Source organism: Rubripirellula reticaptiva, from assembly GCF_007860175.1.
Lineage (GTDB): Bacteria > Planctomycetota > Planctomycetia > Pirellulales > Pirellulaceae > Rubripirellula > Rubripirellula reticaptiva.
Window position 1 is genome coordinate 253,566 of the sequence record NZ_SJPX01000003.1, and the last position, 115,343, is coordinate 368,908.

Annotated in this window: 85 protein-coding genes (2 of these 85 cut by a window edge); 45 read left to right on the forward strand and 40 right to left on the reverse strand. The window is 54.7% G+C overall.

Annotated features, from left to right (window positions below; all coding sequences use genetic code 11):
- The 5 genes from Poly59_RS13740 to rpsR all read right to left on the reverse strand — a co-directional run.
- On the reverse strand, nt 1–15 hold the beginning of the coding sequence (locus Poly59_RS13740) for a family 16 glycoside hydrolase (protein WP_186776242.1). The gene continues 618 nt to the left of window position 1, outside the view; the window shows 15 of its 633 coding nt (coding positions 1–15); it begins with the start codon at nt 13–15; the stop codon falls past the left edge of the window.
- A 41-nt stretch (nt 16–56) separates the two neighbouring features.
- Nucleotides 57–1,877, reverse strand: a complete 1,821-nt coding sequence (locus Poly59_RS13745) for an ATP-binding cassette domain-containing protein (protein WP_146534687.1) — start codon at nt 1,875–1,877, stop codon at nt 57–59.
- Between the two features lie 75 nt (nt 1,878–1,952).
- Nucleotides 1,953–3,722, reverse strand: coding sequence for an ABC transporter permease (locus tag Poly59_RS13750; protein WP_146534688.1), 1,770 nt, complete (start codon nt 3,720–3,722; stop codon nt 1,953–1,955).
- Nucleotides 3,723–3,805: 83 nt separating this feature from the next.
- Complete coding sequence (locus Poly59_RS13755) at nt 3,806–4,216, reverse strand: acyl-CoA thioesterase (protein ID WP_246151638.1); 411 nt, start codon at nt 4,214–4,216, stop codon at nt 3,806–3,808.
- Nucleotides 4,217–4,329: 113 nt separating this feature from the next.
- A complete protein-coding gene (gene rpsR, locus Poly59_RS13760; RefSeq protein ID WP_246151639.1) occupies nt 4,330–4,608 on the reverse strand; it encodes a 30S ribosomal protein S18 in 279 nt (92 codons plus the stop codon).
- A 496-nt stretch (nt 4,609–5,104) separates the two neighbouring features.
- On the opposite strand from rpsR, the gene fusA reads away from it, so the two are divergent.
- Nucleotides 5,105–7,192 (forward strand): elongation factor G, encoded by a 2,088-nt coding sequence (fusA, locus tag Poly59_RS13765; RefSeq protein ID WP_146534689.1) that lies wholly within the window; start codon nt 5,105–5,107, stop codon nt 7,190–7,192.
- 112 nt (nt 7,193–7,304) lie between these two features.
- Here the strand turns inward: fusA and Poly59_RS13770 are convergent, their stop codons facing one another.
- The 3 genes from Poly59_RS13770 to Poly59_RS13780 form a co-directional block, all read right to left on the reverse strand.
- Nucleotides 7,305–10,058 (reverse strand): BatD family protein, encoded by a 2,754-nt coding sequence (locus tag Poly59_RS13770; RefSeq protein ID WP_146534690.1) that lies wholly within the window; start codon nt 10,056–10,058, stop codon nt 7,305–7,307.
- 60 nt (nt 10,059–10,118) lie between these two features.
- Nucleotides 10,119–11,297 carry a hypothetical protein gene (locus Poly59_RS13775; RefSeq protein ID WP_146534691.1) on the reverse strand — a complete coding sequence of 393 codons (1,179 nt, stop codon included), beginning with the start codon at nt 11,295–11,297 and terminating at the stop codon, nt 10,119–10,121.
- Between the two features lie 118 nt (nt 11,298–11,415).
- Nucleotides 11,416–12,666: an HD-GYP domain-containing protein gene (locus Poly59_RS13780; RefSeq protein ID WP_146534692.1), complete on the reverse strand. Its 1,251-nt coding sequence runs from the start codon at nt 12,664–12,666 to the stop codon at nt 11,416–11,418.
- A 413-nt stretch (nt 12,667–13,079) separates the two neighbouring features.
- Between Poly59_RS13780 and Poly59_RS13785 the strand changes: the two genes are divergently transcribed.
- Complete coding sequence (locus Poly59_RS13785) at nt 13,080–14,534, forward strand: rhomboid family intramembrane serine protease (protein WP_146534693.1); 1,455 nt, start codon at nt 13,080–13,082, stop codon at nt 14,532–14,534.
- A 47-nt stretch (nt 14,535–14,581) separates the two neighbouring features.
- Here Poly59_RS13785 and Poly59_RS13790 read toward each other — a convergent pair whose 3' ends face one another.
- Entirely contained in the window at nt 14,582–14,785 is a 204-nt protein-coding gene (locus tag Poly59_RS13790) for a hypothetical protein (protein WP_146534694.1), read from the reverse strand.
- Nucleotides 14,786–14,978: 193 nt separating this feature from the next.
- On the opposite strand from Poly59_RS13790, the gene Poly59_RS13795 reads away from it, so the two are divergent.
- Together Poly59_RS13795 and coaD are read left to right on the forward strand one after the other, a co-directional pair.
- Nucleotides 14,979–16,250: an aminotransferase class V-fold PLP-dependent enzyme gene (locus Poly59_RS13795; protein ID WP_246151640.1), complete on the forward strand. Its 1,272-nt coding sequence runs from the start codon at nt 14,979–14,981 to the stop codon at nt 16,248–16,250.
- A 35-nt stretch (nt 16,251–16,285) separates the two neighbouring features.
- The gene (coaD, locus tag Poly59_RS13800) at nt 16,286–16,780 is read left to right on the forward strand and encodes a pantetheine-phosphate adenylyltransferase (protein WP_146534695.1); all 495 of its coding nucleotides are present in this window, start codon (nt 16,286–16,288) and stop codon (nt 16,778–16,780) included.
- Nucleotides 16,781–16,870: 90 nt separating this feature from the next.
- On the opposite strand, the gene hisS is transcribed toward coaD, so the two are convergent.
- Nucleotides 16,871–18,202, reverse strand: coding sequence for a histidine--tRNA ligase (hisS, locus tag Poly59_RS13805; RefSeq protein ID WP_146535297.1), 1,332 nt, complete (start codon nt 18,200–18,202; stop codon nt 16,871–16,873).
- Nucleotides 18,203–18,292: 90 nt separating this feature from the next.
- Nucleotides 18,293–18,757: a YkgJ family cysteine cluster protein gene (locus Poly59_RS13810; protein WP_146534696.1), complete on the reverse strand. Its 465-nt coding sequence runs from the start codon at nt 18,755–18,757 to the stop codon at nt 18,293–18,295.
- 319 nt (nt 18,758–19,076) lie between these two features.
- On the opposite strand from Poly59_RS13810, the gene Poly59_RS13815 reads away from it, so the two are divergent.
- Complete coding sequence (locus tag Poly59_RS13815) at nt 19,077–19,940, forward strand: formyltransferase family protein (RefSeq protein ID WP_146534697.1); 864 nt, start codon at nt 19,077–19,079, stop codon at nt 19,938–19,940.
- Between the two features lie 52 nt (nt 19,941–19,992).
- Here Poly59_RS13815 and tsaB read toward each other — a convergent pair whose 3' ends face one another.
- The gene (gene tsaB / locus Poly59_RS13820; RefSeq protein ID WP_146534698.1) at nt 19,993–20,787 is read right to left on the reverse strand and encodes a tRNA (adenosine(37)-N6)-threonylcarbamoyltransferase complex dimerization subunit type 1 TsaB; all 795 of its coding nucleotides are present in this window, start codon (nt 20,785–20,787) and stop codon (nt 19,993–19,995) included.
- A 75-nt stretch (nt 20,788–20,862) separates the two neighbouring features.
- Here tsaB and Poly59_RS13825 point away from each other — a divergent pair, with 75 nt between their 5' ends.
- Both Poly59_RS13825 and Poly59_RS13830 read left to right on the forward strand, forming a co-directional pair.
- Nucleotides 20,863–21,621, forward strand: coding sequence for a metallophosphoesterase family protein (locus Poly59_RS13825; protein WP_146534699.1), 759 nt, complete (start codon nt 20,863–20,865; stop codon nt 21,619–21,621).
- Nucleotide 21,622: 1 nt separating this feature from the next.
- Complete coding sequence (locus Poly59_RS13830; RefSeq protein WP_146534700.1) at nt 21,623–22,381, forward strand: metallophosphoesterase family protein; 759 nt, start codon at nt 21,623–21,625, stop codon at nt 22,379–22,381.
- Between the two features lie 92 nt (nt 22,382–22,473).
- On the opposite strand, the gene Poly59_RS13835 is transcribed toward Poly59_RS13830, so the two are convergent.
- Together Poly59_RS13835 and Poly59_RS13840 are read right to left on the reverse strand one after the other, a co-directional pair.
- Nucleotides 22,474–23,376, reverse strand: a complete 903-nt coding sequence (locus Poly59_RS13835) for a leucine-rich repeat domain-containing protein (RefSeq protein WP_246151641.1) — start codon at nt 23,374–23,376, stop codon at nt 22,474–22,476.
- A 97-nt stretch (nt 23,377–23,473) separates the two neighbouring features.
- Nucleotides 23,474–24,382: a sigma-70 family RNA polymerase sigma factor gene (locus Poly59_RS13840; RefSeq protein WP_146534702.1), complete on the reverse strand. Its 909-nt coding sequence runs from the start codon at nt 24,380–24,382 to the stop codon at nt 23,474–23,476.
- A 502-nt stretch (nt 24,383–24,884) separates the two neighbouring features.
- On the opposite strand from Poly59_RS13840, the gene Poly59_RS13845 reads away from it, so the two are divergent.
- Both Poly59_RS13845 and Poly59_RS13850 read left to right on the forward strand, forming a co-directional pair.
- Nucleotides 24,885–28,397: a WD40 repeat domain-containing serine/threonine protein kinase gene (locus tag Poly59_RS13845; RefSeq protein ID WP_146534703.1), complete on the forward strand. Its 3,513-nt coding sequence runs from the start codon at nt 24,885–24,887 to the stop codon at nt 28,395–28,397.
- A gap of 393 nt (nt 28,398–28,790) precedes the next feature.
- On the forward strand, nt 28,791–30,398 hold the full coding sequence (locus tag Poly59_RS13850; RefSeq protein WP_146534704.1) for an aspartate:alanine exchanger family transporter: 1,608 nt from the start codon (nt 28,791–28,793) through the stop codon (nt 30,396–30,398).
- A 9-nt stretch (nt 30,399–30,407) separates the two neighbouring features.
- On the opposite strand, the gene Poly59_RS13855 is transcribed toward Poly59_RS13850, so the two are convergent.
- The 3 genes from Poly59_RS13855 to Poly59_RS13865 form a co-directional block, all read right to left on the reverse strand.
- Nucleotides 30,408–31,820, reverse strand: coding sequence for an enolase C-terminal domain-like protein (locus Poly59_RS13855; RefSeq protein WP_222436104.1), 1,413 nt, complete (start codon nt 31,818–31,820; stop codon nt 30,408–30,410).
- 114 nt (nt 31,821–31,934) lie between these two features.
- Complete coding sequence (locus Poly59_RS13860) at nt 31,935–32,315, reverse strand: DUF1499 domain-containing protein (protein WP_146534706.1); 381 nt, start codon at nt 32,313–32,315, stop codon at nt 31,935–31,937.
- 52 nt (nt 32,316–32,367) lie between these two features.
- A complete protein-coding gene (locus Poly59_RS13865) occupies nt 32,368–32,661 on the reverse strand; it encodes a transcriptional regulator (RefSeq protein WP_146534707.1) in 294 nt (97 codons plus the stop codon).
- 457 nt (nt 32,662–33,118) lie between these two features.
- Between Poly59_RS13865 and Poly59_RS13870 the strand changes: the two genes are divergently transcribed.
- The 4 genes from Poly59_RS13870 (at nt 33,119) to Poly59_RS13885 (ending at nt 38,133) form a co-directional block, all read left to right on the forward strand.
- Nucleotides 33,119–35,914, forward strand: a complete 2,796-nt coding sequence (locus Poly59_RS13870) for a hypothetical protein (RefSeq protein ID WP_146534708.1) — start codon at nt 33,119–33,121, stop codon at nt 35,912–35,914.
- Between the two features lie 107 nt (nt 35,915–36,021).
- Nucleotides 36,022–36,237 (forward strand): hypothetical protein, encoded by a 216-nt coding sequence (locus tag Poly59_RS13875; RefSeq protein WP_146534709.1) that lies wholly within the window; start codon nt 36,022–36,024, stop codon nt 36,235–36,237.
- A gap of 552 nt (nt 36,238–36,789) precedes the next feature.
- The gene (locus tag Poly59_RS13880) at nt 36,790–37,473 is read left to right on the forward strand and encodes a methionine-R-sulfoxide reductase (protein WP_146534710.1); all 684 of its coding nucleotides are present in this window, start codon (nt 36,790–36,792) and stop codon (nt 37,471–37,473) included.
- 84 nt (nt 37,474–37,557) lie between these two features.
- Nucleotides 37,558–38,133: a pyroglutamyl-peptidase I family protein gene (locus Poly59_RS13885; protein ID WP_146534711.1), complete on the forward strand. Its 576-nt coding sequence runs from the start codon at nt 37,558–37,560 to the stop codon at nt 38,131–38,133.
- A 54-nt stretch (nt 38,134–38,187) separates the two neighbouring features.
- On the opposite strand, the gene Poly59_RS13890 is transcribed toward Poly59_RS13885, so the two are convergent.
- Complete coding sequence (locus Poly59_RS13890) at nt 38,188–39,393, reverse strand: agmatine deiminase family protein (RefSeq protein WP_246151642.1); 1,206 nt, start codon at nt 39,391–39,393, stop codon at nt 38,188–38,190.
- A 656-nt stretch (nt 39,394–40,049) separates the two neighbouring features.
- Here Poly59_RS13890 and Poly59_RS13895 point away from each other — a divergent pair.
- The 4 genes from Poly59_RS13895 (at nt 40,050) to cmk (ending at nt 45,549) form a co-directional block, all read left to right on the forward strand.
- Nucleotides 40,050–40,946, forward strand: coding sequence for an AAA family ATPase (locus Poly59_RS13895; protein WP_146535299.1), 897 nt, complete (start codon nt 40,050–40,052; stop codon nt 40,944–40,946).
- 99 nt (nt 40,947–41,045) lie between these two features.
- On the forward strand, nt 41,046–42,305 hold the full coding sequence (locus tag Poly59_RS13900; protein WP_146534712.1) for a DUF58 domain-containing protein: 1,260 nt from the start codon (nt 41,046–41,048) through the stop codon (nt 42,303–42,305).
- A complete protein-coding gene (locus Poly59_RS13905) occupies nt 42,305–44,878 on the forward strand; it encodes a transglutaminase TgpA family protein (protein ID WP_146534713.1) in 2,574 nt (857 codons plus the stop codon). The genes Poly59_RS13900 and Poly59_RS13905 overlap by 1 nt, the downstream gene beginning before the upstream one ends.
- Nucleotides 44,875–45,549, forward strand: a complete 675-nt coding sequence (cmk, locus tag Poly59_RS13910; RefSeq protein WP_146534714.1) for a (d)CMP kinase — start codon at nt 44,875–44,877, stop codon at nt 45,547–45,549. The genes Poly59_RS13905 and cmk overlap by 4 nt, the downstream gene beginning before the upstream one ends.
- 18 nt (nt 45,550–45,567) lie before the next feature.
- On the opposite strand, the gene Poly59_RS13915 is transcribed toward cmk, so the two are convergent.
- Complete coding sequence (locus tag Poly59_RS13915) at nt 45,568–46,092, reverse strand: hypothetical protein (protein WP_146534715.1); 525 nt, start codon at nt 46,090–46,092, stop codon at nt 45,568–45,570.
- Nucleotides 46,093–46,571: 479 nt separating this feature from the next.
- On the opposite strand from Poly59_RS13915, the gene Poly59_RS13920 reads away from it, so the two are divergent.
- The 3 genes from Poly59_RS13920 to Poly59_RS13930 all read left to right on the forward strand — a co-directional run bounded on the left by Poly59_RS13920 (nt 46,572) and on the right by Poly59_RS13930 (nt 52,727).
- Nucleotides 46,572–50,114 (forward strand): tetratricopeptide repeat protein, encoded by a 3,543-nt coding sequence (locus Poly59_RS13920; protein ID WP_146534716.1) that lies wholly within the window; start codon nt 46,572–46,574, stop codon nt 50,112–50,114.
- A 330-nt stretch (nt 50,115–50,444) separates the two neighbouring features.
- Nucleotides 50,445–51,119, forward strand: a complete 675-nt coding sequence (locus Poly59_RS13925) for an Hpt domain-containing protein (RefSeq protein ID WP_146534717.1) — start codon at nt 50,445–50,447, stop codon at nt 51,117–51,119.
- 369 nt (nt 51,120–51,488) lie between these two features.
- On the forward strand, nt 51,489–52,727 hold the full coding sequence (locus tag Poly59_RS13930) for an HD-GYP domain-containing protein (protein ID WP_186776243.1): 1,239 nt from the start codon (nt 51,489–51,491) through the stop codon (nt 52,725–52,727).
- Between the two features lie 83 nt (nt 52,728–52,810).
- On the opposite strand, the gene Poly59_RS13935 is transcribed toward Poly59_RS13930, so the two are convergent.
- Both Poly59_RS13935 and Poly59_RS13940 read right to left on the reverse strand, forming a co-directional pair.
- Nucleotides 52,811–53,845, reverse strand: a complete 1,035-nt coding sequence (locus tag Poly59_RS13935; protein WP_146534719.1) for a DUF4261 domain-containing protein — start codon at nt 53,843–53,845, stop codon at nt 52,811–52,813.
- A gap of 100 nt (nt 53,846–53,945) precedes the next feature.
- Nucleotides 53,946–55,433 carry an acyltransferase family protein gene (locus tag Poly59_RS13940; RefSeq protein WP_186776244.1) on the reverse strand — a complete coding sequence of 496 codons (1,488 nt, stop codon included), beginning with the start codon at nt 55,431–55,433 and terminating at the stop codon, nt 53,946–53,948.
- Between the two features lie 243 nt (nt 55,434–55,676).
- Between Poly59_RS13940 and Poly59_RS13945 the strand changes: the two genes are divergently transcribed.
- Nucleotides 55,677–57,452, forward strand: a complete 1,776-nt coding sequence (locus tag Poly59_RS13945) for a hypothetical protein (protein ID WP_146534721.1) — start codon at nt 55,677–55,679, stop codon at nt 57,450–57,452.
- A gap of 170 nt (nt 57,453–57,622) precedes the next feature.
- On the opposite strand, the gene Poly59_RS13950 is transcribed toward Poly59_RS13945, so the two are convergent.
- On the reverse strand, nt 57,623–60,478 hold the full coding sequence (locus Poly59_RS13950; RefSeq protein ID WP_146534722.1) for a M16 family metallopeptidase: 2,856 nt from the start codon (nt 60,476–60,478) through the stop codon (nt 57,623–57,625).
- A 297-nt stretch (nt 60,479–60,775) separates the two neighbouring features.
- On the opposite strand from Poly59_RS13950, the gene Poly59_RS13955 reads away from it, so the two are divergent.
- Nucleotides 60,776–61,090 (forward strand): Rieske (2Fe-2S) protein, encoded by a 315-nt coding sequence (locus Poly59_RS13955; protein WP_146534723.1) that lies wholly within the window; start codon nt 60,776–60,778, stop codon nt 61,088–61,090.
- 74 nt (nt 61,091–61,164) lie between these two features.
- Here Poly59_RS13955 and Poly59_RS13960 read toward each other — a convergent pair whose 3' ends face one another.
- Nucleotides 61,165–61,659 carry a hypothetical protein gene (locus Poly59_RS13960; RefSeq protein WP_146534724.1) on the reverse strand — a complete coding sequence of 165 codons (495 nt, stop codon included), beginning with the start codon at nt 61,657–61,659 and terminating at the stop codon, nt 61,165–61,167.
- A gap of 216 nt (nt 61,660–61,875) precedes the next feature.
- Between Poly59_RS13960 and Poly59_RS13965 the strand changes: the two genes are divergently transcribed.
- Complete coding sequence (locus Poly59_RS13965; RefSeq protein ID WP_146534725.1) at nt 61,876–62,880, forward strand: alpha/beta hydrolase; 1,005 nt, start codon at nt 61,876–61,878, stop codon at nt 62,878–62,880.
- A 68-nt stretch (nt 62,881–62,948) separates the two neighbouring features.
- Here the strand turns inward: Poly59_RS13965 and Poly59_RS13970 are convergent, their stop codons facing one another.
- Nucleotides 62,949–63,779, reverse strand: coding sequence for a phosphatase PAP2 family protein (locus Poly59_RS13970; RefSeq protein WP_146534726.1), 831 nt, complete (start codon nt 63,777–63,779; stop codon nt 62,949–62,951).
- Nucleotides 63,780–64,150: 371 nt separating this feature from the next.
- On the opposite strand from Poly59_RS13970, the gene Poly59_RS13975 reads away from it, so the two are divergent.
- The 4 genes from Poly59_RS13975 (at nt 64,151) to Poly59_RS13990 (ending at nt 67,628) form a co-directional block, all read left to right on the forward strand.
- Nucleotides 64,151–64,966, forward strand: coding sequence for a DUF6655 family protein (locus Poly59_RS13975; protein ID WP_146534727.1), 816 nt, complete (start codon nt 64,151–64,153; stop codon nt 64,964–64,966).
- 428 nt (nt 64,967–65,394) lie between these two features.
- A complete protein-coding gene (locus Poly59_RS13980) occupies nt 65,395–66,132 on the forward strand; it encodes an SDR family oxidoreductase (RefSeq protein WP_146534728.1) in 738 nt (245 codons plus the stop codon).
- Nucleotides 66,133–66,198: 66 nt separating this feature from the next.
- Nucleotides 66,199–66,951: an SMC-Scp complex subunit ScpB gene (locus Poly59_RS13985; RefSeq protein ID WP_146534729.1), complete on the forward strand. Its 753-nt coding sequence runs from the start codon at nt 66,199–66,201 to the stop codon at nt 66,949–66,951.
- Nucleotides 66,951–67,628 carry an HAD family hydrolase gene (locus tag Poly59_RS13990; RefSeq protein ID WP_146534730.1) on the forward strand — a complete coding sequence of 226 codons (678 nt, stop codon included), beginning with the start codon at nt 66,951–66,953 and terminating at the stop codon, nt 67,626–67,628. The genes Poly59_RS13985 and Poly59_RS13990 overlap by 1 nt, the downstream gene beginning before the upstream one ends.
- Before the next feature lie 62 nt (nt 67,629–67,690).
- Here the strand turns inward: Poly59_RS13990 and Poly59_RS13995 are convergent, their stop codons facing one another.
- Both Poly59_RS13995 and Poly59_RS14000 read right to left on the reverse strand, forming a co-directional pair.
- Nucleotides 67,691–69,049 carry a DUF1552 domain-containing protein gene (locus Poly59_RS13995; RefSeq protein ID WP_146534731.1) on the reverse strand — a complete coding sequence of 453 codons (1,359 nt, stop codon included), beginning with the start codon at nt 69,047–69,049 and terminating at the stop codon, nt 67,691–67,693.
- 72 nt (nt 69,050–69,121) lie between these two features.
- Nucleotides 69,122–71,509: a DUF1592 domain-containing protein gene (locus Poly59_RS14000; protein WP_146534732.1), complete on the reverse strand. Its 2,388-nt coding sequence runs from the start codon at nt 71,507–71,509 to the stop codon at nt 69,122–69,124.
- A gap of 378 nt (nt 71,510–71,887) precedes the next feature.
- On the opposite strand from Poly59_RS14000, the gene Poly59_RS30160 reads away from it, so the two are divergent.
- Nucleotides 71,888–72,310 (forward strand): small basic protein, encoded by a 423-nt coding sequence (locus Poly59_RS30160; protein ID WP_246151645.1) that lies wholly within the window; start codon nt 71,888–71,890, stop codon nt 72,308–72,310.
- A 171-nt stretch (nt 72,311–72,481) separates the two neighbouring features.
- Entirely contained in the window at nt 72,482–73,474 is a 993-nt protein-coding gene (locus Poly59_RS14010; protein ID WP_246151646.1) for an acyl-CoA desaturase, read from the forward strand.
- A gap of 100 nt (nt 73,475–73,574) precedes the next feature.
- Here the strand turns inward: Poly59_RS14010 and Poly59_RS14015 are convergent, their stop codons facing one another.
- From Poly59_RS14015 to Poly59_RS14045, 7 genes are read right to left on the reverse strand one after another with little or no spacing between them, the layout of a single operon-like run.
- Nucleotides 73,575–74,519, reverse strand: a complete 945-nt coding sequence (locus Poly59_RS14015; protein ID WP_146534734.1) for a DUF1559 family PulG-like putative transporter — start codon at nt 74,517–74,519, stop codon at nt 73,575–73,577.
- The gene (locus Poly59_RS14020; protein WP_146534735.1) at nt 74,520–74,912 is read right to left on the reverse strand and encodes a hypothetical protein; all 393 of its coding nucleotides are present in this window, start codon (nt 74,910–74,912) and stop codon (nt 74,520–74,522) included.
- On the reverse strand, nt 74,909–75,391 hold the full coding sequence (locus Poly59_RS14025; RefSeq protein ID WP_146534736.1) for a type II secretion system protein: 483 nt from the start codon (nt 75,389–75,391) through the stop codon (nt 74,909–74,911). The genes Poly59_RS14020 and Poly59_RS14025 overlap by 4 nt, the downstream gene beginning before the upstream one ends.
- Entirely contained in the window at nt 75,388–75,927 is a 540-nt protein-coding gene (locus Poly59_RS14030) for a hypothetical protein (RefSeq protein ID WP_146534737.1), read from the reverse strand. The genes Poly59_RS14025 and Poly59_RS14030 overlap by 4 nt, the downstream gene beginning before the upstream one ends.
- On the reverse strand, nt 75,924–77,120 hold the full coding sequence (locus tag Poly59_RS14035; protein WP_146534738.1) for a hypothetical protein: 1,197 nt from the start codon (nt 77,118–77,120) through the stop codon (nt 75,924–75,926). Before Poly59_RS14035 ends, Poly59_RS14030 begins: the two co-directional genes overlap by 4 nt.
- Before the next feature lie 23 nt (nt 77,121–77,143).
- Nucleotides 77,144–78,013 (reverse strand): hypothetical protein, encoded by an 870-nt coding sequence (locus Poly59_RS14040; RefSeq protein ID WP_146534739.1) that lies wholly within the window; start codon nt 78,011–78,013, stop codon nt 77,144–77,146.
- On the reverse strand, nt 78,007–78,999 hold the full coding sequence (locus tag Poly59_RS14045) for a type II secretion system F family protein (protein WP_146534740.1): 993 nt from the start codon (nt 78,997–78,999) through the stop codon (nt 78,007–78,009). The genes Poly59_RS14040 and Poly59_RS14045 overlap by 7 nt, the downstream gene beginning before the upstream one ends.
- 556 nt (nt 79,000–79,555) lie before the next feature.
- Between Poly59_RS14045 and Poly59_RS14050 the strand changes: the two genes are divergently transcribed.
- The 4 genes from Poly59_RS14050 to Poly59_RS14065 all read left to right on the forward strand — a co-directional run bounded on the left by Poly59_RS14050 (nt 79,556) and on the right by Poly59_RS14065 (nt 82,906).
- On the forward strand, nt 79,556–80,164 hold the full coding sequence (locus tag Poly59_RS14050; protein ID WP_146534741.1) for an RNA polymerase sigma factor: 609 nt from the start codon (nt 79,556–79,558) through the stop codon (nt 80,162–80,164).
- A 352-nt stretch (nt 80,165–80,516) separates the two neighbouring features.
- Nucleotides 80,517–81,407, forward strand: a complete 891-nt coding sequence (locus Poly59_RS14055; RefSeq protein ID WP_246151647.1) for a DUF1559 domain-containing protein — start codon at nt 80,517–80,519, stop codon at nt 81,405–81,407.
- 48 nt (nt 81,408–81,455) lie between these two features.
- Entirely contained in the window at nt 81,456–81,833 is a 378-nt protein-coding gene (locus Poly59_RS14060) for a BlaI/MecI/CopY family transcriptional regulator (RefSeq protein ID WP_146534742.1), read from the forward strand.
- Nucleotides 81,830–82,906 (forward strand): M56 family metallopeptidase, encoded by a 1,077-nt coding sequence (locus tag Poly59_RS14065; RefSeq protein WP_146534743.1) that lies wholly within the window; start codon nt 81,830–81,832, stop codon nt 82,904–82,906. Before Poly59_RS14060 ends, Poly59_RS14065 begins: the two co-directional genes overlap by 4 nt.
- Nucleotides 82,907–82,918: 12 nt before the next feature.
- Here the strand turns inward: Poly59_RS14065 and Poly59_RS14070 are convergent, their stop codons facing one another.
- Both Poly59_RS14070 and Poly59_RS14075 read right to left on the reverse strand, forming a co-directional pair.
- The gene (locus Poly59_RS14070; protein ID WP_146534744.1) at nt 82,919–83,764 is read right to left on the reverse strand and encodes a hypothetical protein; all 846 of its coding nucleotides are present in this window, start codon (nt 83,762–83,764) and stop codon (nt 82,919–82,921) included.
- A 111-nt stretch (nt 83,765–83,875) separates the two neighbouring features.
- Nucleotides 83,876–85,165: a glycosyltransferase family 4 protein gene (locus Poly59_RS14075; RefSeq protein ID WP_146534745.1), complete on the reverse strand. Its 1,290-nt coding sequence runs from the start codon at nt 85,163–85,165 to the stop codon at nt 83,876–83,878.
- Between the two features lie 217 nt (nt 85,166–85,382).
- Here Poly59_RS14075 and Poly59_RS14080 point away from each other — a divergent pair, with 217 nt between their 5' ends.
- The 3 genes from Poly59_RS14080 to Poly59_RS14090 all read left to right on the forward strand — a co-directional run bounded on the left by Poly59_RS14080 (nt 85,383) and on the right by Poly59_RS14090 (nt 90,173).
- Nucleotides 85,383–86,417 (forward strand): ROK family protein, encoded by a 1,035-nt coding sequence (locus tag Poly59_RS14080; RefSeq protein ID WP_146534746.1) that lies wholly within the window; start codon nt 85,383–85,385, stop codon nt 86,415–86,417.
- Nucleotides 86,418–86,495: 78 nt separating this feature from the next.
- Nucleotides 86,496–88,289 (forward strand): translation elongation factor 4, encoded by a 1,794-nt coding sequence (lepA, locus tag Poly59_RS14085; protein ID WP_146534747.1) that lies wholly within the window; start codon nt 86,496–86,498, stop codon nt 88,287–88,289.
- A 414-nt stretch (nt 88,290–88,703) separates the two neighbouring features.
- A complete protein-coding gene (locus tag Poly59_RS14090; RefSeq protein ID WP_146534748.1) occupies nt 88,704–90,173 on the forward strand; it encodes an ammonium transporter in 1,470 nt (489 codons plus the stop codon).
- On the opposite strand, the gene Poly59_RS14095 is transcribed toward Poly59_RS14090, so the two are convergent.
- Nucleotides 90,166–91,506, reverse strand: coding sequence for an MFS transporter (locus tag Poly59_RS14095; protein WP_246151648.1), 1,341 nt, complete (start codon nt 91,504–91,506; stop codon nt 90,166–90,168). The two genes, Poly59_RS14090 and Poly59_RS14095, sit on opposite strands and share 8 nt — an antisense overlap.
- Nucleotides 91,507–91,651: 145 nt before the next feature.
- On the opposite strand from Poly59_RS14095, the gene Poly59_RS14100 reads away from it, so the two are divergent.
- Together Poly59_RS14100 and Poly59_RS14105 are read left to right on the forward strand one after the other, a co-directional pair.
- The gene (locus Poly59_RS14100; protein WP_146534749.1) at nt 91,652–92,473 is read left to right on the forward strand and encodes an ABC transporter ATP-binding protein; all 822 of its coding nucleotides are present in this window, start codon (nt 91,652–91,654) and stop codon (nt 92,471–92,473) included.
- On the forward strand, nt 92,470–94,188 hold the full coding sequence (locus Poly59_RS14105) for a hypothetical protein (RefSeq protein ID WP_146534750.1): 1,719 nt from the start codon (nt 92,470–92,472) through the stop codon (nt 94,186–94,188). The genes Poly59_RS14100 and Poly59_RS14105 overlap by 4 nt, the downstream gene beginning before the upstream one ends.
- Nucleotides 94,189–94,232: 44 nt before the next feature.
- Here the strand turns inward: Poly59_RS14105 and Poly59_RS14110 are convergent, their stop codons facing one another.
- The 4 genes from Poly59_RS14110 to Poly59_RS14125 all read right to left on the reverse strand — a co-directional run bounded on the left by Poly59_RS14110 (nt 94,233) and on the right by Poly59_RS14125 (nt 103,724).
- A complete protein-coding gene (locus tag Poly59_RS14110) occupies nt 94,233–95,507 on the reverse strand; it encodes a VWA domain-containing protein (protein WP_146534751.1) in 1,275 nt (424 codons plus the stop codon).
- A 109-nt stretch (nt 95,508–95,616) separates the two neighbouring features.
- Nucleotides 95,617–96,858, reverse strand: coding sequence for an NAD(P)/FAD-dependent oxidoreductase (locus tag Poly59_RS14115; RefSeq protein WP_146534752.1), 1,242 nt, complete (start codon nt 96,856–96,858; stop codon nt 95,617–95,619).
- A 227-nt stretch (nt 96,859–97,085) separates the two neighbouring features.
- Nucleotides 97,086–99,140, reverse strand: a complete 2,055-nt coding sequence (locus Poly59_RS14120) for a M3 family metallopeptidase (RefSeq protein ID WP_246151726.1) — start codon at nt 99,138–99,140, stop codon at nt 97,086–97,088.
- Nucleotides 99,141–99,398: 258 nt separating this feature from the next.
- On the reverse strand, nt 99,399–103,724 hold the full coding sequence (locus tag Poly59_RS14125; protein ID WP_146534754.1) for a spondin domain-containing protein: 4,326 nt from the start codon (nt 103,722–103,724) through the stop codon (nt 99,399–99,401).
- A 200-nt stretch (nt 103,725–103,924) separates the two neighbouring features.
- Between Poly59_RS14125 and Poly59_RS14130 the strand changes: the two genes are divergently transcribed.
- From Poly59_RS14130 to Poly59_RS14160, 7 genes are all read left to right on the forward strand, one after another.
- On the forward strand, nt 103,925–104,557 hold the full coding sequence (locus Poly59_RS14130) for a sigma-70 family RNA polymerase sigma factor (RefSeq protein ID WP_146534755.1): 633 nt from the start codon (nt 103,925–103,927) through the stop codon (nt 104,555–104,557).
- A gap of 13 nt (nt 104,558–104,570) precedes the next feature.
- Nucleotides 104,571–104,828 carry an anti-sigma factor family protein gene (locus tag Poly59_RS14135; protein ID WP_186776246.1) on the forward strand — a complete coding sequence of 86 codons (258 nt, stop codon included), beginning with the start codon at nt 104,571–104,573 and terminating at the stop codon, nt 104,826–104,828.
- A 250-nt stretch (nt 104,829–105,078) separates the two neighbouring features.
- Nucleotides 105,079–108,288 (forward strand): PSD1 and planctomycete cytochrome C domain-containing protein, encoded by a 3,210-nt coding sequence (locus Poly59_RS14140; RefSeq protein WP_246151649.1) that lies wholly within the window; start codon nt 105,079–105,081, stop codon nt 108,286–108,288.
- Nucleotides 108,285–109,730: a DUF1501 domain-containing protein gene (locus tag Poly59_RS14145; RefSeq protein WP_146534757.1), complete on the forward strand. Its 1,446-nt coding sequence runs from the start codon at nt 108,285–108,287 to the stop codon at nt 109,728–109,730. Before Poly59_RS14140 ends, Poly59_RS14145 begins: the two co-directional genes overlap by 4 nt.
- Before the next feature lie 4 nt (nt 109,731–109,734).
- Nucleotides 109,735–112,026 carry a serine/threonine protein kinase gene (locus Poly59_RS14150; protein WP_146534758.1) on the forward strand — a complete coding sequence of 764 codons (2,292 nt, stop codon included), beginning with the start codon at nt 109,735–109,737 and terminating at the stop codon, nt 112,024–112,026.
- 4 nt (nt 112,027–112,030) lie between these two features.
- Nucleotides 112,031–114,157, forward strand: coding sequence for a hypothetical protein (locus Poly59_RS14155; protein WP_146534759.1), 2,127 nt, complete (start codon nt 112,031–112,033; stop codon nt 114,155–114,157).
- On the forward strand, nt 114,154–115,343 hold the 5' portion of the coding sequence (locus Poly59_RS14160) for a hypothetical protein (protein WP_246151650.1). 685 nt of this gene lie beyond the right edge of the window; 1,190 of the gene's 1,875 nt are visible here — the first part of the coding sequence; the start codon lies at nt 114,154–114,156; the stop codon falls past the right edge of the window. Before Poly59_RS14155 ends, Poly59_RS14160 begins: the two co-directional genes overlap by 4 nt.

A 115,343-nucleotide genomic window follows, 5' to 3' on the forward strand; every position in this document is an offset into this window, starting at 1 on the left:
GAACATTCGTGTCATGCGATTGAACCTGGAACGGGGGGGGAGCAGGAAGGAAAGACTTACGACTTTTGATGCCGGTAAGGATTGAATAGCAAGTAGTTAATGTGGCGATACAAGTCGCTGTCGGCCAACAATTCGGCATGCTTGCCTTCGCCAACTAAACGCGGCCCGTTTAGCAACACAACACGGTCGGCCGAGCGCAGGGTTTGAAGTCGCTTGGGTAAGACGACCACCAATGAACCTTTTTCGCTTAGCTCTTTCAGCGCCGCCAAGCACGGATCACTACTGAGGTGTTCTGCGGGCGGGGCAGGCTCCGAAGTCAGCACGATCGGCGGATTGTGAAGCATTGCGCGGGCAACACCGATCGCGTAGGTCGTTTCGACTCCGAGCATCGAATCGCCAGGTGTGATGATTGTGTTCAGGCCGTCAGGCAATCGCTGAAGACGTTCGTAAACGTCAACTTTTTCAAGCACCGCGACCAAGTCACTGTTGTTAATTGATTCATCGTCACCGCGCAAATTTTCGATGATCGTACCTTCCCAAATTGGCCCATCCGGTTCGATCCACATCACGTTACGCGCCAGCGCTTGCGGATGGATGTCACGCAGTTGAATGCCATCGATCGCAACGCGTCCTTCACTTGGCATTCCGAATCCCATCAACAGCTCAGTCAGCGCCCGAGTCGAGACACCGTCGGTACCCAGAATTGACACGAACGAACCCGGCGCCAACGTCAAGCTAAGATGGCTGAGAATTGGATTCCCGCTGGAATCGCCAAGCGTGACGTCCTGAATTTCAACGCTGTCTCGCAGCCCGGCTAGCCCGACGCGTTGCTCGCTCGGCGCGATCTCATTACTCCGGTGCAAGTAATGGTAAACCGCATCACTAGCGTCACCATATTCGCCCAACTGGCCGGCCAACCCGATCAAGCGGCCTGCCGCAGCAACTGCTCCGCAAAGCGAAAGCCCGATCACCAACGCCGCCGGCAAACTTAAACCGTTATCCACTCCGAATAGGTTGACCCCCAGTCCCAAGATCAGCACAGCAATCGACGCTGACACCGCAAAGAACAACAGCGGCCAAATCCGTCCTAACCGGGCATCTTCGTTGTGAAGGCGACGATACAGAGTTTCCAATTCAGCATGGAACGCGTGATCAGCTAACCCCTGTGATTGCAACCGCGCTAGCAACGGCGCTTGCCCAACCAGTTCGGCCATCCGCCGGCGGGTGCGTGGGACTTCCCAGTGATTCAGATCGGCTTCATCATTGCGGCGCAATCGACGCGAAAACTGCCAAAGCAGAACACCGCTGACAACTGCTAACAGTGCAAGCCAAACGTTTACGCATACCGCCAACGTCACACAACCAATTAACATCAAGATGCTGCGTGGGATCGCGCGATACCACAGCGACAACCCTTTTTGAACCAGCGGAAGCTGATGGCCTATCAGTTGTTGCGCGCGGATATGCTGTGCCGCCGCACCTTCGAGTTCAGCCCGACGCAGACTTTGCTTTAGGACGCGGTCGTGAAGCGATTTGACGACTCGACAGGCCCGCCGGTCAGCCGCCCGGCGGTGCAGCCAAACGGCAACCGAAAAGATCGTTGCGACTAGGAACGTCAGACCGACCAGCTCCGTCAATTGGATCAACGGTGCCTGCTGAGATAGCGCCGGACTGATCGGAACGTGGAGATGTGAGCCCAACCGAACGCCGGAGCCACTCAGCCCGTCGCTGGAATTTAACAGCACGGCTATGACGCCGACCATGACGACCAGTGCCGGCACCAGCAGGCCAGCAAGAGCGGCCCATAAATAGGACAGCAGAGCTCCGCCGGCTTGCGGTTCACTTCGGGGCTGCGATAGCGTGCTTAATCGACTCAACCTCGTCGAACTCCCAAAAGAGGGTTCAGGGAATATAAAAACGAGGTCCCAAGTCGGATCCAACCAAACCGGCGATTAAGCCAAGTCACGGTCCTCGAACAATAACATCGCAAGCATCCAAATGGCAATTGCGAAGCATACAAGATAATTAAAAGCCCCCGCCAAGTAGATCAGCGGTATCGCATTTCCAGCGTCGACGGCCGCTTGAACGTTGAAAATATTCAAATTCGGCACGACCACCGCGATCAATTTACCGACAAACCCAACCAATTCGTTATTTCCCTTAGTCGAGGCAACCAGCGGCGAGGTCAAGTTTCCGATCACGTAGACCACAAAGCAGGTAATGAAGTTAGCAAGCAGCGGCAACCGAGTCGCAAGTGCGACCGCGATCGCACCAATCGCCATGGTTTCCATGAAATACAAACCAAGAATTGGGATCGTGGTGATGATTTCTTCGAAACCATTTTGCCAAACCGTGGCGGCTCGAGACGTTTCGCGAGCGTCATAAATCGGCTTGTAACTGATCACGATCAGCAGTACCGCACCGATAATCGCGAACAACACCAACACCGACAACATGATACCAGCGTATTTACCCAGGATGAACGAGCGACGACTGACAGGCTTGCTAAGAACGGTCAATGCGGTACGACCTTCGATCTCGTCACTGACCGTCGTTCCCGCACTCCAAACCGCTTGCAACATTCCTAGCACCATGATCAAGGTCACGCCGCTATCCTTGAGCAATCGGATGTCGTCGCCCAACGTATTGAATGGGTAGAACCCAAAAAAGACAACGCCAACGATGCCCAGCGTCATCAGCAACAAGTACAGCGGCTGGGCCATTTCGTTCTTAGCCGTCGACAACGCCAACGCCCAGACTCGAGGTGCCGCTTGACGAAATGTCATGATTGCAGTGATCGACAGCAAGAATGAAAACGCGATTGCAACAATCGACTTGGCTTCAGGAATCGGCGGAGTACTCGTGATCGAGAAGACCACGGTGGCCGGGTTGATCTCGCGGTTTTGAATGTGCAGTCGCGAAGGATCACCGGGAATCGGCGGAACATCACGATTCTCGGACCGAAAGAACTGCTCTTCGTCGGCGTTGACGCGGTGCGGAACTTTTGAAAACGCACTCGTATCGGCCGAGTCGGCAATCAGAACCGTCTTGTCGCTGCGAATTTGCAAAACAGACATGTTTCGTAGGCTGTATTCAATGCTGGCTTGGTGGAACGGTGACGTATCAGGATCTGCGTCACCGACACCGGGCACGACGACTGTCAACTCTTCGACTCCATCGCCTACCAAGTTCACCGCCGGAATGGAATCAAAAAACGCCATCGGTTCAGTCACCAGCGGCGCCGACGCCAAACCAATCACCACAAATAGCCCTGCGACACCCAGCAGATATGGGACAACACCCTCGCCAAGGATTTCGAACCACTCGGATCGAGTCCGGTGCCACATCCCGTAAATGATCCCGAATCCAAACAACATTCCGATTGTCGTCAGCGGCAAAATTAATGCATAAGCGAAGTCATCCTCGCCCGAATTCGGCACATATTGCGAACAAAGCACACCCGAAAACAGCCCGCCAATCACCAAGGAAGCGATGATCGCCCGCTTTGGCGAATCAGCCAGACGGCCCAAAACCGGGATGAACGACAGCAGCGAGAGCAGTCCGTACAGCAAAATTGCAGCAGCCGCACCAATCAAGATCGCGATGGCGATCACATAGAGAGGGGTCAGCCAAGCGGGCAACCAATTCGCACCTTGGGCCAATATCATCGAATCGGCAAATTGCATCGAGTCGGTCAAACACAACGAGGGGACAAGGTGCATCGTGGAAACCATTCTTTGGCGCACAGGGAGATCTAAAAAGTTCAATGTGCCTGTTACGCAGCCTGACCAGAAAGGGTTTGCTTTCAAAGGTGCTTTTGGAACAGTTCTCGCAGTTCAGCCGGAATCGGCGTTTTGGAGAGGCCTTTGGGCGTCAAAAGACAGCAAACCACGGTCAGACTGCCTTCGGCGACAACAACTTCGTCCCGGGTGAACTTGAATCGATAGGTAACGCTGCTATTGCCAATTTGGGCAACATGTACATCGATCCTCAACAGATCCTCAAACTGAGCAGCAGACAAATAGTCGCAGCTTGCTGAGACACGAGGCCAGCTCAACGGATGCTCGTTGGGTGCTGATTTTGGAAATACGGAGATCCCCATCGATCTGAGCATTTCATGCTCGGCCGACTCCATCATCGGGAAAAACGCCGAAAAATGGACAATTCCGGCCGCGTCGGTATCTCGAAACTCGACGCGGCGTTGGACAGTAAACACAAATACGCTTCAGATTTTAGGCAACAGGTTTCAGATTCTTAAGACAACCGATCACTTAGATCCCTGACGAATGTGACCCGTTCCCTGCGACCTGCCTCACTTCGCGACCTGCTCTACTCGCCGACGAACGGCAACAGAGCCATGAAGCGGGCCCGCTTAACTGCGGCGCTAACGGCGTGCTGGCTAGCTGCGGTGCAGCCGCTCTTGCGACGACCGACAAGGCGGCCTTGCCGGTTGATCATCTTCTTTAGCAGTTCAACGTCCTTGTAATCGACATACATAGGACGCGGGCGCTGACCATCGACAAAGATCGGATCTTTCTTTTTGGTTCGCGAGCGGACTCGGCTGCGTTTGCGAGCACGACTACGCGTGCTCATTGGGCGTGGTGCCATCGGGTACTTCTAGATCTAATGGGGCGAACGGACTGATCGGCCGACGACTCTTATGCTTTGAAAAGATGATCGCCGGCTCGCCTATTCCGCATCAAAACGACACGGAACCCGCGATGAAAGTTGCGGGTTCAAGAGTATGCCGACGAAGAAAGTTTGCCGCAAGGGGATTTGGACCAAGATTTGCCCTTCCTCTTTCGCAAAACCTTTGCCATATTCCCCAATCGTTTCGACAGGGCCGGAAATCCGCGGTTGACGTTCAACTGAACGTTGGCAACGAGACCGGTGTCTGAAACAAGTTATCCACGCGGCCGTCCCCTTTGCGTGCCCGGTTTTGGATCGATCGATTGCGATCTAGAATCCGACCGGACAAGCGTTCAAATAAAAAAGACTGAGCGTGCGAAGACCGATTTCTTGGGCATTTCAAATCCTGATACGGGAATGTTGCCCGTGTCCCCAAGTGAATTGGCAAATCGCACGTACGTTTAGGTAAAAAGTTATGAGTCTGGCGAAAACAAGAAACATCGGGATCAGTGCTCACATCGACTCGGGTAAAACGACCCTCAGCGAGCGGATCCTTTTTTACACCGGGCGAATTCACAAGATCGAAGAGGTCAAAGGCGGCGGCGATGGTGCCACGATGGACCATATGGAACTGGAAAAAGAGCGTGGGATCACGATCACCAGTGCCGCGACTTCGGTCCAGTGGAAAGGCCACAACATCAACCTGATCGACACCCCTGGCCACGTGGACTTTACCGTCGAAGTAGAACGTTCGCTTCGCGTCCTCGATGCGGCGGTTTTGGTTTTGTGCAGCGTCGGTGGTGTTCAAAGCCAATCGATCACCGTCGATCGTCAAATGAAGCGTTACGGCATTCCTCGCCTCGCGTTCATCAACAAGATGGACCGCACCGGTGCGAACCCGTACCGCGTCGTCCAAATGCTTCGCGACAAACTGGGCGCCGATGCGTTCATGATGCAGATTCCAATCGGCGCGGAAGAGAACTTCAAGGGAGTTGTCGACCTGATCGAAATGGTCGCCTATTTGCACGAAGGTGAAGAAGGCGAAGTCGTCAAGACAGTGCCGATCCCAGAAGACCTGGTTGACGAAGCCAATGAAAAACGCGGTGAGATGCTTGAATCGCTTTCGATGTATAGCGACGTGATGATGGAGAAACTTCTGAGCGAAGAAGAAATCTCGAAAGAAATGATCTACGCCACCGTTCGCGACGCTGCCACTGCGGGCGCAACGCCTGTCTTCATGGGCACCGCGTTCAAGAACAAGGGTGTTCAACCGTTGCTCGACGCCGTGACTCGCTATCTGCCTAGCCCGCTCGATCGCGAAATCAAAGGCCGTGACCCGAAAGACGAAGAACGCCGAATCGAATTGCTGCCCGATGCAACTCGCCCATTCGTTGGAATGGCGTTCAAGATCGTCGAAGATCCGTTCGGTCAACTGACCTTTATGCGTATCTATCAAGGCACGATCAAGAAGGGCGACACTTACGTCAACCAACGGACCGGCAAGAGTGAACGGTTCAGCCGCATCGTCCGAATGCACAGCGACAAGCGTGACGAAATTGACTCGGCTTCGGCTGGCGATATCGTCGCGGTCATGGGTATCGACTCGGCCAGTGGTGACACCTACGCCCAGGAACGCGATTTCTGTACTCTGGAATCGATGTTCATTCCGGACGCGGTCATCAAGGTTTCGGTCAGCCCGAAGAACCGCGGCGATGCCGACAAGATGAGCAAGGCGCTACTTCGCTTCCGCAAGGAAGACCCTACTTTCCGCGTTTTCAGCGACGAAGAAACGAAGGAAATCCTGATCAGCGGAATGGGCGAGCTGCACTTGGACGTCTATGTCGAACGAATTCGTCGAGAGTATGGCGTTGACATCGAAGTAGGTGCCCCCAAGGTTAGCTACCGCGAAAGCCCCACCAAGGAAGTTGCGTTCGATTACAAGCACAAGAAGCAATCCGGCGGTTCGGGCCAATTCGCTCACATCAAGGGCAAGCTTTGCCCGATCGCGTCGGACAGCGAAGACAGCTTCGAATTCGAAGATCACGTCACCGGTGGCCGTATTCCAAAGCAATACATCGCACCTGTTGAAAAGGGATTCCGCGATAGCTTGGGCAAAGGCCCCGTGGCTGGTTACCCAGTCGTGGGAACTCGAATCGACTTGGAAGACGGTAGCTACCACGACGTTGACTCGTCCGAAAAGGCCTTCTATACAGCCGCTCAAGGTTGCTTCCGCGAGTACTTCAAGCAAGCCGCACCGAAGTTGCTCGAGCCGATTATGAACATCGAAATCGAATGCCCGGAAACATTCCAAGGACCAGTCGTTGGTGACGTGATCAAGCGACGTGGTTTGATGACCAGCACCGACGTTCTTGACGGCAACTGCATCATCAAGGCAGAAGTACCGTTGGCCGAAACGTTCGGCTACGCGACTGACCTACGAAGCATGACGCAAGGTCAAGGAACGTTCACGATGGAACTGGCGACTTACAATCAGGTCCCAGCGAACATCCAAGAAGAAATCATCGAAGCGAAACGCAAATCCGACCTAGAAGCGGCTAAGTAGTCTCGGTTCGAACAACCGCTAACTTCAAACGGAAACGGCGATGTGATTTTCACATCGCCGTTTTTTTGTTTTGCTGAAACCGATTTTCCAAACGTCTTTCCAGCAACGACAACTAAATCAGTTCAATCGTTCGGTTTGCTACCCATCCTTCAACACCGTTTGACCGACGAATCTGTGTCCAGCCACCACGACGCGAAACAACTTCTGCCACTTCGCCTTCGGCGCCTTCGAGCTGTTCGACCACCGCAAATTCCTGCCCATCACCCTCGTGAATGGCAACCTCACTAGCGACAATTACAGCGGTGCTGTCGCTTACTAGCGGCAACACTCGAAACGCGTACGATGCACCGGCAACGACTGACGCTAGTACCAAAACAGCCGCGATGCCACGCCCCCAACGCTTCCATCCCGTCGATCCGCGAAACAACAACGTCGCCGCGGCAACGGCCCATCCCATCGACCAAATCCCCAGCGCCGCCACTTTCATCCCGGCCGGCGGAACCAACCGAAGCACAGCATCGTTGAACCACTTCGCCCGTTCGCCATCTGGCTTGATGTTTGCCTCCGACTCGGCGAAACGAAGCTGATCGTGATACATCGCGCTCTCGGGATCGATGCGCAGCGCCTTTCGATACGCTGCAATCGCCCTCCCAGGCTGGTCTGACTGAAACGCCGCATTGCCCAGATTAAAAAACAGCCGATCATTCACGACGCCCGAATCTGCAATCGCCTGAAACATCTGTGCCGCTTCGGCAAACGATTGCTTTGACAAATCTGCTGCGGAATCCGCCGAGGACTCTTGGGTGGCCGTACGATAGATTTCCATGGCATTGGAAAGCATCGCTTCCCGCTGTGCCGCGGTCATCGTCGATTGCTCAGCGACTGCGTGCACACCACACGCCATCGAGACCATCAAAGCAATGACGATCGATGCCGTCGCCTTGGTTGACTTCAAATTCCGAGCTCGCACATGCGTTTGCGCCTTTAGCTGCGATGCGATCGACCGCGACTCATTCTTGAACGATTCCAGATCCTTTTCCGATTCGCTGCCAGTCACCGATTCAGACGACGCGAACAATCGCTCGGCGCGAATCGCCAACTCGTACTGGCCGCTGCGCCGTAGCAGCCCGATGATGAAATCGTCGTTGCCCTGCTCGTTGACGGCTCCCAAACGCGAAGCAATCAGCCGTGACAATGCTGCCTTAACTTCAACACGTGAACCGGCTGCCGCGACCGCTCGCTCAAACCGGCGATTGGGTGGCAACAACGCCCAAAAGCGATTTCGCGAAACCAACAAACACACGCCCAGAAACAACACAGGCGGCAGCACACATGCGACCATCACGCCGCGGCTAAAAACACTGGCCCGATCCCGATTGACCAGCACGTCGGATCCGTCAAAGACCGTTTGGTAAGACCTTGCCGACGCGAGCCACGCCATTCCGAGTCCGCCGCTGGAAGTCTTCGTTTCGTCCGAACGAACCGTCGCCGCACGGTTTGCGACGACTGAGTCGAGTGCCAGCATGTCACCTGGTTGCACGTCGATGGAAATCGGATCGGAGGCAACCGTCACAAACTTGCCGGTTTCAGGGTCAAAAAATGTAAATGCTATCGGCGGTATCTTCGACACGTCCTCCGACTTGGGACGAATCGTGGTTTGAAACAGTTTACGTTGCCCTTGGACAAATCCGGCAAGATCATCCTCGGCAACCTTGAATTTTTCAGTCAGCGTAGACTGACTCGCAAGCGGCGGCGCTCTCACCAGGTCCATCGGGCCGGTCCCGTTGATAGTCAGCGTCAAAGTGATTGGATCACCAACCTTGACATTCGTATCCGACGCTTCGGCATCGATCGAGTATTGCCCCACCGCGCCGACGTAATCGTCAGGCCGTCCTTCGCTAGGAATGGCAACGACTTCGATCGATTGTGCCGTTGCTTCCGCCACGACCGGACGCACCGAGGTGACCGCCAATCCAGACGTGAAGCCACGAAAAAAATCGTCTTGAAACGCTGATCGCCCAAACTGCGAATCCATCGCTTCGAACATCGACGCGAACGGATCGCGACGGCGACCAATCGAAACCGGATAGTTCAGAACGATCCGGACGTCGTCCGCGCTGATTTTTCCAGCGTGCGTGGGATAGATCGTGGCGTCAATTTCGTAAAGAAAGTAATTGCGAGATTTGCCTTTTGAATCCGTACGAATGACTTCTCGCCCACCCGGTCTCTGACGATTACCGGCAAGTTTTTCAAGCGACTTTTCAAACGGCCCCCAATTGGTTTGCTTAGAAATCGAACGCCACATTTCAGATTCACCAAGCGTTAGATTTTTCTCTTCATCGTGATAAGGGAGAACCCAAATCTTCAGCGTCACGTTGAGTGACTGACCGACAAAGACCTTGTCTTTTTCACCGACAATTTCGACGAACATCGTATCGCCCGTTTCGCTTTTCTCGGCCGTAAAACGCACCGCTTCGGTGATCGTTGCGGCTCCGCCACCGGTGATTTTGATCGGCGGGATCACGAATTCACCAGCTCGCTCGGCCGTCACTTCATACTGGTAAATCATCGATGTTCGATTGGTTTGCTGGCGGCCGTTGAAGGTCACGATCTGCGAACTGATTTGCGGCCGACCGACCGAAACAATCGACAAACCGTCAACATCAGGAATCTCGGGCTGAACGGTCCCAGACGCGTCGTCAACGCGGATCTGCAAAGTAACAGGCATTCCAACGTAAGCCTGTTTCGACGAAATCGCGATCGCAACATCGGCGGCGCTAGCGGCGGGCCATCCCGTCAGAAACAACGCGATCGACGAAATGGCTAGCAGCGAGAGAGTTAAATGGGATTGTCGGCACAGATTCACTTGAGGGGGTCCTCCACGAAGGTGAGTCAGACGATTGCGGGTCAAAGGCTCAATTCAACTTCACCAATCTCGGTCGACAATTACTCGCTGATCGCGAGCCGCGGCTTTTTGCCGAAGTCGCCGAATCATGTCTCGATCGCGAATCGCCTGCAGCATTTTCCGAGCTTCCTGTGGTGTCATCTCACCCGACTGCTCGGCCGGAACTGCAGCCACGTCGCCGCTTTCCGATTCATCGTCGGACGATTCACTGGGGTCGGACTCGGTCAGTTCGCCTGCACTTGCTTCGCTTTTATCATCGGTTTTCCCCTGTTCTGTCTCGCCCTGATCTGGCTCACCCTGATCCTTGCCGTCCTGTTGCCCTTCGTTGCCCGCCTGATCTTGCTCGGGCATCTCCTCTTGCTTGGATGGCGAACCGCCGTCCGTTTCATTCGGATCACCAGGATCCTGGCCAGGCCCTTCGTTTTGGCCGGGTGATGGTTCCCCCGATGATGGTTCATCTTGCTCAGCCCCGCCTGGACTCCCCTCAGACTGGTCAGCAGATTCGCCTTCCTGTTTCTCAGATTCCTCAGGCGGCTGGCTGTCCTGAGATTCCTCGCCGTTCTCTTTTTGCTCAGACGGTTCCGGAGACTCTTCAGCAGGATCGGAGCTGTCCAGATCCTGAGGCTCTTTCGGCCCCTGGTCAGTCTCGTCACCCGGCGACGGCTCACCCTCAGAATCTTGGTTCTCGGATCCTTGGTTCTCGGATCCTTGGTTCTGAGAATCTTGTTCGGACGATGTTTCGTCCGACTGCTGTGATTCCGATTCTTGCGGATCCGGCTGCTCGAGCTGCTGGATTAGCTTCGCAGCAGACTCGATATTCGCCCGACCATCATCATCGGCTGGATCAAGCCGCAGGCCGCTGCGGTAATGGGCGATTGCCGATCGCAGCATGTCGATCGCGGTTGATTTTGCCTTGGGGTCCTGCGATTCGATCGCCTGGACCGCTTGACGATAGTAAGAATTGCCCAGGTTGTAACGGGCCTTGGCAGCAAGAGCCGAATCGCTAGACGCGGCGACCGATTGAAACAAAGCGGCGGCGTCAATGAGTTGGCCGCCTCGATAGAGATCAATCGCTCGATTGTACGCCAGGGAGTCACTAAGCCCACTCTGTTCGGCTGCACCACACGACTCAACCGGCACGACGACTGTGTCAATCAAAATCGCCACGAATGCGACAAAGCAGAATAGAATCCAACGCATCCAAAAGTAACCCGAAACGGAAAGAACCAAGGTGAACAACACCTCGATTATACGGTCTTTCGCAACATCGGTTCAGCCCGATTTTCAACCCTGATTCACGCCCAATCAAACCATCAAATCACACCAGGATCGAAGCACTGGCCGGATTCCAGTCGCACGATTCCATCATTTCTTGGGTAAGGCGAGTCGGTTCCTCGTTGCCGACGGACATGGGACGCACCACTTGGGTTTTCGAGCTTTCAAGATCGACGCGTTCACCTTCGCTCGTTTCGACCACGGGCAAAGCGAATCCGACCTTCGGACGACGAATCACCTTGGCAAGCTGCCCAGTGCTAAGTTCAACATGACTGCCCAACGGAAACAGCGACTCGACATTCAAGAAAGCTCGAATGACCTGAGGATCAAACAGCCCACGACTGGCCTGATACAGCAGCAAGCCGAGCGCATCATGTTGCAGAATGCCTGAGCGCAGGGAGTTTGCTGAGATCAATTGCAAGTAGGCATCCACGACATTCAGAATTCTGGCGTACAAGTGAATGCGTTGTGCTTTGACGCCTCGTGGAAAACCTGAGCCGTTGAATTGCTCGTGAACCTGCTCGATAGCCATCTTCACATTGGGAGGAACTCCCGTGACGCCAGCGACAAACTTGCCAGACACCAAAGGATGTTTTTGGTATTCCCACCGCTGTTGTTCGGTCAGCAATTCGAGCGGTTTAAGCAGCTCGGGGTCCATCACACGTAGACCGGCGTCGTGCAGCAACCCGACCATGCCGACTTCGAGAACTTGGGTTCCGCATAGCCCAAGTTCGCAGGCTACCGACATCCCCAAAACAGCAATCTTCAAAGAACGCTCTGACGCCTCGTCCACGGCCATCTTCAACGCCATCGCTCCGACGGTTTGATCAAGGTCGTCGACCATCAAGTCGATGTAGGATTCAAATAGTTCGGCAAAGTCAGCAACTGACCGAATGGGTTCCGTCAACAACAACGTTTCAAACTTGTCCATCGCTTTCTTTGCCGTCGAAACGTTCAAGTCAAGTTGCGCACTACGCTGGGCGCTAAGACGTTCACCATGCCGATCCACCAATTGATCTTTGACCGGACGCAGAGGATCCCAATGGCCATCTGGCTTCGTTCGATCGTGTTTTGGTGTTTGCGCGGGCTTGGCTTCGCGACTAAGCACCCCCAGATCACGCGGATCAACCGAGATCGATTCAATTTGCCGCTCACGCAGGCCGGTAATCACCTGCTGGGTAATTCGCGTGTTGGCCGCCACCAGCAACACACCAGCATCCGACACAATCGGCTGACTGCATGTCGCGCCAACTGAGATCTGATCAATCGATAGGGATAGGTTGCCGTGCCCCATTGAAAATAAAATACGTCTGTTGGCTGATGGAAAGAAAATTCGTCCTATGGAAACAATATGCCACGAATCAACTTGACAGCGCAACTGGCTACTAAAACGCGAGATAGTTGTCCTGCCGGTATCGACTGCAACGATTAGATCGGGAGGATTGAAACTGACATAACTAATATTCCGCCATTTGCAAACGAAACAGCCTGACTGAGGGAGACAGTCGCTCCCTAGAAAATGACTTGGGCAATGATCGAATTGCAGCAAAATGCAACCTAACGAGACACAGTACTCGAGCCCACTTAACCTGAGTTTGCGACACCGGCAGCCTCAGAACCGAATGAGCATAGAACCTAGAGATCACCCATCGGGCACGTTATGCTGGAATCCTGCCAACTCCGACCACCCGTTTGGAACGCATCTCTATGTTCTTCATCTACGGCACCGACGCGCCGTTGTACCACTATCCGATCGTGACGTCGGTGATGGTAGTGATCAACGTGGTGGTCCACTGGGCGATCTTTATGACCGGCGTTGACGTGACGCCTTGGATCTTGGCGTTTGGCGATGGCTACCATCCAATCCAGATGGTGACGCACAACTTCCTGCACATGGGTTGGTTCCACCTGATCGGAAACATGCTGTTTCTGTTCCCATTCGGCTTGGTCGTTGAAGGCAAGATTGGCTGGGCACGCATGTTGGCTTTATACATGGCGATCGGAACCGTCCAAGGATTCACTCAACAGACGATGATGTTGCCGTTCGACACCGGCAGCGATGCGGCCGAGATGGTCGCGATGTTTGATTCCCCCGACAGCCCGCTTGATGAAGACGTCAAGAAAGAACTGAAAAGTCAGTGGCGCAAAGATCTGATGCAAGAGGGGTTTGGATCCCTAGGTGCGTCCGCCGTCATCTTTGGATTGTTAGCGGTGTGCGTGATCTGGGCGCCAAGCAACAACTTCGACGTCTACTTTCGCTGGGGGCTGTTCATGCCAGCGCCCGACGGCGGGATTCGCGAATGGGCGATCTCGACAGTGTGCGCGATGTTTGTCGCCAAAGAGATGTTCATGTTTTGGTTGATGGGAATGCCGCTCAGCAGCGAAGCATTGCACCTGAACGGTTTTATCGTAGGTGCCGCGTGCGGCGCGGGCATGTTGGTTTGGGGGTGGGTCGACTGCGAAGGCTACGACTTGATTTCGATCTGGGGCGGCAAGCCTTACAAAGCCAAGGCGATCGCCAAACGCGAAAGGGAAGAGCGGGCCAAGCATTTGCAATCGTTAAAACCGAAGGGGCCACCACAGGCGGTGATTCCAAAAATGCCGCATCAAATTCAGTCCAACGTTATGGCGACTACGACGCCTTCGCCAGACACGCCCGATTTGATACCGGGTGATCCGGTTGCATTCGCCGGCGCTCGGACGGCGGTGAAAGTCAATCTGTTCGATCATGACTTAAGCTTGCCTGACTTTGACGACGGAACCGTCTTGGTTGATCCGGTCGCACAAACGCGACAGGAAATCGACGCGTTGATGGCGCAAGAAGATTACGCAGGAGCGATTGCCTTATTTGCGGCCGAACGTAAAGTCGATCGACAGTTTGTGCTGCTGCCAGCTTCGCTTGCCCGTCTGGCTGCTGGACTGATCCGCAACCACCACACCAAAGCCGCCATCGCATTGCTGAAGATTGGCAGTGATGTTTACCCCGCAAATGCGCCTGAGTGGCGAACCCGAGTCGCCAGCCTGTACTTATCCGCCAGCCCAGCCGATCCAATCGCGGCAATCAAGCATCTGAAACAAGTTGACAAGCAGATGCTCAACTCGAAGACGCGAGATCGGTTTCTGGCCGTTGCAAAACAGGCGAAGGAAATGGCCCGAGGCTAATGACACCGAGGCGATAACACCAAGAAAAGCAGACACCCGTTGGCCGGCTACCGCTGTTCGCGATACGTTTTCCAGCTCATGAAAATCATCGCTGAGCCGAGCACGACGAACACGATGTCCATCAACAGGCTGGCCGAACGCATCGGCGCAACATCTTGCATACCGGCGAACCCCATCGCGGCGTCGGCAAGGAACAGCACGACAATCAGAATGGACGCCACAAGGCTGATAAGACAAAGAGCCTTGGGCATCAAATTCCTCGTCGAAAGTCAGAGATCAGGAGATTAGTCATCAGGGTGCCGAATTCATGGGTGGGTCGCAGTATAGTTGCAATTCGCTGCGTTTCCCAAGCCTATCAAGGCCCGCTAAAGTAAACCGGCAAAGAGTAGCGTCTGGATGTGACGATTGCTCGGAACTTGACGCGTCTTTTTACGGGATTTCTTGATGGCGACGGGTAAAAACAGCTCGGCGATTTCTTCAGCCGATCATTCCAAGGCGGCTAGGATAACACCCAGCGCGGCGGCTGGGTTTACAGCAGACGCGGAAAAATTGCAAAACGACCCTTGGGGCTGGTGGCGTGAACAAATGCCAATCACGGACCAATGGGCGTACTTTGACCACGCCGCGGTTGCTCCGCTGAGCGGTCCAGCCACCGAAGCCATCAAGCGGTGGGGCGATCAAGCTGCGTGCCAGGGTGACACCGTTTGGCCGCAGTGGTCGGCCAGCCTGGGCCGACTGCGCGACGCAACGGCCGTGCTGTTGAACTGCGCCTTGGCCGAAATCTGCCTGATTCCCAACACCACGACCGGTATCAACATCGTCGCCGAAGGGTTTCCCTGGCAGTCTGGCGACAACGTGATCCTGCCGGACGGCGAATTCCCCAGCAACCTGTTTCCGTGGATGAACCAGCAATCCAAGGGCGTCGAAGTACGTATGATTCCTCGGCGAAGTGCGACCAATGGGTGCGGCGAAGTCCACGTCGATGACCTGATCGACGCCATCGACGATTCGACTCGAATCATCGCGGTTAGTTGGGTCGGCTACTCCAGCGGATTCCGTCTTGATATCGACGATCTAGTCCGACGAGCCCACGAAAAGGGCGTGTTGGTGTTTTTGGATGCGATCCAAGGACTAGGAGTGTTCCCGCTTGATCTCGCCCAAACTCCGGTCGATTTTTTGGCCGCCGACGGTCACAAATGGTTGCTTGGTCCGGAGGGAGCTGGCGTTGCGATGATCCGTCGCCAGCACTTGGAACTGCTTCGATGCACCAACGTGGGATGGGGCAGCGTCAAGAACTCTGCCAATTTCAACGCTCCCACGTTCGCACTTCGGGACGACGCAACGCGTTTCGAGCCCGGTTCGGCCAACATGGTCGGCGGTACGGCGCTAGCGGCCAGCATGGAAATTTTTCTGCAGATCCGCCGCGTCCATGGAAACGATGCGATCCAGAACCAGGTCGTCGAACTCATCAAAAGCTTGGACTCGCAATTGAGATCTCTTGGTGCGACCACCGAATTGCCAACGCTCACCCATCAACGCAGCGGTATCCTGAATTTCTCGGTCCCCGGCATCGATCCATCAACGTTTCGCGAACGGGGACTCCAAAAAAATGTCGTCACCAGTTGCCGAGGCAAGGGCGTACGAGCCAGCGTTCATGCTTACAATAACGACGACGATATTGCCCGTTTGGTCGAAGTCGCTCGCTCGTTCTGCTAACCAGCTCGATCCACTCCTTTGTTTGGCCCATTGTGATGCCTGATCCGCGCATCGCCGTCTACACCGGCTCGTTCGACCCGATCACCTTGGGACACCTGCATATCATCCGGCGGGCTGCGCCGCTATTTGACCAATTGGTGATCGGCATTGGCACCAATGCAGAGAAGACCTCGCTGTTTGCGCCGACGGAACGAGTCGAATTGGTCCGCGAAGTGACGGCCGAGTTGCCGAACGTTCAGGTCGAGACTTTCCAGGGCTTGGCCGTTGACTTTGTTCGCAGCGTCGACGCCCACGTGATGATTCGTGGCATCCGGCCGCTGACGGACATCGCGGGCGAGTTCACAATGATGATGGCCAACCATCAACTCGATCCCGGCATCGAGACGCTGTTCCTGATGGCCGCCGAACGGTTCGCACACATCAGCAGCTCGCTGCTGAAACAGATCGCGGCACTCAGCGACGACGACGAACAATTGGCCAAGTTCGTACCACGCCAAATCATCAAGCCACTAAGAAATCGACTGCGTTGAAATCGACTGCGTTGAAATCGACTGCGTTAGACGCATACGCCCTGCGTTTGGCAGCCGAATGAAGACTTACAGGCCGGCCAGATTGATCACTCAGACTTGCAGGATCGCCTGCACTGCCGCAACCAAAGCATCCGGGTTGTCGTGTGTGTAGGCGACGTCAGCGCCCTGTTTGGTGGCCAGCGTTTTGACTTGGCAACGCGACTCGGCCCATTCGTTTCCTCCGGCAACAATCGCAGCGGTAAAACCACGACTGTCGGCGTATTTCAATTGAGCGCCAAGTTTCTTGGGTTCGGGATAGACCTCGGTCCCAATGCCGGCCAAACGCAAATTGGCAGCCATTTTCAAGTAATCGTCACGGTGCGTTTCGTCAAAATAGGCGATCAAGACCGGCGCTGGCGTTGACGCATCGGGCAACAGATTCAGTTGCTCCATCGCGGCCAACAATCGGTCCAATCCCAGCGAAGCGCCAATGCCCGGCAAATGCTGTTTCGTGTACAGACCGGCCAAGTTGTCATAGCGACCGCCGCTGCAGATGCTGCCGATCTCGGGCAAGTCATCGAGCGTCGTTTCGAAGATCACACCCGTGTAATAATCCAAGCCGCGGGCAATCGAGACGTCCAACTTCAAACGTCGCGCCGGCACACCCGACGCCAACGCACCGCGATAAATTTCAGTCAATCGCTCAATTCCCGCCGCAGCAGTCGCGTTGCCAGATGTGATGGCCGGCAATTGAGCCAAGACTTCCTCGGCCTCACCATCGCAACTTGCCAGCGCTAAGACAGCATCAGCTTGTTCACTGCTGATTTCTGCGACGCGGCACATTTCTTCGTGCGTTTTTTCGCGCCCAATCTTGGTCAGTTTGTCCAGGCTACGCAGCACCGGCACGGTCTTATCGGCCAGACCGTGTTGATCCAACAATCCAGACAAAATGGTGCGGTTGTTGATGCTGATCGTGAACCGGTCGAACCCGATCGCCTCAAGTAGTTGATTGATAACCGCAACAGCCTCGATGTCGGCCAAAACGGATGTCGTGCCGATGGTGTCAAAATCGCATTGCACGAATTCGCGGTAACGTCCCGCCTGCGGATTCTCGCCCCGCCATACTGGCGCGATGTGATAACGTTTGAATGGAGTTCCCAGCGTGCCGATGTGCTGGGCTGCAAACCGAGCGAGTGGTACGGTCAAGTCAAACCGCATGCCGACGTCACGTCCGCCGTTGTCTTGGAATCGGTAAATTTGCCGATCGGTTTCGTCGCTTCCCTTGCCCGACAGAATCTCTAAGTACTCGAGCACCGGCGTATCGATCGGCGCAAACCCAAACGACCGGAATACCGTCCGCGCCGTCTGCATCATCTGCTCGCGAGGAATCATCACAGCGGGCAAGTAGTCGCGAAAGCCTTTTAAGGTACGAGGTTGAATCAGCGACATGGGATGGGGGACTCGGCAGTAGGCCAGAAAACAACCTGGCAAAGGATCGAACGGATGACGGAACACTGGAACAGTGCGTGCTGCTTAAGCAATCGGCAATCCCGACGGCTTTCGGCTTCTTAGCGAGTGTTCGGGTTTACGATCGGCCTCGGGAAACTGAGGACCGAAGAGCGCGTCGGCGTATTCGTCGATTTGTTCGGGGCTCTCGAAATATTTTTCGTAACACCAATCGTCTTCGAACTCACATTCCGCCGTCGTGTAGTCGCGACAAATCTGTGGGCGAGTTTCGTAAATGCCGCACATGTAATCGTCTCGCAAGTGCTTACACGTCGTGTGGACCAGCAAGTACCAAGTCGTGTCGTCAACAAACAAGCTAGCCCGGTCGTGCAGCAAGTACCAACGCATGAAATCGTAATCGCGACGAACGTCGGGTTCATCGATTGCCAACGCAAAGTAGTGACAGCACTTGGCCGTGCAGTGTTCACACAAGTTCTCGGATTTCGGATAGTCGCTGCGTCGGCGTTTGGTCGGAGGCGAGATGGTTGACATGCTGTTAGATTCCAAAACGGCTGGCAGAGTGATCGATGACCGCTAATTGCCCAAGACATAAATTGCGTAGAACCACAAATTGCCTAGAATAATGGGCGGCAGTAGGGAAACGGTAACAAAGCCACAAACCGGATCAAGCCCCGTGCCAATTCAGCCCGATTCTGCCCCTATAACTCTGGTCGACGGGCAGCAGCGCCACGAGAACTCCCCCCAAACGCGACATCCCGGGGTCGGCAAAAACGACGTTCCATAGAATACTGTGTCCAGATGGCCGATCACCCGATGCGGCCAGCGTCATTGTTTGGGAGTTCGCAATACTGTGGAAGTCGTCATTACCGCCCTCGGTCCCGACAACGTTGGATTGGCCGATCCGATCATTCACCACGTCACAGGACGGGGGGCACGGATCGCGGAAATCCAGATGTATGACCACGACGAAGAACAACTGTTCGCGATGATTTGTCGGATCGACATTCCACCGAACGAGTACGAACCGCTGGTCGACGCGATGCGGCAAATCGGCGACCACACCAAACTTGCGATCCGAGTCTGGGGCAGCCAACGACACCCCGGCAAGAAACCTCGCGTCGCGGTCTGTGGAACGTATGTCGAACACACACCGCGCGCCGTTTTAGAAGCGATCGCCGACGGAACGATCGATGCCGAAGCAGCGGTGCTGATCAGCAACCGAAAAAAGCTGGCACCACTGGCCGCCGAGTTTGACATCCCGTTCCGAATGATTGGTGATGCCCAAGGCAGTGCTGATGATTCACAAATGGTGGTCGCACTCGACGAGTTCGACGTCGACTACATCGTGCTGGCCCGGTACATGCGCGTCTTGCCGCCATCGACTTGTTGGCAGTACGCGGGGGGGCGGATCATCAACCTGCACCACGGATTGCTGCCTGGGTTCCCAGGATTTCGTCCCTACCATGATGCCTTCGCCGCTCGGATGCTGACCTTTGGCGCCACGTGCCACTTCATCATTCCCGAACTCGACGCAGGCAACCAAACGATCAACCAACGAACCTTCTCGGTCGCACCAGGTACATCGCTCGAAACGATCATCGAAAAGGGCGGCCGAGAAAACGAGCCCGCATGCTTGGTCGAAGGCGTGCGCCGAGTCGTCAATCGCGAAGTCTATCTGCACTTCCACCGAGTCGTCGCAAGAGCGCAGGTCTGAATACGAACGCTGGCGGTAATGGATCTTGTCGACGATGAACGAAGCACCAGCATCAACCGGTTTCCGCTGCCTTTTCTTCTGCTGAACTTGCCTTCAAATACCGAGGCACCAATTCCATCGGGCTGACGAAATCGCCTTTGGCTGCGGCTAGCAGCCCCAGCAGTCCGACGCCGATCGCGTCACAGGCAGGCTCCATGCGTCGATCGGCCAGGGCACCAAATGGCTTGGCGTCACCGGCGATCGAAAGTGTCCCGGATTGAAAACTAACGTCACGATTGAGGTCCCCTTGGAACTCTGCCATCGGCCGAACTCGCACGTCGTCCGGCAGTGCTGACCATCCCGACAAATCCGAGTCGATCGGCGGCAACAAGGTTGCGCGTTGGAAACGGCCTTCAAAAACTTGTCCTCGATAGGCATCCAAAGCGACCAGAATCTCGTCAATCGAAGGATTCGCGTCGAACTGGGCAGCCGCGATCGCAGCCAACGAATCGACCGCGACAAGGCGGACGTGCAGGGCATAACTCAACGTCTTTGCCGTCGTCACGCCAATTCGAAGTCCGGTGAACGATCCAGGACCAGCGGCAATCGATATGAGTTGAATCCGCTGTTCTGAACCCCGCGATCCGGAAACAGGTCCCCGCAAATCGGAAATAACTGATTCGATCACGGTTGTAATCGTTGCGGCAGATCGACGCGTTGGGTCGAGTGAGACGGATCGAACGGGGCAATCATTGGAAAAAAGCGCCACCGACCCCGCTCTTGATGTCGTCTCGATTGCCAATTGCAGGCTATGCTTAACGTCCAAGTTGGTCGCAAAGGAATCCATGTCTGTGGGATTGCCGGTCATTTTTGATTAACTCTACAATTACGTTTTGCCCGACTCGGCCAAACCAAACCCCATCGAAGCCCCAGGAATTCACCGGTGAAGCGAGCGTTGATCAGCGACATCCATGGAAACCTCGAAGCTCTCGAGGCGGTGCTGGCGGACATTGATGTCATGTCGGTTGACGAAATTTATTGCTTGGGCGATATCATCGGCTATGGTCCTAATCCTTGCGAGTGCCTTGATTTGGTCATTCGGCACTGCAAAGCCACGATTCTAGGGAATCACGATCAAGCGGCCCTGTTTGATCCAGATGGGTTCAATCCGATGGCACTTCAGGCGATTTATTGGACTCGCGACCAACTTGATAACGGCCCTGGCTCGTCGGCGCAAATCAACAAGCGATGGGACTTCCTTGGCGAACTTCCACGCCAAGTCGATGAAGGCGAGTTCAAATTCGTCCACGGTTCCCCGCGTGACCCCACCAACGAGTACGTATTCCCTGAATACGTCTTTGACACTCGAAAAATGGAAATCTTATTCGGCAAGGTTTCCCAGTTTTGCTTCATGGGGCACACACACCTTCCCGGTGTATTTACCACAGAATGCGAATTCATTTCCCCTGATGAATGCGACCATCACTACAAACTTGGTCGCGAAAAGGTGCTAGCCAACGTTGGCAGCGTCGGTCAACCACGCGATGACAATAACAAGTCGTGTTACGTCATTTTAGACACCGATGAAAATTCACTGACGTATCGCCGCGTCGATTACGATCGTGACAAAACGGCCAACAAGATTTACAACATTCCTGATCTGTCCGACGCGCTGGGCGATCGCCTGAAGCACGGACGTTGATGTGACAAGAACCGCCATCCTAAGTGATATCCACGGAAACTTAGCCGCACTCGAAGCCGTTATGGAAGACGTTCGCGGCGAAAATGTGGATCGCATCGTTTGTTTAGGTGATGTGATCGGTTACGGCCCGTCGCCATGCGAATGCCTCGATCAGGTCATGGAATTTGATTTCTGCGTCTTGGGTAACCACGACAGCAGCGCGTTATTCGATCCGGAAGGATTCAATATCGCCGCCGAACAAGCCATCTTTTGGACTCGTTCGCAGATCGAATGCGGTCAAGACGGCCCCGAAGCCAGCCAGCGGCGGATGAAATATCTGTGCTCGTTGCCGCGATTGGTCGACGAAGGCGACACCATGTTCGTTCACGGATCGCCACGCAGCCCAACCAACGAATACGTCTTTCCCGAAGACACGCAAAACATCAAGAAGATGGAAAAGCTGTTCTCGCTGGTCACTCACCTGTGTTTCCAAGGACACACTCACGTCCCAGGCGTCTTCACCAGCGATCTGCGATTCATCCGCCCCATCGACACGGGTTTCGGATACTCTGTCGCCGACAAGACTCAGCGATTGCTGGTCAACGTAGGCAGTGTGGGACAACCACGTGACGGCGATTCAAGAAGTTGCTACGTCATCTACGATGACGAGAAACTTGAATTCCGTCGAGTCGTGTACGACATTGAACGAACGGTCAAGGCAATTGAAGCCGAACCTGATCTCGATGATCTTTTGGGCTATCGCCTTCGCGAAGGTCGATAATGGCGATTCATCTTGGTGAATTGTGCCACCACGCCCGTACGTTTGACCGCCTTCGCTTCATTTTTATACATTGATTGACGAACGCGGCAAAGTCACTGGTCGTACACGTCAACGCCAAACGATTGCAGCTTGTTGACCTGCTGCGTCTTGGCTTTTTCGTCGATCGGGTTTTCACCTAGATAAACGTCCAAGTACGGCGCGAAACGGCGATCGCCCTCGGCATCTTTCCGGCACATTTTCACCAACGGCGAAAGGTCTTTGACCTTGTTGCGCGACATCATCAATATGTCCAACTCGTGAAGTTCGGTAAGCGATTCAAGCGATTCAACTTCGTTTCCGGTGATATCCAGCGTCGTTAACCAACCAAACTTGCGGATCGGCGACAGGTTACTGATCTGATTCTGCGAAAGATCGAGTGACCAAACCTTCGTTAGTGACGAAAGCGACTCGATCGACTTCAACTGGTTATTCGCGACATACAGTGTTCGCAGATTAGACATTTCCTTGATCGGCGCCAGATCGTCAATCTGGTTCTTTGACAAATCTAACAATTGCATCGCCACCAATCCTTGGAGTGGCTTGATGTCGCGAATTTTGTTGCCGGCTAGTGTTACCGACTGCAACCGTTTCAGTTCGGCGATCGGCGTCAAATCTTTGATTTGGTTATTCTCGAAGTCGATCAACATCAGAGCCTTGCAGTGCTCTAGCCCCGAAAGATCGGCGATTTCTTTGCCTTTACCGACCACTCGCGAAATGTTGGCCACATCGCTCGCCACGATCGGATCGCTGGAATTTCGCTTCGCGTAGACTTCGGCGCGAACCGCTGCTTCTAGGTTTTTATCCTTGAAGATTGAAACAGGCGCCGCAGACTTTTCTTTCTTTGCGGGATCTGCTTTGGCGGGATCGTCAGCTTTCGCAGGGGGTGACTCACAAACAAACATTGCGAGACTGGTAAGCAGCAGAAACGCTGCGAGAGAGTTGAGCGAGATTCGCATGGCAATTTGGTGAGATTCATAGGAAGGAAGTTGGGACGAACAACTTCCCTCCATTCTAATTGCCAGGCGGGCTGGCGTGAATCAACCCAGTTTTTGACTAGCGATCGCGTGGATCGGTCAAACCGTCAGCCAGACGCCGCAATGCTTCGGTCTCGATTTGTCGAACCCGCTCGCGGGTCAGTCCCATTTCGGCGCCGATCTCTTTCAGTGTTTTTGGCTCGTCGCCGTCCAAGCCGAAGCGAAGTTTCAAAACCGTCGCCTCGCGATCTTCCAAGTCACCTAGCAAACTCATCGCGTGACGCAGGATGTCGTGGTCGAGCATCTCTTCGTCGGGAGCCTTGACTCGGTCGTCCATCACCATTTCGCCCAGCGACCACCCCGATTCGGACTGATCACTTTGCGGGGTGCTGTTACTGATGCGGATTGCTTTGCGAATGATTGGCAACTTCTTTTTCGGCAGGCCCAACATTCGTGCCACTTCTTCGTTGGTTGGCGTGCGACCGAGCTCTTCGTTCAACCGAGCGGTTGCGCGTCGCCACTTGCTAAGCAATTCGACCATGTAAGCAGGAATGCGAATTGTTTTGGAACTGTTGATCAGAGCGCGTTTGATGGACTGTTTAATCCAGTAACTTGCATAGGTACTAAAACGCGTTCCCACACTTGGGTCGAAGCCTTCGACAGCGCGAAGCAACCCGAGATTGCCTTCTTCGATCAAGTCTTGCAGGCCTAGCCCTTTGCCGGTGTAGCCACGAGCAATGTTGACGACCAACCGGAGGTTTGCGCGAACCATTCGGTCGCGTGCCATCACGTCGCCTTGAGCGATTCGCCCGGCGAGCTCCTGTTCGTCAGCGGCGGTCAACAACGCCGTTTCGTTGATTTCTCGGAGATAAGTTTCCAAGGGCGATTGCGCCGACCGAGATGTTGTCGGGGTCTTGCGCCGTGTATTGGAAACGGCTTCTTTTAGCTCGGCGTCTTCAGGATTGACGGCGGTTTCGAAATGACTCATGGATTAATCGCCACGCAAGAATCGCTGGGACCGACTCAGCGATTGTTGAGATGTCGACGTTGCACTGGTGCACGCGGTCACGTGGAGGAAAACCGCGGCGGCATCATCGGATCAATCGATCAAGAGCGAGTCCCAAACCAGGGAGATGGATTGGGTGAACAAACATCTCATCGGCAAGTCAGATCACCCGACTGCAACTGCCGGCCAAGCAAACCGCCTGTGCCGCCCATTCCGATCGAACGGGTTGCCACAATCGCAACGCACTTCGGTCGACCAACCAGGAAACCAGACGTATCGCAAAGAGACGCCATTTCCATAAAAAGCCCAAAACTAGCATCGCAGACAAGTAAAATCCACAGCCACTCCATCGTGCACCGTAAAGTCGCATTGACTACAATCGATGCATGAACACTTGGAAATCGCAAACCACAGGGCGAAACGATGACCAACAGTGGATGGCTAACCAGTGGCCGATTGTGGCGGTTATACGAAAGCCGATCAGATGAGCCAGACACCTCGTGAACCATCATCTTGGTATAAACTCAGTTCGTCGCTTGCTAACGCGTTAAGGGACAACGACGAGACGACCTCTGCGAGCATTGAGGACTTATTGCGTCACCAGGGCGATGAGTCATGGCTCAAGAAGGTCAACAAGTCTCGCGTCGCTTCGATTCTTAAACTGCTCGAGCGAACCATCCGTCCGGGCAGCACGCGTTCAATCAACGAAACCGACGGCAAGCAATTGCCGCTAACCGTGCCAGCGACTGTCGGCCGGTTTGCGATTGGCGAACTGGTGGGCGAAGGCAGTTTCGGCGCCGTCCACCGCGCCTTTGATACGGTTCTCCAGCGTGATGTTGCCGTGAAAGCAGTCGCATTGAGACCGGGACTTCAAACGGCCGATGATGACTATCGATTGAATGAAGCGCGGGCTGCCGCCAAACTGAATCATCCCAACTTGGTTCCGCTATTCGAAGTGCTCACGGACGAAACCGGTGTCTACCTCGTATCCGAGTTTTGCGACGGGCCAACGTTAGCGGATTACTTGATCGAAGACGGTTCATCGATGAGACCGTCTTGGGCAGCCGAAATCACTTTGAAACTTAGCAAGGCGATTGCGTACGCGCACGGTCGCGGGCTTGTTCACCGAGACATCAAACCCAGCAACGTGCTGCTGTCGCCGGAGCGCGCGGCTGACGATCTGCTGCCCTTCACGCCTCGACTCACCGATTTCGGCTTGGTCCTGGATATCGACAAGGAAGCTAGTCAACAACGCAACAACCGGTTGGCCGGAACGATTCTGTACATGTCACCTGAACAGATCCGAGGCGACCAGAACGCAAATGCATGCAGCGGAGACATCTACGCACTTGGCCTGTTGCTGTACCGGATGCTAGCCGGAAAAATGCCGTACCGATCGGATTCAACTGCAAAACTCTTCCACGAGATCTGCGTAACACCGATTGATCGGATTGAAGAATCCGAACTCACAATTCCGACGGATCTGCATGCAATCTATTTGAAGGCGTTAGAAAAAGATCCGTCCAAGCGATACTTGTCAGCACAGGAAATGGCGAATGATTTGCTACGTTTCCGTGACGGTCGCGAAGTCTTGGCACGCCCGCGTTCGCGGTCAGAGCGAATATGGCGGGGCTTGCGAGGCGAACCGGTCGTTTCAAGTCTCGCTGCGACTCTGGTCTGTTTGATCGTCGCTGGGATCCTGTTGTTCGGTTGGAACAACCAACAATTGCGTCAACATAGCATCGCCCTTTCGAAGGCTCTCGATGCTGCATCGCAGAGTAAAAGCAAAGCCATCGAAATTGCATTTCGATCTGACATGCAAGATGCGTTCGCGGCAATCAGCAACCACGATTCAGCGACCGCACGGTCACTAATTCGTCAAATCGACGGCTACCGAGGAAGCGAGGCACCCGCCCGATATGACATGCAATTGCTACGATCGATTGCGTTTGATGGCAGACGCGAGGCGGCGAGTTTCAACGGCAGCATCACGGAAATCGCGTCGATTCCCGGAACCAATTTGTTCGCCATCGCCGCGGAGTCAAACCTGGTTCGCGTTTACCGAGACACTGGCGAATTGGTTCATGAAACGGCCTTAACGCAAGGCGCCGAAATTCGTGCTCTAGCTGTCTCGCCAGACGCTCGCTGGATCGCCGTTGGGATGACGCTAGAAAATGCATCGTGGTGGTTTGGTAGCGGTGTCGTCGAGTTTATTCCGATATCACCGTCCGACGGATCACTCCGACCGTTAAATCTCGAAACGCCCCAACCCGTCGCTTACAAGAATGGTCTTTCCGGTTTTGTAACGACAATCGAATCGCTCGCTTTCTCGCCCGATGGCAGCCAAATAGCCGTAGGAACAAGGTACGAACCTATCCATGTTTTTAACCTCTCCGATCCGTCGCAGGTTTCTCTGGTGACGTCGGATCGCCGAAACGAAGATCTCGCCTTTACACCTGATGACCTTCTCTTGCATTCGCCGGAATCAAACCATCTCGTTTTAGGAAGCGTGACAGCACCGCATTCAACAAAGTTGTTGGCAGAAGTAGGATCGCCGAACATCCGGCGTCTTGCTTGCTCGCCCGACGGAACTTGGTTTGCGGCAGTCGCGTCTTCCGACAGTCATACTGCACTTGTCCACCAAACCGAGAATGAGCTTGTCGAGTACACGTTATTGGGCGAGCATTCCGATCTGCGAAGTCTGCGTTTTTCGGATGACGGAACCGCCGTCGTTGCAGGCACTCTTGGCGGCGCTGTCCTGCTTTGGGATTTGGCAACAATCACCGAGACGACAGACCCGAAAATGCCAATCCGACCATCGGTACAGCACCTTTGCCATGACGCATCGGTAACGGCGATTGCAATGAATAGGGCCGGCAATATTATCAGCGGTGCAGAGAACGGATCGATCGTCACCTGGAATCCTAGCAAGCCTGTTCGATCTCGCCAAGAAATATCAATTCAAAAGGGCGCATCGGTCGTTGACCTTACCCCCGACGGAACAGCACTTATCCTCGGACACCTTGACGGATCGGTTGAACGATTCAACTTGAATTCAGGTGAGCGAACACTTTTACGAGACCCCGATGGTATCGAGGTCTGTACCGTGACTGTCGAGCCAAATGGGAACTGGGCTGTCCTTGGCCTCGACAACGGTCAAGTAGTCTTGGGGTCCTCAACAGCGCCCGCAACTTCCCAGGTCTGCAACGTGTGGCAAAAGCTACCGTTCATTCCGATTGTCGGAGACAACAATATCGCGATGCATCAAATCCTGGTTTGCGAATCAGGATCTCGGATTTGCGTCTGTCGTGGCCAGTACGACATGCAATGGATTGATCTCTCGGTAGACCCTACGACAGGCAAATTACTTCATGCCGAATCCATTAGCGAGTTCCGAACCGACACGCGTGTTGAGACGGTCGCGTTGACCGACAATGACAAAGCGTTATTGATTGGCCACCGAGTACAGACCTCCAACGCGACCGATCCTCAACAAACCACCGTTACCGACGGCATGCTGAATGTCCGCTCGCACTGCGTTGATCATCCTCGACAACGCGTTTATGTCGGATGCCGAGATGGGCGTATCCGCGTCTTAAGTTTGGACGGTAAACCATTGGCCAGCAGCGAGCGCTGGAATGCCAACGTATCTACCAAACAGAACCTTCGCGAAATACTTGCGATCACGATGTCGCCCGACGGATCCAACATCATTACGGGAAGCCACGATGGTGAGGTGGGCATTTGGGACGCCGAAACACTGAAGTGGATCGGCACTCTGTTCAATGGTCACCAACCGGGCGAAATTGAACGAATGGACGTTTCGAAACGGGGCGATATTTTCATCGCTCACCAACGGAATCACGCCTGCGCAGACGACCAAGACGAGCCGTGTGTTAGCCACATCAAAATACTGCGTACAAGTGCCAGCGGAATGTCGACGGTGGGGTCCGCTACTGACCAAGCTTCGTACCCTGCACTTGCTTCCCAGCCCTGACCCCGGAGCGAGAATTCCAAGATACGAAAGTGCCCTTAAGCAAAAGTTTCGGAATGAGTTCACCGCACAAGTGCGATCGATTGGTTAAACCAAACGCATCTCGCCAGCGGCAGGACTGAATTCGATCAACGTATCGCTGGCAAATTTGCGCTTCCGCACGCTATTTACGTGCGTAACCGCACAGCGTTAGAACGATTGATTTAGCGAGCAATCGATCGAGTTGTCGTGACCACCGTTGCGCGATGCTTGTGGCATGTTTGCTTACCCTAATCGATGCTGGTATCGTCGCGCGAGATGCGATCGTTTAGAACCGACCCGTCCGAGATACTTACGCAGTCGATTTAGGTTTTCGACTGTGTTAGCCAAGATCATTTGACTGTGTTGGGGTTACGATTGAGTCCGCTCTTAGTGTTGCTTGGTGTGATCGCGGTAGGTTTGTTAGTCGGGCGAATTTCAATCTTCGGAATCTCGCTTGGAACCTCCGCAATCCTGTTTGTCGCGTTGCTTGCTGGGCATCGAGAGATGTCGATTCCAGACGGAATTGGCACTTTGGGTTTGGCACTGTTCGTCTATTGCGTTGGTATTTCCGCAGGTCCGACTTTCTTTCGTGGGCTAGCGTCGCAAGGCCGAATGATGGCGACTTTGGGTGGGCTGATCGTAATGACCGGCGTCTGTGTCGCAGCCGCAGCTTCAAAAATATTCGACTTGCCGGCCGACCTTACCGGCGGATTGATGGCGGGCGCTCTAACCAGCACTCCTGCCCTTGGTGCGATCACCGAGGCCGTTGAACAACCTGCAAACGTTGCCGTCGGATTCGGCGTCGCGTACCCGATCGGTATTGTGGTGGTTGTCCTGTTTGTTCAACTGGCCATCAAATTTGGAAAACGAGAACCGACCGCCGCTGCGGGGCAGGATGGTAATTCGTCGTCATCGCAGTCTGAGTCATCTGACTTGTCGGATATCAAACGACGGTCTGTCCAAATCATCAATCCCGCAATCGTTGGCCGCCGTCCAGGTCAAGTAGAAGTATTCAAAGACTCGGGGTGCCAGATTTCTCGCGTCCAAGTCGACAGCCGCTGGCTACCGCTTGCACCTGACTATGCATTCCGGCTGGACGACCACGTCATGCTTGTCGGAGCGGACAGCGATTTACACCGCGTTGCCGACACGCTTGGCGTCATCATTACAGATGAAGAAGCGATTCTAGACGCCGACCACCAACGCAAAATCCTGGTTGTCACGTCACCCGAAATCTACGGCCATACGCTGCAAGAGCTACGACTGCGATCACGATACGGCGTCACCGTTGCTCGCATCCGCCGTCACGAGATGGAGTTTGTTCCATCCGGACGAACTCGGATCGAGTTTGGTGACACTCTAACGCTGGTCGGCGAGTCGGCCAACTTGGCAAAGATTCAAGGTGTCGTCGGGCACCGCCCCCGCGCGCTGAACGAAACCGATCTGCTCTCACTCGTTGTCGGCCTTGCCGTCGGAATCCTAGTTGGACGTGTGTCTCTGCAGCTTGGTGAGATGTCCCTATCACTTGGAATCGCCGGGGGCCCGCTTATGGTCGGACTTATCCTCGGTCACTTTCGCCGCATCGGGCCGATACGCGGATCGTATCCGCCGGCGGCACAAATGTTGATGACCGAAGGCGGGTTGGCGTTGTTCTTAGCTGATGCCGGAATCCACGCCGGCACGGGCATCGCTCCAGTACTGGCCGAGCACGGTCCGGTGCTGTGTCTGGTCGCTGCTGCGATCGTTTGCGTTCCGCTAATGGTAGGATACTGCGTGTCAAGGTTTGTCTTCAAGCTAACGCTATTCCAGTCACTTGGCGCTACCTGTGGTGGCATGACATCCACGCCGGGCTTGGCGGTACTAACGACGGCTACCGAATCAAGTCAGCCGGTTACCAGCTACGTCGCCGCGTATCCTGTCGCGCTGGTTACGATCACGATTCTGGGGCCATTGTTGGTGGAATTGTTAAATGCCATCCTCTGACAATAGGCATCAGTCCGACAGCGGCAAATCACGCTGAATTTCATCAAGGCGATAGCCAAAACCGGCACCTCGGATCGTCGATAGGTCAAGCCTGCCGCCACGCCGCTGGTAAATTCCTGGATGAACCTTAGCCTCGGGCGCGGAAGCTTCGGGATAAAACTGCATCCCATTGGACTCGACGCCCATGATGGTTCCCGCATAGGCTGCCAGCCGAACATGTGGAATCTGAGCGAGCATCGGATTTGTTAAGTCTTGGACCATCAGCGGCATCCCATGCGCTTTTGCCCAACACAGACTCAGCAATGCTCCGGTTTGCGTCTTACAAGTCTTCAATGCGACTCCTGTCCAACCGAGTCGTTTCCCGAGTGCCACGAAACGCCAATCATGGGCGCTCTCGTCCAGAAACAGTGGCTTCCGTTGCGACACCGAATGCGTGTCGATCTGGTGCTTTTCTAAATCATACGGAAACGGCTGTTCGACATATAGAATGCGATCGCTGATCTCCGGGTACTCGGCTTTCAATCGATCGAGAATCTCATTGACGTAGTCCGTCGTCTTTGCAGTGCAGTTAAAGTCCGTAGACAACTCGGTAACCCCAAGTTCGATTGCCATCTCGCCGACACGAACCACACGTTCAAAGTCCCACTGGCTATCGTTACCGCGCAGCTTGATCTTCAAGCAATCAAGTCCATCACGAGTGATCCATTGACGCAGTGTGACTGGATAGCCGTCATCGGGTTCGGACCCGTTCCGATCCGAATCTTCCAGCGGATCCAAACCACCAACTAAGTGCCAGACCGGCATCGAAGTTGGCACCGAATCGACAAAGAAATCAGCAGGATGCTTACCGACGAACGAGACACCGCTGCCTTCCTCGGCAGTTAGATAATGATCCAAGTCATCCGAAAGGTATTCGGCGTTATAGGTATCGTAGACATCGACGTCGTGCAGCTTTCCGTACGCATCGTGCGTGGCAATGTCGAACGCACTGGCAACAATCAGCGCGGCCAAATGAGGCATCGCTTCATCGCCTCGGTCGGCATTGAACGCTTCGATCATTCCAGGCATAACGCCGTCAATAAAAGAATGACCGATTTCCAACGCATGCCCAGTCGACGATTGAGATTGCCAAGCGACTGCAAGTCGACCGCAAAAATCCGTCATCGCTTCATAGCGATCAGCGTAGGACATTGTCGCCGACGGCCAAGCCCAGGTCACCGACAGCGGTGTCTCGCCCCAACCGGTCGCCGTGTTTCCATCCGCTCCGGCAACTGTCACCGCGACTCGCACGCATGTCACTGACGACACTGATTCAGGCCCAAACTTCAGCGGCATCCGCATCCGAACGGGCAGATAGTAAATCTTCACAGAATCGACGCGGACGTCGGTTGACTTACGATATTGCAGCATCGACTTTGACATTCGACAAGACACTAAAACTTGAAACGAGAATCGGCCTCTGGAAAAGAGACTCTCTGGCTCAAGAGTGTAATGGAAAGAAAGTCGCTCGGGCGGTGGGGAACACCGCCGACTTGCTTAACGGAACGCGCCGGTCAACTCGCGGAGGTTACGAGCGTTTTGACCCAAGTCACCTTTGCCAACCCTTGATTGGCTTTCGGCTTCGATTCGCGATGCCCCCCTATTGTCATCGTCGACCACTCGCACGTGAATGTCATCGACGAATTGGAACAAGCCGGTCGTGCGTGTCAGGTGCAACGCAATCTCGCCCGATTCATTGGGCGAATCGCGTGAAATAATCTGCCAGTTCGACTGGGTGTTGACCCAATCGGTGATGCGATCGGCGACTTCGGATGGCGAACCGGTCGATCGAATTGGCCGCAGCGTTGGGTCGTCTGCCTTGTCATTTAGTTCGGCATGATTTTGGGTCATGCCGCGAATGATGGATTGAAAATTCATGCACAACAATCCAGCAAAGACAAGACCGACAACGAGTCGAATAAAAACGGTCCTAGAGAAGACCATCTTTTTCCAACATTTCTTTGTACTGGTCTCGTTCACGGCGAGTCGCTTCGAGGTCGAAGATCAGATACTTCATGTCCAATCGCAGTTGCGACAACGCTTCTTGAACCAAGTTCAGAATACGGCGGCGGCGAGTGCTGCACTCGACAACGCGTTGCATCGCGGGTGCCACAACGTCTCGGTAACGTTCGGGCAGCGAGTCAATCGCTTTCGCCATTTCTTGCAGCTCGATCGGTGTGTCGTCGGCGGTTGCTTGAGCGGATCCGATGGTCTTTGGCAACATATATTTCGCGTCCTGTTTGTGAGCTGCGAGTGAGAGCGTGAGGCTGTTTTGTCTGACAGGCCATCCATTGCATTTGCGGTGCCGTATCCCTTCGGCAAATCACAACCGATCAACATAAGCCATTGCCAGAAAACAACTTAAGCTACACGGGCTGACAAAGATGTCAAAACGCAACGGTGCGTTTTGGCAACACGGTTTCACCTTGCTTGCAGCACTTAAATCTTGGTATGGAAAGGGCTTGCGTCTGTGGTGGCGGCTGCGAATCAAATGTGGTTCTAAATCAACACCACGTCGCATTCCTTCCACACACTCGTTTTGCCAACTGGATCGGCCGGGCTTTCCGAGGGGTAACTCGGGGTCCACAGCGACGGTTCGCCTGGTAGATGTGCCGGGCGGAAACAAGATCGAATCGACTTCCGCGATTGTTCCGGCCGCCGCCCCGGTGGTCAACATTCCAATGTCAAAAAGACTTTCAACGAAACGCAAATCGACGTCGGATCTGCCGTCCAGGCAAACCGTGCGTGCTCGTTCGGATTGGCAGCAACTTGCTTGGACACTCGTTGTCGTTACGACCGTGATTGTTTGCCACTGCGTGGTCGCGCCAGAAGCCCAATCGCAAATCATTGATTCGCTCGATTCGTATCCGCCGCGCTGGCATCTAGGCCAGTCCGATTGTCAGGCTCGGGTTGTCAAACAGGACCATTTAGTCGACGGAGGAGTCGACGGCGGTGCCTGTGAATCGATCTCGTTCGTCGCAACCAACGGCAGCGAAGCGATCTTGGTTTACCCAATTGAACCGGTTCGTCCCCTAAATGATCTACTGGTCCGAGTTTCCGTGATGAGCGCCAAACCAGGCGCAAAGATCGGATTTCGCATTCGCTATCCGTTTTTGCACAATCCGGAAACGGGACGCCCCAAGTCAGTCATCATCTACGGCGCCCAGTACACGACGCCAGGCGAGTTCGCGACGATCGGCATTGGCATGATCGAGCGAGAGTTAAAACTAAAAAACATGGCGATGCGAGGTGAGTACGGCAGCGATGCTGACTTGTCCGATGCCTTCGTCGACGCGGTCGTGATCAACGCCTACGCGGGGCCCGGCACGACGGCCCTGCGAATGGACGAATTGCGCGTCGACGGGCTCGTCCCGATGGCCGAAGGCGTCAGCACGGGCAACGCCCGCGACGGCGAGGCCCGCTTGACCGACCGCCAACGATCGGCTCGCGTTTCCGGTGGCACCAATGATCATCTGGGCGACAGCAATCCTGGCACCTTGATCCGTCGTCCTGCATTTCCGGTCGGAAAAGTCACACGAATCCTTCAGCATAACGGCGAACCCCTAGCCTGGGTTCGTTCGCTGGGGTTCGATGCGGTATTGCTGTCGAGTCCGCCCGATGCCAACATTTTGGGCGAGGCCAGCCAGGCACGGGTCGCCATCTATGCCCCACCGCCGGCCAGCCCCGATCCTGCGATCGAAGCACTGCTAGATCCGATTTTGGCGTGGTATATCGGAATGGGCGAAGCACTTGATAGTCGCCAAGTCGACTCGGCCGCGATGACGTCATCAATGCTGCGCGGCTGGCCATCGCGATGGCAACGACCGATCATCGCAGCACCGTCTGAAGCTTGGCGTAATTACGCGCCACTGGTCGACGGCATCATTGACGACTTGCCGACACGAGTTCGGGGCATCCGCGGTGGCGAAGAAGTGTCGCAAATGATCCAGGCTCATCGGCGGATCGGCGACCGAGTCGAAACAGCCGTTGGTATCGCCAGCATGCCGCCCGAGTCGATGGTCCGCCAAGCCGAATCGATCGCCCGCGCGATCGGCGCACCGCCGCCCGAGGGATACCGATGGCATTCGATGTGGCTGCAAACGATGCGAGCACTCGAATGCACCCCCAAAGCCATTCTGTATCGATCAACACGGCCGCTGTCGTCGGGGGCAGCATTCGACAACAGCCGGGCGATGTCGCTTAGTTACGTCAACCGCATGATTGCAATGATCGCGCCGTGGGTCAGTTCGGCCACGGCCGCTGCAGCACCACCCGTCGTCGGCGCTCCCTATCGATGCACTCGCTTGGCGACCAACGACACCGACGTTTTGATTTTGACTTCCATTGCGACTCGCGGCAGCGAAGTGTTAGCCGGTGATGGCGACACCCTCGAAATCAATCTTACTCCTTCAGACGCGTCGAAGACCGTTTGGCGATTGACGAATTTTTCCGCCCAACGGATGACCCCCGAAGCAACATCGACGGGATCTCGGTTGCAAATCGTGTCACCGGATGCTGCCGAATTGATCGTCATGAGCACGGATCCAAGCGTGGGTGCGTTGCTGAGTCAGTCGGCAGCCAAGTTTGCGCGACAGGCCAGTTTGGATCGTTGGCAATTGGCCAGCGAAGCGGTACGAAGGACACGTGAGAGTTGGAATCGTGCCACCGCCGCTCGCGCGTCGGATCGCCGAGCTCCGTCGAATTTGGTAGACGTTGCCGAACAGACCTTGATGCAATCCGAACCGATGTATCGCGCCGGTGACACCGAACAAACGCTAAGAATGGCTCGCCGCGCCGACGCATGGGCGCTGCGCAGCGATTGGCAACTCGCCGAGTCACTGATGCCAGATTGGCCCTCGCCAACCAGCAGTCCGCCGATGGACTTTGGTGCGGCAGAAATTCAGACGATCTGGCGCCCACTGATGGACGAAGCCGGCTGGAGCAAGAACTTGTTGACCAGCGGTTCGCTGGATGACGAAAATTTGATGGGGCCGGGCCGATGGAGTTTTGGGCAGCGGATGACATCGCAAGCCAACAGTGAAGTGCGTCACATCACACGCGGCACGTTTCAAGGCCCGGGGGCGTTGCAAGCACGCGTCTCGCCGATTGGCGACGACATGTTGCCGGGCGGATACGAGGGAACGATCGTCCAAATTCGCAGCCCCTCAGTCCGCGTTGCCGCGGGAACGGCAATCCGGATCGATGCCGCCGTTCAGACCTTAGGTTTTGGTGGCCCCCACCAAGGTGTCTTGGTCTACGACTCAATCGGCGGCCAAGAAATGGGCGTGCTGGTTCGCGGTCGTTCGAATTGGACCAACGTTCGGCTGTATCGACAGTCGCTCGAAGCGGGCGAAGTCAGCGTGATGTTCGAATTGATCGGCGGCGGCGAAGCGACGATCGACGACGTCCGCCTAAGTGTCTGGGAACCGCAATCGATTTTGCCGAAACCCGTCTTCTATCCGATCGCCGGCCAATAAGTGTAGCGAGCCATTGCTGTGCCACTCGCCCCCGCTCCGGCACACTACAATCAAAGCCCCGTTCACGCTCGCGTCGAACTTATCGAACTCATCGGAGAACCCTGGTCGTGCAGCAAGTCAAACTGTTCAAGAGCGTCGATACCGAACTGCCTGAAATGGAACGGCAGATCAATCGTTGGATGCGAAAGAGCGGCGCTCGAGTGATCTCGATCTCCGGAAACCTGGCCCCTCAAAGCGGTAGTAGCGGAGGACCGCTGAACTCGTTTTCCGCAGGCGACGTGCTGATCATTGTTCACTATGAAATCGACGCGCCCACCAGCTAATCGTTTTTCAGATTTTGCGTGAACCTTCTTGGGGGCTCACGGTCTTACCATCATGACGTTTTCAAAATCCTTGGCAAAACCTTGAACCAAAGGCGATGTCGATCGATAATGGAGATGTCGGATCGCGGTGACGCGCCGCGATGGACTTTTTAGTACGGAAAACGGCCCGCTCTGGTTGGCACCTGGGCCGTCAACCGTCAAACCGATGAAACGAAGGGAGGTGAGCAAGTGGATTATTGCTGTACGAGCCAACGGGGTGATAACCGTTAGCAGAAGTCGGCGGACCTGTGCTTCGGCATGGTCACCCCACTCGTTCATTCGTAAGATCGAGCGAGAACTGCCCCGCTTGTCGAGATTCACCTTGTGTCTCGGCAGGCGGGATTTTTTTGCGCCGAACCTGACAAATGGGCCTCTCGTCAGCCTCGCCGAGGCTTCGGAATCTTTGCCTAGCAACGCGATCTTGGCGACAGGCTACAATGAGTTCATCGGGATCGCGGGCGCTGCGATCTTTCCCAGATTTGGTCTCGCGAGCTCAGGAAGAAAGACATACCGATGCGAAAGCTTCTCTGTACGGCTGCCGTCATGATTTTACCGGTCCTTGCCTTAGTAGGATTTACTGGGTGCGATCGAACGATGGTTGCCAATGCCGACGATGCGCAGTCCAACGACAAGACGCCTGCAACCACGGTGGCCGAACCAGAAAAAGCGTCTGCCCCATCGAAGACTACTCAAACAAAGACGACGAAAGTGAACAGCAAAGACAAGGTTCCCTTCATGATTGGCGAATACAACCCGCTAAATGAAAAGGAAGCGTACGTGCTGCTTCACAAAGGAACCGAAGCACCTGGCGATGGCGGTTACACGCTGACCAAGGATGCCGGAATTTACCTTTGCCGGCAATGCAACGCTCGTTTGTATAAAGCAGACGATAAGTTCGTAAGCCACTGCGGATGGCCCAGTTTCGACGACGAAATTAAAGGCGCCGTGGCTCGCAACATCGACGCCGATGGCCGCAGAGTCGAAATTGTCTGTGCAAATTGCGGCGGCCACCTCGGACACGTTTTCGAAGGCGAACGGCTAACCGAAAAGAACACGCGGCACTGTGTCAACTCGATCTCGATGCGTTTTTTCCCCGAAGGCAAAGAATTGCCGCCGGTCATCAAGCAGGTGGATCCAGCCGAATCGAAGCAGGTTCCCAAGCCCACCGACAAAACGGCGGTCGAAAAAGCCGAATGATTCCACTCGGACGGCAACTATGATGGCGGCACGCCCCAACCGTGGCGGCCTCCACAAAGCCCCATCCGACCGAAAGATACGTTCGTGACACGCGTACTGATTACCGCCTTTGAGCCCTACGACCGCTGGCCAGAGAATAGCAGTTGGTCAGCTCTAGTCGACTTAACGCGGTGGTACGACGGCCCCATCGACATCACCAGTCGCCGGTATGCGGTTGATCTGACGCGAATGAGCCAAAATCTCCGAAAGGATCTGCAAGAAGACTACGATTTGGCGATTCATTTGGGCCAATCGCCGGGTCACCCACTGATCAAGCTTGAAGCGGTCGGATTGAACGTCCGCAGCGACGGCTCGCCGCTAATCAAAGACGCGCCGGAAGCCTACCGATCGCCGCTGCCTCTAGAGCGCTGCAATTCGGTGCTAATCGAGGCCGGGATCCCTAGTGAAGTGTCGCACCACGCGGGCACGTACCTTTGCAATGCGGCATTGTACCTAAGCCAGCACTACGCGGTATCGTTTGGGATGAAAACAAAAGCCGCCTTCGTCCATATCCCGCTCTCGCCTGCTCAAGCCGCCAAGGATGCCGCCGCTCGTCTACCCAGCATGAGCACTCCGATGGCTAGTGCTGCGATTGCAATGATCCTGGATCAGTTGACTTAAATTGGCCCCACGGATGTTAACGAGCTTGGAATCTACCCAAGCGACCCGCATGGATTATTCGGTTTTTCCGTTCGGAAAATACGCTCGGACTGAGTTTTCAAACGGGTAGATTCGATCGGGCATCGGAGCAAAGGCAGGCACGTGCAACGATAGGCAATGCAGTTCGCCCTGCAACTGCTTCATGCTGCTCATGTCAATCGTTTCGACGGTGTGTTCCGGTAACAATCGCCGGTACGCAGCCTTAGCGGCTTCGACCATCGCGGGCGGATCCGTACCAAAGATAGGAATCAGCACCAAGTCGCCAGCGATCACGACATTCGTGTACGCACTCCATGACGTACCATCGCGTACTGGAATCTGAATCCGGTGCACGCGCAGCGGTTGGCCACCTACCTTGATCTTCGATAGACGTGCCGCGTTACGATCCAAGATCGCCGCATTGACGGGATCGACCCGCGCGTCCAATTGGGCCACCATCACGTCTTCGGGCGACAGGAACGTCGCAAACATATCAACGTGTTTCGTTAGTTCCGACTGCAACGGCTCTAAGACGACAAGCTGAGCCAGATTGCAGAACTTCATGAACTGGTCGACCACCATCTTTCGTCGCTCGATCTCAGGATTCACTCCGGGCGTCGGCTGAGGAAACGTGATGTAGTTGTCTTCAAAGATCCGATTCGTTGCCAGCGCAAGACCCTGACCGTTACCGATCAGGTTTCCGCCTTGCACAGTCCAAGGAACTTCAACGTACTGAGAACCGGTTCGTTTGGACCAAACCTTGGGCAGCGAATCATCTTTCGGACGCGTCCCCTCGTAATAAAAGTCCAGTGTTTGAGAACCTTCGGCCGTTTGTGAAAAGATGGGCCCAAAATCACGCAACCAAACCGTGTCGAGCGGGAACTCACAAAAGTAAACGTGCGAATATTTATCGCCACCTTCAAGAAGCCATCCGGTGGTATCTTTGATTTGCCAAGTGTCGTTACAAAGCACCATCACATTGACGTGATCGGCCGCCTTTTCGGCAATTTCAATCAAGATCTCGCGATGGTGAGGTTGCCAGTCAGCGACCCCCAACAACAGCGCCCGCGTCGGCTCGAATTCAGCAGCCAACCGCGGATACGGCTGAACGCCGTCGGCAGTGACATGAGCGCCACCGGCAATATCCAAAACCATTTGGATCGTGTTATCCGCTTGCGCACGTTGAATCGATACGACGATGAAGCCCAAGCCGATGAAAAGCAGGCCACTGAACAAACGCAACAAACGAGCACCTGATTGGCTTAGAGATCTGTAGGTCTTTTGACAGCTGATTCATCAGCACCGCAGGAATGACGCAACAGCCGGTTAGTGGACACGCGGGCAGCCACGACGAATCCTGCGGCGATAACCGTGGTTCCAAAAACGCGTTGCGACACGATTCTAGATCAACTCGGCCGAAAATGGCTATTTGCAATTTCGAAATAGACAGCCCGATTCTTCCCTCGATTCGCTCGCCAGAAGCCTAAAGGATCTAAACGCACGAGTTTTGCCACTCGAAGGCGAATCAACCCCACCAAAACCAGCCTAAGACCCGTGGACTTTTGCCTCGGTTTACTCGCTCGACCGGCAAATTGGCGTCCCACCAAAACACAACGCCCTCAACGAACACGTTTGCCCGGGTTTCGGCTCCGAAACCAATCCTTCCCAAGGCCGTAAAGACCTGGGATATCTGCCGATGCAGGCATCCCCGGATAGAAGGCCACCGACATCGCAGATAAGATATCCCGTCATCACAGCAGAACATTGCCATTGGGAATGGCGATGCCGACGCCGATAGGCCTCGGTTGATCTGCGGTGAGTCTTCTCTCACTTTTATCGGAAGCGCACCCCCGATGTTGCATGAAGCATTCGAGACCTCACGTTTGCTGCGTCAGAACATCGAACGAGTGGTACTGGGCAAGCCTGATGTCGTTCAGATGCTGGTCGCTGCTTTGCTGGCTGGTGAACACGTGCTGCTTGAAGACGTCCCCGGCGTCGGCAAAACGTTAGCGGCGAAAGCTCTGGCCCAAAGCATCCATGGCTCGTTTTCACGATTGCAGTTCACACCGGACTTGCTGCCCAGTGACATCACCGGCAGCATGATCTATCGGTCCGACACTCGCGATTTTGAATTCAGCCGCGGGCCCATCTTCGCCAACGTCATCCTGGCCGACGAGATCAACCGGGCTCCCCCCCGAACTCAATCGGCGTTGCTGGAAGCGATGAGCGAAGGCCAAGTTTCAATCGATGGCAAGTCCCATCCGCTGCCTAAACCCTTCATTGTGGTGGCGACCCAGAATCCGTTCGAATTCGAAGGTACCTACTCGTTGCCCGAGAGCCAACTGGATCGGTTCCTGCTGCGAACGTCAATCGGTTATCCGCCACGCGACATCGAGCAACAGGTCATGCTGACACACCGCATGGGTGAACCGGTCGACACGCTTGAACCCGTCGTCAGTGTCGAAGGAATCTCAGCAGCACAAGGCACCGTTCGGAATGTTCGGTTTGATGAATCACTCGTCGACTACCTACTAGACATTGTCGAAGCAACTCGCAAGCACGATGGGTTCCAGGTGGGCGTCAGCACCCGCGGCGCTCTCAGTTTCTATCGCGGTTGCCAAGCCCGAGCGATCACCGAAGAACGCGACTTTGTGACTCCAGACGACATTAAATCGCTTGCTGTGCCATCTCTGTCTCACCGTGTTTTACCCGAAGGGATCTTTCAAGGGGCGAGCCGCCAAGTGGTCGAGACGCAAATCGCTGATCTGCTGCAACAGGTTCCTGTTCCAGTCTAAAGATCGGTTTGCGAGTTCGGCTCAGACCATCGCCTTGGGCGATGCCATCGGTGGTAAACTTTCGTTGTCCAATCCGCTGTTTCCAGAGAAACCAGACAAGTGCCCAACTCGCGCCGAAATGAACAACGACGCAAGCACCGCTTGACCCGCTTGGGGTTTCACTTTTTGTTCGTCGGATCATTCGCAATGCTCGGCGGAGCACTGCGAGGTTTTAATCTGTTGCTGGTGTTGGCGGGACTGATTGTTGGGACTTTGATCATGCAATGGCGATGGTCAAAGCGTTCGGTCGAAGCAATTTCGGTGCAACGACGTTTGCCAACCGAAGCCTTTGCCGGCAAGCCATTTCGAATTCGATACATGCTTCACAACCATAGCCGTTTGATGCCGGCGTGGATGATGCGAGTCGAAGACCGAATCGAATCATCCGACCGATCGGATGCCGCGACTGCTATTTGCGCAGCCGGTGTGATCTCAGCTGGACAAACCGTTGGGCCTCACTGCGACTGCACCGTGACTCGGCGAGGCAGGTACCGCCTTGGCCCCATTTCGTTGATGACGACGTTTCCCTTTTCACTTTTCAGTTCACGACAAATCAGCGACGACATCGACGAGTTCCATGTATTCCCCGCACTGCTTTCCCTTAGCAGTGACTACCAACGCCGCCTTACCACTCGGCCAGGTGGAATGTCTACCACTGGACGCAAGAGTGGACCGAGCGAAGGTGACTTTTTCGGGCTCCGAGAATGGAAGACCGGCGACAGTCCTAAATGGATCCATTGGCGGACAACCGCCCGGATGAACGAACCAGCCGTTCGACAATTCGAACAACAGCGACGCTTCGACACGACGGTGCTGGTCGATGGATTTAACCACTCACGCAACAGCCTTCGCTCGACTCCTGACGATGAACTCGCAACCTATCACCTAGAGCGTGCGATTAGCCTAGCAGCAACGCTCGTGATTCGGTTGATAAGTTCCCCATCAAATCGAATCGTCCTAGCGGTCGCGGCGCAAAAATGCGAAGCGATCATCGGAACCGGATCAGTCGCCGGAAAACAACGCATGTTGGAAATCTTGGCGGATGTAGAACCAACCGATCAGCCCGACATCTATGAAGCAGCCCAGCAGACGTTGCGACTCGTTGGGAACACCCAAAACTTAATTGTGATTAGTCCACGGACACTCGCGTTCGCAAAACTAGCAGATCCCAAACTGATACAAGCATTAGCCCCTTGGACCTACCGGACCGATTTCCGCTGGATCTGCACCAGCGACCGCGACCTGGACCGCTGGGTGGTACGAGAGGAAACCGAAGTCAAGAACCAGCCTGTTCCTAAGCCCCTTTTCGGAGCAGTCTGATGAACGAGCATTCGCATGTCGCCGCGGGGACTCACAAAAGTGACGCTCGCCGTATTGCATCACGGTTGAAGTTCTACTTTGCGGTGCTTTCATGTTTGGGCGGCATGGTGCTGACGTCGGGCACGTCATTCGAAGCAATCACGTTGCTGGCCGTCTTCTTTGCGGTGTTCGGTTACGTGTTTGTGGACTGGCTTGAACTATTTGCGTTGCCGCCGATTGCTGCCTACGCCGCAATGGGGCTCGCCGCGATCTACTGCGTCAGCGATTTTGTTGATCTCGATGCTCCCGGCAACCATCAAATGATCGCCGTTGCTCAGTTGCTCGTTTTTGTTCAAGGCATCTTGATGATGCAGCGCAAAACTCGTCGGATATTAGAACAACTTGGCGTTTTTTGTTTACTTGAATTGATCGTTGCTGCCGTATTCAACAACGCGATCAATTTTGGGTTGTTGTTGGTACCAATCAGCATTGTTGGTGCTTGGGCAATCAGTTCACTCGCAGCAATTTCGGCGCTCGAAGGATTACGGACCAACGATGGTTTGGAAGAAGACGGCGGCTATTTTGGCCGACGCAGCGCCGTGGCGCCAACCATCTCGGTAACAGCGACGGAATCCGTACAATCAATCTCGCACGTCGCAATGCGATTGCCAACCTTTACGCTAATGGCCCTGGCTCCGGCCGTTCTGCTGGTCGGGACAATTTTCTTTTACGCCCTTCCACGCACCACCGAAGCGGCGCGTGGATCAAGACCGGGCCAGGCATTGGTAGGTTTCAGTGACGAACTTCGGCTGGAACAGATCGGTGAAATGATGCAAAGCACTGCACCGGCGCTTCGCGTCCGTTTGATCGACCGCAAAACGGGATCGTCGTACCAAGTCAACGAGGGATTGTACTTGCGTGGGCGTGTGCTGGAACGGTACAGCCAACAACGAGATTCAGCGGTGTGGGCCGAACTGAACGAAGGAATGGTCAAGCACACAGAAGACTTACCGTCCGAACACGTTCCACGCCGAAGCACCGACAAGAACTTTTACGATGTTGTGCGCGTTCAAATCAGTGCCGAGTCCTCACGCAGTCGCGCGTTATTTGCAATCGCACCACTTCATCGATCTAAAAGCGAACCTGATCTCGAATACTGCCTCGACCGAAGCACGATTGCCCGTCGTGGTGATGACAACTGGAACTATCCTCGAATTTCCTACGAATTTGGCAGCCACGCTTTTCGCAAAGGCAGGCAATCCGACCTCATTGCTCAACCACAAGCAAATACGCGATCGCAAACGTCGATAGTTCCATTCCAACCACTATCCGCCGACGAACTTTCGGCCGAAGCGATTGAAAGACGCAGCAACCAAACATTAGCTCGCGCGGCAAACGAACGTCGAATCGAAGACTATCGCGAAGCGCTGCTGGATTTCGATCGCGATGAGATGCCTGGGACCGCCGAGTTGGCTAGCAGTCTCGCCCAACCTGAAAATGGCGAGCAAAAGTCGGACTCGGACCTTGCCAGACGCATGGAGCAGTTTCTAGCGACCTCGCAGGAATTTGAATACACACTAAAACTGGATGCGAAGCGGTACCCAGGAATGGATCCCATCGAACAGTTTGTGACGATCGACAAACGAGGCCACTGCCAATACTTTGCCTCGGCGCTAGCGATGATGTTGCGCAGTGAAGGCATCCCCGCTCGAATTGTCGTGGGCTATCACACGGACGAGTACAACGAGATTGGGGATCATTACATCGCCCGTCAATTACACGCGCACGCATGGGTGGAAGCGCTAATCCGGAAAGACCAACTTGACCACAATCGCAATGTCTACGGACAACCCAGTTCAGAAGCCTATTGGCTGCGCCTGGACCCCACGCCGAGTTCTGGACGGTTTCGTGAAGGGCCTAGCGGTGTAGGACAGGTTTTCGACATGGCGCAAAACATGTGGGACGACTACGTCGTGGAAATGGACGGCAAGCAGCAAAAGAAAACATTTCTCGGGCAACCAGGGAACAATCCGCTGCACCGTTCCTATGCAAAATTTGTCGAACGGCTTAGCACGGTGATCGGTAAAGTTCGAGACGGCGAATTGGGCGGTGGAGCGCTTGCCGGACGAAACCTGTTTTCATGGCCAGCCGCAGTCCTTGGTATTGGGCTAACGCTATTGACCGCGCTGCTGCTCCGAATCCAAACGCCCAAATGGATGCACCGCCAACGAAACAGTAACAGCGTTAAAGAAATTGCCGTCCCTAAGATTCCGTTCTACGCACAAACGCTCGAACAGTTGTCTCGTGTAGGTGTCCACCGCACCGCTGCACAAACTCCCTCTGAGTTGGCCGTCGACGCGATATTGCGATTACAGTACCCGGAGGCTCCGTCGATTAAAGAGCCGCTTGATATTTTGACAAACTCTTTTTATCGAACTCGATTTGGCAGCGAAATGCCTGACCTTGAACTGGTAGGTGAGGTGGAACGTGATTTCGGTCAAGATCCTCAAGCGGTCCAAGATGCATTGGCCGAATTGACCCAAAATGTGAACCTGTTGACGAACATCCAGACGGCTGCGGAGCGAGAACAGTGATTGTAACGATTGATGGCCCTGCAGGTGCAGGAAAAAGCAGCATTGCAAGACAGGTTGCTGACCGACTTGGTTTCGAATTTTTAGACACCGGCGCGATGTATCGCGCGGTCACTCTGGGGGCGATCTGGAACAACATCGACTTTCAAGATGTTGATGCGTTGGTCGCCTACGTTCGATCCGTCAACCTAAAATGGCACAAGAATAGAATTTCACTCAACGACACCGACGTGACTAACGAGATTCGTACTCCGACGGTCACCGGGGCAATTCACGTCTTGGCCGACCTTGCCGAAGTTCGCGCACAACTGTCACAGCAACAACGTCGAATTGCCGAAGGACGCGATATTGTGACCGAGGGGCGTGATCAAGGAACCGAGGTGTTCCCGGATGCCGAGTGCAAAATTTTTCTAACCGCTTCACCGCAAGAACGTGCCGTCCGCCGCCAACAACAACTTGCCGCCGCAGGGCGTAACGTCCCAATTGAAGACGTGATCGTGTCGCAGAATCGTCGTGATGAGGAAGACCGCAGCCGACCGATCGGATCTTTACGCCCAGCCGATGATGCCGTCTTACTGCACAGCGATGGAATGACGCCCGACGAAGTACTCCAAAAAGCACTCGATATTATTGCCGCAGCAGCAGAAACTGCGGCAGAAGTTCCGCGTCGGTAGTTTCACCTGAATCTGAGACTAAAGGAATTCGTTAAGAGTGTAACTCAGTTCCGACGCAATCCATCGGACGGTTCCTTGAATACGATCGGAAGTTCCAAGTCGGTCACCCAGCCCAGGCAAAGCCATCAAAGAAAACAACGCCAAAACGAAGCCGCCGAAACCTAGTGCCGAGTAGCTAGGATCCTCATACTTACGACCACCGATCGACGTCAGCAACGATCGCGTGACCTTCGGCGGACGTGTTAGATCTCTTAGTCGACGAAGTCCGATCTGGACATGACCGTCGGGCGCGTTGAACATCCACTGGGGGTGCACTTCGGTACGCGTCCCGTCGTAAATCAAAATCCACGGCCGGCCGACCTTCAGCTTCGACGAATCCTTGGGCGACACCAAGACGGTAAACCCATCGATCGATGTCTCGTGAACTTCCGTCGCGAACTTTCGACGTCCTACGCGAATCGTCGCTTCACTGCGATCGGATGAAATAGGACAACGAAAAAAACCACTGCTGGGTTTCGTTGGTGAATCGGGGGCACTCGTCATCGTTTTGAGACTCCGCAAACGACTATGGCAATAGGTTGCATTCCTGCAAAGAAAAGATTGCTTTGGCTACCCACTAATCCCCCGATGTTCGGATCGCCAATTAAAAGATACCCGACAAAGTCCTCTTAGGTCGCAAAGATTGTCAAACGCGAAACAATACTAAGTTTCCAGGTATTTTTCTGTCACTTTGTAACGATTGATCTGACTGTCACATCGCCAATCCTGCCGTCTAGGTCACGGCTAATGCAACGCAACCATCTGTTTGCGTTTTTGACTACTAATAACTTGATCAATCCGAACTGGTTTCCCAGACCTTTCCGGCTACCAGGTTTGGTGGGCCAACCACGCTAGATCACCAGTGCTGCGATCGGAAGAGGTTTGACGTTACAATCCGACTTGCAATTTAGTGATCGGATTGAACAGACATTCGAAATTCCGCTGTTCAAACGTTCGCGTCCCTCTGGCACGGTCACCGACAAGTGAGTCACGATCCTTTTTCCGAGCATGCGTCGGACAGCCGTACTGCACAAACTTCAGCGAACCAACCGTCTGGATCGAACAAGACGATTGGCTTGATCCTTGGTGGGCTTACGTTGCTGGGGATATTGTTTTGCGGCGGAGTAGCAGTTATTGCCTATTTTGCTGTTCAAGGCGCCGCCGGATCCACCGGCCTAGTGGCGGTCCCACCGCGGCCGACCAAACTTTCCGAGGCCTTCCAAGTCGACGCCAACAATTTTGAGCGATCGCTTGTCCGGCGATTTGGTGAGTCACAGCAATCCGAAATCGACTCGGACTCCGTGCCCCACTTCGACTCGTCAGTAGCAGCGTTCGTGAACGAATGCGTGGAAGCGAATCGTGTCGGCGACACGATTCCGATGAACCGTGAAATGTTCCTTGACGCTGTCCAAGCCAGCCCGTGCGGCAATAGCGAATTTGGGCTGATCGATCGCATGGCAATTCGCAGTTGGCTTGACCAATATGAACCGGCGCCTGACAAGTTTGACACTCACGTTCAAATTATTGACGTGCACGTCGATAGTGGAACATTGCCAGGCGATCCCAAATTGGCGCAAGTCAGCTTGATTTTCTATTCCGAGGAAAGCCAAGCTGATGCCCAACAGTGGTTCCTGATCAATGCGGGCGATAAGTGGGAAATCTACGACTGGCAGTCACTCGATTTCGGCCGTCGCACTTCTGACGAGTACGCCGCCTACAACGCTGGCGATCCCGCTACATCGGACGGATACGACAGCGCGATTGATCAAGCGGTCGACGCACAGCGACTTTGGAACGAAGGTCAACAAGAACTGGCGATCGCAAAACTTAGGCAGTGCGAAGCAATCCCCATGTTGGCTGAAGATCGTTCCATCGCCATGCTGCGCATCGCCTACATATGGATGTCGTTTGACGAATACGGCGAAGCGATCCGGCCACTAACTGCGATCAAAAATCCTGATCAAATGTGGGGAGTTTGGCCAGTGCTATCGGTCTGCTATTTGAACACGGGCGAAAAAGAACGAGCACTTAAAGCAGCGTTGAAATCGCAAGCACAATCGGCAAACCACCCTCGCACACACTGGCTGCTTGCAACGGTGTACGAAGCGTTTGACCGTGATGACGAATCCGCCGACGAAGCCGTGATCGCATTGCAGGGATGCCCGCTTGATCAAACGCTCGTCAACATGGTGACTAACAACAGACGCACAGAGGATGTACCCGCATTGGTGTCGGCAGTCGCTCAGATTGGCATGCCCGCGTGGATTCAATTGGCCGATTCGGCAGCCTATGGAATGGAATGGTCCAAGGCTGTCCTTGATTTCGTCGAGTCGGGAAACGGCATCGAAACTGACGCTGCGATCGTTGCGTTGTTACGAGCCAACGAAGCCTGGTCCCGACAAGACTATGATGCGGCTGCGGAAAATTTCATCCTCGCCAGAGACAAAACAAGTGACGATCAACTGCGAAGGGTCGCAGTCCAAGATCACGCCGACGCACGAATCGAACGTGACCGATACCTCTCTTTGTTTACAGAATCAGACGACGTCGAGGGAACAATTCGGACGCTTTGCCATTGGGTATTTCAAGACGAATTTTACGGTGACGTTCAGTCCCTGCTAACGGCATTCGAAACGCACGAAATGGACGAGATCTTGTCCGCCAACCCAAACGCTCAGCCTTGGGAAATCGGAGTTCGAGGCTGGTGTCGCCATGAACTTGACGAGCATGATTTGGCGTTGCCCGATCTGACCGAGTTTGTTGATTGGCTTTCCAGCGAGGCTATCACCGCGAATGAGTCGACCAACGGTGACTCGGATCCCCAATGGCTGATCGACAGTAGCAACGAAACACTCACCGAAACAATGCTTTCACTTGGTAAATACCGAGACGTTGTAGAGCGTTTTCCCAACCATGCGGGCTATCAAAGCATGTTGGTGAATGACCTGATGGTTCAGGGCAAAGAAAGCGTGGTTGCATTTCTGGACGCAACCCAGACGGCAACCGATCCCGTTATCAAGCTAACACGGACACGCCTTGAAGCGTTTTTATCAGTGTGCAAAGGCGATGTCTCAACAGCCGACAGCTTGCATCGGAAGGCGATTTCAATTGTCGACCAGGCTGATCCCGAAAACGAGCATTCGCTTCGACTGATCCTAAATCGACAGAGGGCAATCGATTCGGTCATCAACCGCGCGTTACCAAGCGAAATTGAAATGGCCGAAATCGATTTGCCATTAGTTATCTTTCATGCAGTTGAGGAAGCAGCCAGACTGAACGATTCAAAGACAATGCGAGCGTGGGCCCAGCGTGTCGAGGCGGTCGATTCAGATAACGTCGACCATGTAATGATCAAGACACGATTTGCCGAATTACGTTTTGCCGGCGGACAATACGGTGAAACCGTCGAATTACTGTCGGAATCTCAGCTCAACGGCTCAGAAGGATACTGGAGCAACCGTCAACGCGAGTTGCGAAAACAAGCTTTACTAGAACTGGGCAAGTCCGACGTGTTGCTAAGCGAGTTGTTCAGCAAGCCCTTGAGTGACGACGGCCTGGCACCTCCTAAGCCATCGTTGCATGGCGACGGGGCCCTCGCCGTCCAAGCTCTAGCATTGGTTGCGAAAGGCGATTTCGAAAAACTCGATTCTATTTTCAGTACCGTCGACAAAGACGAGGTGGGAAACTGGCTAAGCATCCCAAGTCAACGACGTTGGCTGGTTCGCCATGCTGACGATCCGTCGATAAAGGCGTTGCTGCAAAAACACCCAATGTCGATTGGATACTTGGCCCCCGAATCATTGGGGCAGATCTGGACGACTGCGAATCGCTCGATGACAAAGGATGACATTGAGTCCTTATTAGAAAGCGAAATGGGCGAGATCTTCGAAGTCGTTCCGGTTTCACTCGCAAACGAAGCCAAGGAATCGTCCGCATGGACGGCAAGTTCCGCATCCGGACAAAGGATCCTGATCGGTTCGTCGATCCAAACAGCTCGCGGCACCAGGCTTCCCATACGGAAACGCGATGAGTTTAGTCAGCCACTGCTTCGAATTAGCATCGCCATACTCGATCAACTTCCCAACGCGAATCGACGTTTGTTCGAAATTGCCTCGGCTTTGGCTTCCGACGACGCAATTGCATTTACCTGGGTTGACGAATCGTTGACGTGGTTTGGGCCAGATCTACCAAGCAAAATTCGCTGGGAAGATCGCGTGCCAATCCATGCTGAAACGACTCCAACTTCGATTGACACTGCTGAAAATGACGAAGACATGAATTCTGATCCGCGATCACCTCAGGAGTGGACAAGCGATTTAAAATCAAGCCAGACACCACTGCTTGTACAAGTCACACTGGAATGCGGAGAGATAATCGAATCATTGCCTGCTACGCTGATCCGCGTCGAAGCCGACCAATATGGATTGATTGTTGAGTCGATGTCAGACTCGAAAATCGAGCCACTTTTTAAGACAGGACAGACGTATTCAATTCGCCCCGGTTACATCTCGCGTGCCGAGCCTTGAATCGGACGCCAAGTCGAAATCGCTCGGTTAGTGAGGCGTGGAAAGCCAATCCACCCAACAAAATTTAGCGACTTGCGGAGTGCTTCAAAACGACAGTCGAGTAGCCTAGCGGTTCGGATTGTAACGAATAGAGAGTCCATATCGCTTCAAACTTTGGGCACCCAATTCAATAGAGTTTGCTTGATCGTTTCCCAAGAGGTATGAACCAGTAGTATTTTTGTCTACCAGACGATAACAAACCAGCAAACCTAACACTCCGTCAACATTTCGCTATGTCACTTGGCAGCTCGCGAAGCGTGTCGGCTCTACCGTCGCAGCAGAGCAATCAAAATGCATGATGCACATATGATGCAAAAGTTCGCCAAGGAAGCTCGCGAACACCTCTCAGGTATCGAAACCTCATTGCATCAACTTCGCACAAATGGCACGGTCATTGACAACGACTTGGTAAACTCCGTCATGAAATCGGTCCGCTCGATTGAGAGTTCAGCCAAACTGCTTGGATTTGTTCAAATCAACTCTCTCTCGCATCGGCTAGAAAACGTCTTAGCTGCCTTACGGGATAACAAATTGATTCCCAGTTTAGCCAATTTCGTCATAATTCTAGCCTCGACCCAGCGATTGCGATTGCTCGTAGACTCAATCGAGACAAGCGACCAGACGAACAACAGCAAACACTTCGCCGAACTAGACCAACTGTTAGCAGCTTCCGCCGGGAAGGGCAAATCAAACACAGCAAGAACAGCGGCCAAGAAAGCTCGCCAATCTGCGGTTCCGAGAGCAAAATCCGCAACGACAGGACCTCGGCCCAAAGCAAAACCATCCGTGGCAACGACGATCGAAGGATCTCTCGATGAGATCATTGACCTGTTAGATTCCGCCATAACCGATGTCGGCAACAGTCTCGAAAAACCGATCGTTAGCAAATCTAGAATCGACGGCTCGAGCACTAACATCCATCATTGCGACATCCCGAATGTCGATGGGCAAGATCCAGACCAATAAGTCTTGTCATTACCGATCCGACACGAATAGGCGCAACCGCTCGAATCCGCACAGCTGATTCAATTAAATATTTTCCACGTCAACTTGGGACACCAGTAAATTTGGCGGGATTAAGATTCGCAATGCTCGGACCGATGCCATAATCGATGCATTAAAACGTCAGAACACCTCGATGCAGCTCAAGCCAATTCCCGTGCTTCTTTCATGGCGAGTAAACTTAATTTTCACTTTGCTGACATCCGCAATATTTAACAAACGCAATAAAAACTTCCTTGCATCGTTGAGTATATGAGCAAAGTTAAGTAGTACCTTTGAGGGCAAAGGCTCTAAAATTCTTTAATATCCGGTATGCGTAGGGGCAAACGTACCATGCAGGATCAGGCGAACGTACGTGTGGGGCTGGACGAAATCCGTCTAGGCGCGACGTGCAAGTACGACATACACGACGAAAACGGGATACTGTTGCTCGGCAACGGTCGTCCGTTGACGGCTGTCGTTCGCGACCAGATCATTGAACGTGGTGTCTCTTTCCTGGAAGTCTCGTCCGAAGATGCAAAGGCGCTTCGCGGCGAAAAACCATCTGGCGTACAGCCGCTGCGTCGCACTCAATCGAGCGACGCGTTACCCAAGCTTCGATTGACCAATCGCGGTTCGGAGCCTTACTCGGACAAACGAGCCGCCGCGATGCGGCAACAAGTTGCGTCTGCGATTGGCGTGATCTCGAATCTCGGGGAACAGATTGACGGTATCTCCAATAGTGCAGTGCATGAACTGTGCGGGATACCTAAATCTCTGTTGGCTATGGTCGAAGAAGACTCGGACCAGTCATTCTTGACTAGTTGCTGCGTCAAATCCGAAGACCATCTGGCTCGCCGCTGTGCACGAATGTCGCTACTAGCGATCAGCACCGCGATTGAATTGGAGATGAGCGAAGACGAGGTGATCCAGGCTGGAACGGCAGGTTTGCTGCACGACTTGGGACTCTACCGGTTCCCCGAAAAGTTTCGTGATCCACGCAAATTGCTAAATCATAACGAAGCGTGGGAGTATCGCCGTCATCCGACCATGAGCGTCGATGCGGTATCGATGATCACATCGATTTCTAATGAAACACGACTGATCATTCATCAAGTGCATGAACGGCCAGACGGCAGTGGTTATCCACGCGGCATTCGTTCCAATGTGATTCATCCGGTGGCTAGTATTCTTAGCATAGTTGATGCGTATTTATCGTTGACCGATCCGGGGCCAGCGCGACCCGGTTACCTGCCTCATGACGCCCTAATTTTCATGCTGCATGAGTGCGGGCGGCGAATGTTCGATGCCGCCGCGATGCGAGCATTCTTGAATCAGATCACGCTGTATCCAATCGGAAGTCGAGTTGAATTGGACAACGGATCAATCGCAACGGTGATGCGACGATGCCATTCAAACTATGCAACGCCTGTGGTCGTGGTTGAGAACGAAAGCGAGTCTCCGATCGAACTTGCGTCTTCCGAACGGTCAATCATGCGACCAATTGTCGATCAAGAAACGAGCCAAATTCGAATCACGAAGACGATGATGGGTGCTATGAGCATCGACATGCTCGAACCGGCGTTGGGCTAAACTCCGCTTGCCCAGCCTCTCCCGTATTGGCTGACTTTAGGTAGAACGCAATCCACCCAACCAAAAACTCCGTCGACGAATCACTAGTCGTCTAACTCATCAAAGTCGTCTTCGTCATCAATCGAAATATCGCTATCGAACAAGTCCTCGTCGTAATCGGGCTCTTCACCTCGTTCTAGCAATTCGTCGGGCGGAGTAGCGCCGTCTTGTGGAACCCAACGAATGGTTTCGCGTGGTGGATCCGAAAGTGCGTCATAGCACTCCATCGCGACCCACGTCAGCCCACCTGGCCCGTCGGCAGTGTCGCCATCTTCGACGTCGTCGTCGTTTTCGATCATGTAAAGCGATGCGCTACGCAAGAATGTTTCGATTTCAGACGGTTCGAATTTTTTGCAATCAAAGATCGCTTCCAAATCGGGAAGATCGAACTGAGCGTTCCCGACCGTGTCCATCAACGACCATGTTTCGGTCGCATTGAAAAGTCGAACATTTGTCCACATTTCCAGCGGCGGAAGCTCGTGACTCCAGGCATGGTTGAGACCACGCCGTAAACCCGACTCGTCGCAAATCACTTCACCGCCAGGGTTAAAGTAGCAGATCGCCTCGTCCGCTTCCAACAAAGTTGTCACGGCTCGAGTGATGAAGTTCAGTTCGTCCAGCGGATCATAGTCATCCGGGATCAGCGGCAGGTCATCTTCATCGTCGGCCGCCTCCTCGGCGCCCAACACATAACTGATCAGCAGCCTGATGTGCGAAGTGTGTTGCTTGACTTTTTGCTCGCCTTCTTCCCAACCCCAAGACTGTTCCGACGAACGCCGCAAACAGCCAGGGAACGCAAGCGGGCCGAACTGTCCAAGCGACCAAGCGACGAAACGTTCAGGCGACTCATCGGGGTCACCCATATCGTCCGGCCAGACCGAGTCTGAAGGCGTAACCAACAAGTGCCCGCCAACTTCGGAACGATAGTCATAGACCAACGTTTGCGGTGCATGATCATCGTCGACGGAATCATGGCGACCGACCAATTTAAAGTCTTTAAGTCGCTCTTCGATCGAGGCGATTGTCACCGGGCTGCGCAGCAGGATGCACATCCCTTGGGTGAACAAACCTTTCGCCATCGACTTCCTCGCTGATCAAACTTTTCGTGCCGTAATCCAAGGTTTTACCGAATCGGCCTCCGCTTCACGAGGGGATCGGGAAATGCCGCGGAAAGAACGACTAAGCCGCTCGCCGAGGCTGGTGCTGATCGCCTCGGTCGTCCGTCGGCGTAGAATGACGGGCAGCGGATCCAGCACCAGTCTGGCCAAATTCGATTGAGATCACGTCGATGTTTCCAGCTCCGATTGCGGTGTTTGCCCCAGCTGGCTGTTCTGACGTCCGAAGTGAGTAATTCATCCCAAGCATTCGCCCAAACTGCGTCTTGCGAACTAACGCTTCGAATGTCAGTAGAGAAACGGTTAGCGAAACGACGCACGCCGCAAATGCCTTCAGAGCCGGGCTGATGGCATCGCCGGCAAACCACTTTAGATCGACATGAACGAGGCCAAGGATCGGGTGGTGTACCAGATAAACCCAAAATGATGCTGCCGCCAAATACTCAATCGCAACTGGGACCTGACGAATCTTTGCGACGGACACCCCAATCATCGCCAGCGTGATTGCTAGAGCTGCGAAAGGCGTCATCACGGCCAACATGGGTTCGGCGAACAGATTCGACGTAACCGAGGCTTGACCATCGACAGCCGCAAGGGTTTCATTTTGTGCCTGTTGCCATCGCCCCAAATGCCATTGTCCCAGACTGACCGTTGCAACACCAAGCATCAGACACGGGATCACCAGACGTGGCGCAACGGCCGACAGCCGAAGCATTTTTGGATCACCGATCGCAAGCCCAACGCCGGCCGCGAAGAAGAGACCGTGATAAAGCCATTTGGATGGAACCGGAAAAAACGCGTGCTGGAATCCCCAAACGACATGGGGACGCAACCAAACAACCACGGCGGCGACAACGAACCACCCCACCGAAAGCGTCCAAAACAAGCTAGGCCGTGCTGCTGGGCCCTGACCGAGATGGGAAATTGAGTGACTTCGCGTGCGTTCGCGACGACGATTGGCGACATGCTTGCCAACCGCCAGCACAAGAATGTACAGGAACAAGTACTGTAAAAACCAAAGGTGACTGAGCCCCCAAAGGTTTTGGTCGATCACACCGTCGAACTTCAGACTGCGAAGCTTCACAGGCTCGACCCATCCTTCGGCGACCCATCCCAGAACCCAGGCGTATAGATCCAGCGGCAGAACCACCACCATCGCGAATGCTAGCGGGATCAGCAGTCGTTTCGATCGCGTTTTGACCATCGCCACAGGTGTTGAACGCGAAAGTGATTGCCAGGCAAAGAATCCAGCGATAACCAGAAAGACCGGCATGATAACCAGCTCGATCGACCAAAACGCAAAATCGACGACACTGCTTGATTGATCTCGGATCGACCATGCCAGCCCAGGCATGGGATTTTTGAGATAAGGCGCCCCGGCGTGCAGGGCGACGACGCCGACCGCGGCCGCAGCCCGGACCGAGTCGATGCCCGCGAGCGTCGACGTGCCAGCCGAACAAGTTCCAGCCGATTGTTTTAATGACTCGCTGACCGGCTTGATCGGTAACGCTAGCCGCTGCGGATCGGTCGTTGGGTTTTGCGTCGAGTCCATGTTCCGAGAAATACCAAATTGGCCGCTGACGGCGAAAGTCCAGACGTTTGGCCGTTTTAAACGGCTTCGCATCGGCCCGAAAACCGGCCTGGCCTGTGAATTCCCTATTATTCGGCGTTGCTGTGGGGCGGATTCAGCGAATTTCGTTGACGGGACTGGTCCATTTCGTGGATACTAGATGCAAGCAAGCTTCTCTTCTGCGCCGACATTTCGAGTCGGCCTAGCTCTCACGGTGGAACGCCCATGAGTGGTCTGAAAAAAATGACTGTTCCCAGTAAAACACGAACTCAATTCTTCCGAGCCGAGTCGAATTCGCCTTCTCCATTCAGCTCGCTGCACGCGGGCACCGGTTGGGGAAATCGAAACAACTTTGGCGCTCGAGCGTTAGACACCCAGGGCTTCGGCAAAAGTGCGCTGGCGATCGGGCGATCCAGTCGTCTGCAACACCATCGAACCAGAATGCTGATTCTGGCGGGTGCGTTTTTCGTGATCGCAGCTTGCTGTTCGACACGCGTGATGGGACAGGCTGCTAAGTACGAAACGATCCCGATGCACCGAGCGTTGACTGCCGATAAAATCGACGAAGTCGAAAAAGCGACCAAACGTTTTGTTAGTTCGGGGGAAGGCAACCAAGGCTTGGTAACCGCCTATTTCTTGTACTACGTTCCTGCCGCGCTGACGGCTGCTGATGCAGCCAAAGACACGTCGCGAATTGTTTCCGACGTCAGCGGACATATTTCGCGAGTGGCTCGTTCAAGCCGAACCGATGTGTTCCAGAAAGTCACGGGAGACACGTTCAAGGGACTAAAAAAAGTCGCCGAAGGCAACTACAGCCCGTCGTCACGAATCAGTGCAATCGTGCTGATGAGCCAACTTGATCAACGCCAAGCTGACAACGCAAGCAAGACTCCACCTGTACCGCTAATGGCAAACTTGCCGGTCTTCATGGAGATTTACTCGAACGAAAAGAACTCCGATGGTGTTCGCGCTGCGGCCCTTCAAGGCATGAACCGCTTGGTGACATTCGGTTTTCCAGCGATCGCTCCCGACGTTCGCGCAAAAATCACCGCCGACATGATGGCGTTGCTCGATTCGTCGCCACCGATGTTTCGAACCGAAAAAGTACACGCCTATCTGCAGCGATATGCGGTCGACATGTTGGCAACCCTTGCGCCCGAGAACGACCCAACGCTTGGCCAAAAACTGATCAGTATCAGCGGCAAACCTGAGAATCAAGATTTGATCGCCCTGTATTCGGCGTCGAAAATCGGTCGTCTTGGCAAATCGCTCGAGGGCAAAGTTGCCGAACCTGAAAAAGTACTCAAGAGCTGGTCCAAGCGCGCGTTGGCTGGCTTCGAAGCCGAAATTGCTCGAATCGAAGGCATGGAACGACTTGCACCAGTTTCCACACAGCCCAAAGATCCGAAGTTGTTCTTGAACAAGGACGCCAAAAACACCGCTCGAAAAGCCCCTCGAATGGGCATGGAGGACATGAACGATAGCATGATGATGGGTGGCTATGAGGGAATGGAGATGGACGACATGGGGATGGGCAGCTACGACGACATGGACATGGGAATGGGGTATGGAATGGGAATGATGGGAGCCGTCGTTGCTAAGCCACAACCACCCGAAGTTATCGCTTCACGCCGGCGGCTTAACTACATGCTTCAACAGCTCTACCAAGGTGCAACCGGTAGCGGCACGACCGGCATTCCGCCCAAGAATGTTGGCGGATTGCTAGCGTCGCTGCCCGCGGACAAAAAGACTGCGGTCGCAGATTGGGTTTCATCGATGGACGAAGTGGTAACGGCTCTTAACGACAACATGTTGGATGATCAAACGAAGTACCTCGAAGGGCTTCAAGATCAAGCTGCGATATTACGAGAGCTGGTCGGCGTGGAAGCGAAAGAGATTTTTAAAGATGACGAAATGGCCATTGCAAATCCGGCCGGCGACGGCGGAGCCGCGGTGGCAGCACCAGCAGCAGCCGAAGCAGAGAACGAGTTCTCGTTTTAAACCAATCGCGATCCACAGTTCATAGAAAGAGGCGGTGAAGAAATTCTTCACCGCCTCTTTTTGTTAACGTTTCCGATATTAAACCAACTGCGAGTTGTTTCTACGGAAACCTTCCCGCACATTCATGGCATTCGATGCCAGTGTGATTCACAACCACACACGCCTGCAATTCACTCGGTTTCCGCCGCACCTGCTGCAGCCGCTGAAGCCTTTGCTGGTGCAGTGCCAACCGCTTCCGCTGGCTCGATGGCAGCAGCGTTAGCAAAGTCACCAGCGACAGCAATGACAAGCTTGTCCGGCTGAATGAACTTAACGATCGCGGCGTTGACGGACTCAACCGTCGCCTCGTTGATCTGGCGTTCGTGCTTGTCGTGGTATGCCATCGTGCGATCATTAAACATCGTCCCCAGCAATTCACCGGCAAGCGATGCGTCGGCTGTGCGACGAACTCGAGCGGCTTGCAAGTAAGAGACCTTGGCCTTTTCTAGTTCGTCTTCGGTGATGCCTTCGTCCCGAATTCGATTGATTTCCTCCAACAAGACCTCGGTCAATCGATCCTTGTTTTGCGGATTCGTGATCGCGTAAAGCGTGAAATCAACGCGGCCATCCTTCGCGCGTGCCGACAACCCACTGCGAACGCCGTACGAAAGTCCTTCTTGCTGTCGAACCCGATCTCCCAGGCGGCTGCTCAGCGATCCACCGCCCAGAATGAAGTTGCCTAACACCAATGAAGCGTATTCTGGTTGATCGTCCGCCAAAGCGTACTGTTGGCTGCTGTATAGAAATGCGTTGGCTTTGTCCGGCGTTTCGATCACGTCAGTCGACCCGTCGATTTCAGGATGCGGATCGCGAGAGACACGCTGGTATGCGATGTCCGTGTTCCAGTCCGCGAGTTCCGCCTTGACCAGCGCCTTGACCTCTTCCGCATCAAAGTCGCCGACGACCGACAATTCACCCGCTTGATTGCTGAAAAACGTTGAGTGCAAGTTCTTCAGTTCGTCAATCGTGACCGCATCATACATCGCGATCTCTTCGTCCACGGACATCACATAGCGAATATCATCGGGCCCATACGGCGAAAGCGATTTCTGGACGCTGCGAGGTGCAAGCGCCTGAGGTTCGGTCGTACTCTTCTGCAAACTCGCCACGATTTGTCGCTTCAGAACATCCAACTCGCCACCATCTAGCCGAGGGCGGCGAACCACATCGCCGATCAATCCGATCACTTCCGGCAAAAACTCTCGTTTCGTTTTCACCGTCAACTGAAATAGGCCGACCGTCGTGTTCATCGACATTTCAGCTCGCAATCGAGTCAACTCGTCCTGCAACCCCGTGTAGTCCAGCTTGTCAGTACCGCGAGCCATCACCAAGCCGAGCAGTTCGACCGCGCCAAGTTTATCTTTGAGTGTGTCACCGGTGCCGAATCGCAGCGTTAACATCATTGAAACGGTCGCACCACGAGTCTTCTTGGGGAGCAACGCGTACTGAATTCCGCCGATCAGATCGCCGCGTTCGGTTCGCGCTTCGATCGCCGAAGGCGTGGGATCAAATTGTTCGCCAGCGGCAACGGCTTCGCGTCCTTTGTAATTCTTCAACACCGTCTTCATGTCGGGTGCTTCCGGAATTTCGATGCGTTCCGAGGTCTCGCTAGGAATGAACAATCCCACGGTACGGTTGTTTCGAACAAAGTACTTTTGAGCAACCGCTTGGACTTGTTCCAAGGTCAGAGACTCGACCATGTCGCGGAACAAGAAGTACAACCGCCAATCACCTTGGGCTGCCCAATCGCTCAGCGCCACCGCCACCTTGTCGCTGTCGCCGGCGGCAAGTTCACGTTGCTTCAAAATCTGCTGAACCGCTCGGTCCAGTTCCTGTTGAGTGATCGGCTCCTTGATCAACGATTCCTCAACGATCTCGATCAAAGTTGACCGCGCCGTTTCGATCGACTTTTCGACGGGAACCTCGGCAAGGGTCATGAACAAACCAGGTTCGGTAAACGCATAGGCGAGGGCATAGACATTGGAAGCAATGTCCGTTTCGACCATGTTCTTGTACAACCGGCCGCTTGGTTCGTCGCCCAGGATGTACACGAGCGCTTTGGCCGCCGCAAAATCCGGATGGCTGCTGGCAGGAATGTGATAGGCCGCGCCGGCCAATTGAATTTCGCCCACACGCCGCAGCAACACCGTTCGCTCGCCATCTTGCGCAGGTTCGGTCGTGTAGGTCGCGTCAATCGGAGTGTCAGGTTTCTTGAGTGAGCCGAAATAGTCTTTGACGTAGCCAAGTGCTTCCTGCGGATCAAACTTACCAGCGATCGTGACCATCACGTTGTCCGGACGATAATATTTGCGATAGAAACGACGTAAGTTCACGACTGGCACACGCTCAATGTCGCTGCGATTGCCGATCGTTGACCGACCATAGTTGTGCCAATCGTAGGCCGCTGACTGCATTCGCTGCATCAGAACTCGGATCGGTGAATTTTCACCGCTCTCGAATTCATTGCGAACGACCGTCATTTCCTTCTCGAGATCTTCGCCACGAATGAAGCTGTTGACCAATCGATCAGCTTCCAAGCGGACAGCAAACTCGAGGTTATCGCCTGTCGCTGGCAATGTTTCGTAGTAATTTGTGCGATCCATCCATGTCGTACCGTTCATCGAGTTCCCGGCGCCCCGTTCCTTCAATACCTTAGGAATGTCCGGATGCATTGGCGTGCCCTTGAACAACATGTGTTCCAACAAGTGGGCCATACCGGCTTCGCCGTAACCTTCGTGACGCGAACCGACGAATATGGTCATGTTGACCGTCACGACTTCTTTGCTTTCGTCCGGAAACAACAGCACTCGGACACCATTGTCGAGCAGGAATTCAGAGATTCCTTCGATCTCAGTCACCTTTTCGACGTTCTCGATACTCGCAATTCCATCCACGTTGGGATCCTTGGTGTTAACTTTTAAAGCGTTCTCGTCGGCCGAACTCGATAGGCTGCCAAAGAAACTCAGCGCAACCGCCGAAGCGGTCATCAGTACTCCTCTTGCCCTTGGAAACCTTGACGAATTGGATTGCCTAGACGAACTAGACGAATCGGGGTGCCTAGACGAGTCGGGGGGATAGTGATCCACGGTCACGGCGCTACTCCATTGGTGATTGAGACACAACAATTTCACGAATTGTAACGTCGCGGCCACAACCGGATAACAGCCCAGGGGTTAGCACCGGTGGCATAATGACCCTAAGTTGCATCGCGGGACCCTACGTTGCTTCGCTGGACCGATCGTTGCAGAATTGCGGCTGTCAGTTTTCACTCAGGAGCGACTGCGATGACCACCCACTGGACCGACATTGGCGCCAGCGAATCGATTCTCGAAGGATCAGCGATCGAAACCCTGGTCGGGGATCAGATTTTGGCGGTCTTTCGATCCGGCGGCGAGCTGTTTGCAATGGATGGGATGTGCGCGCACCAGGGCGGACCAATCGCCCAAGGCGCCGTGTGCGACGGTTGCGTGACTTGTCCGTGGCATGGTTGGCAATACGAACTGTCCACTGGCATCCAAACCATCAACCGCCAACCGCTGATGCGAACGTTTAAGGTTCGCGAATCCGGCGGCCGGATAGAAGTCGAAATTGACGGCTAACCGAAACACCACACAGCAAAGCAGGCCATGTCAGTAGGCCTGACTATTGAAGCTCATTCCAAGCCGCACTCTTTTCAAGCGGCTTTGCTGATGTAACGACCAAGGCACGACGGTGGATATCCGTCATAGAATCGGCGAATCCAATGGCGGCCGTTCCAGCTCTCAAGATGGCGTTCCCAACCCAACCTAGTCAACAGCCGATCGCTGATGTTGCCGTTGGAAACATGCGCGACGATCGCCGATGCGCCTCGGATTCTCGCGACTTCGTCAAGGACATGGCAGGCGCCGCTGAACGAACAGTATCCGGCGTAAGTCCCAGCTCGGATATAATCAAGCGTCAAGAAAGACGGCATGCCGAAGGGTGTGTGGTAGTCAATCCAGCAAATCTCGTCGTCGCTTCGCCCGTACTTGGCTTGCCACCAAACTTGAGCCATCGAGACGCTGCCGCACGTCAATCGCCGCTGAATTTCAACCAGCTTTCCGGCTCGCATTACAATGCGACCGTAACGCCATTTTTGAATCTTGGCGACGTTTTCGACGGGATCGGTGATGGAATCGAGTCGTAACATGCTTTCGTTTCTTAATCCTCACAACCGGCGCGGTTGTAGGGAAACTTAGCACATCATTTGCGTCCAAGACGACTTCATGCGGTTTAGTGACCTTGTTCGGGCCGGGATTCCGATACGATGACACGAAAGGCCGGAATTGTCGGTTTGACTGTACTGTTTCAATCCGGTGGGCTACTCCCATTGCCGAACCGCTTTTCCAAGAGGCGATACTAGCTGATGGCGAAATCTGACTCGCAAACTCCGAACACTTCGTCTACACCAGCCCCTAAAACGGCAAACGCAAAGCGTCCAGAAACTCATCAACCCCGGCAACCCAAACCTGGTCGTAAGAAACGCGTGAAGGTGCGAACACCGACGACCAGATTCATCATCTGGCTGCTACGCGTCGTCGGATTCGGATACGCCGCAGTCTTGGTGACGCTGGTGGTCATGGAAGAACGTTTGGTATATCCAGGCGCTTACATGAAGGACACGAGCGTCGCTGCGGACCAACCGCTCATTGAATCCGTCTCCTACAATTCGACCGCCAAGACGACGCTGACCGGACGCCTGCTCGAGCGACAGCAAAGCAAAAATGTTTTGCTGTTCTTTCACGGTAACGCCAGCAAAGCCAAGTGGCTTGATTCGTGGCTGATTCAAGTGTCGGGACAATTCGATGCGACCGTGATGGCGGCTGAGTACCGTGGTTTTGAGGACGATACAGATCCCGACGAGCGCGGCGTCATCGAAGATTGTTTGGCAGCACGAGACTACCTTTGCGATCGGTACGGCGTCGAACCGGCGGACATAATCTTGTACGGTCGGTCGTTGGGTGGCGGATGTGCGATCGCAGTCGCCTGTCGCGGTGGGGCAAAGGGCGTCGTATTGGAAAGCACCTTTGATCGCATGTTCAACGTCGCTGCAGAAAGATATCCCTTCGTTCCCGTACGCTTGCTAATGCGAAATCGCTATGACTCGGTTGCCAAGCTAACCGCTTATAAAGGTCCGCTCGTTCAAATTCATAGCCTCGACGACACCGTGATTCCGTTCCGATTCGGAAAGGCACTTTTCGAATCGTCCAAATCACCGCTGAAGTACTTCATCGAAGCATCCGGTGTCGATCACATCGAACCGATGCCAGTCGATGTGATTGGCCGAGCGGCGTCAAAACTAGACGAGTTTCTAAACGGCAATTTTTCAAGTGGCACTGATTCGCCGAACATCAGCCCATCGCAGCCATGAACGACGCGATGCAACAGATCCTTAGATCCTTTCGCTTGATTCTGCCTAACCGAAACCTTCAAAATCGGTTACGCAGCGAAGCGATCTTCTTCACTGATCGGCAGCTCAATCTTTGGATCAGGCTTGTTGGTGACGCGAAAATTCGGATTCGAATAGGCGCGTCGTCGGCGTCGCGGACGTCGCTCGGGTTCCATCTTGTCAAACAGGCTGCCAAGCAGCGAGGGATGGAAACAAACAAATGCCCAAGCCAGACCAATCGATGCTGATCCGAACAAGTCGCTAACAAAGTGGGCGCCACAAGCGAGTCGCTGAAGCATGGTGCCAATACAAATGCTGACGAACATCCAACGACCGGTTGGCAGCACGACCCAGAGCCCAGCCGTCAACGCGGCAGCCGTCGCCAACGATGCGCTCGGAAACGCGCGCGTGCTGGCGTCAAAATTGGCAATATGATCGAGCGTCCAGTCAAAGGACCAAATCCAAGCGTAGTCGTAACTGGCGACGTCAAGGTTCAAACTGTTTGGACGAGGACGCATGACAAACATCTTCGTCAGAGTTGCGACGGCACCGCCACCCATCGCTAGCGTTGCAAGCCGAGGCACGTACCAGCGACGAGTTGGCGCTAGAACGATCACACCCAGCAAAATCAAAAACACGCCTGTGCCGTGTGCATAGTAACTAGACAAATCTAGCGTCTGCCCGACCACCGTCGGTAATGGTTCGTGAAAGAACCAACGCGAAATCGGAACGTCAACTAGCGTTGCCATTGGGACCATCAGAATTGTGATCCCCGCCATCCAGAGCAAACTGGTGATGCGGAATTTAATGACTTCCTCGGCGATCGGCTTGCCAAAAATCGGTATTCCGCCGCCAGTAGGCGGGTCTTCTTTGTAGGACATGGTCCGTTTGAATCCTGGCGAGAGAACGCTTGAATTATCAAGTCAAGCGACCTTGTCGGTATCGGTTGGTCGTCAGGAGGCTACTTAAAAAATCGTCCCGATCGAAAGACTACTTTTCCGACGCTAGTAATCGAGCACCGACAAGCTCGGACCGCTCGCTCCAAAATGCGAAACAAGGCAGTCTTCACAAAACAGGCAAGCCTGCGAGCCCAGGCAACACGCGGCAACTAAATGCTTGTCAATTGTTCACCTGTATTGGTTTGGCACCAAACGCCGATTCAACTTTCCAGGCGTCGCTACCGACGGCTGCAACCTATTCTCGCTCGCCGCACTCCATCGAGAGCGCGAGCTATTTCCAGGGAAAACTAACGATGGCATTGGCCCAAACTTCTTTTTTGTCCGGCGACCCACGGACCAATCGCCGTCGCGTACGGCAATCATTCACACTTTCGTTGGTCATGGTGCTAGTGACCATAGCAGTGACAGGTTGTGCCAGCACCAAAACGTCCAACACGGCGCGTACGGCAACCGAACAACTGTTGATCTCTTCGGCAATCGATCGCGCGATGTCCAACGTTCGCTTCGACGAGTTTGCTAACTACAAAGTCTTCATTGACGAAAAATACTTGGACTCAGTCGACAAGGGATACCTCGTCGGATCGCTGCGTCATAATGTTCTTCAGTCGGGCGGTCAGCTCGTCGCCACGGCGGACGTTGCCGATGTAGTCATCGAACCACGCAGTGGTGGGGTTGGAACGGATACCCAAGAGTCCTATTTGGGGATCCCATCGCTGGGTATCCCAGGGATGCCAATCGAGTTGCCTGAAGTCAAGTTCGTCTCTCGTGACACCCAGATGGGCACCGCAAAACTGGGTTTAGTCTGCTATGACCCCAAGTCAGGCAAGGCGTTGGGCTTAGGCGGCGAAACGACCGCATTGACGCACAACAACGACACTTACTTGTTGGGAATGGGGCCCTTCCGAAGTGGATCGGTGCTTGACCAACGTGAAAAAGCGGTCGGATTCAACGGCGTCGGTGGTAGCTTCATGAGCAATCCGGCTCATATCGCCAAATCAAAGCCAGTTATGATGGTCAATAAACCTGCCGGAATGCCGTCACTTGACGTTCCATTCAACGCCGCACCTCAGATCGCGACGCTTCCGGAAGGCATCACAACGAACCGCTAAGCTAGACTTTGCGATCAACGTTCCAACGGAAACGCGGCGAGTCAGCAATGACTCGTCGCGTTTTTTCGTCGACCTAACCCGACTGCGCCCCGATTTGCCTGCGGCCATCACCTATGGGAACGAGTCGGCTTTGCTAGACTAAAAGGCGGAAACGCAGTGCCCCGTGGCCAGGTAATTTTGTTGGTTTTTTGGATCTAAACTTCGTAGCGAAAATCGTCAAGCCGTTCGTGGTAGTTGCACCGGCACCCCGAAAATCAAGTTGGGCCAGATCACCAACGTTCGACGAGTTACCGCTTTGGCGTCGCCTTTGCGTGCCAGCGAAACTCTCATCGACCAGCAAGCCTGACGCCGCCAAACTTTGACTGTGTCATCCACTGCCTGACCGTTCCGTACTGTACGACTTTTATCCTTCAATCGAGAGAATCAACATCGTGGCGAACTTGGCTGGAAAAATTGTTGCAATCACAGGCGGCGGTACCGGCATCGGCGCCGGCATCGCCAAAGTTTTGGCCGAGGCAGGCTGCCGCGTCACGGTCGGCGGCAGGCGACAAGACGCTCTGAATAAGTTAGCCAGTTCCGTTGATAGCGAGCACAAAATTCGCACCCACGTCGTCGACGTTGCCGACGCAGCAAGTATCGCATCATTTTTCGCAGACGTTCGAGAAAATGTTGGCGAAGTGGACATCCTGGTCAACAGCGCCGGCATCAACATTCAAAAACGGACCATGGCAGAAATGATCCCCGAAGACTGGGACCGCGTAATGCAAATCAACGCGACTGGTGCCTACCGATGTATCCTCGAAGTGCTGCCCGCCATGCGAGCCAGGAAAGACGGGCTTGTGATCAACATCTCGTCGGTCGCTGGCAAGCGAGCGATCTCGTTAGGCGGTGTCGTTTACTGTGCCAGCAAGTTCGCGATGACAGCACTTGGAACCGCAATTTCCAACGAAGTTCGTCAAGAAGGAGTTCGCGTGACCAACGTCTATCCTGGCGAAGTCAATACGCCGATCTTGGACAATCGGCCAACGCCTGTCAGTCAAGAACACAAAGACGCGATTCTGCAACCCGAAGACATTGCCTCGGTCATCTTGTCGATCTGTCACTTGCCACCACGGGCAAATGTGCCGGAAATCGTCATCAAGCCGACGACCCAGGAATGGGTCTAGGAAGCACCGTTAATTTCTAGGCAATCGCCGATTCAACCAGCGATATCGAAAACGATCGGACATGCGATGGACAACACCGACGGCGACGAGCCCGCCGAACATGAGGACGAAATCGGCGAACTTTCTCTCGACGATCTCGGCGCTGCATATGCACGCGCAGCGGCCGAACATGACCCCGAAGCGTTTGCGCCGGTCGCTGAAGAAGTCGATGAGGGCACCGAGAACGATACCGAGCTTGCTGATCAATTCGCTCCCGTCGATGACAACATGGACGACGAACATGTCGTTACACCGGAGACGATTGTCGAAGGAGCTTTATTCGTCGGCGACCCCGATGGAAAGCCGATCACGGAGCATCGCTTGGCGTCTTTGATGCGTGACGTGACACCCGAGGAAGTGATCGGGATGATCGAGCATTTGAACCAGTCCTATCGCGAAAACGATCAGGCTCTGCGAATCGTCGGTGATGAAAACGGCTATCGAATGACCGTAGCGCCCGAGGTTGAAAATGTTCGCCGATCTTTCATGGGGAAAGTGCGAGAAGCGAAACTTAGCCAAACCGCAATCGAAGTCCTAGCTCTCGTCGCATACCAGCCAGGCGTGACGTTGCAAAAGGTACAGGACCAACGCGGACGCGAATGTGGTTCGCTCTTGAATCAACTTGTCCGGCGACAGTTGCTTCGACTGGAACGCATAAAGCCAGACAATGGCGGTCGCGCAGAAGCCCACTATTATCCGACCGAACGATTCCTGTACTTGTTCGGTCTTGAGTCACTCGAAGATTTGCCACAAGTCGAAGAAGGATTGCGAGAAGGATAATGCACGAAAACGAAAGTGATTCGAGGCCGACGATTTTGGGTGTCGCCTTAGACATGGACGGTCTACTGTTTGACACTGAACGACTGTACTGGGACGTAGGCGACACGGTTCTACAGCGACGTGGGCACCGTTACAGCCACGAACTGCAACAACGTATGATGGGACGCGTTGGTGTTGCGGCGATGCAGCAAATGATCGACTTTCATGATCTGAACGATTCGCCAGAGGACCTGCTGGCCGAATCGGACTCGCTATTCGGTGACAAGTTGGCAACCGACATCACACCGATGGGTGGCTTAGCCGAGTGGATCGATTTGCTTGATGAAACCGACATGCCATTCGGATTGGCGACAAGTAGCCAACGAAAGTTCGTCGACATCATATTGGAAACGATCTCTTGGCGTCATTCAATGAAATTCATCTTGACCGGCGATGACGTTACTGAGGGAAAGCCAGATCCCGAGATGTATCTCAAGGCCTCGGTCGAACTCGGCATCGCGCCGTCGACGATGCTGGTACTGGAAGACAGCGGGAACGGTTGCGCCGCCGCTGTCGCCGCTGGTGCTTATGCGGTCGCAATCCCCAACGACCACACTCGCGGCCAATCTTTCGTTGGCGCGAAACTGATCGCGGATTCGTTGGTCGATTCGCGACTATGGGACTTAGTGCGTCGATAGCCGAGGCTCTAACGCCCGTGAAACCTTCGACTCACCGTTATCTTTGGTTTGCAGCTCGGGGATTAACCGTGCATTAAACCGGTTAGCGAACCGTCGCCGCAGTAGTCCGTATTGCCAAATGATTTTTCGGGGTACCCCATCGCTTCGGTCAAACTCATCAGCAACCGGTTGTGCGGAACATGGTCGAATTTCATAGCTCGGCCCATTTTGAACCCAAGTCCGCCGCCAACCATGACAAACGGGATGCTGTTGCGGGTATGCGAGTTGCCTTTGCCAAGTTCGTTGGTCCAGACAATGGTCGTATTGTCTAACAGATTCCCGTCACCATTGGGTTCGGGGGTCTCGGCCAAACGTTTGGCGAGGTAAGCGATCTGTTCGCAGTACCAAGTGTTGATACGAATCAGGTTTTCATAAGCCGATTCGTTGTTGTCCGGTTCGTGTGAAATCGCATGGTGTCCTTCGTCGATATCCAGCCAACGCATTCGTGCGTTGCCGACGCTATTGGTGATTTGAATTGTCGCGACGCGAGCAAAGTCGGCGGCAAAACTGTTGACCAACAAGTCGCTCTGCATCCGCGAGATCTGCGGCATGTTGTTGTTATCTTCTTCGACGTTGGGCGGCAACTTGGGAATCGCGTGTCCAAGATCTTTCTCGCCTTTCGCATCTTTCCCCTCGGCCGGTTTCGCCATTTCCGACTTCAACTCTTTTTCAACCGAGCGAACCATTTCGACGTGCTGTTTCAGCAAATGCCTATCTTCGGCACTGACCATCTTTTCGATCTGCCGAAAATCTTCACTCAAATCGTCGAGCACGCTCGCCAGCATCGCACGGTTTTGTGATTGTCCATATAGCTTGTCAAACATCTGATACGGATTGCTGATTGGCGTGACGGGTTGGTTCGGCCCCGCATACGACCAACGTGTCCACGTGTCGGCGCGATCCGGCACCATGACTCCGAACTCAAGCGATCCGAAACGGGTTTGACTTGCCGGATCAGCCTGCAGTTTGTTCTTCAAGTGTTGATCAATCGAGATCCCCATCGACCATCCGGCTGGCGTATCGGATCCACCCTGGACGTCACCCGGAAAGAGCTCGACCCCGGTCAAAAGACAACCAATGCCACGCATGTGACCGTCACCGTCACCTTTGATTTTGTTGTCGATGCCCTCCAACGTAAGCAATTGATTCTTGAAAGGATCCAGCGGCGCAAGAATGCGTTTCAGATCTTTGTGCTGGCCGGCTTCATCGGGCCAGAAATGTTGGGGGATCACACCGTTGGGACTAAAAACGAATACGACTCTCTTTTTCTTGTTCGCCGATGCAGCCCAGCCAAGGCTAGGCAAAGCGAACGCAAAGTTAGCCGCCGCAGCGCTAACACCTAGCTTGATGACAAAGTCGCGTCTTGAAAATGCAGAGGTCATTGGGTGAGATCCTTCAGTGGAAAGTAAGGCGGCGACAGGCCATAGAGCCACCTCGGTGCTGCGGTAGTTCGATTAGGCCCCGGTGACGGAGCCGTTGTTTGGTTCGGCGGCGATCACCGCGATTTCAACGATTAATTGGCGGATATTGAATCCAGTGCTTTGAAAAAACTGTGTCAATTCATCGGCCCGATCAGGACCGAACGCAGCAATCGGTTGTTTTACAAAATACTCGAACGCCGATTCCACGAACGAGCGATGGCAGTCGTGACTGCCCGCCAGAAAGTCGCCTAACTCGCGAGCTCCGTCGAACGTGATCACTTCATCCTTGCGAGTGACGTAATTACCTGTTGCGTCGACAGGTTTCTTGTTTTCGATTTTACGGTAAGCACCGGCCGCGTCAAAGTTTTCAAGCGAAAACCCGAGTGCATTGATCTTAACGTGACAAACTTGGCACCCGACTTCGCCAGTCTGCAATTCAACTCGCTCGCGCGTCGTCAAACCAGGATGCAGATTTGGATTCAGCGGCGAAAACGCGGCGTTTGGTGGACGAAGCACACGGCCAAGCAAGTGCCGGGTCAAAAACACACCGCGGTGAATCGGTGACGTCGTTCGGTGATAGGCCAATTGACTGAGCAAAAGCGGGTGAGTCAGCAATCCGACGTGGACCGTACTATCACTGACGCTGCGTTGAAACGTATGACCAATCGCGGGCTTGTCACCATCGGCTGCCTTCTCGGCAGGTTTCCAAGCGTCGCCATAAAAACTTGCCAGTCGATCGGATGTGAACATCCAATCCGCTTGCAGCAGTTGACGAAAATCGCTGCCCTCGGTGCTGAGCACGTCTTCGATGAATCGGTCGAACGAGTGACGGAGTTCGCTGACCAACTCGAGATCAAATCCTGGGTAAATTGCGTCGTCCTTGGTGATTTCTTCGATATCGGCCAAATCAAACCACTGATACAGGAACTCGCGAATCTTCGCTTGGCAACGGTAATCCCTGACCATACCCCAAGCCGCTTGTTCGATCTGTTTACGGTCCTTCAACTTGCCTTTTTCAACGAGCCCGGAAAGCGTACTGTCGGATGGCAGCGAATCGAAAAGCGTCAACGCCAAGCGGTTCGCAGCCTGCTGGCTAGGTGAGCGATCCGCGTCGAGAAGCGGATAGAGGAATCGTGGCGACTTGAGTGTGATCAGCAACACCTGCTTGATCGCTTCGGCGTCGTCTTCGCATTGGTCGATTTGCCGATTGATGTAGAGATCGCGGATGCGATCGTCGACCGGGCCACGAAAAGCCGTTTCGACCAACTGCGTTAAAAACGCCCGCAACTTGCCGCGGTTTTCGTCCGATTCATTTTTGTGCTTCCGCAAATAGTGGCTATACAGCTCACTGCTGGCCGCATCTGCAAACTCGATTGCCGCAGTCGTTGTTGAATCTTCCCACGCTCGGTTGACGGCCGTTCCCCGTTCGTAGCCGTACGAGCTATCGTCGGGCGGTAACTTCGCTTGCAGCGCGAAAGTGGACGGTTCCGAAGATGGCAGCAGCACGGCGGCAGGGATAATCTCTTCCACGCCGCCCGGCGGCACCCACGACAACGATACGTACGCGGCCGGTTGTTCAGTTTTACGTTTGCGCTGATTCAGATCTAGCTTGATGGGATAGACTCGCCCCCCGGTCAACTGCATCGTTCGGCGAAATTCCTCTTTGCCCTCGGACTGAACGTGATTGTCAATCAAAACGCGTCCGTGCACACCAAACTCCAGCGTGCACGAGCATGACGTTCGCAGAATAATTTCATAACGTCCAGTAGCTCGGGCAACTAACGAACCGGACCAGTGGATGTGATAGGCCTCCGCATCGATCCCTTCACCAGGACTTTCCTTGCCAAAATTAAAGTCGACGACAGGATCAACTCGTTTGATCTTTCGATCTTTGTCTTTCCAACTTGAATCGCGAAAATACGACGCGTCCAATCCACGTTCGTTAACCGTCCAAGCCGTTCCCGTCACACTGCTGTACAAATCCGCCAAACTTTGACGCAGTTGCTCAGCCGTAAGCCGGGCAAGTGCGGCACGCGGGGGCCGGCGGCGCACCTGAGCGGCTTCGCTGTAAAAGTCATGGTGAATGAAGGTCGCTACTGCGAGCGCGTCCTCAGCAACGCAGGTGTCGGGGTCTTCTTCCGGCATCGTGTCCGAAATCAACTCGGCAAGTTCTTTGATCGTTGAATCGCCGACCAGCGGATCCGGATAAAAGTCGACAACTCCTTCGCCTTCGCGACCATGACATTGCACACAGGCGTCGCGATAAATCGCCTCACCGCGAACAATCGCGTCGGTTTCCTCGGCGCCATGCAACTTCGCAAAACCAGTTGAAAATGGTCCGACTGGCGAGCATGCCATCACAGCAAACGCAGCGACGCGACTTGCAAAACGGCAGGTAAGAGAGGTGCGGTGTTTTCTCATTTTGTGTGTCCGAGCAGCCGGCCTGGCATTGCAAAGTCCATCCAAGGTGGATGGCTCCCAGCGCAGGAATTCGAACGTGAAAACCAGAGCTGATTAGCTGCCAGAATAAAGGTCTCGAGGGATCTAGCGAGACTTTGGGTGGGATTATCGAGGCGAGTCGTTCGGTAGGTCGCAAAGGCGGGGGGGTTGAAAAAGCCCGGCGACGAGGACTTCTTCGATAGAACTAGCGGGGCCGAAAACAATGGCTGCCGCCCTGTCGATATTATAGCTTGTCGAACATTCTTGCAAAGCAACAAGACGTATTGGCTAGAGAAAGCCGGATTTGGGAGCGCAACCCTTGAATCGCGAGAAATCACGAAAGATCGTTTCGCCTAGCCGATGACTTTCGAAAGTTTCATCGACCTGACCGCGCAAATTGCCCTGAAAACCTTCGTTTATGGCACTGTCCCGAGACAATCCGTCGCAAGATTGCTTTATTTCCGTGGTAACCTTGCAAAATTTCGTGCCAAACCATATCCTCCCATCCCACAAAGCAAACAAAGTCCATTTTCCAATTTACGTTACCATCGAGTTATTCCAATGACCATGGATCGCAGCCTCAAGGTGCAAGCCGGGGCCATCAAGTCGCGAAACGTGCTAACACGGGCCGAGCGGATTGCTCGTCTGAAATCGCTTGACAAATTCGACGAAGAAAAGAGCATCGTTGGCATGCCCAAAGTGCGTGTCTTGAAGGTCTCACTAAAGAGAAAGAAAAAAGTGAAGAAGGCCGAAGACGAGCCCAAGGACAAGAAGAAGAAGTAAACACAGGCAATTTGCCTGCGAGCCGGCCGTCCTTTCCTTGCGAACGGACGCCGGCTTTTTTTTTGTCTCCACCGGTCTATCGGTTACGGTGGAAGCTGGCCTATCGGTTACCGGTGAAGTTGGCGTACGTACATGCTGGACAAACAAGCGGTCTCGCGGAAGGATATCGGGATGGAAGATTCTCTATGTGAACCCGAAACCGAAATCGCGGACGATGCCGCCACTGGGCCATTGCCAACCACTGGCATCGACCCCCAGCGTCTGCCGCGGCCCGAAGAAACCGAACCGCTGCAGATCATGTGGCGGTACGTGATCGTTCTATCGACTGTCCATTTGGTTGCGTTGCTGGCCTTCATTCCCTGGCTATTCACTTGGTCGGGGCTTGTCGCCGCGGTTGCCGGGCACTTTTTGTTCGGCATGATGGGCATCACGATTGGCTATCATCGATTGCTCACCCACCGTGGCTTTGTATGTCCAAAATGGCTCGAGCATACGCTGGCAGTATTGGGGATGTGCAATTTACAGGACAGTCCCGCGCGATGGGTTGCCATTCACCGAATGCATCATCAACACAGCGATCACCAGCCTGACCCACATTCGCCGCTAGTAAATTTTCTGTGGGGACATGTCGGGTGGGTCGTTTGCCGTCACAGACGACTCGACCGGACATCGCATTATGAACGCTACGTCCGCGACCTTCTCAGAGACCCGTTCTATTTGAAACTCGAACGGAAAGACGGCTGGTTCTTCGTCTTTCTAGCTCATGCTATCGCGATTACCTTCACCGGTGCTGTGGTTGGCTACGTTGTGGGCGGCGGACAGTGGGCGGTCGTTGGTAGGTATGCAGCCAGTTGGTACGTTTGGGCGGTCGCAGTTCGCACCGTGTTCGTGCTGCACGGCACGTGGTCCGTCAACTCGCTGTCGCATGTGTTCGGTTATCGCAACTATCAAACTCGTGACCACAGTACCAACAATTGGTTGGTTGCCTTGATCAGCCATGGCGAGGGCTGGCACAATAATCACCACGCTCAACCACGAAGTGCCGCGCACGGACACCGTTGGTGGGAGTTCGACATGTCGTGGCGAATCATTCAGGGCCTCGAACTAGTTGGCCTCGCCAAAGAAGTTGTGCGGCCAAAATCCAAGGTTGCGAGCGACGCCTGATAGCTGGCGTCGAGCTGAATCCTCGGGCCGGGCTCGATGCCTGACCAGACTTTGCCTTTGGCCAGCTGATGGGTTCACTCCCGGGACGTCGTCACCGCGATCAGTCCTGATCGTCGCTGACGGTGTTGCCGTCAACATCAACGACATCGACGAAGGACAACATCTCTCGGGGAATTTCCCCGTCCGCAATCGATGCCATTTGCATCAGCACTTTGCGATCCATTTCGTTACTGCGAAAGTCGACTTCACCGCTGCCCATCAACAGATGCAGGCCACCAGGATGATCGCTGGCGAGACCGCCGACATACGTCGAGGAAACTTCACGGTCGGCAGATTGAACGCCTCGAATTCGGCGACGCTCATCGTTGAGCCCGTGCCCCGCATTTCGCAAACTCGAACGTGTCCCGCTGAACCAACCAAAATCTTCTTCGTATCGAGACAGTTTTTCGCCGACGAACAGCGTGTAAGACAAACCGTCGCTGATCTCGTCAATGGTTGTCGGCAAGTTCAATCGAAAGACTCCGTCGTTGTATTCGTCAATCGGCGTTTCAGTCGACGAAGTGATTCCGGCGTAGCACGTCGCATTATCAGGGATCCCGCTAGCCGACGGACACAACAGTCCTGGCAAACGCAGCATTCGAACGGTCGCATTCTCTGGCGCGTAAACACTTGCTTGTTGATCAATCGCTTCATACACAGCTGCAGCATCCATCATCGGCAATAGCCCTGCGATCCAACTGTGATGGTAGCCCTTGGGAACGTTTTCAATCGGCCCTTTGGCGGCAGACGTCCCGATGGGAAACTGCTGGTTTCGAGTTTCGTAAGCGGAAAGAGCCAAAGACAATTGAACCAAATTGAATTGGCAATTACTGCGGCGTGACAACTCGCGCATGTTTTGCATTGCCGGGACAGCCATCCCGATCAGCACGCCAATGATGGCGATCACCACTAACAGTTCCACCAGAGTAAAACCGGCGTTTCTTCGAGGCCCAGTACAAGAAAAATCAGTCCGAAGCATTTGCATATCAAAAGTAGGAGCCAACATTCATTCGTCCTCGCTGTGAGTTTGTTTTAGTTCGCGGACCAGGAAATCCAATTCACGATCGCCTCGCATCCAGTGCGCTTTAATCCGTTCCGCTTGCCGATCGACTTCGACAGTGATCCGTTCGCCCGAATCCGCAGTGACGGGCAGGCTAACGGTGTCGACATCGAGTTCAGCAACCGCATCAACCGCCGCTTCCATCGCCTTTACCCGCGACTGAAGCCGCGTCCGACCGCGATTCGACCACTCGCCACGGACCAGCGCAGCGGTCGCGGCCGTGATGACGACCAACACGGCCAGCACCAGCATAAAAAAGGCAGCGCCGCGGCGCCGTGTTGCTCGCCGATCAACCGCAATCACGCCGCAGCGTCGGTTAGGCTGTTTCGTCAACGTCATGGCTTGTTCACCTCGATCGTCCAAGAAATGTCAGCTCGTCGCATTAACGCGATTGTGACGCGTCTGGAGTCGGTCTCGATTTTTGGATCACAGGCTACGGGCAACTCAAAGCGATCGACTGCGACCGGCTTGCCGTTTCTAAAAACGTTCCGTTGGATTCGATGCTCGTCTGCAAGAAATTCGTATCGAATTTCACCGTCGTCCGAATTCATCGTCAGCGGCCATTGGTCACCCGAAATCGAATCACTTTCAGCGGCATCGGTGCGGACGCGATCCGCCAAACGCTCAATCGCCAGACGAGCGCGACCGTCAAGCGTGGTTTTCTCGCCGATTTCCGTGACGTCGCGCAACATCCGAACTGCGGTCACGGCCAAAACCAACAGCAACGATAGCGTGGCGATCATTTCCAACAGAGTCATCGCCGACCGCTTGCCATGAGTGACGCGTTGAGACCGGATTGCTGCAAATGAGAGATTCATTCGGTGTCCTCCAGTGCGTCTTTTTGCTCGCCAGCGTCAGCTGCGCCTTCATCCGACTCGTCGGTGGGAGCTTCAACTAACTTTTCGTCGGCTTCTTCGCCGGCGTTCTTACCACCGTCGTTTCCGGCGGGCGGTGTTTCGAGTCGCCAGTCATGCCGCCGCACCAGCGTTCCATCTCCGGCTGAAAACTCGGCGATCACGTGGACGCCATGAATGTCACCATCTTCGAAATCGTCGACTGACACACGAGCGATACAGCCGGCGTTGCTGGCCACGGATTGCCCCGCAGCCTCAGCCTCCTCTCGGACTTCGTCGGCTAGCAATGGGCGTATTCGAGTTAGAAAATTATCTGCGGCTAGTGTGGCCGCCAATTGCCGATCCGATTGCCGTCCCAGATCAACCGATCCTCGCGACAATTTTGCAAGAGCGACACCGGCAGTTGCCAGCATCGCGGCCGCCAAGACCGCTTCGACAATGACACTGCCGTGGACCGCTCTCGCTCGACGAACACATTTCGATTTCAGATCGGGATTCATACACGAGGCTCCGCCAAAGGAGAAATCAGTTGGAAAAGGCTCGAGAAAAAGCCAAACGAGTAACTCAACACCGCAGCGGCCAACAGCAGCACGATGAAAGGGAACAGGAAGCTCATCAGCCAACGCAGATTTGATTGTGAATCCCGAACCGTCTGATCCGCGAACGTTCGCAGCAATTCCGCCGTGCGCCTTGGCGACGCGTCCCCAAGCCAGGCGGCTTCACTTGCGTCGATCCATCCAGCGCGATGGATTGCATCGGACGGAGCGCGTCCCTGCTCGATCAATTCCATCGCGTACTGCAAAGACCGACGCTCGTATCGCCGAACAGAAATCAAATGCCCGACCGCCAGTGCTCGCCCCATCGGCCAGCCATGATCGATCGCATCGGCAAGCCCGCCCAACACCTCGGCTTTATGCTGGGCCAGACGGGGTGTGATCGGAAACCAAGTGGGCAGGCGAAAACCAAAGATGTGACCGCGGCTCATCACCGGTACGACGATCAAGACGACAAAACTAAGCAAGAACAAAATCCAGTACGCCGGCCGCGCCGTCATCATGTCTCGGTTTGACATGTCGATCCCGAACTCATGGAACATCTGCTCAAGCGTTGGAACGATGAACAACGCCATAAAGCTGAACACCAAACACGTGACCGTCGCCGTGATTACCAAATAAAGGAACTGCCCATAGGCCGGCATCCAACCATTCTCGATCGAATCAAGGCCCGCGTCGTGGCTTGCTTCTGCTCTTTCAAATCGATCCATCGCGGCTGACAAGCCACTCCGTTTTTTCGCCGCTTCACCGGTCTCCTCGACGGGGCTTGATACAGGCGTCTGCAAAGCGACCGCGGTTGCCAACTGCAGCGGCACCCGCGACCGCGCGGCCGCTTCGATCGGATCCTGCCCCATCATCAATCGCCGAGCGTATTCGTAACACGGCCCGGCGAGCGGGCCTGACTTCGAAAACGCCACGGCGACTTTCGTGATTGCACCGTCATGCCGACAGACCGCAAGTAGCGTCGAGTTGAAAGCCCGCGAGGCGTTCAAATGTCGGCGGGACGCAAAGTCCATAATCGAAAACACCAACAGCGTCATCATCACCAACCCGAACAATGACGGCAAAAGCACGACAAAGCACAGCAGTGTTAGCAACACCAACAGTGTCCACAGAATGATTCGCAAGGTTCGATTCATGATGCATTCAGTCCTGACAGAGCCTAAAACCCGAAACCGTTGACCATGCTGCCAACTGCTTTCCACATCCAGCCGAGCGTTGCCGAGATCGAAATCCAAATCAAGAAACCAGTTAGCACTGTCGCGATCAAGGGAACGGAATGCGACAGCAACATCAGACGACGTCGCCCGACCTCTAAAAAATGATCCGATGCCAATTGCCACTGTGCCTGAGGCTGTGACTCTGCGGCGCCTAGCAACAACTCAAGTACGGCAACGTCTCCACTTGTATTCGGTAAGTTCGACACGGGCGTTTTCCCCGCTTCGACTCTGTCCGCAGCGTGAAGCAGCCAACTGCGGCAATGGCCCCGGCTAAGCGTTTGGGCGGTCGCGCGAAAGGCTTGAGGGAAAGTGAACCCGGCCGACAGCAAACGCGTCACGGCATTGCTTGCCGACGACCACTGAAGCGCCGACAACGTGGAATGAAGCCCGGGCAATCGCCCCGACACAAAGCCCGTCAGTCCACCAAGAACCAGTGCGACTGCGATCGCAGCGAGTAACCAAGGGGTGTAAATCACGACCGACATCGACGACATGCTAAGAAGTTCGCCAGAGGTCATATCGATACCGAACGGGTCTTGAAAAATCTCGACCACGCTTCGCGACATGACCCACGCCACGACAGCGCTGACGATCGCGGCTAGGGTCAACATCAACCACCCCGAGAACAAACAGAGCTTTGCCCGACGGCACAAGGTTTCGATCTCTCGCTGGCTTTCAATCCACTCGATCGCGATCGCCGAATTGCCCGGCACGGTCGCCAGCAATGACGCGACCGAATCAAGTTTCGATGACGCCGCCGCCGAGCGATTCGGCTGCTGGTTTGCCGCGATACCGCCTGTTGCACTTACCACTGCGCCACCTCGCGATAGACAGGCCCGATAACCCACCAGGCGTACGTAAAAACAAAACCGCATCCGACGACAACCATCGCGACGCGAGGCATCAACTGAGACCAAAAGTAAGCTCGCCGCCGCGATGATTCAGCGTGCCGAGCACCCAAGTAATACAGTCTTGCAACTAAGATCGATGGCTCACGTAGTGCGGTAGAGCTAGACGCAGAATCATTCAGCGAAAATGACAACGCTAATTCATCGCCATCGATATCAGCCAACTCGGACGATTGACCGATCAGCTTGGCGATCGCAGATGCAGACAAGGAAGGGTGCTTGATCGACTGCAACGCAGCATCACCCGATAGCTTTGCCGCTCTTTGAATCGCTTCTTCTTCGGGCACGTCATTCATGATCTGGTCGGCCAAAGAATAGAAGAACAAGCTCAACCTCGAGTGACGAGGCAAAGCGTTCCTCGCTCGCAACGCTCCCCAGATCAAAAGCCCCAACAAGCCCGCTACGATGGGCACCATCCAAACGTTTTGGTTCAACCAACCGCACATCGCAACTAACCAAGGCGACCATTGAAAATCTCGGCCCTCATTTTTCAGCACCAAGGGAACCACTACCTTGATCGTGGTGACATAGGCGATCACCGCCAACAGCAGGGGATAAAAATAGGCAATCCGAGTTGCGCCAGCGAAACGGTCTCGGCGGCGCAGTTGTTGAGCCAATCGCGAAACCATGCGGACGTCGCCGCCACGGCCCGACGCCTCGATCGCCGCGCTGACTTGTGCCGTCATTGGCGAAGCGACTTCGCCGACCGCATCTTCGATCGACTGGCCACGTTCTAACCGATCAGCGATCCGACCAGCGGCTGTGCCAACTCGCCCCATTCGACGCTTCTGCAGCCGGCGCATGGCGGCTTCGACAGGCAACTCCGACGCCAACGCGCAGGCGATTTCGTCAATCAGTCCGGCGAACTGGCGATCACTTAGCTTGACCATGAATGAATGCGCTGGTGAGAGGCGGAACCCAAATAAGACATTCCTTCTATATTAATGATCCCCGACGCCACTGACAAGCCTGACAATGGAAGAAACCACGACCTCGGATCAAAATTTAATGGCTAGCGCGAATGCATCGGCGGGCACAAGATAGGGAATCCGCTGCCAAACATTTCAAGAAAACTTCCCCAGTTGCCCAAATTCTTTGGCGGGCATCGAAGAACGACAAAGCTTTCCCTACTAGCCGGGGTTCTGGTCGCATAGGGGCAATCATGCGATTGGTTTTCTTGGCTTCTAAACAGACGCAGGTCTGACTAGAAGCGGGTGCGAATGGAGAAGGGGCACCATCGATTGATCACTGCGGTGCTTACCCACCCGTGGGTGACGCCGCGACGGCTTTTTCGATGCCACTCTATTCGCACTCGCGTTTTTAACACCGACTGGCTCGCACAAATCGAGCAAGGCAGGCTATAACGAGGGCGTTGCAGCACGGCGTTTGGTGAATTGGCGTGGCTGCGTAGAAAACACCTGCCGCACTCTTCAATGCGCGTCCTTCATGCCAAGCCCTCAGCCCGCCCCGCTGTCGAAGATTTCACCAACAGACCAAACGCTTGTTTGTTTAGTCCGGGATGGCGACGAAGACGCTGCCGAGCAACTTTACGACCGGTACGCTCGACGCGTATTCGGTTTAGTCGATGCGAAACTGGGTGCACATCTTCGCGAGCTTACCGAACCCGAAGATATTGTTCAGTCGGTTTTTCGCAGTATTTTTCGTGGTGTTCGCGCAGGCAACTACGACGCACCGCCGGGGAAAACACTTTGGAGCCTGTTGGCAGTTGTTTCGGTAAGCAAGCTAGTCGACCGAGCAAACTATCATTCGGCCCAATGCCGTGATTCGCATCGAAACGCCCCCCTGGTTGACGGTAATTCACGCGAACTGGAAACGGACCCGCGTGCTCATGAGTTCTTGAAGCTGTGCGTCGAAGAAACCCTGGCAACGCTTCGCCCGATCGAACAAGAAATCATGACTCTTCGAATTGCCGGGCATACGATCGAAGACATCAGCGAAACGGTCGGTCGCAGCGTTCGCACAGTCGAGCGAACCCTCCAAAACACTCGCCAGAAACTGGCGAGCCAACTTCTAAACGATGCGACCGCGGGCTAGTTAAATTCGCGCGCCAATGCGGTAACGCGAGGTCGAGAGAAAATGATCGCCGGTCTTTCGGCGTGCGCGATGGTTCGCAGCAGATCGGCGGAGCGATCGGGCGATTATCTATTACCGTTGAGACCTTGTCACCACCGCAATTGCTGCCCCCGAAATGATGCAAAACGTCACCCCGCCGCGACTCCAAGTGCAATTGCCGTATCACGAGGCCCCTCGTACTATCTAGATTGAACTTGATCGACCGCAAGCTGATTGCGTCACAGAGAACAATGACGGCTAAAGGTCGCTACGCCCGATCGTCGCAAACTTTCTCACCACAAACGTCGTTGAATAACCTGAAACGAGGATACGCGTGATTGACCGTCGCGGATTAACAGTGCTGGAATTGCTGGTCACGATGGTGATCATTGCAATTTTGGTTGCGTTGGTCCTGCCTGCGATCGGATCGGCTCGCGAGGCCGGTCGGCGAATCGTTTGCGTCGACCATCTTCGTGAGGTCGGCTTAGCTCTCCACAACCACCATAATGCTCGAGAAAGCCTGCCGGTCGGCTGGACATACGACCTCGATCATCAATCCGCTTACGGATGGGCGATACAGACTTTACCGTTTCTCTCACAGCCAGGCCTGTTCGATTCAATTGATTCGAAATTGCCGATCGCCAACCCAGCCCACACTGTTGCTAGACAGACAGCGATTCAGGTTTTGCTCTGCCCGTCGGACATCACCGAGCCATCCTTCACGCTGTATAAAGCAAGTGAGGCCGACGACGATGACGACGACGCGTCCCAGAGCAATCGTTCGACTCGCACGAGCGAGCACCCCAACGCTTCGCCGCCCTTGGTTGAGTTGCCGACGGCCAATTACGTCGGGGTGTTCGGAACTCTCGATCCCGATGAAGAAGATTCAGTACTTGCAGGTGACGGAGCGTTCGTAGCAGAGCGGCGAGTTCGATTCCGTGACTTTCAACGCGGACTTAGCAACACTCTGATGATTGGCGAGCGAACGATGGCCTTCATCCCGTCGACCTGGCTAGGCGTCGACATCACCGGCGAAGACGCCACCGGGCGACTTGTCGGTTCAGCTCTCGAAGGCATCAACCATCCCTTTGCCGATGAATGCGAATTTTCAAGTCGTCATCCCGGCGGAGCCAACTTTTTATGGGGCGATGGACATGTCAGTTTCATTGCGGAACAAATTGATTTAAGCGAGTACCACGCCTTAGCCCGATTGCTGCGCCAATAGTCCCTGCATCCAGTTTTATCGCTTGAAGATCACCGAGCCTCACTTCAAATGCAACGAATCCAAATCACAAAATGCGAAGCCGAAGTCATGGAAGTGGTTTGGGCAAAAGGCCAAGTCACCGTTGGTGACGTGGTTGCCGCGATCGATCGCGATCTTGCCTACACGACGATCATGACCACCATGCGGATCTTGGAAGAAAAAGAGTTTCTAAAACGAGGCGAGAAAATTGGTCGAGCTTACACTTACCTTCCCAAGGTAACGCGTGAAAAAGTGCAGGGCGGCATGCTAGCCGAATTGACAGACCAACTGTTCGGCGGTTCCGTCCGCTCTCTTGTACTTAGTCTGATGAAATCAGAACAGATTTCGCACGCCGAGGTCGAAGCGCTCCGGCTAGCAGCAGAGAAGTTAGAAGAGACCGACGAATGAACGAAATGCTGCTAACCGAAGTTTTGGTCGGCCTGCTGATTCAGACAACAGTCGTGGTCGCGATAACATTCGCACTGGACCTTTGGCTGGGCAATTCCCGAGCGAGCTGCCGGCTATGGACCGTCTGCTTTGTCGGCGTCTTATGCCTGGCAATCGCTGGGTTACTGCTGCCCCACTACCGAATGTTTCGCGTTCCCACCATTCGCCCCGGAACCGTGCTAGCGGAAATTTCGCTTTGCCAACCCACTGCCGTGCGGATCGCAACCACCGCTTGGGCGATAGGTTTCGGACTGATGCTGGTATGGCGGTTGCTAAGCTATGTTGGCCTTTGCGTGTTCCTGCGTCGCGATTGCCGGCCGATGACAAAAGACGAGCGCCGCAAATTACCGGTCCAAGTGAACGAGTTCGGGACCGATCTGCGAGTCCTGGTATGCGAGTCAGTTGACGGCGCTTTCTGCTGGCAACTCCACTACCCAACGATTGTCTTGCCCGCTTCGCTATTGCATGACTCACCGACCGAACAACGCCACGTGATCCTGCACGAACTTGAACACCTACGTACCAACCACCCGCTGCAACATTTTCTGCAAGGAGTATGCCGCACACTGTTCTGGTTTCACCCAATGATCTGGATGGCCGGACGACGGGCTGAACTGGTTCGCGAATTCTTGTGCGATGAGCACGCTGCGCTAGCGTGCGGAAAAATTTCATCGTACCTGCGAACGCTGGCAAAGATCGCTCAGCGAAGCAACGTCTCGCCGTCCTGTGTTTTATCATTCGGGCGCAGCAAAAGTGCATTGATCCAGCGAAGCGACCAACTGGTCACCGTTGCCCGGCGAGGCACAGACAACCACGGCAGCGCAGCGATCATCGGCGTCGTAATTTTGGCTTCGACCATCATCCTAACCAGCCAACTTTGGCCCCCCGTCAATCCACTGGCTTCCACACGAAGCGACTGGTCGCCTTGGCCAACATGGACCGCGCAATCACTGCACGATTTTGGAATCCATGTCCGCGATTTTGAATCGTTTGACGAAGATCACGGAATGCACGACCTGCTCCTCGACGACTAGCATCAATCACGACTAACGCCGTCGGCGGAAACGAGCCATGCCGCCGATACCGGCAATCGCAACCAAATCAAGGCTCGAGACTTCGGGAACCGCAACGATCGATGTCTCAAAAGCAAAATCATCAATCGCCCCAAATCGATTGACATTGTCAATTCCCGTTCGTCCGCCATCAAAGCCGATCGAAAAACCTGCGATACCAAGGCCCGCGGGAGCAGTAAAACCGAAAAACAATTCGTGTGCGATTGGCGTCGAAGTGTCGGTTCCGACGTAATCGAACGAGTATGTATGCGACGTGCTATCCGAGAGGGTGGTCGTTAGAAAACCACGCAGCTCTGTTCCACTGACTCCCTTAACTTCGATTCCAAATCCAATTTTCGAAATCACTTCGTTAACCGTATTCGATGCCCCCGACAGGCTAAGCGCAACTTCCGCCCGGTTGAGAACGCTCAACCAGCTACTGCCGGATAACGCTTGAGCAACATTGCCTGGCACCGAATTGCTTCCCACTAGGCCATTGGCGAATTGATTAGCAGGTGTGTCGTTGTTATAGGTCCCTGACAAAGTCAGTTCTTTCCCAAGACTGTACGTACCGACAATATTTCTTATCGCCGCTGGCGTATCGACCGACCCCAGCGCGCCACCCAATTCAAAATCGATCACCCCGCCAGTCCCGTTTGCAAAAGCACTTGCAACGCTTGCTTTGAGTTCCCCGGGGTTCACATTTCCGCCCGCTACCGATTCCAGCAGGACGTTATTGGGATTGAATGCTGATACAGCGATGAATTCAGCTGATGCGTTCATGCAAGTCAGCGACATCAAACCAGCAACTACAACAATCGCGCGAACTGCAAAGTTCATATCAAAGAACCGACATCGTTTAGAGAGGAAATCAGACAAGAAACGCGTGCGAGCTTAGACCTCGCACCGTGGTGCAAATCCTAACTCAGCCGGCACTGATCCGCGTCACACTCAACCAAACAAAATTGTCTTCAAGTGGTCCGCTCCCCGCTCAACTGAGTGGTTTGCGTAGACATTGCGTCGCCCGCCGTCCGACCATCGAAGTCGTGCATGATCGTCCTGCTTGACGTCGCTAATCGCCCGCACTAATTCGTCTAAGTTGCCGGGGCGATACGTTCGCCCCCCGCCTGTCGCGGTGATCAACTCGCCGAAGGCGCCGTGGTCCGGTTGCAATACAGGGACACCCGAGGCAAGAGCTTCCAAAATGAATAGTCCCTTTGGATCCTCGTAGTCCGTTGGAACGCAAAGCAGATCGAGTGACCGCAAGAATGCGACCTTCTTCTCAAGCGACGGACTGCCGTGATGCATGAACCGATTCCCGAGTGATGCCAGATCGATTTTCGCTTGCTGTTCATCAAAGTAAGTCTGATTGTTTTCGCCCAACCATCCGGCCGCATGAAGTCGCAAGTTTTGATGTGATGGATCACCTGCCAGCCGGATGAAGGCATCAACCAGATGATGGAGTCCTTTTTCAGGCGCCATGCGAGCGAGGTAGCCCAAGCGAAACTCGTCTTCGTCCTTGGGAAGTGCTGGCACATCCTGCTGATAAGGCATGACGTCGATCGATAACGGCGTGATGACCATTTTGTGATCGGGAATCTGAAGTAGCTCTCCCATTTTCGCTGCATAGAAATGGCTATGAACAATGAACCGATCAACCGACGTCACCAAGTCGCGACACAGCTCAATCGCTTGCGTCCGGTACTTGGGCGGTAGGTGATCCAGAAAGATATCGTCACCCTGTAACACCACCACCAATCTTGCGTTTGGCAGCGCTACGCGAATCATCGGCAGCGAGCCGCCAATCAACAAGTTGCTTAACACTACCGCGTCGGGGCGAACTTCGTCGGCCAACCAACGAGTCAATCGCCGCACCTCGCCAGACTGTTGACCATGGGCCCCCTGCAGCATGGAAACCGCGAGCGCCCCAAGTTTGGCCGCATCGGTCGAATGTGTCTTTCGTGTGGCCAGGTTCAATAGCAACTTCCAATCCAAAGTCCGGCGGAGAGACTCTGGCACGAATCGCATCCAGGGCCACTGCTGCATTAAATAAATATGGATCCCGCCAAAAAAGACGCGATCGGTGGCCACGCTCGTCTCGTCGGTTCGTATCGGCGTGTAGACAGGCTGCAACAGGCAATCGACACCGTTAGCAATCAACGCCTTTGCCAGTGCGTTGTCGTGCATGCAACTGCCGCAGTACATCCCGGCGGCACCGGCGGTCAGATAAACGGCTTTCATGGAATCTTTGCTCGCCCGTTTGACTCAGTTAAAACGTTTCGATCTCTGACAAATGTCACGTACCCTCGACCGGATTGATGATACAGGCAAGGAAAGAATGCTCGTTGTGACAAATCGGCACCGTTCCTATACTTCCAGTTGATTTCTCGCCTTACTGGCTCGCTGTTCTCCGCCCAACATGGCGAGAATTTCACATTATCCTCCCGTAAACTGGCTCATGGCCCAAAATCCCGACCTCACGGCAATTTCAGACGCAAAAGCCCCCTATTACTGGGGCATAGATGTCGGCGGAACCGGGATCAAAATTGGCTTAGTCGATGATGTTGGCAACACATTAGCATTCGAGTCTCTGCCGACTCGCGAGAGCGAGGGAGCGACCGCCGCAATGCAGCGAGTCGCCGCAGTCATCAACGATTTCGAAGAACAGTTTGACATTTCGGACCAGATACGGCGAGTCGGCCTGGGCGCTCCCGGCCCGATCGACTTACCACGCGGCTATCTGGTCGCCCCACCCCAATTGCCGTCTTGGTGGGACTTCCCGATCCGCGACTTCGTATCGAAAATGCTTGAGCGGCCGGTATCGTTTTTGAACGACGCCAACGCGGCGGCGTTCGGCGAACACTGGATTGGGACCGGCAAGGGTGCCGCATCGATGCTGCTGTTGACCCTAGGCACAGGCGTCGGCGCGGGGATCATCTTAGAAGACCGCATGGTCAACGGCGTCAACAGCTTTGGCAGCGAGTGCGGACACATCTTGGTCGACCCATCGCCCACCGCGCGGCTTTGCGCGTGGGGTGGTGGACGCGGCCAACTGGAAGCCTACGCATCCGCAAGCGCCGTGGTCCAGCGAACTCGCCGGCTGCTAACCGACGGACGAACCAGCTTGATGAGCGGACACTTGCACGGCAACGATACGGAACTGACGGCCAAACGAGTTTACGAAGCCGCGCTCGAATCCGACGAACTGGCGCTGGAAATTATTGACGAGACGGCAAAATGGCTGGGCATCGGAATCACGTCCATCGTTCACACGGTTGATCCCGGCACGATTGTGTTGGGCGGCGCGATGAACTTTGGTGGTGCAGACTGCCCAATTGGCCAGCGATTCTTGCAACGCGTCACGAACGAATTTAAACAACGAACGTTTGAAAACGTGTTCAATGGAACCACCATTGGATTCGCCACACTCGGCGCCGATGCTGGATACTTAGGCGCCGCGGGCTACGCTCGAAACGAAAGTCACACAAACTGATTCCCCGACTGCGACAACAGCCCAACCCGCCCCATCCGATTCATCGCCCCCTCTGCGATCACATTTCGCTCGAAAATTATGACAGCCAATATCCGCAACTTCTGCATCATCGCCCACATCGATCACGGCAAGAGCACGCTCGCTGACCGATTGCTTGAGCATACCGGCACGGTGATGAACCGCGACAAGAAAGAACAGATGCTGGACGACCTTGATCTGGAACGCCAACGTGGCATCACAATCAAGGCTCGCGCGGTGAAGATGAAATTGAAACATAAGGGACAGGAATACGAACTGAACCTGATCGACACGCCTGGTCATGTCGACTTTCAATACGAAGTCTCGCGTTCGCTAGCGTGTTGCGAGGGTGCTTTGTTGCTGGTCGATGCTTTTCAAGGCGTTGAGGCGCAGACGATGGCGAATGCGTTTGCGGCGATGGAACACAACCTGTTCATTGTTCCCGTGATCAACAAGATCGACCTGGCAATGGCACGCCCGGACGAAGTTGCCGAGGAAATGATGAACGCGTTGGGCACCGATCCGGATGACTGTGTCCGCGTCAGTGCCAAGACGGGCTTCGGGGTTGATGAGTTAATCAATACAATCATCACAAAGATTCCGCCGCCGACCGGAGATCCGAACGCCACCTTGCAGGCGATGGTTTTCGATTCGAATTACGACGACTACCGTGGCGCGATAACGTATGTCCGCGTGATGGCGGGTACAGTTAAAAAAGGCCAGAAGATCCAGTTCGTACGAGCCGGAACTGTCCACGAAGTGGTCGAGCTGGGACAATTTGTTCCCCAGCGTCAAGCCAGTGATTCGTTGACGACCGGCCAAGTAGGTTACTTGATTTGCAACATCAAGAGCCTTGGCGATGTCCACATCGGCGACACCGTCACAATCGTCGGTGACAAGGGCGCTCCGGCATTGCCGGGATACGCTCGTCCCAAGCGAATGGTTTATTGCGGGCTGTTTCCAAGTGACGGTCAAGAATTCTCGGACCTGCGTGATGCGCTTGAACGATTGGCCGTGAACGATCCAAGCTTCGAATTTGAACCGGAAACCAGCGATGCGCTTGGGTTCGGATTCCGTTGTGGTTTCCTAGGGCTGTTGCACATGGAAATCATCCAGCAACGCTTGGAAAGCGAATCCAACATTGACTTGGTGCAAACGGCACCGAACGTGACGTACGAAGTCGTCGACAAACGTGGCGAGACAATCATCATTCACAAACCGCAAGACGTTCCCGAGCCTGGTGACATTGCCGAATTTCGCCAGCCGATCGTTCGCTGCAATGTGATCATCCCTGGCGAATTCATCGGTGCAGTGATGAAGCTTTGCCAAGAACGCCGCGGCATTCAGAAGAACCAAGAATACCTCGGCGCGAACCGAGCGATGTTGACGTACGACATTCCGCTGGCCGAAGTGGTGTATGACTTGCACGATAAGATCAAGAGCTGCACCCGAGGCTACGGGACGCTTGATTATGAGATGGTGGGTTATGAGGCGGCTGATCTGTGCCGCATGGACATCATGGTCAACGGCACCCGCGTGGACGCTCTTAGCATTGTCTGCAACAAGGCCGATGCGGACCGGCGAGGCCGGGCGGTTGCCAAGAAACTGAAGGCCGAAATTGAACGTCACATGTTCGAGGTCGCCGTCCAGGCAGCAATCGGCAGCCGGGTGATCGCTCGTGAAACGATCTCAGCGATGCGAAAGAATGTGACGGCCAAGTGTTACGGTGGCGACATTTCTCGAAAACGCAAGCTCTTGCAGAAACAAAAAGAAGGCAAGAAACGCATGAAAGCGGTCGGCAACGTCGAAATCAGCCAAAAGGCGTTCATGGCAGTGCTTAGTGACGGTGATTGATCTGGCCCATGCTCGTTCGCCAAACATTCACGCCGGACGTTCCTGATTGCCTTTCGGACCGGAAACGACCAGCAACTTGGTGTGGAGTGAATCCATCCACTTGATGTATTCACTCCGAAAGCCACGGTTGGGGTGGTCATCCCCAGTAACTGGTCACGCGTTGCCTGTGACGCGTTGCCAGCAATAGGCGAAACCCATATCTTTTGTCCATGTTCTGCTGACCCGTCGGCAGAGAAACTAACAACAAAGCTTTCTTATGTGTTCGGTTGGTGCCCTTCACTGGGCAGCCGCGTTCGGTGCATTCCGAAGGCGGCAGGCGGCCAATCGCTCATGGACTTTTCCGCGAATTGTGCTCGCGGATGCTTCTGTTTGGAAGTGGTTTCGTGAAGGCGATCCTCGAAATTTTGGGTGAGCATGGTGTTTCGTTCTGGAAAATTGATAGCCCTGGCTGGATTCGTCGTCGCCTTGACGATCGTCTCGTCGCTGGGAATGGCGCAAGACGCCGTCGATGCCGCTGATTCGGCAGCGACTTCGTTTGAAATCGCAACCGGCACTGCTTCGGATGTGCCCGAGGGTGCGCTGACGGACGAAGAGATTGCCAACGGGCCGGTCGCGGCCCACAACGCGTGGATGCTGGTTTGCTGCGCCTTGGTGCTGTTCATGACCGCACCTGGTTTGGCAATGTTTTACGGCGGGTTGGTTCGTCGCAAGAACGTGTTAAGCGTGATGATGCAGTGCATCTTTTTGATGGGACTGATGACGATTATCTGGGTGACCTACGGTTATTCGCTCGCCTTTGGCGGCAGCGGCGGATGGATCGGCAACTCGGAATACCTGTTCATGAACGGAGTCCAACGCGTCTATAGCGAAACGCTTCGCCAGCCCGTAACGCCGATGGAAGGCGAAATGACTCGGCTGACTCATATGCTGTTCCAAGGCATGTTCTTCATCATTACTCCGGCGCTGATCTGTGGCGCGTTTGCTGAACGAATGAAGTTCAGCGCGATGGTGGTTTACTCGATCGTTTGGGGATCACTGATCTATTGCCCCCTTTGTCACTGGGTTTGGGACGGCGGGCCACTGTCTTACAACGATTCGAGCATCGCCGGGGGTGCGCTCGACTTTGCTGGCGGGACGGTCGTTCACATCAGCAGCGGTATCTCGGCATTAATCGCCGCGATTCTGATTGGACCGAGAATGGGATTCTTGAAAGAACCCATTCAACCTCACAACCTAACTTACACGGCGCTCGGCGCTGCGATGTTGTGGGTGGGCTGGTTTGGCTTCAACGCGGGCAGCGAATTGATGTCGGATGGTTTGACTAGCAGCGCGTTTGCCGTCACTCATATTTCTGCAGCGGCCGGTGCCGTCGCCTGGGCGATGACCGAATGGGGCGTGCTAGGCAAGCCAACCGTGCTGGGTGCCAGTTCGGGTGCTGTCGCTGGATTAGTTTGCATCACACCCGCGGCAGGCTTTGTGCAACCGATGCCGGCGATCATCATGGGCGTCGCCGCAGGAGTGGTTTGCTACTGGGCGTGTTCAAAGCTGAAGTTCATGCTGAAGTACGACGATGCCCTTGACGCGTTTGGTGTTCACGGAGTCGGCGGGACACTAGGTGCCGTGTTAACCGGTGTCTTCGCAACCCGAGCCTGTTGGGACGTTAGTGGCGGCAAGCCGATCGGACTAATCGAATCCGGTGGTGACCCGAGTTTGGTGATCGGTCAAATCGTGGCCGTTGGCATTACGTTCTTGTTTGCCGGCATTGGCAGCTTTGTCTTGCTGAAACTGATTGACATTTCGATTGGCCTTCGAGTACCTGCCGAACACGAACAGCGTGGACTGGACGTTACCAATCACGGTGAAGACGGATACATGTTCAACTAACAGTCTTTTTCACTTTTAACTGAGTCACGATCGACGCAGCCGTCACGCACAACGTGGCGGCTGCAATCGTTTGTGCTTGTGACACCGACAAAGCACCCGCAATTTGCCCCCACGTCATTGACCCGCCCGCCATCGAAATCGCCATCACCGTCATGTAGCAACTCATGCCGCGCGCTCGAAACTGGTTCGGCAGCGTCATTTGCGCAGACGAGTTCAACGTCGTTAATGTGATCATCCAAGTCGAGCCCATTACAAACATCGACACCAAAGCTCCAATGGCCTCGGTCGCCAAACTCATACCTAACATTCCGCCAGCAAAAACCAAGACCGCTGCAACGACGGTCCAGTCGGTCCCCAAACGCAAATGCATACGGTGCAACAGCCAAGCCGCCGCGACCGCTCCTGCTCCGATGGTCGTAACCAATAATCCAAACCCATCTGCATCCCAGCCAAGCCGGTCTCGCGCGACCAGCGGTAACAACGACCATAGCGCTGAGGCTGGCCAAACGAACATTGCCAGTCGCACAAGCGTTTGACGCATTGCGGGTTGTCCGCGGACATAAGCAATGCCTTCGGTCAACGATTTTCGATACGACAGACCATTCGACGACTCAGTCACGTCGCGTTTCCAACTCGTCAACAGGACGAGCACCGCAGCAAACGAAGCTGCGTTGGCCGCAAATGCGATCCACGGTCCTGCGATCGCAATCAAAATGCCGCCAACCGCCGGCCCGACCGATCGGGCCAAGTTGAAACTGATACTGCCCAACGCGATCGACCGAGCCAATTGAGATCGTGGTACCAGTTCAGGGATCGTTGACTGCCACGTCAAGACGTGCAGCACCATCCCCAAGCCCAACACAAAGGTTAACGCCAACAGCGACCACGCCGTGACGATGCCCGCCAATGTCAAAGCTGCAAGCGTTGACGTCGTCGCCAGCATGCACCACTGAGTGAGAATCAACAGCTTTCGACGATCCACTCGATCAGCCAAAACGCCAGCCGGTATCGCCAACATCATCATCGGCAACGCCATCGCCACACGAACGGCCGAAACCATTTCTGGAGACGAATCCAAATTGGTCATCAACCAACCCGCACCGATTTCGTGAATCCAAGTACCCAAGTTGGACACAATCGATGCAAACCAAAACGCCCGAAAAACCGGAACCGCTAGCGGCGCCCAGGGTGATGGATCGATCGACTCGGCAGCAGCTTCGCTGTTCAACTCGGCGTCTGCATTGATGTTCGTCTCGACGTGCGGCACAACACCGTGCGCCGACTCAGAAACGTGCATATCAGTAGGTCGCGGTTCGATGGCTTCAGATTTCAATTTCGAGAATCCAGTTCACTTTCAACAAACAACCGTTGCAAGCGTAACCACCGGAACAGTTTTCCCATTGTGCACAGACTTACGTGCTAAGTTTCAACAGCATTGCCTCTGATTATAGAAGAACTGTAAACCCAACGATCTTTTGATGATTCACGTCCACGACCTACGCAAGCTTTACGACGACTATTTGGCTGTCGATGGCGTATCGTTCTCACTTCATCCTGGACAGATTTGTGGCTTAGTTGGCCCCAACGGAGCGGGAAAAACGACCACAATGCGATGCCTAGCGGGGCTGATCCGCGCCACCGCCGGATCGATCGAAATTGCCGGCGGACGCATCTGCGATTCATCCACCCAGCGTGATTCGATCGCACTGAAGCGGCAACTCGCCTACGTCCCCGATGATCCACCGCTGTTTGACGACTTGACCGTCCAGCAACACTTGGATTTTATCGGGCGAATCTACGGCGTCACCGATCATCTTGCGAAAGCCAATTCACTGCTCAGTCAGTTTGATCTGCAAAACAAGCGGGACGCTGGCGCGACGACTCTCTCGCGAGGCATGCGGCAAAAGTTGGCCGTCGCCTGCGCGTACCTCTACGACCCTAGCGTCCTGTTGCTCGACGAGCCTCTGACTGGCTTGGACCCACCCGGCATCCGAACTCTGTTGCAATCGATTCGCGACCGAGCAGCAAGCGGCGCGACGATCATCATTAGCAGCCACTTGCTGGCCATGATCGAAGACGTCTGCACACATCTGCTAGTGATGCAAAACGGGAAAGCGAAATACTTTGGTGAAAGCGCTGACTTGCGATCGCAATTCCCCGAAGCGGCCACGCTTGAAGCCGCCTACTTTGCCGCCACGTCCGATCACTCATCATACGCTCCGCTGCCTGGACTATCCGCAATCGATCCATTGAATTCACACCATCAAGTGACCAGTCAATCCACCGGAGTGTATTCGTGAGTGGCTGCGAAACCAGCCAAAGTTCGGCGACCGGCAATTGGGACGCATTCGAAATGCATCGCCAGCTCGCAGCATTGCTAGTTGCGAGAGGACGATTTCGGTTTGCACGCACGATCGCTCGAATGCGTTCGCCGCGCCGTATCGTGGCAACCTCGTTGACCCTGATTTTCTTTTTGGTCTACCTGATTAACGGCATCTTCATTCTTGCAACGCGCCTGCCTGCCGACCCTGAACGACTGCGACTCTGGCTGTCCGGCGGGATGGTCATCTACGCCGTCTATCACGCGGTACGCTGCGCATGGTCGCATCGAACGGCTGATCTAGAAATGAACGATGCGGAAACGTTGTGGCTCGGCGGCGCACCGATCCATCGCTCCACCCTGGCGATCTATCACGTCAACGGACTCGTGTTCTCGTCGGCGTTAAAGACTGCTCTGCTAGCCGTTGTTCTGGCCGTCGACGTGAACCACGTCGGCCTGCTTTGCTTGGGCGTTTTCGTATCGCTGCTATTGCTAGAAATTGTGCGATTGACGATTGCCAGATGGGCTTCGTCGATCGATCGTCCAACCCGCTCGTGCTTTCGATTTGCTGCGACCACGGTTGCCGCAGCGCTTGCCTTGCAGGTGATCGCTCGAGTCATCGCGATGACACCGCCCGGTTCGGGAACGCCCGTCTATCTGATCAACGGTTTTTCAGCTCTCGGACAAACTGCAGCTTCGGATACGATTCAGTGGCTGTCATCCCCTTGGGTCGCAGCAGCCCATTTAGCCGTGACCGCACACTATACTTTTTTGACAGCTGCCCAGATCGCCGCGTCCGTTGCCGTGCTTCCGCTATCGATTTGGATTCTGATTCGCATCGACCGCGTCTCGTCGCGACGATCACACGCACTCGAAGTTGAGCGTCTTGAATCTGGCTGCTGCAACCACAATGGGATTGCTGAGTTGACCGACAGCAGTGTCGCAAACAGTCTCGCCGACATTCAGCTTCTTCGTCGATTTGGCGTTACGGATATGGTGGCTGTGATGGCCCGTCAATGGGTCAGCGTCAAGCGTTACCGCAGCACAATCTTGTTCAGCTTTATCGTGCCGACGTTGCTGTGTTTGTCACCACTCGTGACGGGTCGCATCACGGACCAGTGGCTGTTTGTGGTCGGCGGCATCGCCCTTTGCACCATGTTGCTGGCACCACCGGCATTACGCATCGACTTTCGCCGCGACTTAAAACGCATGTTGTTGCTGCGTTCGTTGCCCGTCCGTCCGATGTCGATGGTCTTGGGCCAATTGACAATTCCAGTGTTGATCACCTGCTTGTTTCAGTGGACAACGATTGCCGTTGCAGCTGCGGTCACAGCACCGGGATGGCCAGCGGTTGCGATGTGGACAGGCATGTTGGCGGCACTTTCGCTGTTCACTTTTGGGGTCGAGAACGCACTGTTCCTGGCCTTTCCCCATCACGAGAACGCTCAAGGCGTCGCGATGATGGTGCGTGCAAAACTAACATTTCTGGGCAAGGCTGCCGTTCTGCTAGCCGCACTCGCGTTGCTGGCGGCGTGGGCAACTTGGTGCAAGAGTTTCCTACCACCCGAAATCGCAACCACGTTGATGGTGACTGGTGCGGTTGCAGTCACATGGGCATTGGCGGCAATCTCAGTCTTTCTGGCAACATGGTGCTGGGGACGGTTTGATCTGTCCCTGGATGTGCCGCCCGCGTAACTCGTCCGCTCGATTCCTACGCACAGTGCGGTCAAGAGGCAAAACTAATTCGCAGCTCGATACTCGCCAGACGATTGATCCGCCAGAGCCTTCAAGAAACTCTCCGTTCCGCCCGTCACCGCGATTCCGATCGTGTTGAAATTGACGTGACGAAAACGATTGCGATGCATGATGTCATCAACAATCATGGCCGGCGCCAAAATCTTACCTGCCGTTGGCCTGCCATCCGACAGCAGAAACACGACCTCAAGTTGCTCGTCAAATTCAAGTGATTCACGAAGCGCACCGTACGTGTTTGTTCGATCGCCGTATCCCAGCCGATCAATAAACGTGAGCGCTTCTAGCTTGTTCGCCTCCGTCGCGGGCAAGAGTTTGTCTTGCCACTGCCTGACGGACGATTCAAAAAACGTGATTCCAAATTCAACATCGGACGGCAATCCACGAATCACGCGACTGAGTTCTAACTTGGCCCGATCAAGCCGTGTCATTCCCCTATCGTAATCCTTCATGCTGCCGGAACGATCGATCACGAACATCATTCGCTTAGCGTGAATATCGATGTCGTAATACTTTTGTGGCTTGCCAAATCGAATGCGTCCGTCGGACTGTGAGTTAAAACTTGCGTTCTGCAACACGATCTTTGGCTTGCGAGATGCCACCCATCGATCGTATCGTTTTGTGTCACCCAAGAAATGAGCATCCGTGACACTGTGCAGCAGCTTTTCAACTTCGAATTGAAGTTGCCCTTCTAGCTTAGGCTCGATTTCGCCGAGAAACTCAACGGCGTCAGGGTGCTCCATCGCGGCGATCGAACGCAGCAAATTGTATCGAAACCCGTAGCTCGTTTCGAACTCATCTCGGTCAATCTGCTGCTTAAGAAACTCAATGGCACCGTATCGCTTGTTCTGGCCAAGGATGTCGGCCGCGACCATTGCAATCCCGACATGATCGTCGCTCAACAACTCGACTAGAAACGTCTCGCTGTCAGTGTTGTCGATCGCCCCGATCAGGTTGATCAAACGAACCGTGGTCGGACGCACCAATTCCTTCGCCGAAATTTCATCGGCATGCTTCCTTGCCGCCTCGATCATCGACGGCAACACGGCGCGTCGGTATTCCGGGTTGGCGGCCAGATGATTTAGTGCCCGCAGCCGAACTTGCTCGCTTCGCCCAGTTAGCTGCCGAAACAGCACACGATCCTCGCCAGAGTCCTCGCCCCCGCGAGCAGAGCCAAAATGCAGCAAGGCTGCGATCGACGCCAACACGATTACCCAGCGACAACCGCAACACGTCTTCGACGGCTTGAAAAATGGAATCACCCTTGGTCATCCCCGTGCACGAGACCGTTTACTCACCGACAACAATCTTAGCGGCAAGCGATCTTTCTTCAAAACGGATTTGCCGCCCTGAAACTTTGTGCCTTGAAGATCAGGCGCTGGCCTGCATCTTTGCTCGCTTGATAGATGCGTCAAGGTCGTCGAACATGTTGCCGGCGTTTTCGTGAAAAACTCGGCCGATCAGCAAATCGGTCACGTTACCGCGATGCTCGGGGTGCTCTTTCATGAACCTCCCAATGCTGAAATCCTTTTCGTAGAACGCGTGAACGAGCTTTCGCACCCACTTTGCGCCTTCGCGGAAAGAATCATTCCAGTGACCGAGCTGGTTTCCACTGAGATCATTCTGGGCAAATCCGTCAACGATCGCCTCACCGGCCAAGATCCCCATCTCCAGAGCAAAGTAGACGCCCGATGAATAGACGGGATCGATGAAACCGAACGCATCACCAACCAACACCCAGCCATCACCGGCGCTCTGCGTGGTCATGTAAGAAAACTCTTTAGCGGTTCGAACATCTCCTAGTGCGGTGGCATTTTCGAGTCTTGGCTTCAGACCGGGACAGCCAGCGAGCTCTTCTTGATAGACCTGTTCGGGCTTTCCACGGCCTTTCAGCAAATATTCATTGTCTGCGACGCAGCCGATGCTAGTCACGCCACGTGACATCGGGATAAACCAAAACCACGCTTCGCGATTTTCAGTTTGCATGATGATCGTAGCTCCCTCGTTATCGCCGTCCCCCCGAACGGCGCCGCGATAGTAAGTCCAGATCGCCGCTTTCTTCAGATCTTGATTGACCTCTTTAAGCCCTTTCTTGTTCGCGATGAACGATTGCTGCCCCGTACCGTCAACAACAACTTTGCAAGCAATCTCGTGATTCGCTCCCGTATGATCCCGCAGCACCACTCCCACGGCGCGATCCGACTCGTCAAACTTGACGTCAATCAATCGGGTCCGGTCAAAACAGTCGGCGCCCAATTCGGCCGCACGGTCGAACAACATTTTGTCGAACTCGCTACGATCGACCTGCCACGTAGTGCTGCATTCGCGGTCGTCGTGCTGACGGAAGAAAAAGGGCTCGGATTCGCGGCCGTCGGACGTCACAAATTGAACGCTTTTTTTGACCTGCCATCCAGATGACCGGATTCGGTCGGTTAGTCCGAGCCGTTCCAAAGGCCAATAGGTTTCTGGCATCAGCGATTCGCCGACGTGGAACCGCGGCATCGCGTCTCGTTCGACTAGCAACGTATCCAGTCCACCGGCTGCGACTGTCGCTGCTGCTGCCCCCCCAGCCGGTCCGCCACCAATGACAACAACGTCGTAATTCTCTTTCATCAACCGTCTGACCTTTTACTTGTGGATCAACAAGCTTACATCGGAATTTCACTATTGTACCTAGCCGGAAAGCCCGGAGAACGCGACGTTCTTCAACACCTGCGTGCAGACTAATTTGCGTGACCACTGGAAAACGTCACCGCGTTGTAAAACCGCGAAAAATCCCGCTATATAACCTGGCACAGCCTCTCGCTGCGCCGAGCGAAAGGCCAAAATTGGAGCTAAGATCAATCGACGGGGAAACCGCGTTTACGCAGCAAGGCACCGGTATCGACATCTCGACCGCGAAACTTGCGAAACCCATCCGCTGGATCGATGGTGTCGCCAACGCTCATCACGTTCTCGTACAGACTCTTGGCGACTTCTTTGTCATAGAAGCTGCCCGCTTCCTTGAAACGCTCTGCCGCATCGGCGGTCAACGCATCGGACCACAGATAGCTGTAATAGCCAGCCGAGTACGCGTCGCTGCTGAAAATGTGCGCAAATTGCGGCGTTCGGTGTCGCATCGGAATCTCACTGGGCATTCCAATCGCGGCTAGAGTTTCGCGTTCGAACTTGTCCGGGTCGATATCCGCATCACCAGCCAAGTGCAGCTTCATATCGATCAGTGCGCTCGCCAGATACTCGACTGTGTCAAAGCCCTTGTTGAATGTCGACGCATTCTTAATTTTGTCGATCAGTACTTGGGGCAAAGCTTCACCGGTTTCGAAGTGAACCGCAAACTGATTCAGAACTTCGGGTGTGTCAAGCCAGTGCTCATTGACTTGCGACGGAAATTCGACGTAGTCACGGGCAACGTTGGTGCCCGCTTGCGAACGATATTTCACGTCCGAAAGCAGACTGTGAAGGGCGTGCCCAAATTCGTGGAACAGTGTTACCGCATCATCCCACGAGATCAAAGTCGGTCCGTCGCCTGACTTCACGAAGTTCGAGTTGTTGGAAACAATCGGACGAATCTCGTCGCCCAAATGCTGTTGTTCCCGATAGTCCGTCATCCAAGCGCCGCTACGTTTGCCTTCGCGTGCGAATGGATCCAAGTACCACAGGCCCGCGAACGAGCCATCCGCTTTACTGACTTCCCAAACTGTAACGTCTGGATGAAAGACGGGGACGCCACTGATTTTTTTGAACGTCAGTCCATACAGCTGTTCGGCTGACCACATCATCGCTTCGCGAAGTTTGTCCAACTGCATGTAGGGCGTGACTTCGTTCAGATCGAGATCGTATTTGTCCTTGCGAACTTTCTCGGCATAGTAACGATAATCCCATGGCTCGATTTTCAGGTTCGCGTTCTCGCTATCGGCGATCGCCTGCATGTCGACGACCTCTTCTTTGACGCGTGCGACAGCTTTCGGCCAAACCTTCATCATCAGATCCATCGCCGCCTGCGGATCCTTTGCCATCGTCGGCTCCATCCGCCAATGGGCATGCGTGGGGTAACCGAGTAGCTTTGCCCGCGCGGCACGAAGTTTCAAGATCTCAGAAATGATCGCGTTATTGTCGTGTTCATCGCCGTTGTCACCGCGGCTGTAATAATTTCGCCAAACGCCTTCGCGCAGCGACCGGTCGTCAGCGTAGGTTAGCACCGGGTCCATCGACGACCGAGTGTTTGTGACTGCCCATTTGCCACCACTATTGCCACGCTCTTCGGCAGCAGACTTCATCGCGTCGACAACAGAATCGGGCAATCCAGCTAGTTTGGACTCGTCATCGATCCACGTGACGAATCCCTTTTCGTCTTCCAGCACGTTCTGGCTGAAATCGGTGAACAGGCGAGCCAGACGCGTGTTAATTTGCGATAGTTTGGCTTTCTGGGCATCGTCCAGACGTGCCCCTTTGCGGATGAAAGTCTTGTACAAATCGTCAACAATGCGTCGTTGTGCCAGATCAAAGGTACCGTCGGTCATCGCATCGCTTTGGTAGACCGCAGCGATACGATCAAATAGCGACTTGTTTTGGTAGATGCTGTCTTCGTGTTCCGACAGTTTCGGCATCACATTCTTTTCTATGTCGGGAATCGGCCCCACATTTAGGTTAGAGGAATGCACGCCGAAGATCGCTTCGAGCCGTCGTAAATCTTCGCCCGAGTTCTGCAGCGATAACACCGTGTTTTCAAAGGTCGGTGGCTCGGTGCTATTTGCAATCTCATCCAATTCGTCGCTTGCCCGTTTGATCGCAATTTCGAAAGCGGGTGAGAACTCTTCGGTACGAACAAGCGTCCATGGTGGAACGCCACCGTAGGGTCCGGTCCATGGTTTCAAGAGAGGTGAATTGAGATCCATCTTGGCAGTTTCTCCTGAAGCGGCGGTTGGGTCGTCGCCAAAAGTAAAGCTTGAATTGAGCAGGGCGAGCAAAAGCGTCGCGGATAGCAAGCGTAACATCACGGCGTCAGCGTCCTGGGAACGTGTAAAGTCTGAGGCAAACAGATCGAAGTTTAACACGGAATCTCGCCAACCCGGGAACCGACAAAAAAATGCATCCACCAGGAAGGGGCAGGCGGTGGCAACGCTGTCGCCGCCGCTACCAACTGATGCCGGCGGCTAGAACAGCAGCGTCAAGGCTTCTTCTCGTTGGTCGTAGCCAAAATCGAACGAATCCGATTGCGAAAGTTGACCGATTGCAACGTCAAAACGGAGGGCTTGCTCGGTTTCACTAACGGATTCTGACTCACCCCCAGCTCCTCGCCGACGCGCCAGTTCGTTGATCACCTGCAGAGCGTCTAACGCCGTAACCTCGGTGTCGCCGCCGACGTCCAAATCGAGCCCCGCACGTTGTGCTTCGTCAGCGATCGTTGACTGGTTGCCAAAGCGTCCCAAGAAATTGATCACCAGCAAAGCATCCAGCGCCGAGACTTGACCATCTTTGTTGACATCCGCCGAGAGCGCCGAGTTTTGCAGGCTGACGCTGCGAGCAGAACAAGCAGCATCAACACCGCTGCATGCTTCCGCTTCGGGATCAAACAACGAAATCGTGATCGTGGCAATGGCGGTCAACTGACCAAACGCACTGCCCAAATTTTCACCGGTCGGCAATCCAGTACCAATGAAGTTGTCGAGTCCTGTGTGTTTGCGAATCACGCCGTTCTCAACGGTTCCAACACCGCCTTCGGTCGAGAATGCAGCGCCACTTGCATCGTTAGCTTCCGTTCCGGCATCCAAAATGTCACGTCCATAAATCGTGATCCGGCGAGCTCCCTTGAAGTTTCCCAAGCGATCGAAAAGTTCATAAGCCTGGGAATTCAGATTTGCGATGAACGCATCGTTCGAAGGGATCACCATGCTGGCGAAACTGAAGAAACGGTTATCCGCCGTGTTGGCGATCTCAATGACTTGGCCTGCCGTTTCGCCCGGTTCAAATACGGGTGCACCGGCAAATCCATCGGGCGCCGTGATGAGTGAATCCGTGCCGTTTGATTCGGCGGCGAAGCGAGCGACCAGTTCGCTAGCGTCGCCCTCTTCGGCAAGCAATTCTAAACCACCAAATTCGGATGCTGACGCCCCGCCACGTGCGACTTCGAATTGACCGTCGTGAAAACCGACCCAAAACGGAGTCCCCGCCAAGCCGCCAGCTTCGGTAAGCGATTCGACATCCACTTGCAACCGGATTCCGACGTCCACGTTGACCACGCCGGCGACATCCAAGCTGCTTCCTTGGCCGAGCGTGTCGCGCACCGCATCGTTCGCCAAACTGACCCGATAGGTTCCGTTATTTCGAGCGGTGAACTGATCGTCGCTGGTCGCTAATTGATAGGTCGCAACGACCGATCTTGGCGAGGTACCCTCCGCGGCATCCACCACCACGTTGGTCACTCGCAGCGTCGAACCGCCGGGACCAACGATGTTTAGATCCGACGGATCAATCGATGTGATGTCGACTCCGGCCGGATCATTGAAAGTAATTTTAACTTCGTGTTCGGCAGCGCCCGCGACCGTGATCGGCTGGGCCGAAAGGAACGTCGTCGGGCCCAAGTCGTCCTCTGGGATAACCGTTTCGCCAGCCAATCCAATCGTGATTCGGGCGAGCGGTGTCTGACCGATGAACGCAGCGGCAAGGTCACTGCCGGTTGGCAATCCCGTTTCAATGAATTCATCCAAACCTGAGTGTCTGCGAATCACGCCATTTTCATCGACTCCGTTGCCTCCCTCGGCCGAGAACGCCGCACCACTGCCAACCCCGTTGACTTCCGTCCCAGCGTCCCAAATGTCTCGACCATAAATCGTGATGGTTTTCGGCCCATTGAAGAAGCCGTTACTGTCGAATAACTCATAGGCGCGAGCATTGAAGTTTGCGATGAAAGCGTCGTTAGACGGAATCACCATGCTGGCAAAGCTAAAGAAGCGATTCGCGTTTGTGTTCTGCACATCTAGGATCAACGACGCAGTTTCGCCAGGCTCGAAAACAGGAGCTCCCGCGAACCCGCCGGGCGCGGTGACGACTGCTGCGAAACCATTAGACTCTGTAGCGAATCTCGCGTCTAAGCCTGACACGTCGCCTTCTTCGGCAAGAGCCTCAAGCCCGCCGAATCCGATTGCCGATTCGCCTGCGGCGGCGATCGAGAAGTTTCCTTCGTGAACGGCGATCCAAAAAGGTGTTTGGGCAAGTCCGCCGTCGATCGACAAATTCTCAATGGTGACATTCAACTGCACCGCCACGTGGATTTCGAATGACCCCAGCGACGCCAAACCAATTTCATTGCCAAGCTTATCGCCAACCTCGCCAGCGACCGAGTTGATGATGTACAGACCGTTGTCGAGTGTATTGAAGGGGTCGCCATCGACAGGTGCGACTTGATAGGTAGCGGTCACGCTGCGCCGATCGACGGTGCCGTCGGCATCCGCTGTGACGCCGACGATTTGCAACTGTTTCCCAGTGCTGCTGATGATGCGAATGTCAGACGTATCAATGCTGGTAATATCAACCCCCGAAGGATCGCTATAGGTAACACGGACCTCATGGGTCGTTTGGCCGACAATGGTGACTCCGGTCACATCCGTCGTGGCAATCGGTCCCAAGTGATCGATCGGATCGGCAGGTAGATCCGCCAGACTAATCGTGAAGCGTCCGACCGGCGTCCGATTTTCAAATGCGCGAGTCAAATTTCCGCCAGTCGGCAGCTCGGTGCCGACAAAATCATTCAGGCCGCGGTGCCGACCAACCACGCCATTCTCATCCGTCGCAGTTCCGCCTTCGGTGCTGAACGCAGCGTCACCGATCGGGTCATTTTCTTCGGTTCCGGCATCCCAAACATCTTGACCGTAGATCGTGATCGTGCGAGCACCTGTGAAATTACCGAATCGATCGAACAGTTCGTACGAGCGTGGATCCAAGTTTGCGATGAACGCATCGTTCGATGGAATCACCATGCTCGCGAAACTGAAAAACCGATTGCTGAACGCATCAAATACGTTCAAGGTCTGACTGACCGTTTCGCTAGGCTCGAAAACGGGTGCGTCGGGAAAACCGTCCGGTGCAACAATGACGGCATCGTACCCGTTGGCATCAGCAGCGAATCGATCCACCAAACCACTCACGTCGCCGTCTTCGGCTAGCGATTCAAGACCACCAAAGTCAGATGCGCTGCGACCGGCACGAGCAATTTCAAAATTGCCATCGTGGACTGCGACCCAGATCGGAGTTTGCGACAACCCACCCTCATCGGCCAAACTCTCGTAAGTGACCTGCAGTTGCACCGGAGCACTCACGGTGAAATCGCCCAGCATTTCCGCAGTCGCAGCATGACCAAACGAGTCGCCAACTTGATCGGCAAGCAAAACGACCGAGTAGGTCCCGTTGTCCAGATGCGTAAATGAACCGGACGCCGGAGCCACGCGGTAGTTTGCGGTGACTTCGTTAAGAGTGGTTGCCGAACCGGCATTGACGACGACCGATAAGACTTCGAGCTGAGTCAATAACGGCCCCGTGATGCGGAGATTCTCGGGCGTGATGCTGGAAAGGTCGACGCCGGACGGATCGCTGAACGTGACACTGATTTCGTGCGAGTCGATTCGCTGGGCGACATCGCTCGCATCCAAGGCAGCCAGGGGGCCTGCCTGGTCAATCGGATTGGTAGGATCGCTAGCTCGAGCGACCGTAATCCGAGCGATGGGCGTGTTGGCACCGAAAGCTTTTGTAAGTGTTTCGCCGGTGGGAAGGGATTCGCCGACGAAACCATCAAGTCCTTGGTGCAACGCGATCACGCCGCCTTCATCGGCCGAGGTGCCACCGACCGTGGTGAATGCGGCGCCACCGACGGGATCATTGACTTCTGTTCCAGCGTCCCAAATCTGTGAACCGTAGACGACGATCGTTTGCGGCCCCAGGAAATCACCATCGGCATCGAACAACCGGATCGCGGTCGCATCCAAGTTTGCAATGAACGCATCGTTGGCCGGAATGACCATGGACGCAAAACTGAAGAACGGGGACGCGGTTGTATCATCAACAGTCAAGTCCTGAGTAACGACCTCGCCGGGCTCAAAAACGGGGGCACCGGTAAATCCGCCTGGCGCCGCAATGACGGCTGCGTTCCCGACACCCTCGGCGGTGAAGCGGTCAACCAGCCCGCTGACGTCGCCATCCTCGGCAATCAATTCCAGCCCGCCAAAGGACGACGCAGGTTGCCCGGGATCGCCCAGATCAAAAGTTCCGTCGTGCGCGGCGACCCAAAACGGTGTCTGAGCCAATCCGCCGTCGTCCGACAGATTTTCAACCGTGATCTGCAACACTTCGGCAGCCAGCAGTTGCCGACGCTCGAGAGTTTCGACTTGAATTCGGCGGTTTCGGGGGCTTCTGGGGCGACGGTGTGCGCTGCCTCGATGACGAAGACTTGTTTCGGATGCAAAAAGGTCAGAAATCTTGAAGCTCATCAGTGTTTCCCTAGCAAATTTATTAGAGGCGTGAGGACTCTCACGGCGGACAGTTTCAGCGAAGCGTCATCAACTTTGCGGCGAAATGCGAAGCGTCGCGTTTGAAGGTTGGTCGCACCAGAGGTCTACGATTCACAAAACTTTTCGTAAAAAATCCAAACCCGCTCCTAAGTTAACATTTTCGGAGACATTGACTTCCCTTGGCCACCCCAGCAGATCCACCGAGTTCGACGAACGAAGCCCCCGTCAAGACAGACAAAACGGCTAGGCAGGCGATCGATTTGAATCAGCAAGTGGACCGATTCGGTGACGCGTTGTTCCGTTTTGCGGTCGCCAAGACTGGCGATCACGCGCTGGCCGAAGACCTTGTCCAAGACACGTTTGTGGCAGCAGTGGCGGCGCAGCGTGGTTTTCGCGGCCAAGCGAGCGTTTCGACTTGGCTGTTCGCTATTCTGAAACGCAAGATCGCTGACCACCACCGCCAATGTTCTCGTCGCCCAGTTCACGGGCCGCTGGGTGCCGACACGCTGCCAATCTCCAACGATTCAAGCGATGTTTTTCCCCGACGACGCGATGGCCGAAGCCACTGGGCCAGCGATCCGGCTAAAATCTGTCAAGACATAGAATTTTGGGCAGCAGTCGATTCGTGTGTCGAAAAATTGCCCGGCAAACTGTCCGAAGCTTTCATTCTTCGCGAAATCAATCAACATTCGCCTGAAGAAATCCGTGAATTGCTTGGAATTTCGGCGACCAACCTCTCGATGCGACTGTATCGATGCCGAATGGCAGTGAAAGACTGTTTGAACAAACACTGGTTTGAAAAAGACGCTTGAAGTGACCAATCTGTTGAACCACCTAATCTTGATCCTGACGTTGAGGTGCAACCGCGCATCAGAATTGATGTCAGAATCGCTGGACCGACGGTTGCGACTTCACGAACGAATGGCCCTTCACGGCCACCTGTTCGCTTGCCGTTCCTGTCCAGTGCTGAAACGCCAGCTTGACTTGATTCGACGAATCAGTGGCCGCAACTCGGACCCCAACGTGACGCTCAGTGAATCCGCCAAGCAGCGGTGCAAGGCGGCCATCCGCGACGCCAATTGAAACGTCTAGATTGCGGTGACTCGGTTCCTCTATCCTGGCCACCAGTAACCTAAAAAATCGCACAGCGACTGATGCACTGGAATCACCGTGCACGCGATCGACTGCTCGCAAATTGGTCAACTCATCGATCATAAAACAATCGGACGCGATACGATGCCGGGGCTGGCCTGATGTACAATCTAGGTTGGCCTGCAAAACGCAAGGTTTGCGTGACTTGCTCTGCCCCCCACTCAAGGATTGCTTCGCTGCGATGAAATTTGTCGATTGCCCACTGACGCTCGCGAAGCTGTTGTTTGTTTCAAGCGTCATGACTTGGTTTGTGATGCCAAACGTACGCACCGCGGTTGGCCAACAGCCCACCGGCACGGCGAACGACGATCCTGCTGCGCACGGCAACGTCGACTTCAATCGCGACATTCGAGGGATATTGTCGGACAAGTGTTTTTTGTGTCACGGCCCTGACGATTCGACTCGCGAGGCAGGACTGCGACTTGATAAACGTGACGAAGCGATCGACGCGGGCGCGATTGTGCCAGGGGACGTCAGCGAATCGGAACTTATTGCTCGCATCACCACCGATGACCCCGATTTGGTGATGCCGCCGCCTGCGACCGGTAAGTCGGTCAACACAGATGAATTGAAACGACTAATTAAGTGGATCGAACGCGACGCGACGTACGATACGCACTGGGCGTTCAAGTCGCCTGTGTCGTCCGGATTGCCGACTGTTCAAAACACTGCTTGGCCGCGTAACGAAATCGATTACTTTGTGTTAGCGACCTTGGAAGCGAGGGGGCTAACGCCATCGCCGACCGCCGATCCAGCGACGCTTGCACGTCGGCTTTCGCTTGACTTGACCGGATTGCCGCCGACCCCTGAACAGCTTGACACAATCACGGCACGCAACAATCGCGAAGGCCGAATCGCGGACTATATCGACGTCCTGATGAATTCACCCCACTTTGGTGAGCGTTGGGCGAGATGGTGGCTTGATGCGGCGCGATACGCCGATTCGGCTGGCTACGAAAAAGATATGCAACGTCAGGTCTTCTTTTATCGCGACTGGGTCATCAAAGCGATGAACAGCGACATGCCATACAACGAATTTGTGATCCAGCAAATCGCGGGCGACTTGTTACCCGGTGCCGAGCAAGACGAACGGGTCGCAACGGGGTTCTTGAGGAACTCGATGACCAATGAAGAAGGCGGCGCGGATCCAGAACAGTTTCGCGTCGAAGGAATGTTTGATCGCGTTGATGCGATCGGTAAAGCCGTATTGGGCATCACGACTCAGTGTGCCCAGTGCCACACGCACAAGTACGACCCGATCAGCCATCGCGAATACTACCAGATGTTTGCATCGCTGAACGATTTTCACGAAGCCTGTATCAGCGTCTACACGCCGGACCAAGCGAAACAACGCGATGAAATTTTGTCCGCCATTTGCAGCGAAGAAGAAACGCTGCGTTTGACCATTTCGAACTGGAAAAAGACAGTCGACGCTTGGGCCAAACAAACGCGAGCGTCGGCACCGACCTGGGCCGCGATGACGCCCACGGACATCCCTTTCGAAGGCCAAAAGTTTGGCGTCTTGCCGGATGGGTCAATCATCAGCGAAAGTTATGCACCGACTCAGATGGAGAACGGTTTTTCGCTAACCACCAACGTCGGCACCATCACAGCCGTCCGTCTTGATGCGCTGACGCATCCGCAACTTCCTCGTGGTGGGCCAGGACGCAGTATCGACGGGACGGGTGCGTTATCTGAGTTCCGGATGCGGATCGCCCCCAGCGCCGACGGTGCCAAACCGATCGATGTGAAATTTGTCCGTGCACACGCAGACATCAATGCACCGCGCAGGGATTTAAAACCACAGTATCGCCAACGCGATCCGTCGAAAGACGATCGTGTGGTTGGGCCTATCGAATACGCGATCGACGGTGACATAAAAACCGCCTGGACGACCGACATCGGCCCAGGCCGCAGCAACGAGTCCCGCTGCGCGATCTTTGTGCCCGAGCAACCGATCGTGATCGACGGCGAAGCGACGTTAACATTCACGATGGTTCAAAAGCACGGCGGTTGGAACAGCGACGACAATCAGAATTTTCTGATTGGTCGCTACCGATTCAGCATCACGAATTGTCCCACAATCCCAGAGTTCGCAGTTTCGCCAGCAATCGAAGCGATCCTTCAGTTAGATTCAAGCGAGTGGTCGGACAGGCAATGGGATGAGGTCTTTTCCGCTTGGCGTCGGATGCCCGCACAAATCAGCAGTGAAAACTTGGCGTTTGCAGAAACTGAATCTCGAGTCGAAAAACTGTGGAACTCGCATCCTGAAGTCGCTAGCCAGTTGGTAGTTCAAGCACTCGCGGAACCTCGCAAAACTTTTGTGATGGCGCGAGGAGACTTTTTAAAACCATCGGATGAAGTCCAGCCTGCTGCTCCGGCGTTTCTGAACCCGATGATCGGCGACAACTCACCCGATCGGCTACGATTTGCGAAGTGGTTGGTGGCCGACGACTCACCCACAACTGCTCGGGTGATCGTCAACCGAATTTGGCAAGCCTATTTCGGACGCGGCTTGGTCACGACGCCAGAGGATTTCGGTTACCAATCGTCGTCGCCAAGCCACCCCGACTTGCTGGACTTTTTAGCGTGTCAGTTGATGGATAGCGACTGGAGCCTGCAACACATTCACCGCTTGATCGTCAACTCGGCCACTTACCGGCAATCGTCGTCGGCCACCGCGGACCAATGGGTAGACGATCCGGTCAATCAATGGCTCGCCCGTGGCCCCCGGTTCCGAATGGAAGCCGAAATGGTTCGTGACTTGGCGATGGCGGCCAGCGGATTGCTGGAAACATCGGTTGGCGGCCCAAGCGTTTATCCGCCGGCGCCTGACTTTCTGTTCATGCCACCGGCAAGCTATGGTCCAAAGATCTGGAACACGGACACCGACGGTAACCAGCACCGACGCAGCCTTTACGTCCACCAATACCGCAGCATGCCCTATCCACCGCTGCAGGTATTCGACGCTCCGAAGGGCGACGCGGCGTGCGTGCGTCGGGAACGCAGCAACACTCCGCTGCAAGCACTTGTCTTGCTGAACGAGCCACAATACGCCGAGGCGTCAAGAGCACTTGCAACGCGAGTACTACGCGAGGCGTCGGACACCCAGATAGGCGAACATTCGGACGACCAGGCCAAGATTTCGCTCGCCTTCCGCTACTGTACTAGTCGATTCCCCGATGCCACCGAAATTCAGTTACTCGTTGAATTGCTTGGCGACCAGCGTGCAGCGTTTGAATCGTCCGAAAATGACCAGCTTGGTGAACTGATTGGCGTCGATCCGCAATTGTGCCGACAACTTACTGGATGTAGCGCGCCGGAATTGGCGGCTTGGATTGTATTGGCTCGAGCAATTTTGAACCTGGACGAAACGATAACCAAGTCATGATTTTTCCTAGCGACAATTTGCGACGACGCGACACGGTGATCCAAGCTACTCGTCGGCGATGGTTCCTACAGCAGTGCGGCATCGGGCTGGGCAGCATCGCACTGACGAGCCTCCTTGCACCGCCCTCTGCGAACGCGGCGCCCGCCAGTGCCCTGAATCCGATGGCGCCAAAGACGCCTCACTTCCCAGCCAAGATCAAGAACGTGATTGTCTTGTTCATGGGCGGCGGGCCAAGTCAGTTCGAACTGTTTGATCACAAACCGATGCTTGCGAAGTTGGATGGCACATTACCGCCCAAAGAGCTGCTTGACGGTTACCGAGCCGCATTCATCAATCCCAATTCGAAACTGTTGGGACCAAAGTTCAAGTTTGCTAAGCATGGGCAAAGCAGTGCGGAAATCAGCGAACTGCTTCCCCACACTTCGTCGATCGTCGACGACCTGTGCATCGTGCGATCGATGAAGACGGACGCTTTCAATCACGCGCCCGCTCAGTTGATGATGAGCACAGGATCGCAGCAATTTGGCCGACCCAGCATGGGCTCTTGGTTGACCTATGGACTGGGCAGCGAATCCAAGGACTTGCCCGCATTTGTCGTCTTCAACAGCGGCAAGAAAGGCCCCAGCGCTGGTGCAGGGAATTGGAACTCGGGTTTCTTGCCGACGCTGCATTCAGGAGTCGAATTTCGCAGCAGCGGGGATCCGGTGCTGTACCTGTCCAATCCGCCGGGCATTTCACCAACAACCCAGCGGCGGACGCTTGATACCGTCAATGATCTGAATCGCCATCGACTCGATGTCGTCGGCGACCCTGAAATCGCCACACGCGTCAATTCTTACGAGATGGCGTTTCGCATGCAAACCAGTGCACCGGAGGCGATGGCGATTGGCAACGAACCTGAGCACATCCTGAAAATGTACGGTGCCAAGCCCGGTGAAATGTCCTTTGCCAACAATTGCCTGCTTGCCCGGCGGTTGGTCCAGCGAGGTGTCCGGTTTGTGCAATTATTCCACGAATCGTGGGACCAGCACGGTGGACTAACTTCGGCAATCAGACAAAACTGTATCGACACCGATCAAGGATGTGCGGCGCTGGTGAAAGACTTAAAACAGCATGGCTTGCTGGACGAAACTCTGGTCATCTGGGGTGGCGAGTTCGGACGCACGCCGATGGTCCAAGGCGGTAATGATGGCCGCGACCACCACCCAAATTCGTTCTCGATGTGGATGGCGGGCGGTGGTTTAAAGGCCGGCACCGTTTACGGGTCAACGGACGAACTGGGTTTCAATGTGGCGGAAAACGCCGTCCATGTTCACGATCTGCATGCCACCATCTTGCACCTGTTAGGATTTGACCACAAACGATTGACGTATCGGTTTCAAGGGCGAGACTACCGACTGACTGACGTTCACGGAGAACTCGTCGACGGTATTTTAGCGTGAATGCATGAGAGGCATTATCCGAACGATTGAAGGTGCGCTGGCGAGTCGCTTGGTCGGCTCGGCGCTGAACACTGCGCCGATCGTCACTCCGTCCTCGGGCGGTCCAACGTCGGTCGAAATGAACACTCGGACAATTTCGGCTACACATTTTCCGCTTATCAAGTTTCTCAGGCGCGTCGGACCTTGGATTGGTGGCTTATCGTCGCTGGCTTTGCTGCTGGCGGTCGGACTGGTCGGCTGGGCACTGAACCAGTCGATGCAACAGTTGGTTCGTGATTCCCTTGAAACAACACTTTTGGCACACGTTCGTTCGCTCGAGCACTGGTTGGCCGAACGGATCCGGGAATCCGACCGAATCGCCAACAACGTTGATATCCAGAATCGCTCTGTCAAGTTGATCACGGCTTCCGAAGAGCAATTCAAGTGGACGGCTGCCGATGCAAGTGCCAAGCCGTCGGTGCCGTCGATCGATTCGTTACTCAACCCGAACCAAACGGTCGGCTGGGCAATTCTGGACACCAACGACCAGGTCATCGACAGCTCGTTTGCAGCATTGATCGGCAAGCGATTACCCATTCCCGATCCAGTTCGGCGACAGGCCCTGTCGGGAAAATCCACCGTTTCAGAACCTTTTGCGTTTCCAATCGCGATCGCTGGTAATGACGACCCGGACGGAAAGCCGATCACTGACGCTCCCATCATCGCCGCAGTGTCACCGTTGCATTCGGACGAGACAGTTGTCGGTATGATCACCGTACTGATTGATCCGGCGGGGCCGCTGAGCAATATCTTTGCAGCAACTCGATCCGAAGTGGGCGGCGAAACCTATGCGGTTGATCGCAACGGCCGAATGATCTCTCGCAGCCGTTACGAAAAACAGCTTCGCAAAGTCGGCGTGCTTCCGCCGGATCCGCGAGTGACCAGTTCGATGCAGGTTTCTGTTCGTGACCCTGGGTACCGTTTGCTTGATGGTGACAAAATCAGCCAATCGGTCGACGAGTGGCCGCTAACCGAGATGGCGAATCAATTGACTCGCGGTGGCAGCGGTGAAAACGTATCGGGCTATCGAGACTATCGCGGCGTGAAAGTCGTCGGAGCCTGGGCGTGGCTGCCGGAATACCAGTTTGGTGTTGCCACCGAATTCGATTTCGAACAAGCCTATGCGCCGATGAAACTGTTGCGACGTTTGATGATCGGATTGCTGCTGATCTCGGCAATCGTGGGTGCGACCACAATCCTGTTGGCGCTGATGGTGCGCCGAATGGTCAAACGATTGGCCGCAACTCAGCAAAACCAGCGACGCATCGGGCAGTATGAACTTGGTGAATCGCTTGGACGCGGAGGGATGGGAGCCGTCTTTCGCGCGACCCATGATTTACTGGGCCGAACCGTTGCAATCAAAGTACTCGAGCGAGACTCGCAAAACTCGGTTTCGATTGCAAGGTTCGAACGTGAAGCAAAGATGACTGCGGGCCTGCGACATCCCAGCACAATCAGCTTGTACGATTTTGGCCGCACCGACCAAGGCGAACTGTTTTACGTGATGGAGTACGTCGACGGCATCACACTGCAGCGGTTAGTTGATCGCTATGGTCGCCAACCACCGGCACGAGTGATCCATCTGTTGCTACAGATCTGTGGTTCGCTGTCGGAAGCTCATTGGAAAGGCATCATTCACCGCGACATCAAACCGGCCAACCTGATGTTGTCAACTCAACCGGGCATGCACGACCTGTTGAAAGTGCTGGACTTTGGCTTGGTCAAGGATATTGTCCAGGGGCCAACCGATTTGTCGTTAACGACGTCCGAAGGGATCACCGGCACACCGATGTACATGCCGCCCGAAACTGTTCGTGACGCCAGCATGTCGGATCACCGCAGCGACATCTATGCCGTCGGCGGTGTTGGTTACACGCTATTGACAGGCAAGCCAATGTTCGAAGGCGATGCATCGGTCGAAATTTGCATGAAACAACTCAAAGAAGACCCGCTGCGACCAGCCGATCGATTGGCCTCGCACGGAATTCACGAGCGATTGCCAGACGATTTGCAGAATATTCTAATGGCCTGTTTACGGAAGGATCCGACCCAGCGTCCGGCCTCGATCGACGATTTAGCCGCGGCCCTTCGCCACTGTGATGACGCGACCGGGTGGGACGACGTCGCGGCGATGCATTGGTGGACCCTTGCCTTGAAGGACGGTGTGATCGACGATACCACCTCATTCGATGACGCAGACCGCGACAGCGAAATTACATGGGCGGGCGAGGGAGACGCGAGCGCGACGGCGCACTGATTCAATGTTTGGAAGTTTTCGAGACTCTGACGACGATGTGATCGATTGGTCCGGCCTGCATTCGCTGCTGGAAGACGACGATCGTCGCGCAGCAATCGAGCGTTCTTACCCGACCGAAGGCCGCGACAGCTATCTTAGCGCGCTGCGAAGATTGGATGCGCGTGCGTATGATGATGTCTTGGCCGCCGGACGCAAACTGCAGACCGCTGAAAAGTTGTCTCAGTGGCCAACCGTTGCCGTTGCCGGAATGCTCAACAGCGGAAAGACGTCACTGGTCGCGACCTTTCTAAGCGAATCGGGACGAGCCCGAACGTTGCGTGGCAGCAGCAATAGCGAAGGAACGCACCGCTTCGTGCTGTGGTTGCCGTCGGCTTGGCGCGACGATGCCGAGTTATGGGGTTTGCTGATGAGCCGTATCGGCGACGCGGTCGGCAACCCGCCTGAAATGCTCAGCGACGACCTCGACGTTGCGCACGGCCAATACAACAATCGCGACGGAAACGGACTGGCGCTGAATGTGCCCTTAGTGGCCACAGACCCGGCGTTAGACGCAACCGGGATCGGACTGCTGGATTGCCCGGACATAGTTTCCGACGCGGACTTATTACTTGGATCACCGCTGCAACGACGCGAACTGCTTGGACGCGCCGCAACACTTTGTTCGGCGTTTTTAGTCGTGACCAGTGCCGAATCGTCGCGTGACGGAACCCTGGGCGACTTGCTTCGGATCGCGGCCGACTTGATGCCTGGCGTGCCGCGTTTGTTAGCGGTCAACAAAGTGCGTCCGAAACAAACACCGGACTTGGTTTACGAAACCTTTTCGCCACTAGCTCGCTCGCACGGTATCGAATCGATCTACGCCGCTTACGACTTTGAAATCCCTAGCAGTCGACCTTTCATCCCTGCGACCGACGCAGTCGTCGCGTCAGCCTTTGATCCCGATGCCGATCCTAGTCCTGTGTTCTTTTCGATCCGCGAAAACGCAGATGAAAACCCACCCGCGTCGATAGGCGACGACCGGCTATTGTCGGCACTGCCACAGCGTCTTGACCGCGGCGCGCTGTTCGAAAAGTTTCGACTGGCGTTACAGAACAGTTTGCGGACGGCGGTTTGGGAAGACGGATTTAAAAAGATCGACCTCGACGCCGATGGCCAGGTCGCGATCACAGCCAAGGCACAAGACTGCTTATTGCAATCGGCACTGGAGTTTTTTGCTCATCGCGAAGTCGGTGGCGAAGTCACTGAATTGCGATTGCATCAAAGCGAACGCATCATTCGCCAACTGTCTGAATCCTTTGCCGTCACCGCGCCCTGGTACGCACGTTGGGGAGTCCGCTTGAACGCAAAGGTGCGGCGAGTTTTTGGCGGCGCGGGCGATTTTGTGCGTCAGTTGACGCCGTCGGCCATGGCCGAGCGAGCGGCTGGCGAGATCAAAGACAAGTTTCGACGCGGCGAGTACGGCGGCCTGATGACACCAGAACGTTTGCTGCAAGCGATCGATCGCTACGGCGGCGAAACGTCACTAAAACATTGGCCGCCAATTTCCAAGACCTCCGACACCACCGATACCGCCAATCGCCAGCAGTGGCTTGAAGCGGCGGAAGCCGCCATTTTGCGATTCGAACGAGACGACTTCACGTCGCTGGATCCGCGTCGACTCGACGAAGCAGTCGCTCAAATGTGGACCGAAGTTCCGACTCATCAAAAACTCGCAGCCGGACTGACACCACTTGCCGCCACGTTCGCAGCGCTAGCCGGCGTGCTGATGATCCCCCTGGATTTTGGCACTACCGTGATCGCGTCGGCTTCGATCCCCGAACTGTTCGCGGCACTCGGACTTGGTGCGTATGCGACGATTTGGGCCGGTGGCCAGAGCACTCGTAGCGTCGGCCAGCAAGCCGCTCGGCAACAGCTAGCCGATTTTCACGCGGTCCTTTGCGACACATTTGGCGTGTCCAGGTTCAAGAAGTTGCCTGCCATTCGCGTTCGAGGCGCTTCCGAAAAATTAGTCGTTTCAAAGATCGTTGCGCGAGAGGCGTTCGGGCCAACACTACCGCTGTGTAAAGTTCGCGACGAGTTTCGGCAAGAACTTAAGAAACTGTTACCTCGTGGCGGGAGTTCGTCCAAGTGAAAACCAATCCCACCCGAAGTCGCTCGTCAGCATCAAACTCATCATTCGACAATCAAGACGACCACGAAGAACACTTCAGTCAACCTGGCGAGAATTTTCTGCGAAGGGTTCGCCGATCGGCGACTCACGTGCTTGGCGACAGCCCGACTGGCCGCGAAGTCTTTGAGCTTTGCGACGAACACGCCGAAGCCCGCCGGATGATTCTCGAAGACCGCAGCCAGGGGAACACGGTCGTTGCCATCGTCGGCGCGACTGGCCAAGGAAAGTCATGGCTGGTTCGCCAGATGGTTCGAAACTCATCAGCGGCCGCGTCCATCCGCAGCGGAAACAACCTTGACGAGGCGACAGAAAAGCTAGTTTGGATCGGACCTTTTCCACCCGCAGATCTGGACCCCCGAAACGAACAGTACATCCACTGCAGCGACAATGACATGCAGTCGATTGGCGTGCCGTACTTGTTGGTTGACGCACCGGGTGCGACTGATGACCGCCCCGCCATCGCCGCTGTGGCTCGCCGGGCGCTTTCAATGTCTTCGGTCCTGTTGCTGATGGTTCGCCGCGATCAACTGCGTAGCGAAACTGTCGCGATTCTTACCGAAGCAAGTGAAGGAACGGTCGTGATCCCGATCGTCAACGCGGTTCGCCGCGACAACTCGCTTGACACCGACATCGATGCGTTCATCAGTCGAATGCGAAAGGCAGCACCGACTAGCCGAGTCGTCGCGCCAGTGATCATCGAAGACTTTGACGTCAACGAGCGCAGTGAAGAAGCTGTCGGCAAGGCAACCGCGGAAGCCGTCGCCACTCGGTTGCAATCGGAAATCGGCGATGCCTGGGAAGGCGACCGCCGACGAAGCACTCGGATGTCGGCACTCGATGCAAGGTTCCGATCGGCGCTCCACGAGATCCTTGGCGATCGACTGCCCGATTTGACCGCAGCGGTCAGGCGGCTAAACACCGAAGCACGTCAATTACCACTCGAAGTCGCCGAGTCGCTGGTCGGCAGCGGCGGTTCGATGCAGGCAGCCGTGCGATCGCGATTGCGCCTATCACTGCTAAACGACACGGCCGCGCTTTGGTTTCCTTACCGAACCCAGCTAGGAATTTTGAACCTAACCCACGGCGCATGGGACCGAGTGCTGATGTCGCTGTCGGGTTCGCTGCCGTCGTTGGTGAGTGCGGTGTG

Bases quoted from the DNA above. Each gene is read 5' to 3' on its own strand.
- Poly59_RS13925 (WP_146534717.1), top strand. From the start codon at position 50,445: ATGCATGATGCACATATGATGCAAAAGTTCGCCAAGGAAGCTCGCGAA.
- Poly59_RS14075 (WP_146534745.1), bottom strand. From the start codon at position 85,165: ATGAAAGCCGTTTATCTGACCGCCGGTGCCGCCGGGATGTACTGCGGC.
- Poly59_RS13865 (WP_146534707.1), bottom strand. From the start codon at position 32,661: ATGTTGCCAAAGACCATCGGATCCGCTCAAGCAACCGCCGACGACACA.
- Poly59_RS13935 (WP_146534719.1), bottom strand. From the start codon at position 53,845: ATGGCGAAAGGTTTGTTCACCCAAGGGATGTGCATCCTGCTGCGCAGC.
- Poly59_RS13970 (WP_146534726.1), bottom strand. From the start codon at position 63,779: ATGTCCTACAAAGAAGACCCGCCTACTGGCGGCGGAATACCGATTTTT.
- Poly59_RS13780 (WP_146534692.1), bottom strand. From the start codon at position 12,666: ATGGGGCACGGCAACCTATCCCTATCGATTGATCAGATCTCAGTTGGC.
- Poly59_RS13790 (WP_146534694.1), bottom strand. From the start codon at position 14,785: ATGCCCAAGGCTCTTTGTCTTATCAGCCTTGTGGCGTCCATTCTGATT.
- Poly59_RS13950 (WP_146534722.1), bottom strand. From the start codon at position 60,478: ATGACCGCTTCGGCGGTTGCGCTGAGTTTCTTTGGCAGCCTATCGAGT.
- Poly59_RS14010 (WP_246151646.1), top strand. From the start codon at position 72,482: ATGGAAGATTCTCTATGTGAACCCGAAACCGAAATCGCGGACGATGCC.
- Poly59_RS14140 (WP_246151649.1), top strand. From the start codon at position 105,079: ATGAAATTTGTCGATTGCCCACTGACGCTCGCGAAGCTGTTGTTTGTT.
- Poly59_RS13945 (WP_146534721.1), top strand. From the start codon at position 55,677: ATGAGTGGTCTGAAAAAAATGACTGTTCCCAGTAAAACACGAACTCAA.
- Poly59_RS13940 (WP_186776244.1), bottom strand. From the start codon at position 55,433: ATGGACTCGACGCAAAACCCAACGACCGATCCGCAGCGGCTAGCGTTA.
- Poly59_RS13810 (WP_146534696.1), bottom strand. From the start codon at position 18,757: ATGTCAACCATCTCGCCTCCGACCAAACGCCGACGCAGCGACTATCCG.
- Poly59_RS14045 (WP_146534740.1), bottom strand. From the start codon at position 78,999: ATGGTCAAGCTAAGTGATCGCCAGTTCGCCGGACTGATTGACGAAATC.
- fusA (WP_146534689.1), top strand. From the start codon at position 5,105: ATGAGTCTGGCGAAAACAAGAAACATCGGGATCAGTGCTCACATCGAC.
- Poly59_RS13835 (WP_246151641.1), bottom strand. From the start codon at position 23,376: ATGCGAATCTCGCTCAACTCTCTCGCAGCGTTTCTGCTGCTTACCAGT.
- Poly59_RS13795 (WP_246151640.1), top strand. From the start codon at position 14,979: ATGGCGACGGGTAAAAACAGCTCGGCGATTTCTTCAGCCGATCATTCC.
- coaD (WP_146534695.1), top strand. From the start codon at position 16,286: ATGCCTGATCCGCGCATCGCCGTCTACACCGGCTCGTTCGACCCGATC.
- Poly59_RS14100 (WP_146534749.1), top strand. From the start codon at position 91,652: ATGATTCACGTCCACGACCTACGCAAGCTTTACGACGACTATTTGGCT.
- Poly59_RS14000 (WP_146534732.1), bottom strand. From the start codon at position 71,509: ATGAGAAAACACCGCACCTCTCTTACCTGCCGTTTTGCAAGTCGCGTC.
- Poly59_RS14050 (WP_146534741.1), top strand. From the start codon at position 79,556: ATGCCAAGCCCTCAGCCCGCCCCGCTGTCGAAGATTTCACCAACAGAC.
- Poly59_RS13775 (WP_146534691.1), bottom strand. From the start codon at position 11,297: ATGCGTTGGATTCTATTCTGCTTTGTCGCATTCGTGGCGATTTTGATT.
- Poly59_RS14080 (WP_146534746.1), top strand. From the start codon at position 85,383: ATGGCCCAAAATCCCGACCTCACGGCAATTTCAGACGCAAAAGCCCCC.
- Poly59_RS13995 (WP_146534731.1), bottom strand. From the start codon at position 69,049: ATGACCTCTGCATTTTCAAGACGCGACTTTGTCATCAAGCTAGGTGTT.
- Poly59_RS13870 (WP_146534708.1), top strand. From the start codon at position 33,119: ATGTCAAAAAGACTTTCAACGAAACGCAAATCGACGTCGGATCTGCCG.
- Poly59_RS14120 (WP_246151726.1), bottom strand. From the start codon at position 99,140: ATGGATCTCAATTCACCTCTCTTGAAACCATGGACCGGACCCTACGGT.
- Poly59_RS14020 (WP_146534735.1), bottom strand. From the start codon at position 74,912: ATGACGTTGACGAAACAGCCTAACCGACGCTGCGGCGTGATTGCGGTT.
- Poly59_RS14070 (WP_146534744.1), bottom strand. From the start codon at position 83,764: ATGAACTTTGCAGTTCGCGCGATTGTTGTAGTTGCTGGTTTGATGTCG.
- Poly59_RS30160 (WP_246151645.1), top strand. From the start codon at position 71,888: ATGACTTTCGAAAGTTTCATCGACCTGACCGCGCAAATTGCCCTGAAA.
- Poly59_RS13840 (WP_146534702.1), bottom strand. From the start codon at position 24,382: ATGAGTCATTTCGAAACCGCCGTCAATCCTGAAGACGCCGAGCTAAAA.
- Poly59_RS13960 (WP_146534724.1), bottom strand. From the start codon at position 61,659: ATGTTACGACTCGATTCCATCACCGATCCCGTCGAAAACGTCGCCAAG.
- Poly59_RS14060 (WP_146534742.1), top strand. From the start codon at position 81,456: ATGCAACGAATCCAAATCACAAAATGCGAAGCCGAAGTCATGGAAGTG.
- Poly59_RS13990 (WP_146534730.1), top strand. From the start codon at position 66,951: ATGCACGAAAACGAAAGTGATTCGAGGCCGACGATTTTGGGTGTCGCC.
- Poly59_RS14035 (WP_146534738.1), bottom strand. From the start codon at position 77,120: ATGAATCGAACCTTGCGAATCATTCTGTGGACACTGTTGGTGTTGCTA.
- lepA (WP_146534747.1), top strand. From the start codon at position 86,496: ATGACAGCCAATATCCGCAACTTCTGCATCATCGCCCACATCGATCAC.
- Poly59_RS14155 (WP_146534759.1), top strand. From the start codon at position 112,031: ATGTTTGGAAGTTTTCGAGACTCTGACGACGATGTGATCGATTGGTCC.
- Poly59_RS13930 (WP_186776243.1), top strand. From the start codon at position 51,489: ATGCAGGATCAGGCGAACGTACGTGTGGGGCTGGACGAAATCCGTCTA.
- Poly59_RS13785 (WP_146534693.1), top strand. From the start codon at position 13,080: ATGTTCTTCATCTACGGCACCGACGCGCCGTTGTACCACTATCCGATC.
- Poly59_RS14150 (WP_146534758.1), top strand. From the start codon at position 109,735: ATGAGAGGCATTATCCGAACGATTGAAGGTGCGCTGGCGAGTCGCTTG.
- Poly59_RS13975 (WP_146534727.1), top strand. From the start codon at position 64,151: ATGGCATTGGCCCAAACTTCTTTTTTGTCCGGCGACCCACGGACCAAT.
- Poly59_RS14025 (WP_146534736.1), bottom strand. From the start codon at position 75,391: ATGAATCTCTCATTTGCAGCAATCCGGTCTCAACGCGTCACTCATGGC.
- Poly59_RS14115 (WP_146534752.1), bottom strand. From the start codon at position 96,858: ATGAAAGAGAATTACGACGTTGTTGTCATTGGTGGCGGACCGGCTGGG.
- Poly59_RS13880 (WP_146534710.1), top strand. From the start codon at position 36,790: ATGCGAAAGCTTCTCTGTACGGCTGCCGTCATGATTTTACCGGTCCTT.
- Poly59_RS14145 (WP_146534757.1), top strand. From the start codon at position 108,285: ATGATTTTTCCTAGCGACAATTTGCGACGACGCGACACGGTGATCCAA.
- Poly59_RS14015 (WP_146534734.1), bottom strand. From the start codon at position 74,519: ATGTTGGCTCCTACTTTTGATATGCAAATGCTTCGGACTGATTTTTCT.
- Poly59_RS13845 (WP_146534703.1), top strand. From the start codon at position 24,885: ATGAGCCAGACACCTCGTGAACCATCATCTTGGTATAAACTCAGTTCG.
- Poly59_RS13750 (WP_146534688.1), bottom strand. From the start codon at position 3,722: ATGCACCTTGTCCCCTCGTTGTGTTTGACCGACTCGATGCAATTTGCC.
- Poly59_RS13965 (WP_146534725.1), top strand. From the start codon at position 61,876: ATGGCGAAATCTGACTCGCAAACTCCGAACACTTCGTCTACACCAGCC.
- Poly59_RS14090 (WP_146534748.1), top strand. From the start codon at position 88,704: ATGGTGTTTCGTTCTGGAAAATTGATAGCCCTGGCTGGATTCGTCGTC.
- Poly59_RS14125 (WP_146534754.1), bottom strand. From the start codon at position 103,724: ATGAGCTTCAAGATTTCTGACCTTTTTGCATCCGAAACAAGTCTTCGT.
- Poly59_RS13860 (WP_146534706.1), bottom strand. From the start codon at position 32,315: ATGAATTTTCAATCCATCATTCGCGGCATGACCCAAAATCATGCCGAA.
- Poly59_RS13955 (WP_146534723.1), top strand. From the start codon at position 60,776: ATGACCACCCACTGGACCGACATTGGCGCCAGCGAATCGATTCTCGAA.
- Poly59_RS14030 (WP_146534737.1), bottom strand. From the start codon at position 75,927: ATGAATCCCGATCTGAAATCGAAATGTGTTCGTCGAGCGAGAGCGGTC.
- Poly59_RS13905 (WP_146534713.1), top strand. From the start codon at position 42,305: ATGAACGAGCATTCGCATGTCGCCGCGGGGACTCACAAAAGTGACGCT.
- Poly59_RS13855 (WP_222436104.1), bottom strand. From the start codon at position 31,820: ATGTCAAAGTCGATGCTGCAATATCGTAAGTCAACCGACGTCCGCGTC.
- tsaB (WP_146534698.1), bottom strand. From the start codon at position 20,787: ATGACCGGCAATCCCACAGACATGGATTCCTTTGCGACCAACTTGGAC.
- Poly59_RS13985 (WP_146534729.1), top strand. From the start codon at position 66,199: ATGGACAACACCGACGGCGACGAGCCCGCCGAACATGAGGACGAAATC.
- Poly59_RS13915 (WP_146534715.1), bottom strand. From the start codon at position 46,092: ATGACGAGTGCCCCCGATTCACCAACGAAACCCAGCAGTGGTTTTTTT.
- rpsR (WP_246151639.1), bottom strand. From the start codon at position 4,608: ATGGCACCACGCCCAATGAGCACGCGTAGTCGTGCTCGCAAACGCAGC.
- Poly59_RS14065 (WP_146534743.1), top strand. From the start codon at position 81,830: ATGAACGAAATGCTGCTAACCGAAGTTTTGGTCGGCCTGCTGATTCAG.